The 109,557-nt window shown below is 70.2% G+C and carries 120 protein-coding genes and 2 pseudogenes (1 of these 122 only partly in view); 35 read left to right on the top strand and 87 right to left on the bottom strand.

What is annotated here, in order from left to right; translation table 11 throughout:
- Positions 1–410, bottom strand: partial view of a response regulator transcription factor gene (locus ACTT8P_RS00610; RefSeq protein WP_003948568.1) — the 5' portion only. Its footprint begins 202 nt before the window's first position; the window shows 410 of its 612 coding nt (coding positions 1–410); it begins with the start codon at positions 408–410; the stop codon falls past the left edge of the window.
- Positions 411–807: 397 nt separating this feature from the next.
- On the opposite strand from ACTT8P_RS00610, the gene ACTT8P_RS00605 reads away from it, so the two are divergent.
- On the top strand, positions 808–1,143 hold the full coding sequence (locus ACTT8P_RS00605; RefSeq protein WP_442829461.1) for a WhiB family transcriptional regulator: 336 nt from the start codon (positions 808–810) through the stop codon (positions 1,141–1,143).
- A 39-nt stretch (positions 1,144–1,182) separates the two neighbouring features.
- On the opposite strand, the gene ACTT8P_RS00600 is transcribed toward ACTT8P_RS00605, so the two are convergent.
- Entirely contained in the window at positions 1,183–2,082 is a 900-nt protein-coding gene (locus tag ACTT8P_RS00600; protein WP_442829460.1) for a LysR family transcriptional regulator, read from the bottom strand.
- 81 nt (positions 2,083–2,163) lie between these two features.
- Here ACTT8P_RS00600 and ACTT8P_RS00595 point away from each other — a divergent pair, with 81 nt between their 5' ends.
- The 3 genes from ACTT8P_RS00595 (at position 2,164) to ACTT8P_RS00585 (ending at position 5,874) form a co-directional block, all read left to right on the top strand.
- Positions 2,164–2,892, top strand: a complete 729-nt coding sequence (locus tag ACTT8P_RS00595; protein WP_442829459.1) for an MOSC domain-containing protein — start codon at positions 2,164–2,166, stop codon at positions 2,890–2,892.
- A gap of 41 nt (positions 2,893–2,933) precedes the next feature.
- On the top strand, positions 2,934–3,704 hold the full coding sequence (locus ACTT8P_RS00590) for an SDR family NAD(P)-dependent oxidoreductase (protein ID WP_442829458.1): 771 nt from the start codon (positions 2,934–2,936) through the stop codon (positions 3,702–3,704).
- Between the two features lie 67 nt (positions 3,705–3,771).
- Positions 3,772–5,874, top strand: coding sequence for an acyltransferase family protein (locus tag ACTT8P_RS00585; RefSeq protein ID WP_442829457.1), 2,103 nt, complete (start codon positions 3,772–3,774; stop codon positions 5,872–5,874).
- A 50-nt stretch (positions 5,875–5,924) separates the two neighbouring features.
- Here ACTT8P_RS00585 and ACTT8P_RS00580 read toward each other — a convergent pair whose 3' ends face one another.
- Positions 5,925–6,899 carry a quinone oxidoreductase family protein gene (locus ACTT8P_RS00580; protein ID WP_442829456.1) on the bottom strand — a complete coding sequence of 325 codons (975 nt, stop codon included), beginning with the start codon at positions 6,897–6,899 and terminating at the stop codon, positions 5,925–5,927.
- A 113-nt stretch (positions 6,900–7,012) separates the two neighbouring features.
- Here ACTT8P_RS00580 and ACTT8P_RS00575 point away from each other — a divergent pair, with 113 nt between their 5' ends.
- The gene (locus ACTT8P_RS00575) at positions 7,013–7,411 is read left to right on the top strand and encodes a winged helix-turn-helix transcriptional regulator (RefSeq protein ID WP_442829455.1); all 399 of its coding nucleotides are present in this window, start codon (positions 7,013–7,015) and stop codon (positions 7,409–7,411) included.
- Between the two features lie 243 nt (positions 7,412–7,654).
- On the opposite strand, the gene ACTT8P_RS00570 is transcribed toward ACTT8P_RS00575, so the two are convergent.
- Entirely contained in the window at positions 7,655–8,623 is a 969-nt protein-coding gene (locus ACTT8P_RS00570; RefSeq protein ID WP_442829454.1) for an alpha/beta hydrolase, read from the bottom strand.
- A 176-nt stretch (positions 8,624–8,799) separates the two neighbouring features.
- Between ACTT8P_RS00570 and ACTT8P_RS00565 the strand changes: the two genes are divergently transcribed.
- Complete coding sequence (locus tag ACTT8P_RS00565; RefSeq protein ID WP_442829453.1) at positions 8,800–9,276, top strand: MarR family winged helix-turn-helix transcriptional regulator; 477 nt, start codon at positions 8,800–8,802, stop codon at positions 9,274–9,276.
- Between the two features lie 39 nt (positions 9,277–9,315).
- On the opposite strand, the gene ACTT8P_RS00560 is transcribed toward ACTT8P_RS00565, so the two are convergent.
- From ACTT8P_RS00560 to ACTT8P_RS00550, 3 genes are read right to left on the bottom strand one after another with little or no spacing between them, the layout of a single operon-like run.
- Complete coding sequence (locus ACTT8P_RS00560; RefSeq protein WP_442829452.1) at positions 9,316–9,567, bottom strand: DUF397 domain-containing protein; 252 nt, start codon at positions 9,565–9,567, stop codon at positions 9,316–9,318.
- A complete protein-coding gene (locus tag ACTT8P_RS00555) occupies positions 9,564–10,025 on the bottom strand; it encodes a DUF5753 domain-containing protein (protein ID WP_442829451.1) in 462 nt (153 codons plus the stop codon). The genes ACTT8P_RS00560 and ACTT8P_RS00555 overlap by 4 nt, the downstream gene beginning before the upstream one ends.
- A 12-nt stretch (positions 10,026–10,037) precedes the next feature.
- A complete protein-coding gene (locus ACTT8P_RS00550; protein WP_442829450.1) occupies positions 10,038–10,325 on the bottom strand; it encodes a helix-turn-helix transcriptional regulator in 288 nt (95 codons plus the stop codon).
- 274 nt (positions 10,326–10,599) lie between these two features.
- Between ACTT8P_RS00550 and ACTT8P_RS00545 the strand changes: the two genes are divergently transcribed.
- The gene (locus ACTT8P_RS00545) at positions 10,600–11,556 is read left to right on the top strand and encodes a hypothetical protein (protein ID WP_442829449.1); all 957 of its coding nucleotides are present in this window, start codon (positions 10,600–10,602) and stop codon (positions 11,554–11,556) included.
- A complete protein-coding gene (locus ACTT8P_RS00540) occupies positions 11,553–12,041 on the top strand; it encodes an ATP-binding protein (protein ID WP_442829448.1) in 489 nt (162 codons plus the stop codon). Before ACTT8P_RS00545 ends, ACTT8P_RS00540 begins: the two co-directional genes overlap by 4 nt.
- Here the strand turns inward: ACTT8P_RS00540 and ACTT8P_RS00535 are convergent.
- From ACTT8P_RS00535 to ACTT8P_RS00515, 5 genes are all read right to left on the bottom strand, one after another.
- Complete coding sequence (locus ACTT8P_RS00535; RefSeq protein WP_442829447.1) at positions 11,978–13,303, bottom strand: hypothetical protein; 1,326 nt, start codon at positions 13,301–13,303, stop codon at positions 11,978–11,980. The two genes, ACTT8P_RS00540 and ACTT8P_RS00535, sit on opposite strands and share 64 nt — an antisense overlap.
- A gap of 133 nt (positions 13,304–13,436) precedes the next feature.
- On the bottom strand, positions 13,437–15,062 hold the full coding sequence (groL, locus tag ACTT8P_RS00530) for a chaperonin GroEL (RefSeq protein WP_442829446.1): 1,626 nt from the start codon (positions 15,060–15,062) through the stop codon (positions 13,437–13,439).
- A gap of 132 nt (positions 15,063–15,194) precedes the next feature.
- A complete protein-coding gene (groES, locus tag ACTT8P_RS00525) occupies positions 15,195–15,503 on the bottom strand; it encodes a co-chaperone GroES (RefSeq protein ID WP_442829445.1) in 309 nt (102 codons plus the stop codon).
- Positions 15,504–15,767: 264 nt separating this feature from the next.
- Positions 15,768–16,544: a polysaccharide deacetylase family protein gene (locus tag ACTT8P_RS00520; RefSeq protein ID WP_442829444.1), complete on the bottom strand. Its 777-nt coding sequence runs from the start codon at positions 16,542–16,544 to the stop codon at positions 15,768–15,770.
- Positions 16,541–17,467 carry a polysaccharide deacetylase family protein gene (locus ACTT8P_RS00515; protein WP_442829443.1) on the bottom strand — a complete coding sequence of 309 codons (927 nt, stop codon included), beginning with the start codon at positions 17,465–17,467 and terminating at the stop codon, positions 16,541–16,543. Before ACTT8P_RS00515 ends, ACTT8P_RS00520 begins: the two co-directional genes overlap by 4 nt.
- An 89-nt stretch (positions 17,468–17,556) precedes the next feature.
- Here ACTT8P_RS00515 and ACTT8P_RS00510 point away from each other — a divergent pair, with 89 nt between their 5' ends.
- Complete coding sequence (locus ACTT8P_RS00510; RefSeq protein ID WP_442829442.1) at positions 17,557–18,786, top strand: class I SAM-dependent methyltransferase; 1,230 nt, start codon at positions 17,557–17,559, stop codon at positions 18,784–18,786.
- Here the strand turns inward: ACTT8P_RS00510 and ACTT8P_RS00505 are convergent.
- The 4 genes from ACTT8P_RS00505 to ACTT8P_RS00490 form a co-directional block, all read right to left on the bottom strand.
- Positions 18,783–19,997, bottom strand: coding sequence for an RNA polymerase sigma factor (locus ACTT8P_RS00505; protein WP_442829596.1), 1,215 nt, complete (start codon positions 19,995–19,997; stop codon positions 18,783–18,785). The genes ACTT8P_RS00510 and ACTT8P_RS00505 overlap by 4 nt on opposite strands.
- Positions 19,998–20,153: 156 nt before the next feature.
- A complete protein-coding gene (locus ACTT8P_RS00500; protein ID WP_442829441.1) occupies positions 20,154–20,510 on the bottom strand; it encodes a YciI family protein in 357 nt (118 codons plus the stop codon).
- A gap of 107 nt (positions 20,511–20,617) precedes the next feature.
- On the bottom strand, positions 20,618–21,628 hold the full coding sequence (locus tag ACTT8P_RS00495; RefSeq protein WP_442829440.1) for an LCP family protein: 1,011 nt from the start codon (positions 21,626–21,628) through the stop codon (positions 20,618–20,620).
- Positions 21,629–21,818: 190 nt separating this feature from the next.
- Positions 21,819–22,874, bottom strand: coding sequence for a LacI family DNA-binding transcriptional regulator (locus tag ACTT8P_RS00490; RefSeq protein ID WP_442829439.1), 1,056 nt, complete (start codon positions 22,872–22,874; stop codon positions 21,819–21,821).
- Positions 22,875–23,036: 162 nt separating this feature from the next.
- Between ACTT8P_RS00490 and ACTT8P_RS00485 the strand changes: the two genes are divergently transcribed.
- Positions 23,037–25,547: a glycoside hydrolase family 3 N-terminal domain-containing protein gene (locus tag ACTT8P_RS00485; RefSeq protein WP_442829438.1), complete on the top strand. Its 2,511-nt coding sequence runs from the start codon at positions 23,037–23,039 to the stop codon at positions 25,545–25,547.
- Here ACTT8P_RS00485 and ACTT8P_RS00480 read toward each other — a convergent pair.
- The 6 genes from ACTT8P_RS00480 to tsaB all read right to left on the bottom strand — a co-directional run bounded on the left by ACTT8P_RS00480 (position 25,539) and on the right by tsaB (position 33,951).
- Positions 25,539–27,422, bottom strand: coding sequence for a hypothetical protein (locus ACTT8P_RS00480; RefSeq protein WP_442829437.1), 1,884 nt, complete (start codon positions 27,420–27,422; stop codon positions 25,539–25,541). The two genes, ACTT8P_RS00485 and ACTT8P_RS00480, sit on opposite strands and share 9 nt — an antisense overlap.
- A gap of 70 nt (positions 27,423–27,492) precedes the next feature.
- Complete coding sequence (locus ACTT8P_RS00475; RefSeq protein WP_442829436.1) at positions 27,493–31,143, bottom strand: AAA domain-containing protein; 3,651 nt, start codon at positions 31,141–31,143, stop codon at positions 27,493–27,495.
- A 157-nt stretch (positions 31,144–31,300) separates the two neighbouring features.
- A complete protein-coding gene (locus tag ACTT8P_RS00470; protein ID WP_442829435.1) occupies positions 31,301–31,558 on the bottom strand; it encodes a hypothetical protein in 258 nt (85 codons plus the stop codon).
- The gene (gene tsaD / locus ACTT8P_RS00465) at positions 31,555–32,706 is read right to left on the bottom strand and encodes a tRNA (adenosine(37)-N6)-threonylcarbamoyltransferase complex transferase subunit TsaD (RefSeq protein ID WP_442829434.1); all 1,152 of its coding nucleotides are present in this window, start codon (positions 32,704–32,706) and stop codon (positions 31,555–31,557) included. The genes ACTT8P_RS00470 and tsaD overlap by 4 nt, the downstream gene beginning before the upstream one ends.
- Entirely contained in the window at positions 32,699–33,250 is a 552-nt protein-coding gene (gene rimI / locus ACTT8P_RS00460; protein ID WP_442829595.1) for a ribosomal protein S18-alanine N-acetyltransferase, read from the bottom strand. Before rimI ends, tsaD begins: the two co-directional genes overlap by 8 nt.
- Before the next feature lie 47 nt (positions 33,251–33,297).
- Positions 33,298–33,951, bottom strand: coding sequence for a tRNA (adenosine(37)-N6)-threonylcarbamoyltransferase complex dimerization subunit type 1 TsaB (gene tsaB / locus ACTT8P_RS00455; protein WP_442829433.1), 654 nt, complete (start codon positions 33,949–33,951; stop codon positions 33,298–33,300).
- A gap of 158 nt (positions 33,952–34,109) precedes the next feature.
- Here tsaB and ACTT8P_RS00450 point away from each other — a divergent pair, with 158 nt between their 5' ends.
- On the top strand, positions 34,110–34,646 hold the full coding sequence (locus ACTT8P_RS00450; protein ID WP_442829594.1) for a hypothetical protein: 537 nt from the start codon (positions 34,110–34,112) through the stop codon (positions 34,644–34,646).
- Positions 34,647–34,779: 133 nt separating this feature from the next.
- Here ACTT8P_RS00450 and ACTT8P_RS00445 read toward each other — a convergent pair whose 3' ends face one another.
- The 6 genes from ACTT8P_RS00445 to ACTT8P_RS00420 all read right to left on the bottom strand — a co-directional run bounded on the left by ACTT8P_RS00445 (position 34,780) and on the right by ACTT8P_RS00420 (position 41,052).
- A complete protein-coding gene (locus ACTT8P_RS00445; protein ID WP_442829432.1) occupies positions 34,780–34,959 on the bottom strand; it encodes a hypothetical protein in 180 nt (59 codons plus the stop codon).
- 137 nt (positions 34,960–35,096) lie between these two features.
- A complete protein-coding gene (gene tsaE / locus ACTT8P_RS00440; protein WP_442829431.1) occupies positions 35,097–35,678 on the bottom strand; it encodes a tRNA (adenosine(37)-N6)-threonylcarbamoyltransferase complex ATPase subunit type 1 TsaE in 582 nt (193 codons plus the stop codon).
- Entirely contained in the window at positions 35,626–36,888 is a 1,263-nt protein-coding gene (locus tag ACTT8P_RS00435; protein ID WP_442829430.1) for an alpha/beta fold hydrolase, read from the bottom strand. The genes tsaE and ACTT8P_RS00435 overlap by 53 nt, the downstream gene beginning before the upstream one ends.
- Before the next feature lie 24 nt (positions 36,889–36,912).
- Positions 36,913–38,091, bottom strand: a complete 1,179-nt coding sequence (gene alr, locus ACTT8P_RS00430) for an alanine racemase (RefSeq protein WP_442829429.1) — start codon at positions 38,089–38,091, stop codon at positions 36,913–36,915.
- Positions 38,092–38,423: 332 nt separating this feature from the next.
- The gene (locus ACTT8P_RS00425) at positions 38,424–39,875 is read right to left on the bottom strand and encodes an NAD(P)H-hydrate dehydratase (RefSeq protein WP_442829428.1); all 1,452 of its coding nucleotides are present in this window, start codon (positions 39,873–39,875) and stop codon (positions 38,424–38,426) included.
- 34 nt (positions 39,876–39,909) lie between these two features.
- Positions 39,910–41,052, bottom strand: coding sequence for an FAD-dependent oxidoreductase (locus tag ACTT8P_RS00420; protein ID WP_442829427.1), 1,143 nt, complete (start codon positions 41,050–41,052; stop codon positions 39,910–39,912).
- A 111-nt stretch (positions 41,053–41,163) separates the two neighbouring features.
- Between ACTT8P_RS00420 and ACTT8P_RS00415 the strand changes: the two genes are divergently transcribed.
- Both ACTT8P_RS00415 and ACTT8P_RS00410 read left to right on the top strand, forming a co-directional pair.
- Entirely contained in the window at positions 41,164–41,850 is a 687-nt protein-coding gene (locus ACTT8P_RS00415) for a TetR/AcrR family transcriptional regulator (protein ID WP_442829426.1), read from the top strand.
- A gap of 3 nt (positions 41,851–41,853) precedes the next feature.
- Complete coding sequence (locus tag ACTT8P_RS00410; protein WP_442829425.1) at positions 41,854–42,456, top strand: helix-turn-helix domain-containing protein; 603 nt, start codon at positions 41,854–41,856, stop codon at positions 42,454–42,456.
- A 15-nt stretch (positions 42,457–42,471) separates the two neighbouring features.
- Here the strand turns inward: ACTT8P_RS00410 and ACTT8P_RS00405 are convergent, their stop codons facing one another.
- The 3 genes from ACTT8P_RS00405 to ACTT8P_RS00395 all read right to left on the bottom strand — a co-directional run bounded on the left by ACTT8P_RS00405 (position 42,472) and on the right by ACTT8P_RS00395 (position 44,263).
- Positions 42,472–42,843: a holo-ACP synthase gene (locus ACTT8P_RS00405; protein WP_361157528.1), complete on the bottom strand. Its 372-nt coding sequence runs from the start codon at positions 42,841–42,843 to the stop codon at positions 42,472–42,474.
- Positions 42,844–42,852: 9 nt separating this feature from the next.
- Entirely contained in the window at positions 42,853–43,773 is a 921-nt protein-coding gene (locus ACTT8P_RS00400) for a hypothetical protein (RefSeq protein WP_442829424.1), read from the bottom strand.
- Between the two features lie 79 nt (positions 43,774–43,852).
- The gene (locus ACTT8P_RS00395; protein WP_442829423.1) at positions 43,853–44,263 is read right to left on the bottom strand and encodes an ATP-binding protein; all 411 of its coding nucleotides are present in this window, start codon (positions 44,261–44,263) and stop codon (positions 43,853–43,855) included.
- A gap of 220 nt (positions 44,264–44,483) precedes the next feature.
- Here ACTT8P_RS00395 and ACTT8P_RS00390 point away from each other — a divergent pair, with 220 nt between their 5' ends.
- Positions 44,484–45,335 (top strand): helix-turn-helix domain-containing protein, encoded by an 852-nt coding sequence (locus ACTT8P_RS00390; RefSeq protein ID WP_442829422.1) that lies wholly within the window; start codon positions 44,484–44,486, stop codon positions 45,333–45,335.
- A 7-nt stretch (positions 45,336–45,342) separates the two neighbouring features.
- Complete coding sequence (locus ACTT8P_RS00385; RefSeq protein WP_442829421.1) at positions 45,343–45,561, top strand: DUF397 domain-containing protein; 219 nt, start codon at positions 45,343–45,345, stop codon at positions 45,559–45,561.
- Here the strand turns inward: ACTT8P_RS00385 and glmS are convergent.
- Positions 45,522–47,369: a glutamine--fructose-6-phosphate transaminase (isomerizing) gene (glmS, locus tag ACTT8P_RS00380; protein WP_442829420.1), complete on the bottom strand. Its 1,848-nt coding sequence runs from the start codon at positions 47,367–47,369 to the stop codon at positions 45,522–45,524. The two genes, ACTT8P_RS00385 and glmS, sit on opposite strands and share 40 nt — an antisense overlap.
- A gap of 141 nt (positions 47,370–47,510) precedes the next feature.
- Between glmS and coaA the strand changes: the two genes are divergently transcribed.
- Positions 47,511–48,548: a type I pantothenate kinase gene (gene coaA, locus ACTT8P_RS00375; RefSeq protein WP_442829419.1), complete on the top strand. Its 1,038-nt coding sequence runs from the start codon at positions 47,511–47,513 to the stop codon at positions 48,546–48,548.
- 35 nt (positions 48,549–48,583) lie between these two features.
- The gene (locus ACTT8P_RS00370; RefSeq protein WP_442829418.1) at positions 48,584–49,528 is read left to right on the top strand and encodes a DUF389 domain-containing protein; all 945 of its coding nucleotides are present in this window, start codon (positions 48,584–48,586) and stop codon (positions 49,526–49,528) included.
- Between the two features lie 110 nt (positions 49,529–49,638).
- Here ACTT8P_RS00370 and glmM read toward each other — a convergent pair whose 3' ends face one another.
- The 4 genes from glmM to ACTT8P_RS00350 form a co-directional block, all read right to left on the bottom strand.
- Entirely contained in the window at positions 49,639–50,997 is a 1,359-nt protein-coding gene (glmM, locus tag ACTT8P_RS00365) for a phosphoglucosamine mutase (protein WP_442829417.1), read from the bottom strand.
- A 179-nt stretch (positions 50,998–51,176) separates the two neighbouring features.
- Complete coding sequence (rpsI, locus tag ACTT8P_RS00360; protein ID WP_442829416.1) at positions 51,177–51,698, bottom strand: 30S ribosomal protein S9; 522 nt, start codon at positions 51,696–51,698, stop codon at positions 51,177–51,179.
- A gap of 43 nt (positions 51,699–51,741) precedes the next feature.
- Positions 51,742–52,185, bottom strand: a complete 444-nt coding sequence (gene rplM / locus ACTT8P_RS00355) for a 50S ribosomal protein L13 (RefSeq protein ID WP_345623790.1) — start codon at positions 52,183–52,185, stop codon at positions 51,742–51,744.
- Between the two features lie 216 nt (positions 52,186–52,401).
- Positions 52,402–53,613 (bottom strand): glycosyltransferase 87 family protein, encoded by a 1,212-nt coding sequence (locus tag ACTT8P_RS00350; protein ID WP_442829415.1) that lies wholly within the window; start codon positions 53,611–53,613, stop codon positions 52,402–52,404.
- A gap of 74 nt (positions 53,614–53,687) precedes the next feature.
- Between ACTT8P_RS00350 and ACTT8P_RS00345 the strand changes: the two genes are divergently transcribed.
- Entirely contained in the window at positions 53,688–54,572 is an 885-nt protein-coding gene (locus tag ACTT8P_RS00345) for a hypothetical protein (RefSeq protein ID WP_442829414.1), read from the top strand.
- Between the two features lie 4 nt (positions 54,573–54,576).
- Here the strand turns inward: ACTT8P_RS00345 and ACTT8P_RS00340 are convergent, their stop codons facing one another.
- Complete coding sequence (locus tag ACTT8P_RS00340; RefSeq protein ID WP_442829413.1) at positions 54,577–56,007, bottom strand: cellulose binding domain-containing protein; 1,431 nt, start codon at positions 56,005–56,007, stop codon at positions 54,577–54,579.
- A 235-nt stretch (positions 56,008–56,242) separates the two neighbouring features.
- Here ACTT8P_RS00340 and ACTT8P_RS00335 point away from each other — a divergent pair, with 235 nt between their 5' ends.
- Positions 56,243–57,514 carry a nucleotide sugar dehydrogenase gene (locus ACTT8P_RS00335; RefSeq protein WP_442829412.1) on the top strand — a complete coding sequence of 424 codons (1,272 nt, stop codon included), beginning with the start codon at positions 56,243–56,245 and terminating at the stop codon, positions 57,512–57,514.
- Positions 57,511–59,409: a glycosyltransferase gene (locus tag ACTT8P_RS00330; RefSeq protein WP_442829411.1), complete on the top strand. Its 1,899-nt coding sequence runs from the start codon at positions 57,511–57,513 to the stop codon at positions 59,407–59,409. The genes ACTT8P_RS00335 and ACTT8P_RS00330 overlap by 4 nt, the downstream gene beginning before the upstream one ends.
- Before the next feature lie 6 nt (positions 59,410–59,415).
- Here the strand turns inward: ACTT8P_RS00330 and ACTT8P_RS00325 are convergent, their stop codons facing one another.
- Complete coding sequence (locus ACTT8P_RS00325) at positions 59,416–60,843, bottom strand: polysaccharide deacetylase family protein (RefSeq protein WP_442829410.1); 1,428 nt, start codon at positions 60,841–60,843, stop codon at positions 59,416–59,418.
- Between the two features lie 159 nt (positions 60,844–61,002).
- Between ACTT8P_RS00325 and ACTT8P_RS00320 the strand changes: the two genes are divergently transcribed.
- Entirely contained in the window at positions 61,003–62,820 is a 1,818-nt protein-coding gene (locus ACTT8P_RS00320; protein ID WP_442829409.1) for a glycine-rich protein, read from the top strand.
- A gap of 33 nt (positions 62,821–62,853) precedes the next feature.
- Here ACTT8P_RS00320 and truA read toward each other — a convergent pair whose 3' ends face one another.
- From truA to rpsJ, 31 genes are all read right to left on the bottom strand, one after another.
- Positions 62,854–63,699, bottom strand: a complete 846-nt coding sequence (gene truA / locus ACTT8P_RS00315) for a tRNA pseudouridine(38-40) synthase TruA (RefSeq protein ID WP_442829408.1) — start codon at positions 63,697–63,699, stop codon at positions 62,854–62,856.
- A gap of 168 nt (positions 63,700–63,867) precedes the next feature.
- Complete coding sequence (gene rplQ / locus ACTT8P_RS00310) at positions 63,868–64,350, bottom strand: 50S ribosomal protein L17 (RefSeq protein ID WP_442829407.1); 483 nt, start codon at positions 64,348–64,350, stop codon at positions 63,868–63,870.
- A 116-nt stretch (positions 64,351–64,466) separates the two neighbouring features.
- Positions 64,467–65,489 (bottom strand): DNA-directed RNA polymerase subunit alpha, encoded by a 1,023-nt coding sequence (locus ACTT8P_RS00305; RefSeq protein WP_003966937.1) that lies wholly within the window; start codon positions 65,487–65,489, stop codon positions 64,467–64,469.
- Positions 65,490–65,612: 123 nt separating this feature from the next.
- A complete protein-coding gene (gene rpsK / locus ACTT8P_RS00300; RefSeq protein ID WP_003948617.1) occupies positions 65,613–66,017 on the bottom strand; it encodes a 30S ribosomal protein S11 in 405 nt (134 codons plus the stop codon).
- A gap of 69 nt (positions 66,018–66,086) precedes the next feature.
- Positions 66,087–66,467 (bottom strand): 30S ribosomal protein S13, encoded by a 381-nt coding sequence (gene rpsM / locus ACTT8P_RS00295; RefSeq protein ID WP_361157573.1) that lies wholly within the window; start codon positions 66,465–66,467, stop codon positions 66,087–66,089.
- 187 nt (positions 66,468–66,654) lie between these two features.
- On the bottom strand, positions 66,655–66,768 hold the full coding sequence (gene rpmJ, locus ACTT8P_RS00290; protein ID WP_003974245.1) for a 50S ribosomal protein L36: 114 nt from the start codon (positions 66,766–66,768) through the stop codon (positions 66,655–66,657).
- 68 nt (positions 66,769–66,836) lie between these two features.
- Positions 66,837–67,058: a translation initiation factor IF-1 gene (gene infA, locus ACTT8P_RS00285; RefSeq protein ID WP_003948620.1), complete on the bottom strand. Its 222-nt coding sequence runs from the start codon at positions 67,056–67,058 to the stop codon at positions 66,837–66,839.
- Between the two features lie 153 nt (positions 67,059–67,211).
- Positions 67,212–68,048 (bottom strand): type I methionyl aminopeptidase, encoded by an 837-nt coding sequence (map, locus tag ACTT8P_RS00280; protein WP_442829406.1) that lies wholly within the window; start codon positions 68,046–68,048, stop codon positions 67,212–67,214.
- 162 nt (positions 68,049–68,210) lie between these two features.
- Entirely contained in the window at positions 68,211–68,864 is a 654-nt protein-coding gene (locus ACTT8P_RS00275; RefSeq protein ID WP_442829405.1) for an adenylate kinase, read from the bottom strand.
- On the bottom strand, positions 68,864–70,177 hold the full coding sequence (gene secY / locus ACTT8P_RS00270; protein WP_442829404.1) for a preprotein translocase subunit SecY: 1,314 nt from the start codon (positions 70,175–70,177) through the stop codon (positions 68,864–68,866). Before secY ends, ACTT8P_RS00275 begins: the two co-directional genes overlap by 1 nt.
- 252 nt (positions 70,178–70,429) lie before the next feature.
- On the bottom strand, positions 70,430–70,885 hold the full coding sequence (rplO, locus tag ACTT8P_RS00265; RefSeq protein ID WP_442829403.1) for a 50S ribosomal protein L15: 456 nt from the start codon (positions 70,883–70,885) through the stop codon (positions 70,430–70,432).
- A gap of 2 nt (positions 70,886–70,887) precedes the next feature.
- A complete protein-coding gene (gene rpmD / locus ACTT8P_RS00260; RefSeq protein ID WP_005481207.1) occupies positions 70,888–71,070 on the bottom strand; it encodes a 50S ribosomal protein L30 in 183 nt (60 codons plus the stop codon).
- Positions 71,070–71,675 carry a 30S ribosomal protein S5 gene (gene rpsE, locus ACTT8P_RS00255; RefSeq protein WP_175434226.1) on the bottom strand — a complete coding sequence of 202 codons (606 nt, stop codon included), beginning with the start codon at positions 71,673–71,675 and terminating at the stop codon, positions 71,070–71,072. Before rpsE ends, rpmD begins: the two co-directional genes overlap by 1 nt.
- Positions 71,676–71,718: 43 nt before the next feature.
- Positions 71,719–72,102 (bottom strand): 50S ribosomal protein L18, encoded by a 384-nt coding sequence (gene rplR, locus ACTT8P_RS00250; RefSeq protein ID WP_361157587.1) that lies wholly within the window; start codon positions 72,100–72,102, stop codon positions 71,719–71,721.
- A 3-nt stretch (positions 72,103–72,105) separates the two neighbouring features.
- Positions 72,106–72,645 (bottom strand): 50S ribosomal protein L6, encoded by a 540-nt coding sequence (gene rplF, locus ACTT8P_RS00245; protein WP_361157590.1) that lies wholly within the window; start codon positions 72,643–72,645, stop codon positions 72,106–72,108.
- A 24-nt stretch (positions 72,646–72,669) separates the two neighbouring features.
- On the bottom strand, positions 72,670–73,068 hold the full coding sequence (gene rpsH / locus ACTT8P_RS00240) for a 30S ribosomal protein S8 (protein WP_003974254.1): 399 nt from the start codon (positions 73,066–73,068) through the stop codon (positions 72,670–72,672).
- 212 nt (positions 73,069–73,280) lie between these two features.
- Positions 73,281–73,466 (bottom strand): type Z 30S ribosomal protein S14, encoded by a 186-nt coding sequence (locus tag ACTT8P_RS00235; protein ID WP_003948630.1) that lies wholly within the window; start codon positions 73,464–73,466, stop codon positions 73,281–73,283.
- A 5-nt stretch (positions 73,467–73,471) separates the two neighbouring features.
- Positions 73,472–74,029 carry a 50S ribosomal protein L5 gene (gene rplE, locus ACTT8P_RS00230; RefSeq protein ID WP_053753925.1) on the bottom strand — a complete coding sequence of 186 codons (558 nt, stop codon included), beginning with the start codon at positions 74,027–74,029 and terminating at the stop codon, positions 73,472–73,474.
- Positions 74,029–74,352, bottom strand: a complete 324-nt coding sequence (rplX, locus tag ACTT8P_RS00225; RefSeq protein WP_003992365.1) for a 50S ribosomal protein L24 — start codon at positions 74,350–74,352, stop codon at positions 74,029–74,031. Before rplX ends, rplE begins: the two co-directional genes overlap by 1 nt.
- A 2-nt stretch (positions 74,353–74,354) precedes the next feature.
- The gene (rplN, locus tag ACTT8P_RS00220) at positions 74,355–74,723 is read right to left on the bottom strand and encodes a 50S ribosomal protein L14 (RefSeq protein WP_003974257.1); all 369 of its coding nucleotides are present in this window, start codon (positions 74,721–74,723) and stop codon (positions 74,355–74,357) included.
- A gap of 99 nt (positions 74,724–74,822) precedes the next feature.
- Entirely contained in the window at positions 74,823–75,113 is a 291-nt protein-coding gene (gene rpsQ / locus ACTT8P_RS00215; protein WP_361157594.1) for a 30S ribosomal protein S17, read from the bottom strand.
- Positions 75,113–75,337 (bottom strand): 50S ribosomal protein L29, encoded by a 225-nt coding sequence (gene rpmC, locus ACTT8P_RS00210; RefSeq protein WP_010036720.1) that lies wholly within the window; start codon positions 75,335–75,337, stop codon positions 75,113–75,115. Before rpmC ends, rpsQ begins: the two co-directional genes overlap by 1 nt.
- On the bottom strand, positions 75,337–75,756 hold the full coding sequence (rplP, locus tag ACTT8P_RS00205) for a 50S ribosomal protein L16 (protein ID WP_189417910.1): 420 nt from the start codon (positions 75,754–75,756) through the stop codon (positions 75,337–75,339). Before rplP ends, rpmC begins: the two co-directional genes overlap by 1 nt.
- 5 nt (positions 75,757–75,761) lie before the next feature.
- Positions 75,762–76,613 carry a 30S ribosomal protein S3 gene (rpsC, locus tag ACTT8P_RS00200; RefSeq protein WP_442829402.1) on the bottom strand — a complete coding sequence of 284 codons (852 nt, stop codon included), beginning with the start codon at positions 76,611–76,613 and terminating at the stop codon, positions 75,762–75,764.
- Positions 76,613–76,960, bottom strand: a complete 348-nt coding sequence (rplV, locus tag ACTT8P_RS00195; protein WP_003974262.1) for a 50S ribosomal protein L22 — start codon at positions 76,958–76,960, stop codon at positions 76,613–76,615. Before rplV ends, rpsC begins: the two co-directional genes overlap by 1 nt.
- Before the next feature lie 42 nt (positions 76,961–77,002).
- Positions 77,003–77,284, bottom strand: a complete 282-nt coding sequence (gene rpsS / locus ACTT8P_RS00190) for a 30S ribosomal protein S19 (protein WP_003974263.1) — start codon at positions 77,282–77,284, stop codon at positions 77,003–77,005.
- 12 nt (positions 77,285–77,296) lie between these two features.
- Positions 77,297–78,133, bottom strand: a complete 837-nt coding sequence (gene rplB, locus ACTT8P_RS00185) for a 50S ribosomal protein L2 (protein WP_018543909.1) — start codon at positions 78,131–78,133, stop codon at positions 77,297–77,299.
- A gap of 40 nt (positions 78,134–78,173) precedes the next feature.
- Positions 78,174–78,593, bottom strand: a complete 420-nt coding sequence (gene rplW / locus ACTT8P_RS00180) for a 50S ribosomal protein L23 (RefSeq protein WP_189417913.1) — start codon at positions 78,591–78,593, stop codon at positions 78,174–78,176.
- Positions 78,593–79,252, bottom strand: coding sequence for a 50S ribosomal protein L4 (rplD, locus tag ACTT8P_RS00175; protein ID WP_361157607.1), 660 nt, complete (start codon positions 79,250–79,252; stop codon positions 78,593–78,595). The genes rplW and rplD overlap by 1 nt, the downstream gene beginning before the upstream one ends.
- Positions 79,253–79,260: 8 nt before the next feature.
- Positions 79,261–79,905, bottom strand: coding sequence for a 50S ribosomal protein L3 (gene rplC, locus ACTT8P_RS00170; RefSeq protein ID WP_121748660.1), 645 nt, complete (start codon positions 79,903–79,905; stop codon positions 79,261–79,263).
- A 16-nt stretch (positions 79,906–79,921) separates the two neighbouring features.
- Positions 79,922–80,230, bottom strand: coding sequence for a 30S ribosomal protein S10 (gene rpsJ, locus ACTT8P_RS00165; RefSeq protein WP_003948644.1), 309 nt, complete (start codon positions 80,228–80,230; stop codon positions 79,922–79,924).
- 567 nt (positions 80,231–80,797) lie between these two features.
- Here rpsJ and ACTT8P_RS00160 point away from each other — a divergent pair.
- On the top strand, positions 80,798–82,066 hold the full coding sequence (locus ACTT8P_RS00160; protein WP_442829401.1) for a ricin-type beta-trefoil lectin domain protein: 1,269 nt from the start codon (positions 80,798–80,800) through the stop codon (positions 82,064–82,066).
- A gap of 8 nt (positions 82,067–82,074) precedes the next feature.
- Here ACTT8P_RS00160 and ACTT8P_RS00155 read toward each other — a convergent pair whose 3' ends face one another.
- Positions 82,075–83,217, bottom strand: a complete 1,143-nt coding sequence (locus ACTT8P_RS00155; protein WP_442829400.1) for an acyltransferase family protein — start codon at positions 83,215–83,217, stop codon at positions 82,075–82,077.
- Between the two features lie 163 nt (positions 83,218–83,380).
- Here ACTT8P_RS00155 and ACTT8P_RS00150 point away from each other — a divergent pair, with 163 nt between their 5' ends.
- Positions 83,381–85,231 carry a leucine-rich repeat domain-containing protein gene (locus ACTT8P_RS00150; RefSeq protein WP_442829399.1) on the top strand — a complete coding sequence of 617 codons (1,851 nt, stop codon included), beginning with the start codon at positions 83,381–83,383 and terminating at the stop codon, positions 85,229–85,231.
- Here the strand turns inward: ACTT8P_RS00150 and ACTT8P_RS00145 are convergent.
- Positions 85,197–86,390: an MFS transporter gene (locus ACTT8P_RS00145; RefSeq protein ID WP_442829398.1), complete on the bottom strand. Its 1,194-nt coding sequence runs from the start codon at positions 86,388–86,390 to the stop codon at positions 85,197–85,199. The genes ACTT8P_RS00150 and ACTT8P_RS00145 overlap by 35 nt on opposite strands.
- Before the next feature lie 92 nt (positions 86,391–86,482).
- Here ACTT8P_RS00145 and ACTT8P_RS00140 point away from each other — a divergent pair, with 92 nt between their 5' ends.
- Positions 86,483–87,415 carry a LysR family transcriptional regulator gene (locus tag ACTT8P_RS00140; protein ID WP_442829397.1) on the top strand — a complete coding sequence of 311 codons (933 nt, stop codon included), beginning with the start codon at positions 86,483–86,485 and terminating at the stop codon, positions 87,413–87,415.
- On the opposite strand, the gene ACTT8P_RS00135 is transcribed toward ACTT8P_RS00140, so the two are convergent.
- The 3 genes from ACTT8P_RS00135 to ACTT8P_RS00125 are packed head-to-tail and all read right to left on the bottom strand — an operon-like array spanning position 87,412 to position 88,679.
- A complete protein-coding gene (locus ACTT8P_RS00135; RefSeq protein ID WP_442829396.1) occupies positions 87,412–87,600 on the bottom strand; it encodes a DUF397 domain-containing protein in 189 nt (62 codons plus the stop codon). The two genes, ACTT8P_RS00140 and ACTT8P_RS00135, sit on opposite strands and share 4 nt — an antisense overlap.
- Positions 87,601–87,606: 6 nt before the next feature.
- Entirely contained in the window at positions 87,607–87,813 is a 207-nt protein-coding gene (locus ACTT8P_RS00130; RefSeq protein WP_442829593.1) for a DUF397 domain-containing protein, read from the bottom strand.
- Positions 87,813–88,679, bottom strand: coding sequence for a helix-turn-helix domain-containing protein (locus ACTT8P_RS00125; protein WP_442829395.1), 867 nt, complete (start codon positions 88,677–88,679; stop codon positions 87,813–87,815). The genes ACTT8P_RS00130 and ACTT8P_RS00125 overlap by 1 nt, the downstream gene beginning before the upstream one ends.
- A gap of 156 nt (positions 88,680–88,835) precedes the next feature.
- Between ACTT8P_RS00125 and ACTT8P_RS00120 the strand changes: the two genes are divergently transcribed.
- The 7 genes from ACTT8P_RS00120 to ACTT8P_RS00090 all read left to right on the top strand — a co-directional run bounded on the left by ACTT8P_RS00120 (position 88,836) and on the right by ACTT8P_RS00090 (position 93,540).
- Entirely contained in the window at positions 88,836–89,306 is a 471-nt protein-coding gene (locus ACTT8P_RS00120) for an ATP-binding protein (protein ID WP_442829394.1), read from the top strand.
- Positions 89,307–89,503: 197 nt separating this feature from the next.
- Positions 89,504–90,340 carry a helix-turn-helix domain-containing protein gene (locus ACTT8P_RS00115; protein ID WP_442829393.1) on the top strand — a complete coding sequence of 279 codons (837 nt, stop codon included), beginning with the start codon at positions 89,504–89,506 and terminating at the stop codon, positions 90,338–90,340.
- A 16-nt stretch (positions 90,341–90,356) separates the two neighbouring features.
- Positions 90,357–91,295 carry a hypothetical protein gene (locus ACTT8P_RS00110; RefSeq protein WP_442829392.1) on the top strand — a complete coding sequence of 313 codons (939 nt, stop codon included), beginning with the start codon at positions 90,357–90,359 and terminating at the stop codon, positions 91,293–91,295.
- A 230-nt stretch (positions 91,296–91,525) separates the two neighbouring features.
- Positions 91,526–91,873, top strand: coding sequence for a hypothetical protein (locus ACTT8P_RS00105; protein ID WP_442829391.1), 348 nt, complete (start codon positions 91,526–91,528; stop codon positions 91,871–91,873).
- Positions 91,870–92,127, top strand: a complete 258-nt coding sequence (locus ACTT8P_RS00100; RefSeq protein WP_442829390.1) for a hypothetical protein — start codon at positions 91,870–91,872, stop codon at positions 92,125–92,127. Before ACTT8P_RS00105 ends, ACTT8P_RS00100 begins: the two co-directional genes overlap by 4 nt.
- Before the next feature lie 137 nt (positions 92,128–92,264).
- Complete coding sequence (locus ACTT8P_RS00095) at positions 92,265–93,089, top strand: hypothetical protein (RefSeq protein ID WP_442829389.1); 825 nt, start codon at positions 92,265–92,267, stop codon at positions 93,087–93,089.
- Positions 93,076–93,540 carry a type II toxin-antitoxin system VapC family toxin gene (locus ACTT8P_RS00090; RefSeq protein WP_442829388.1) on the top strand — a complete coding sequence of 155 codons (465 nt, stop codon included), beginning with the start codon at positions 93,076–93,078 and terminating at the stop codon, positions 93,538–93,540. The genes ACTT8P_RS00095 and ACTT8P_RS00090 overlap by 14 nt, the downstream gene beginning before the upstream one ends.
- A gap of 13 nt (positions 93,541–93,553) precedes the next feature.
- Here ACTT8P_RS00090 and ACTT8P_RS00085 read toward each other — a convergent pair whose 3' ends face one another.
- The gene (locus ACTT8P_RS00085; RefSeq protein ID WP_442829387.1) at positions 93,554–94,735 is read right to left on the bottom strand and encodes a hypothetical protein; all 1,182 of its coding nucleotides are present in this window, start codon (positions 94,733–94,735) and stop codon (positions 93,554–93,556) included.
- On the bottom strand, positions 94,732–95,277 hold the full coding sequence (locus tag ACTT8P_RS00080; RefSeq protein WP_442829386.1) for a DUF4365 domain-containing protein: 546 nt from the start codon (positions 95,275–95,277) through the stop codon (positions 94,732–94,734). The genes ACTT8P_RS00085 and ACTT8P_RS00080 overlap by 4 nt, the downstream gene beginning before the upstream one ends.
- On the opposite strand from ACTT8P_RS00080, the pseudogene ACTT8P_RS00075 reads away from it, so the two are divergent.
- A pseudogene (locus tag ACTT8P_RS00075) lies at positions 95,243–96,063 on the top strand (hypothetical protein). The gene ACTT8P_RS00080 and the pseudogene ACTT8P_RS00075 overlap by 35 nt on opposite strands.
- A gap of 97 nt (positions 96,064–96,160) precedes the next feature.
- Here ACTT8P_RS00075 and ACTT8P_RS00070 read toward each other — a convergent pair.
- The 7 genes from ACTT8P_RS00070 to ACTT8P_RS00040 all read right to left on the bottom strand — a co-directional run bounded on the left by ACTT8P_RS00070 (position 96,161) and on the right by ACTT8P_RS00040 (position 103,757).
- The gene (locus ACTT8P_RS00070) at positions 96,161–97,279 is read right to left on the bottom strand and encodes a hypothetical protein (RefSeq protein ID WP_442829385.1); all 1,119 of its coding nucleotides are present in this window, start codon (positions 97,277–97,279) and stop codon (positions 96,161–96,163) included.
- A 192-nt stretch (positions 97,280–97,471) separates the two neighbouring features.
- A complete protein-coding gene (gene tuf, locus ACTT8P_RS00065) occupies positions 97,472–98,665 on the bottom strand; it encodes an elongation factor Tu (protein ID WP_442829384.1) in 1,194 nt (397 codons plus the stop codon).
- A gap of 173 nt (positions 98,666–98,838) precedes the next feature.
- A complete protein-coding gene (fusA, locus tag ACTT8P_RS00060; protein ID WP_361157641.1) occupies positions 98,839–100,965 on the bottom strand; it encodes an elongation factor G in 2,127 nt (708 codons plus the stop codon).
- 39 nt (positions 100,966–101,004) lie between these two features.
- Positions 101,005–101,475 carry a 30S ribosomal protein S7 gene (gene rpsG / locus ACTT8P_RS00055; RefSeq protein WP_361157643.1) on the bottom strand — a complete coding sequence of 157 codons (471 nt, stop codon included), beginning with the start codon at positions 101,473–101,475 and terminating at the stop codon, positions 101,005–101,007.
- Between the two features lie 2 nt (positions 101,476–101,477).
- Positions 101,478–101,849: a 30S ribosomal protein S12 gene (gene rpsL, locus ACTT8P_RS00050; RefSeq protein ID WP_003948652.1), complete on the bottom strand. Its 372-nt coding sequence runs from the start codon at positions 101,847–101,849 to the stop codon at positions 101,478–101,480.
- Positions 101,850–102,157: 308 nt separating this feature from the next.
- On the bottom strand, positions 102,158–102,754 hold the full coding sequence (locus ACTT8P_RS00045) for a DUF1707 and DUF4190 domain-containing protein (protein WP_442829383.1): 597 nt from the start codon (positions 102,752–102,754) through the stop codon (positions 102,158–102,160).
- Positions 102,755–103,010: 256 nt separating this feature from the next.
- Positions 103,011–103,757, bottom strand: a complete 747-nt coding sequence (locus tag ACTT8P_RS00040; RefSeq protein ID WP_442829382.1) for a hypothetical protein — start codon at positions 103,755–103,757, stop codon at positions 103,011–103,013.
- 514 nt (positions 103,758–104,271) lie between these two features.
- Between ACTT8P_RS00040 and ACTT8P_RS00035 the strand changes: the two genes are divergently transcribed.
- Both ACTT8P_RS00035 and ACTT8P_RS00030 read left to right on the top strand, forming a co-directional pair.
- Positions 104,272–105,177: a sporulation protein gene (locus ACTT8P_RS00035; protein WP_442829381.1), complete on the top strand. Its 906-nt coding sequence runs from the start codon at positions 104,272–104,274 to the stop codon at positions 105,175–105,177.
- Between the two features lie 525 nt (positions 105,178–105,702).
- A complete protein-coding gene (locus tag ACTT8P_RS00030; RefSeq protein WP_442829380.1) occupies positions 105,703–105,984 on the top strand; it encodes a hypothetical protein in 282 nt (93 codons plus the stop codon).
- A 183-nt stretch (positions 105,985–106,167) separates the two neighbouring features.
- On the opposite strand, the gene ACTT8P_RS00025 is transcribed toward ACTT8P_RS00030, so the two are convergent.
- Positions 106,168–106,551: a hypothetical protein gene (locus ACTT8P_RS00025; RefSeq protein ID WP_442829379.1), complete on the bottom strand. Its 384-nt coding sequence runs from the start codon at positions 106,549–106,551 to the stop codon at positions 106,168–106,170.
- A 384-nt stretch (positions 106,552–106,935) separates the two neighbouring features.
- On the opposite strand from ACTT8P_RS00025, the gene ACTT8P_RS00020 reads away from it, so the two are divergent.
- Entirely contained in the window at positions 106,936–107,253 is a 318-nt protein-coding gene (locus tag ACTT8P_RS00020) for a hypothetical protein (RefSeq protein ID WP_442829378.1), read from the top strand.
- 147 nt (positions 107,254–107,400) lie between these two features.
- Here the strand turns inward: ACTT8P_RS00020 and ACTT8P_RS00015 are convergent, their stop codons facing one another.
- From ACTT8P_RS00015 to ACTT8P_RS00005, 3 genes and pseudogenes are all read right to left on the bottom strand, one after another.
- On the bottom strand, positions 107,401–107,631 hold the full coding sequence (locus tag ACTT8P_RS00015; RefSeq protein ID WP_442829608.1) for a hypothetical protein: 231 nt from the start codon (positions 107,629–107,631) through the stop codon (positions 107,401–107,403).
- A 239-nt stretch (positions 107,632–107,870) separates the two neighbouring features.
- Positions 107,871–108,539: pseudogene (locus ACTT8P_RS00010) on the bottom strand (ISAs1 family transposase); the annotation flags it as partial.
- Positions 108,540–108,989: 450 nt separating this feature from the next.
- Positions 108,990–109,298: a hypothetical protein gene (locus ACTT8P_RS00005; RefSeq protein WP_442829377.1), complete on the bottom strand. Its 309-nt coding sequence runs from the start codon at positions 109,296–109,298 to the stop codon at positions 108,990–108,992.
- Positions 109,299–109,557: the final 259 nt, after the last annotated feature.

The following is a 109,557-nucleotide window of genomic DNA, read 5'->3' as shown; positions in this document are numbered from 1 at the left end:
CCCATCTCGGCCGAGCGCAGCCGCCGGGGGGCGAGCCGCCAGGTCGGGTCGGCGAGCGCCTGGGTGACCGTGGCCCGCAGTTCGGCGCGCGAGGCGTCCTTGTGCAGATAGCCACGGGCGCCGGCGGCGACCGCGAGGGCCACGCCGTCCAGGTCCTCGGCGACCGTGAGCATGATGATGCGCGCGCCCGGGTCGGCGGACAGCAGCCGCCGGACCGTCTCGACACCGCCCAGACCGGGCATGCGCACGTCCATCAGAATCAGGTCCGAGCGGTCGGCACCCCAGCGGCGGAGGACTTCCTCGCCGTTGGCCGCCGTCGTCACGCGCTCGACGCCGGGCACGGTCGCGACCGCGCGGCGGAGCGCCTCTCGGGCAAGCGGGGAGTCGTCGCAGACGAGGACGGATGTCATGGCTGTCCTCCGCGGCTCTCACAGCTGCTGCGCGTCACCTTGAGCCTCCAGGCTGGTACGAAATCGTCACCTGTGCGGTCACCGTCTCGGACGCCGGCCCGAGCGCTTGTTCCTGCAACCGCCTCCGCCCTCTCAACGACGGTCACTCGAAAGAGTTACGGGGCTGTGTGTCGTCTTCGGCACTCTACGTGAGGGGCCGGACACAACGCAGTCACGCGCGGAGACCCTCAACCTTTCACCACAACCCGTGCCCCATTTAGACGCTTTTCTTCCGCTTTGGAGGTGTCTGGCACTAGATTCGCAATGAGTCATATTTTCATCTCCTTAGATCGTAGTTGTACGGTCGTGGATGCTGGGCCCCTGGCATCCACCCATATCGGTTACAAGAGGTCACGCAATGGCAGATTTCTCCCGCCTTCCCGGACCTAACGCGGACCTGTGGGACTGGCAGTTGCTGGCCGCCTGCCGCGGGGTGGACAGCTCGCTCTTCTTCCATCCCGAGGGGGAGCGCGGCGCGGCCCGCAGCGCTCGTGAGAACTCGGCCAAGGAGGTCTGCATGCGGTGTCCGGTGCGCGCCGAGTGCGCCGCGCACGCGCTGGCGGTGCGCGAGCCGTACGGCGTGTGGGGCGGCCTGACCGAGGACGAACGCGAGGAACTCATGGGGCGGGCGCGCAACCGGCTGGTGCCGGCGGCGTCGGTGGCCGGCGGCGCGGACACCGCCCCGAACAGCTGAAGGAACGTTTCTCCGGGCGCCGTGCGTGGCACGCGCGCGTCAGCGCCCCGCGGCCCGCTCCAGCTCGTCCAGCGTCGCCGTCACGGCCGGCACCTGTGCCAGGTCGGGCAGCGTGAGGGCGACGATCTCGCGCCGCACGGCCGGCTCCAGGCGCACCGTGCGGGCACCGCGCGGCCGTACCGACTCGACCGCGAGCTGGGGCAGTACGGCGACTCCGAGGCCGGCCCCGACCAGGCCGACGACCGCCGGGTAGTCGTCGGTCGCGAAGTCGATCCGGGGGGCGAAACCGGCCGTCTCGCACACCTCGACCAGTTGCCCCCGGCAGCGCGGGCAGCCCGCGATCCACGGCTCCTCGGCCAGCTCCCCGATGGCGACGGACTCCGCGCGGGCGAGCGCGTGCCCTTCGGGGACGAGGGCCACCAGCCGGTCGGTCAGCAGCGGCCGGACCACGAGGTCGTCCCACTCCTCGGCGCCGCCGGCCGCCCCCTCGTAACGGAAAGTGAGCGCCACATCGCAGTCGCCCTCGCGCAGCAGTTCGACCGAGGCGGGCGGTTCGGCCTCCTCCAGGGAGACCCGGGTGCCGGGGTGGGCGGCGCGCAGCGCGGCCAGCGCGGTGGGGACCAGGGTGGAGCTGCCGCTGGGGAAGGAGACCAGCCGGACCCGGCCGGCCCGCAGCCCGGCGATGGCGGCGACCTCCTCCTCGGCGGCGGTCAGCCCGGCGAGGATGCCCGCGGCGTGCCGGACCAGTGCCTCGCCGGCCTGGGTCAGCCGCATGTCGCGCGGACCGCGGACCAGCAGGGGCGTGCCGACGGACGCCTCCAGGGCCTTCATCTGCTGGCTGACGGCGGGCTGGGTGCAGCCCAGTTCGCGCCCCGCCGCCGAAAAGGAGCCGGTGGCGGCCACGGCACGCAGTACGCGGAGATGACGGGCCTCGATCACACCGTCGAGGATAAGCGAACCTTTGATACGGGCGCGATAAATACGTCGACGCTTTGATGAAGGCTCGTCTACCGTGCCGCCATGAGGCTTCTGTCGGTGAATCTGGGCCGTCCCGAAACCGTGCCGTACACGGATCATCCGCAGGGGGTGACCGGCATCGACAAGCGGCCGGCCGCCGGGCCGGTGCGGATCGCGGCGCCGGGCCCGGACGGGGCGAGCGGGGTCGCCGGGGACACGGTCTGCGACACCCGGCACCACGGCGGCGAGCACCAGGCGGTGTACGCGGTGGCCCGCGAGGACCTCGACGACTGGGAGCGCGAACTGGGGCGTCCCCTGCCCTCCGGCGCGTTCGGCGAGAACCTCACCACCGTCGGCGTCGACGTCTGCGGGGCGCTGATCGGCGAACGCTGGCGGATCGGCCCGGACCTGGTCCTCGAAGTCACCAGCGGGCGCATCCCGTGCCGCACCTTCCAGGGCCATCTGGGTGAGAAACGCTGGGTGAAGCGGTTCACGCAGAAGGGCGCGCCCGGGGCGTACCTGCGGGTGATCGTGCCCGGCGAGGTGCGGGCGGGCGACCCGGTCGAGATCGTGCACCGGCCCGGTCACGAGGTGACGGTGGCGACGCAGTTCCGCGCGGTGACCACCGAGCGGGAGCTGCTGCCGGGGCTGTTGGCGGCGGGCGAGGCCCTGCATCCGGTGGCGCTGGCCAAGGCGCGGGCGTACGCCGACGGGCTTCGGACGAGCGCGCGTACCGGGGGAGAAAGTGCTGTCGCTCCTTCACCGGCGCTTCACTGGTCGAAGGCTCGGTGAGCGATCCGGACGCGGACAGTCCGGGTCACTAATGTTGCGCCATGACAACGGCATTGATTACGGGATCGACGTCAGGCATCGGCGCCGCGTTCGCGCGGCGGCTGGCGGCCGACGGGCACGACCTGGTGCTGGTCGCCCGGAACATCGAACGGCTGCGTGAGCAGGCGACCGAGCTGCACGACCGGCACGGTATCGAGGCCGAGGTGCTGACCGCCGACCTGGCCGAGGACGCGGGCATCGAGGCGGTGGCCGCCCGGCTGGGCGACCGCAAGAACCCGGTCGACCTGCTGATCAACAATGCCGGCTTCGGCAACAAGGGCCGCTATCTCGACGTCGCCATGGCCGACGAGCTGCGGATGCTCAAGGTGCACTGCGAGGCGGTGCTGCGGCTGACGTCGGCGGCGGCCGAGGCGATGCGCGAGCGCGGCCGGGGCGGCGTGGTCAACGTGGCCTCGGTCGCCGCCTTCGTCCCGCGCGGCACGTACGGCGCCTCCAAGGCGTGGGTCGTGCAGTTCACGCAGGGCGCGGCGCGGGACCTGGCCGGCAGCGGCGTACGGCTGATGGCGCTGGCCCCCGGCTTCGTCCGTACCGAGTTCCACGAGCGGGCCGGGATGGGCACCGACACCATCCCGAACTGGATGTGGCTGGACGCCGACAAGCTGGTCGCGGCGGCCCTCGACGATCTGGCCCGGGGCAAGTCGCTGTCGATCCCCGACCCCCGCTACAAGGCGCTGATGGGCGCGGCGAAGCTGGTGCCGCGGGGCGTGCTGGGGGCGGTCAGCTCGCGGACCCGGAAGTACGGACCGCAGTAGTCCCCGGCATTTGGTGGGGGCGCACAGCCGCGGGTGATAGCGAAGGGGGATGTACGACGGCCGGATCATGAGCGGAAACGGGAGCGGGAGCGGTGCGGCGCCGGAGGTGGTGCCGCCCCGGCACAGACCCGGCTCCGTACCCGCGGCCCGCCCCGGCTTCCGGCCCGACGTCGAGGGGCTGCGGGCGCTCGCGATCGGGCTGGTGCTGCTGTACCACGCCGGTGCGGACCGGCTGGCCGGCGGCTATGCCGGCGTCGACGTCTTCTTCGTGATCTCGGGTTTCCTCATCACCGGCCTGCTGGTCCGGGAACTGGGCCGCACCGGCCGGGTCTCGCTGACCGGGTTCTACGCCCGCCGGATGCGCCGGCTGCTGCCCTCCGCCCTGACCGTGCTGGCCGCGGTGGTGCTGGCCGCCTGGCTGCTGGTCCCGCCCGCCGATCTGCGCGGCGTGTTCCTGGACGTGGTCACCGCCGCGCTGTACGCCGTCAACTGGCGGCAGGCGGCCGAGGCGGTCGACTACTCGGCGCTGGGCACCGCGGCCAGCCCGGTGCAGCACTTCTGGTCGCTGGCGGTCGAGGAGCAGTTCTACGTGGTGTGGCCGCTGCTGCTGATCGCGGTGGCGTGGTGGTGCCGACGCCGCGGCCGGGGCGTACGGCCCTGGCTGGCCGGGGTGCTCGCGGTGACGGCGGCCGGCTCCTTCTGGTACGCCGTCACTCTCACCCGGCAGGCGGCCGGAGCGGCGTACTTCTCCACCGGCACCCGGTACTGGGAGCTGGCGGCCGGTGGGCTGCTCGCACTGGTGCCGGGCGGCTGGTGGCGGCGGGTGCCCAGGTGGGCGGCCGGGGCGACGGGGCTCGCCGGGGTCGCGGTGATCGGCGGCGCGGCGCTGCGGTTCGGGGCGGACACCGCGTTCCCCGGGCCGTGGGCGCTGCTGCCGGTGCTCGGTGCGGCGGCGGTGCTCGCGGCCGGCGCGGTGGCCGTGGACACCCCGGCGGGCCGCCTGCTCTCCCTCGCCCCCGTCCGGTACGTCGGCCGGATCTCGTACTCCTGGTACCTGTGGCACTGGCCGTTCCTCGCCTTCACCGCGGTGTGGCTGGGCGAGCCGCCGCTGTCGGTGGCGCTGCTCGCGGTCGCGCTGTCCTGGATACCGGCCGCGCTGACCCACCGTTACGTGGAGAACCGCTTCCGGCACGCCCCCGAGCGGGCGGTCCGGGCGCACCGTTCCGGTCTGGTGCTGGGCGCGGCCTGCACGGCGGGCGCGGTGCTGTGCGGGGCGGTGTCCTGGACGGCGGTGCCGCGCACCCGGCTGGCCGAGGCGGTGGACGCGCCCGGCGCGGCGGTGCTGGCGGCGGGCGACACCGGACTCCAGCGCAGCGCCGACGCGCTGCGGCCGTTGCCGGAGTCGGCCGAGGACGACGTGGACGCGGCGCACGACGACTGTCTGGTGGACCAGTTGGACACGGCCCTCGCGTCGGGCTGCGTCTACGGCGACACGTCCTCCGACACCACCGTGGTGCTGTTCGGCGACTCGCACGCGGTGCAGTGGGCACCGGCGCTGCGCGGCATCGCCGAGCGGCGCGGCTGGCGCCTGGAGGTGCTGACCAAGTCGGCCTGCTCACCGGCCGAGGTGACGATGTGGGCGACGCAGCTGAAGCGGGCGTACACCGAGTGCGACACCTGGCGGGAGACGGCACTGACGCACCTCGAGGACGAGCAGCCGGCCCTGGTGGTGACCGGGGCGCGGGCGACCACGCCGGTGGTGAGCGACGGCAGGCGGCTCGGCGAGACAGCGGGCGCGGAACTCACCGAGGAGGGCTACGCGAAGACCCTGCGGCGCCTGACCGGGACGGGGGCGGACGTACTGACGTTCGCCGACAATCCGCACCCTGAGCAGGACGTGCCGTCCTGTGTCTCGGGCGCGATGGACTCGCTGGCCGACTGCGCCACCGCGAAGAGCGCCGCGCTCGGCTTCGAACAGGTCGGCGAGGTGGCGACGCGGGAGGTCGGCGGCGCGTCCCTGATCGACCCGACGTCGATGCTCTGCCGGGACGGGGAGTGCCCGGCGGTCATCGGCAGCGTGGTGGTGTACCGCAACGACGATCATCTGACGGCCACGTATGTGCGGACGATGACGGGGTGGCTGGAGGGGGAGCTGCCGGTGGCGGTGTGACGGGACAACGGGCGGACGGGCGGACGGGCGGTGGAGGTGGTGGTCCGGGTTCAGGGTGCGAGGAGGGTTTTGCCGATGGTGGTGCGGTCCTCGAAGGCCTGATGCGCTGCGGCGGCCTTCGACAGCGGCAGGACAGCACCGATGACCGGCTTGAGTGCCCCGTTGGAGGCCAGGGCGAACGCCTCGTCGCGCAGTCGGGCCTGTTGGTCCGCTGTCAGGGCCATGGAGGCGAATCCGGTCACGGCGACGCCTCGGTGATACACCGCGAGCGGGTCGAAGCGCGGTGCCTGCCCGCTGGTCGTGCCGTAGACGACCATGCGCCCGGTGCCGGGGGTCAGCAGGTCGAACGCGGCCTCCGACACCGAACCGCCCGTGGTCTCCAGGACCACCTGGACGCTGCCGCGTGCCGCGTCGCGGACCTGTTCGTGCCAGTCCGGCTCGGTGTAGTCGATCACTGTGTGCGCGCCGAGCCGCTTGGCCACGGCCAGTTTCCGCTCACCTCGGGCAACGCCGATCACAGTGGCGCCGGCCCGCCCGGCCAACTGCACCAGAAGGCTGCCGACACCGCCCGCGGCGGCTTCGACCAGTACGGTGTCGCCCGCTCGCAGCGCTGCGGCCCGGATCACCCCGACCGCGGTCGAACCCTGACCCAGCAGCGCCAGAGCCCGGTGGTCGTCAAGGGCGTCGGGGCAGGGCAGGGCCGCGGCGGCGGACACCACCGCCAGCTCGGCGTAACCGCCACCAGAAGTGGCGCTCACCACCCGCCTGCCGACCATCGCGGGATCGACGCCGGGCCCGACATCCGCCACGGTGCCCGCCACCTCGAAGCCCGGTGAGAACGGCATCGGCAGATCGGGGAAGGCCGTCTGCCGCATCAGCCCGGCCCGGATCTGGACGTCGGCGAACCCGATGCCCGCGGCGGTGACCCGGACCAGCAACTGCCCAGGACCCGGCTGGGGAACGGGCACTTCGTCGACGCGCAGTACGTCGGGTGATCCGTAGTCATGGAATCGGACAGCACGCATGCTTCCCTCGCATCAATGATCCGGAGAGGCGGCGATCGGTTGCGCCGCCGACGCGAAGGTAGTGCGCGACATAATGGTTACTTCAAGGGTATCTGGCTACCACGGGGGTACTGGTGCGACCGCTTGATCCCGACATGTTCCATCCGGCCTGCCCGAGCAGTGCGATGCCGATCCGGGTCGGTGACAAATGGTCCGCCATGGTCATCCTGTGTCTGGAGCAGGGGCCACGGCGGTTCTCCGAACTCCGGGTTCCCCTGCGTGCCTCCACCCTGAAGGTGCTCACCCAGACCCTGCGAGCGCTGGAACGCGATGGGCTGGTCACCCGTACCGTCTACGCCGAGGTTCCCGCCCGAGTGGAGTACGAACTGACCGCGCTGGGTCGCACCTTGCTCGAACTCATCGCAGCCGGCCGGCGCTGGGCGGCGGACCACATGCCCGCCCTGCTGGCCGCCCGGGACGCGTACGGGAACCACAACACCAGCAAGGGCACGACGGCTGCCGAGCACGCTTGATGACGAGGCTCCCGCACAGCTCAGGCGGGCGCCGCCGGGGACCGGCGTGCGGATCGGCACCCACGTGAAGCTCCGGAACCACGCGCTGGTCCACGCACCAGACATCGGACGGACCTCAACCAGCGGCCGCGAGCAGTGCTCGCCGTGGTGCCGGGCGCGTGCCGGCCCGCCCGGCCGGGAGGCCCGGTCGCTCGGCCCGGCCCCTGGAGCAGGGCTCAGGGGACCGGACCTCGACGGGCGGGCTCAGCCGCCCGCGAGGGCGGTGCGCAGGGCCGTGACGGCCTGGGTGATGGCGGCTTCGGCGGCGTGGGTCTCGCGCAGGGCGTTGAGCATCACGAAGTCGTGGATGATGCCCTGGTAGCGCACGGCGGTGACGGGTACGCCGGCCTGGCGCAGCTTGTTGGCGTACGCCTCGCCCTCGTCGCGCAGCACGTCGGCCTCGCCGGTGATCACCAGGGCCGGGGGCAGGCCGGTGAGCTGCTCGGTGGTGGCGCGCAGCGGGGACGCGGTGATCTCGGCGCGCTGGGCGGGATCGGTCGTGTACTGGTCCCAGAACCACTGCATGCCGTCGCGGCGCAGGAAGTAGCCGGTGGCGAACTGGTGGTAGGACGGCGTGTCGAAGCTCGCGTCGGTGACCGGGTAGAAGAGAACCTGCTGGACGAGGGGGACGTCGCCGCGTTCCTTGGCCATCAGGGTGAGGGCGGCGGTCATGTTGCCGCCGACGGAGTCGCCGACCACCGCGAGGCGGGTGCCGTCCAGGTTCTTGGCGGCGCCCTCGGTGACGATCCAGCGGGCGACCGCGTAGTTCTGCTCGATGGCGACCGGGTAGCGGGCCTCGGGCGAGAGGTCGTACTCGGGGAAGACCACGGCGGCGTTCGCGCCGGTGGCGAGTTCGCGGACCAGGCGGTCGTGGGTGTGGGCGTTGCCGAAGACCCAGCCGGCGCCGTGGATGTAGAGGATCACCGGCAGGGTGCCCTCGGCACCGGCGGGGCGGACGATCCGGGCCCGGACCTGGCCGGTGGGACCGCCGGCGACGGTGATCCACTCCTCGTCGACGGCGGGCAGCGCCGTCTCGCCGGACTGGACCTCGTCCACCGCCTTGCGGCCCTCGGCGGGGCCGAGGTCGAACAGGTAGGGCGGGTTCGCGGTGGCCTCGACGAAGGCCTGGGCGGCGGGCTCCAGGACGGGACCGGCGGGGGTTGCCTCGCTCATGGCGGACTCCTCGGTTCGGGCGTGCGGCCGGAAGACTCCACCGGCGGGATCACCGGGAAGCGGCGGCACAGGAAGAAAAGTAGCGCCCTACTAAGTCGCGCGCAACTTATTTGTGGTCGACAGGAATCCGATAGGATGGACGTGCCGTGAACCGTGCCCGACCCGGGAGCCGCACCGTGCGCACGCCCCCCACCGAACCGCCCTCGTCCCCGCAGGGGTCCCTGCTCCTGGACGACCAGCTCTGCTTCGCCCTGTACGCCGCCTCCCGCGCGGTCACCGCGCGCTACCGCCCGCTGCTCGACGCGCTCGGTCTGACCTATCCGCAGTACCTCGTCCTGCTCGTGCTGTGGGAGCGGGACTCGATCTCCGTCCGGGATCTGGGGGCGGCGCTCCAGCTGGAGTCCAGCACCCTTTCCCCGCTGCTGAAGCGCCTGGAGGCGGCCGGTCTGCTGCGCCGCGAGCGCCGGGCCGACGACGAGCGATCCGTCGCCATCCGCCTCACCGAGGCCGGGGCCGCCCTCCAGGAACGGGCCGCCGAGGTCCCGCTCGCCATCGGGGACGCGATGGGGCTGACGCCGGAACAGGACGCCATGGCCAAGCAGTTGCTGCGGCTGATCACGGCCAATGTGTCGGGGCGAGGGCCGGCTCAGTGAGGGGCGGCCGGGCAACCGGCCGCCCCTCACTTCCTCGCCTCAGCCGCGCGCGGCCATCCGCACGAACGCCGCCCACTCATCGACGCCGATGGAGAGGCGGGCCTCTCGCGGGCGCTTGGAGTCACGTATCAGCACGGATGAGTCCGCGCTCGCCACCTCGACACAGTCACCGCCATTGCCTGCGCTGTGGCTGCTCTTTATCCAGGCGACCTCCACACACTGGCCGCCGTCACCCGCGCTGTAACTGCTTTTCACCCAGGTCGGTCCGGCTATCTGATCCGTGTCCTTCACATCTCTCCCAAGCGCTTCTCGACCCAGGTCAACGACTCACGAGGGGTCATGGCCTGCGCCCGAAGGACCCCGTACGTGGATTCGAAACCCTGGACCTTTGTGGGCTCCGAGTAGAGGGTGCTGTCGCTCTGCACCTCCGTGTATGCCATCCTGCGCCCTCCCTTGGCAAGGATCAACGTGAACGGGCCCGCCACACCGGCGTGCTCCTCGCGCCCATTCGGCATCACCTGGATTTCGATGTGCCGCTCCTGGCCGACGAGCAGCAGATGTTCCAACTGCGCCCGGTGCGCTTCTTGTCCGCCAAGGGGCCGGAGAAGGACGTGCTCGTCGATGACGAAGCTGAGGAGCGGTTTCGGGACACGGCACAACAACTGCTGTCGATCCTTACGAGCAGCGATTCGCTGTTCCACAGTCTCCGCGTCCAGCAGTGGACGCCACATGCCGAAAACCGCTCGCATGTACTCGTCGCACTACAACAGCCCGTTCACCAACTGGGCGTCACACGCGTGCAGTTCGAGCGCTCCAGCTTCCAGCTCCGCATACCGCCGAAAGAAAGACGGATACCGGGCCTTGGCCACCTCCTTCTTCATGGCCTTCAGCACGCCCCGCGCCCCCACCGCCCGGTCGATCGCGTCGATCATCTCCGGCTTCGGAATGCGCCGTCCCTGCTCCACCGCCGCGACCTGCGCCTCGCTGTACCCGACCAGTGCGCCCAACTGCGCCTGCGTGAGCCCCGCCGCCTCACGGAGCAGCTTCACCTGGCACCCGAAACACTGAAGGAAACCCCCACGGGAGTCATCCGGCTCCGCGCCCACGTTCATCCGCCGCGCCCCTTCGCATCCACTCAACCTCGCTCCGTGATCGGAGAGTAGAGCGGTGAGCGAGTCGCACGCAGCCCAATCGCATTCACTCAACGCGTACGTGTGCACACACTCCGTGCGATACCGTCCACGTAAACAAGTCGGCCCCCGCGACGGTTGCAGCCGTTCGCGAGGACCTGGACCACCAGTGGAAAAGGCTAGGACCTCCACCGTGATTTACCGGCACAATATCGCGCCCCCGCGCGCCTTCACCCAATTCTCGCACGACATCATCCGGCACCCCCGGCTGTCCTCCGACGCCGTCCGCCTCCTCACCTGGCAGCTGTCCCTCCCCGAGGGCGCCCGCGAGTCTCTCTCCCGTACTGCCGAACGAGCCCGCATCGGCGCCTGTGCCTTCGGCCGGGCCAAGCGGCAGCTCAAGGAGGAAGGGTTCGTGCACGAGCGTCGTGTGCAGGGGCCCGGCGGTCACTGGACGACTCAACAGCTCGTGTCCAGCACGCCGTTGAACGCCGCCGCGGCCGCCAAGCTGCTGGCCCAGGAGCCCGCCGTATCGCCGCAGGTCGTACCGAGTCCTCGTGAACCGGCCGCCGGTGAGCCGACTGCCCCGCCCACCGACGGTCATCCCAATCAAGACCCCGGTGAGAACACCTCCCACCAACCCCCCGAACCCCCCGAGCGGACGGCGTCGGCGGGCGACGAGGCCCACGCCCTCGTGGCCACCTTCCCCACCCTCTCCCCCGCCCTGCGCCACATCCCCCGCGCCATGCACGCCGAATTGGCCGCGATGACCGACCGCTGGCTCGCGGCTGGGCATCCACCCACAGCCGTGCGTACGCACATCCTGCGCGGCCTGCCCGACGACGGCACCCCGGTCCACCGCCCCGGCGGCCTGCTGCGGTACCTCCTTCGCGAGGTACCGCCCGTGCTGGAACCCCGCCCCGGTGCTTCCGGACCGCGACCCGCGCCCATGACCTCTCCCCGCCTGTCCGCTCTCCGCGAGTGCGAGGGCGACCATGTGCAGGCCACCCTCTTTCAGCCGGTCGGTGACGAGACACGCTGTATCCGCTGTACTCGCTGTACGGAAACCCCGCGCACCCCTACAGAACCCGGCCGTCTGGCCGTTCCCCCTGGTCAGGAGGGCCGACCGGCCGCGATCTTCGGTGCATGACCACTCCCGTCAACACCTTCGCCCTGCGCTTCTCCCCCACCCCTCGCGGCGCCCGGCTGGCCCGGCGGCTCGCCTCCCAGCAGATGGACGCCTGGGGCTGGACGTACGGCAGCCCGGTGCACGACACCGTCGAACTGATCGTCGCCGAGCTGGCCGCGAACGCCGTCACGCACGGCCGGGTGCCCGGACGGGATGCCGAGCTGCGGCTGCTGCCCCGACCCGACCTCGGACTCGTACGGATCGAGGTCGACGACGCCCGCGGGGAGCACCTGCCCCGGCCGACGAACGGCGATCCCGGTGAGGACGGCGGTCGCGGCCTGCTGCTGGTGGCCGCGCTCGCCGAAGACTGGGGAGTGTCCGAACGGGCCGGCGGGCCCGGGAAGACGGTGTGGGCGGTGGTCTCCGTCCGGACCGGTGCCGTTCACTTGCCCTCCTGCTCCACCTCGCCGCACATTTCTCGGACCTCCGTCAGCAACGCCGGATAGCCCTCGCCGTAAGTGCCGAGCGCGTGCCACACCGCGTCCAGGGCCGCGCGCAGTGGGTCGGGGTCGGCGGCGGCGGGGACGGCGGGGAGGGCGAAGTGCGGTTGGGAGATGCGGTCCGGTGCCCGTGGGACAACAGCGGGGTGCAGCACCGCGCCGAGGACGGGGCGCTCCAGCCCTGTCGGTATCTCATCGGGTTCCGCCGGTTCGAAGTGGCCCAGCAGGCGGCCCAGGCCCGGCCCGGACGGTGCCGACTTCGGTGCCGGTACCCAGCGGACTCCGGGGCTCGGCGCGGGCTGTGGCGGTTGGTACGGCTCCCGCTCCGGAGGTGTCGCCGCCCAGACCGACTTGTCGCGCGGCACCCGCGAGTCCGTGTGCAGCGCCTCCCACGACGCGGTCGGGTCGTCGAACGGCGGAGGCAGCGGGCGTTCCTCCGCCACCGCCGTGAGCGCCCGCGCGATCCACGGTACGTCCGTCAGACCCGCCGTCTCGCAGGCGCGGTGGGCGGCCCGTACCGCCACCCGGCGCTGGACGTCGGGTCCGGCCGCGTCCAGGGTGTGCACCAGGTCGGGGTCGAAGCGCAGCAGGCCGCGGACGTTGCCGCCCACGGCGCGCAGGGTGTCGCTCGGGAGCCGGCCGCCCCATTCCCAGCGCTCGCGGTGCAGGCGGCGCTTCTCGGCGGCGCGCGCTTCCGCTTCCTGGGCCCGGCGTTCGGCCTCGGCGCGCTGCTCGGGGGTGGGCGGCGGGGGGAGTTCGCGTGCGACGTCGTGCCAGTAGGCGGCGTGCGGTGAGGTCTGGCGGAGTACGCGGTCCGGGGCGGGCGGGGCGGGCCAGAACTGGAGGAGGTAGGTGTCGGCCGGTGGCTGTCCGGGCGAGCGGGTGTCCCGGTTACGGCCCTCGTCGAAGCCCCGGGCGCGGTAGCGCACCCGGTGGTCGGTCATCGGCAGGCCGAGGTCCCAGGCCGTGCCGCTGTCCTCCGGTGCCAGCAGGGTCTGTGCCGACATGGGACGGAAGGACGCCTCCACCGCCTCCTCCCACGCCGGGTCCAGGGCGGGTTCCTGCTCGTGCAGCTCGACCGTGAAACCGACGCTGCCCGTGTGCAGGCCGGTGATCAGCCAGAGGAAGCCGGGCGCGGCGGCCCCGCACAGTCCTTGGCTCTGGCCCGCGAACGCCTCGTCGCGCAGCGGGATCCGGCCGTCCGGATCGCTCTCCACGTAGGTCGTGCTGTACTCGACCCATACCTCGCCCCTGACCGCAGTACGCACCGCGCCCCCTCCCCTCGACCACTGCTCACAGCATGCCCGAGGCCACTGACAACGCGCGCAACGCGCCGGTGCCCGGCACCCCCGCCGAGGGGTGCCGGGCACCGGCGTTCAGCTCAAGAAGCTGCGGACAGCCTCAGTGGCTGTGGCCGTGGCTGTGGCCCGCGGCGGCCGGCTCTTCCTCTTCCTTCTTCTCGACGACCAGGGTCTCGGTCGTCAGGAGGAGGGAGGCGATGGACGCGGCGTTCTCCAGGGCGGAGCGGGTGACCTTCACCGGGTCGATGACGCCGGCCTTGACCAGGTCGCCGTACTCGCCGGTGGCGGCGTTGAAGCCCTGGCCCTTGTCGAGCTCGGCGACCTTGGAGGTGATGACGTAGCCCTCCAGGCCGGCGTTCTCGGCGATCCAGCGCAGCGGCTCGACGGCGGCGCGGCGGACCACCGCGACACCGGTGGCCTCGTCGCCGGTCTTGCCGAGGTTGCCCTCCAGCACCTTGACCGCGTGCACCAGGGCGGAGCCGCCACCGGAGACGATGCCCTCCTCGACCGCGGCGCGGGTCGCGGAGATGGCGTCCTCCAGACGGTGCTTGCGCTCCTTCAGCTCCACCTCGGTGGCGGCGCCGACCTTGATCACGCACACGCCGCCGGCCAGCTTGGCGAGGCGCTCCTGGAGCTTCTCGCGGTCCCAGTCGGAGTCCGTGGCCTCGATCTCGGCCTTGATCTGGTTGACGCGGCCCTCGACGTCGGCCTTCTCGCCGGCACCGTCGACGATGGTGGTGTCGTCCTTGGTGACGGTGATCCGGCGGGCGGTGCCGAGCACGTCCAGGCCGACCTGGTCGAGCTTGAGGCCGACCTCCTCGGAGATGACCGTGGCGCCGGTGAGGACCGCCATGTCCTGGAGCATCGCCTTGCGGCGGTCGCCGAAGCCGGGGGCCTTGACGGCCACCGCGTTGAACGTGCCGCGGATCTTGTTCACGACCAGGGTCGACAGGGCCTCGCCCTCGACGTCCTCGGCGATGATCAGCAGCGGCTTGGAGGAGTTGGCCTGGATGACCTTCTCCAGCAGCGGCAGCAGGTCCTGGATGGAGGAGATCTTGCCCTGGTTGATCAGGATGTAGGCGTCCTCCAGGACGGCCTCCATGCGCTCCTGGTCCGTCACGAAGTACGGCGACAGGTAGCCCTTGTCGAAGGCCATGCCCTCGGTGAAGTCCAGCTCCAGACCGAAGGTGTTGGACTCCTCGACGGTGATGACACCGTCCTTGCCGACCTTGTCCATCGCCTCGGCGATCAGCTCGCCGACCTGGCTGTCCTGGGCGGACAGCGCGGCGACCGCGGCGATGTCGGACTTCTCCTCGATCGGGCGGGCGGTGGCGAGGAGGTCGTCGGAGACCGCCTTGACGGCCGCGTCGATGCCCTTCTTGAGCAGCGCCGGGGAGGCACCCGCGGCGACGTTCTTCAGGCCCTCGCGGACCAGCGCCTGGGCCAGCACGGTGGCGGTGGTCGTACCGTCACCCGCGATGTCGTTGGTCTTGGTCGCCACCTCCTTCACCAGCTGGGCGCCGAGGTTCTCGTACGGGTCCTCGATCTCGACCTCGCGGGCGATCGTGACACCGTCGTTGGTGATGGTGGGGGCGCCGAACTTCTTGTCGATGACGACGTTGCGGCCCTTGGGGCCGATCGTCACCTTCACCGTGTCGGCGAGCTTGTTGACGCCGCGCTCGAGGGCGCGACGGGCGTCCTCGTCGAACTTCAGGATCTTCGCCATGGGAGCGTGAGCCCTCTTCCGGAAATTTTGGGGTTATACGGCACTGCGCCCCGGGCGCCCGGCTTCATAGTGGTGGCGGGGGCCAGGGGCGCAGCTGTCATGCGTGGTTCGAAGCCAGGTGCTTCGGGTGAACTACTTCTCGATGATCGCGAGCACGTCGCGGGCCGAGAGGACGAGGTACTCCTCGCCGTTGTACTTCACCTCGGTGCCGCCGTACTTGCTGTAGAGCACGACGTCGCCGACGGCGACATCGAGCGGAAGACGGTTGCCGTCCTCGAAGCGGCCCGGGCCAACAGCCAGGACGACGCCCTCCTGGGGCTTCTCCTTGGCGGTGTCCGGAATGACCAGGCCAGAGGCGGTGGTCTGCTCGGCGTCGAGCGGCTGGACCACAATGCGGTCCTCGAGCGGCTTGATGGCAACCTTGGAGCTGGTGGTCGTCACGATCCGACCTCCCCCTTCGGAGATCTCACGGGGTTAACTGTCTGAGGTGGCGACCAGGTGGATCCGTCGTCGCGGGTGCCGGACCTGCCCGTCGCGCAGCTGGCACTCTCCAGTGGGGAGTGCCAGACCTGAGACTATGACCGCGATTAGCACTCGGTCAAGCGGAGTGCCAATGCCGGCGGCGCGTCGGCGGGGATTCGCTGGTGACGCCGGTTCCTGAAGCGCGGTCGTCATCGGCCTGAACGGCCTCAGTCACCGCCGAAGTCACAGATAGTCCTCAAGCCGCCCCACCCGCAGCCCCCGCTCCTCGATCTCCCGCAGCACCCGCTCCGTACGGGCCGTCAATGACGGGCCCTTCGGGCGGTCGGGGTCGATGGCGATGATGTCGCCGGGGCGGAGGCGGGACTCGCCGTGGGTGAAGGTCAGGGTGCCGGCCGGGTCCGGTGCGGCGCGCCACAGGACGACCGCCGTGACACCGCAGTCGGCGGCCGCGCGCAGGGTGGCCGTGTCGTAGCGGCCGTAGGGCGGGCGGAACAGGCGGGGGCGGACGCCGAAGCGGGACTTCAGTTTGCGCTGCTGGCCGCAGATCTCGGCGCGCTGGCCGGCGTAGGGCAGGCCGGGCAGGGCGGGGTGGTCCAGGGTGTGGTTCTGGAGGCTCGCGCCGACCGCGCGGAGCTGGGCGAAGTGGCCGTACGCCGGTCCGGCCACCGTGTCGGTGAGGAACAGGGTGACCGGCAGCCGCCGGACGCGGACGAGGGCGGGGAAGCCGGGGTCGCGTTCGGCGCCGTCGTCGTAGGTGAGGAAGACGACGCGGTCGCGGGTGGGGACGTGGTCCAGGACGGGCGGCAGGTCGCCCGCCCCGCCCCCGGCCGTCCCTCCTCGGCCCGCCCCGCCCCCGCCCGCCCCTGGGCCGGCCGCGGGGGCGCCGGCCGGGGCGCAGGCGGTGAGCAAGGCGGCGACGGCCAGGGCGGCGGCCCAGGGAGCGGCCCAAGGAGCGGCCAAGGGGGCGCCGGCCGCCCCGGCCCGCCGGCGCCGCCTCACAGGTAGTCCTCCAGGCGGGCCACCGCGTACCCCTCGGCGGTGATCTTGTCCAGGAAGCGGCGGACCATGTCGGGCATGGTGCCGTCCCAGTCCTTGGTGCCCCGGAAGTGGGTGAGGACGATGTCGCCGCGGTGGATCTTCCGGTCCCACTCGCGGTAGTCCCAGTGGTCGACGAAGACCTCCTCGTTCCAGAGCGGGACGTGGGTGACGCCGCAGCTCTTGGCGGCGACCAGGGTGTCCTGGTTGTAGTTGCCGAAGGGCGGGCGGAAGACGGCGGGGCGTTTTCCGTACCGCTCGCGGATGACCTTCTGCATGCCACAGATCTCGTGCTTCTGCTCGGCGTAGGAGAGGCCGGGGAGGTACGGGTGGGTGAGGGTGTGGTTGTTCAGGGTGACGCCCCGGGCCTGCATCTTCTTGAAGTAGGCGTAGTCGTCCTTCACCAGGTAGTCGCTGAGGAAGGCGGTGTACGGGATCTTCAGGTCGCTCATCATCTTCAGGAAGCGGCGGTCCTTCTCGCCGCCGTCGTCGATGGTGAGGAAGACGATCTTCTCCTTGGTGGGGACCGTGGTGAAGACCGGCGGCAGGCCGCGTTCGGTGTGGTCGTCGACCTCGAAGCCGTCGCGGGTGGGGATCTCGGGTTTCTCGGCGGGGGGTGGGGGCGCCGACAGCGGGGCCCTCCGCAACCCCCAGCGCTTCGCCACGGCGTGCGCGGCGCGCAGCTTGGCGGCGTAGGCGTCCAGTGCGCGGGCCGGCGCCGCCTGGAGCGGCTGGCCGGCGGCGGGCCGTACCTCGGTGGAGTTCTGCGCACAGCCCTGGAGGCCGACGGCGACGACGGCGAGCACGGCGAGGCCGCCACGGACGCGCGTCTTCCGGAGGCGGGTACGAGAAGCCCGACTTTTGTCATTTTGTACTACTGCTCGCATGGTGCCGGATCTTCGCAGTCACCGGACCGCGCGCCCGCCCGACACGCGACCGGAGCCGGCCGGTCCACCGACTGGCCCACAATGGCCCGGTGAACGACCTCGACGCCCTCCTCGCCCTCGACACCCCCGCCGGCCGCGACCTCCTCGCCGAGGTGCGCGACACCGATCCGGCCGCGGAGCTGGCCGTCGCCACCCGGCTGCGCCGCGGCCACCCGGCCGACCTGGTGTCGGCGGCGCTCGGGCAGGCCCGGCTGCGGCAGCGGGCGGTGGCGAAGTTCGGGGCCGAGGACGCCGGGCGGATGTTCTTCACCCCGAACGGGGTCGAGCAGTCGACCCGGGCGAGTGTCGCCGCGTACCGCGCCCGGCGCTTCACCGAACTGGGCGTGACCTCCGTCGCCGACCTGTGCTGCGGGATCGGCGGGGACGCGATCGCGCTGGCCCGGGCGGGGATCCGGGTGCTGGCGGTGGACCGCGACCCGGCGACGGCCGCCGCGGCCCGCGCCAACGCCCGGGCGCTCGGGCTCGGCGACCTGATCGAGGTGCGGGAGGCGGATGTCCAGGAGGTGGCGACGGACGGGTACGACGCGGTCTTCGTCGACCCCGCCAGGCGGGGTGGGCGTTCAGGAGGGGCCGCGCGCAGCGCGTCGGTGAGGGGCGGCGGTCGGGCGACGGGTGGGCGGATCTTCGATCCCGAGGCGTACTCGCCGCCCCTGTCGTGGGCCGTCGCGGCGGCCCGTACGGCGGTCAGGGCGGCCGCGCTGAAGGTCGCGCCCGGCATTCCGCACGAGGCCGTGCCGGCGGGCGCGGAGGCCGAGTTCATCTCGGACGGCGGGGACGTGAAGGAGGCGGTGCTGTGGTTCGGCACCGAGCCGGGGGCGGTGCGGGCGACCCTGCTGCCGGGGCCGCGCACCCTGCTCTCCCGGCGGCTGCCCGACCCGGACGTCCGCACCCCCGGCCGGTACCTCTACGAACCGGACGGCGCCGTGGTCCGCGCCCATCTGGTCGCGGAGGTGGCCGACCAGGTCGGCGGCGGGCTGCTGGACGCGACGATCGCGTACGTCACGGCGGACGCACTGCGGCCGACGCCGTACGCCACCGCGTACGAGATCACCGACGTGCTGCCCTTCAACGTCAAGAAGCTGAAGGCGCTGCTGCGGGAGCGGGGGGTCGGGGTGCTGACCGTGAAGAAGCGGGGGTCGGCCGTCGAGCCGGAGGAGCTGCGGCGGAAGGTCAAACCGCAGGGGCCGAACTCCGCGACCGTGATCCTGACCCGGGTGGCGGGGGCGCCGACGATGCTGATCGGGCATCCGGTCCGTTAACGGCACTCCCCCGCGCGTCGCAGGAGCAGCTCGCGTTCCCGTTCGTTGCCGGTCAGGGACGCCGCCCGGGCGAACTCCGCGCGGGCCTCGGCCGTACGGCCCAGGCGGTGCAGCAGGTCGCCGCGGACGCTGGGCAGCAGGTGGTAGGCGCGCAGGGCGGGTTCGGCGGCCAGGGCGTCCACCAGTTCCAGGGCGGGGGCCGGACCCTCGGCCATCGAGACGGCGACCGCCCGGTTGAGTTCCACCACCGGGGACGGGACGCGGGCGGCGAGCAGGCCGTAGAGGGCGGCGATGCGCGGCCAGTCGGTCTCCTCGTAGCTGAACGCCTGGGCGTGGCAGGCGGCGATCGCGGCCTGGAGGACGTAGCGGCCCGGGGCGGTGGCGTCGGCGCGGGCCAGGGCGGTGAGGCCGCGGGTGATGAGCAGGCGGTTCCAGCGGCGCCGGTCCTGGTCCTTGAGCAGGACGGGTGCGCCGTCCGGGCCGGTGCGGGCGGCGGTGCGGGAGGACTGGAACTCCAGCAGGGCGGCGAGGCCGTGCACTTCGGGTTCTTTCGGCATCAGGGCGGACAGCACGCGGGCCAGCCGCAGGGCGTCCTCGCACAGGGCGGGGCGCAGCAGGTCGTCGCCGGCGGTGGCCGCGTATCCCTCGTTGAAGATCAGGTAGATGACGTCCAGGACCGAGCCGAGGCGGGCCTCGCGGTCGGGGCCGTACGGCACCTCGAAGGGGACGCCGCGGGTGGCGAGGGTGCGTTTGGCGCGGACGATGCGCTGCGCGACCGTGGCCTCGGGGACCAGGAAGGCGCGGGCGATCTCGGCGGTGGTCAGGCCGCCGAGCAGGCGCAGCGTGAGGGCGGTGCGGGCCTCGGCGGAGAGCACCGGGTGGCAGGCGGTGAAGACCAGGCGGAGCAGGTCGTCGTCGATGTCGTCGGGGTCGGACGGCTCCTCGGGCGGGGCCGCGTCGGTCAGGGTCCGGCCGATCTCGGCGAGCTTGCGGGCGTAGGTCTCCCGGCGGCGGACCAGGTCGACGGCGCGGCGGCGGGCGGTGGTCATGAGCCAGCCGCCCGGGTGGTCGGGGACGCCGTCCCGGGGCCACTGCTCCAGGGCGGCGACCAGGGCGTCCTGGGCGAGTTCCTCGGCGATCCCGAGGTCGCGGACGATACGGGCGGCGCCGGCGATGACGCGCGGGGACTCCAGCCGGAAGACCGTCTCGATGGCGGTCCGGGCGGTCCGGGCGGTCCGAGCGGGGGTGGCGGCGGGGGCGGCGGGGACGGACCGCGGTGACTGTGGTGGTTCCACAGCCCCCATGCAACACCGTGGGCCGCCCCCGGCCAACCGTCGCGTCAGTCGCCGACAGTCACTCGCCGGCGATCAGTCGCCGAGGATCTCCCGGACCTCACAGGTGATCGTCCAGTGCTCCTCGTGGGTCTTCAGGAACCGCTTGACCCACTCGACCGCCTCGGCCTGGTCCTTGGCCTGGAGCATCGCGTATCCGCCGATGACCTCCTTGGTCTCGGTGAACGGCCCGTCCGTGACGGAGAGCTGTCCGCCGGAGTAGTGGACCCGGGCGCCCTGGGCGGTGGGGGCCAGTCCGCCGTCGTCGAGGTGGACGCCGGCCTTCGTCATCTCCTCCATCAACTTGCCCATCCGCTCGATCAGTTCGGGGCTGGGACCCTCGGCGGGGGCGTTGACCTCGTCGATGCGGATCAGCGACAGGAAGCGGGGCATGGTGACTCCTCGGGTTCGGCGGCCGGGTTCCTTGTCCGGCCTCTCACCCTGTACGTCGATCGGCGGGCCGAGGGATCGACACGGTCACCGAAGTTTTCTTCACGGGGTCACCGCAGCGACTCCCACAGCTCGCTCGCCTCCGGCTCGTCGGCGACCACCCGGTTGATGTCGGACGGGGCCTGCACCACCGGCATCGTCACCGTCTTCACCTCGTCCGCCGCGAGCCCCCCGATGCTCTGGCCCAGGCTCATCAGCTCGCTCAGCGAGTCCAGCCCGGTGTCGGTGGTGAGGCTGCCGGTGACGGCGTCGGCGACGTCGTAGAGCTGGGCGGGGTCGGTGAGCAGGTCGGTGTCGGAGATCTGCTTCAGCAGCGCCTTGACCAGTTTCTGCTGGAGTTCGATCCGGGCCAGGTCGCTGCCGTCGGCCAGGCCGTGCCTGGTGCGGGCCAGCCCGAGGGCCTGGGCGCCGTCGAGGTGGTGGGTGCCCGCCTTCAGCGTCAGGTGGCTCTGCTCGTCGTCTATGTCCTCGTCGGTGGTGACGGTGACCCCGCCGAGGGCGTCCACCAGCTTGGCGAAGCCGGCGAAGTCGATCTCGATGTAGTGGTCCATGCGGACGTCCGTCATGGCCTCGACCGTCTTCACCGCGCACACCGGACCGCCCACCGCGTAGGCGGTGTTGAACATCACCTGGTACGCCTCCCGCGTCGATCCGCCGTCCGCCAGCGGGCAGGACGGGCGGGTGACGAGGGTGTCGCGCGGGATGCTGACGACGGTGGCGCTGGTGCGGCCGGCGTCGAGGTGGACCACCATCGCGGTGTCGGAGCGGGCGCCCTCGCTGTCGCCGCCGCCGAGTTCCTCGTTCTCCGCGCCGCTGCGCGAGTCCGAGCCGAGCACCAGGATGTTGAGCGGGCCGGTGTCCTGCGGGGCGGCGGACGCCGACGCGGACGGCGTGGGCGTGGCGCGGGCCGGGCGGTCGTCACCGAGCGCGCTGTTGATGTCGACGCCGGTGATGTTGTCGTTGAGGTGCCAGTAGACCCAGCCGGCCGCCGCGACGCCGAGGAGCAGGGCGCCCGCCAACGTGAGGCCGGCGGCCCTCAGCACTCTTGCCCGCCCGCCCATGTGTCCGCCCCTGTCCCCAGCCCCTGGGTTGTTCCCGTTTCAAGTGCCCGCAGGGAAGAACGTAAGTCCGAATTATTGCGGGCGGCGACAGAGGGCGGCCTTTTCTGCGGAGAATCTCAGACTTCAGGGGACGGGGCAGGACACCGACCAGGCGGATCGAAACTTTCGGTTCCGAACTCGACTGCTTCCGCTAAGCCGCCGTCGCCGGCGGAGCCGTACTGCTGCGCACCTCCAGGCTGGTCGCCAGCTCCACCCGGGTCGCCGCCGCGCTGCCGCCCTCCCGGCCGAGGTCGAGCACCAGCCGGACCGCGGCCTCGGCCATCTCCGTCAGGGGCTGCCGTACGGTCGTCAGCGGCGGCCCCACCCAGCGGGCCACCGGCAGGTCGTCGAAGCCGACCACGCTCAGGTCCTCCGGGACGCGCAGCCCCAGCTCCCGGGCGGCCTCGTACAGGCCGAGCGCCTGGAGGTCGTTGCCGGCGAAGACCGCGGTCGGCCGGTCGGGGCGGCGCAGCAGGTCCAGGCCCTGGCGGTAGCCGGTCTCGTGATGGAAGTCGCCGGTGCGGATCAGGGCCGGGTCGACGGGCAGCCCGGCGGTCTCCAGGGCGGCCCGGTAGCCGTCGATCCGGGCCCGGCTGCACATCATCCGGGTCGGTCCGCTGAGCGCGCCGATCCGGGTGTGGCCCAGTTCGACCAGGTGCCGGGTGGCGGCCAGTCCGCCCTGCCAGTTGGTGGCACCGATGGACGGCACGTCGGCCCCCGGGTCGCCCGCCGGGTCCATCACCACGAACGGGATGGAACGGCTGGTCAGCAGTGCCCGCTGGGACTCGTCGAGGCCGGACAGCACCAGCACCACCCCGTGCGGGCGGCGGGCGGCGACCTGGTCGGCCCAGGTCCGCCCGGGGGTCAGCCGGCCCGCGCTCTCGGAGAGCACGACGCTCAGGCCCGCGTCCCGCGCCACGTTCTCCACGCCCCGGATGACCTCCATCGCCCAGGCGCTCTCCAGTTCGTGGAAGACCAGGTCGATCAGCGGCGAGCGGGTGGCCTCGGCCCGCCGGCGCCGGTAGCCGTGGGCGCGCAGCAGCTCCTCCACCCGGGCCCGGGTGGCCGGGGCGACGTCGGCACGGCCGTTGAGCACCTTCGAAACAGTCGGCGCCGACACACCGGCCTCGCGGGCGATCTCGGCGAGGGTGGCGGTCCCCGAGGACCGTCCTCGCGTCCGGGTTTCAGCGGGCTGCGGGGATGTCATGGCGGCGATCGTATCCCTGCGGGCCCTCTTGACGAAGAGCGTGTGGGGCCATAGATTTCCGGAACATTCGCTTATCACTCCGAAACATTCGTAGCTGCCGGTTCATCATGACCATGCATAGCCGTAGTTGCAGGAGCCTCGGACTTCCGGGACAGGAGTTCCATGACCACCGCGCCCTGGCGTGACCCCGCGCTGCCCGTCGCCGCCCGTGTCGACGACCTCCTGGCCCGGATGACCCTGGAGGAAAAGGTCGCCCAGCTGTACGGCGTGTGGGTGGGCGCCACGACCGACGGCGACGGCGTCGCCCCGCTCCAGCAGCAGATGAGCGACGACGACCACGACTGGGACGAGCTGATCACCCGGGGTCTGGGACAGCTCACCCGCCCCTTCGGCACCGCCCCCGTCGACCCGGCGGCCGGCGCCCGCGCGCTGGCCACCACCCAGCGGCGGATCGTCGCGGCCGGCCGCTTCGGCATCCCGGCGCTGGCCCACGAGGAGTGCCTGGCCGGCTTCACCGCCTGGCGGGCCACCGCCTACCCGGTGCCGCTGGCCTGGGGCGCGTCCTTCGACCCGGACCTGGTCGAGGAGATGGCCCGGCGCATCGGCCGCGACCTGCGCTCGGTCGGCGTGCACCAGGGCCTCGCGCCGGTCCTGGACGTCGTACGCGATCCGCGCTGGGGCCGGGTGGAGGAGACCATCGGCGAGGACCCGTACCTGGTCGGCACGGTCGGCGCCGCCTATGTGCGGGGGCTGGAGTCGGCCGGGATCGTCGCGACGCTCAAGCACTTCGCCGGGTACGCCTCCTCCGCCGGGGCGCGCAACCTGGCGCCGGTCCGGGCGGGCGTCCGCGAGTTCGCCGACGTCACCCTCCCCCCGTTCGAGATGGCCCTGCGCGAGGGCGGCGCCCGGTCGGTGATGGCGGCGTACACCGAGACCGACGGAGTGCCCGCCTCGGCCGACCCGGCACTGCTGACCGGCCTGCTGCGCGAGGAGTGGGGCTTCACCGGCACGGTGGTCGCCGACTACTTCGGCGTCGGCTTCCTCCAGACCCTGCACCGCGTCGCCGGGAACACCGCCGAGGCGGCCCACCTCGCCCTCGCGGCCGGCATCGACGTGGAACTGCCGACCGTCAAGTGCTACGGCACCCCGCTGCTGGAGGCGGTCCGGGCGGGCGAGGTACCCGAGGCGCTCATCGAGCGGTCGGCGCGGCGGGTGCTGCGCCAGAAGTGCGAACTGGGCCTGCTGGACGCGGACTGGACCCCCGACCCGCAGTCGGACCCCGACCGCACCGGCGACCTCGACTCCGCCGTCGCCCCCGACTCCATCCTCGCCCCCGACTCCGACTCCGACTCCGACGTCGCCCCCGACTCCGCCCTCGCCCCCAACCCCCCCGCCGCCCCCGACTCCACCCTCGACCCCGGCTCCCCCGCCGCCCCCAACTCCACCCTCGACCTCGACTCCCCCGCCAACCGGGCCGTCGCCCGTCGGCTGGCCGAGGAGTCGGTGGTGCTGCTGGACAACCCGGACGGCCTGCTGCCGCTGGTCCCCGACACCCGGCTCGCGGTGGTCGGCCCCCGGGCCGCCGACGCGCTGGCGATGCTCGGCTGCTACTCCTTCCCGTCGCACGTCCTGCCCAGCCACCCGGACGTGCCGTCCGGCATCGACATCCCGACCGTGCTGGACGCCCTGCGCGCCGAACTCCCGGACGCCAAGGTGACCTTCGCCGAGGGCTGCGACACCGCGGGACCGGACACCTCGGGGTTCGCCGAGGCCGTGGCCCGGACCGCCGAGGCGGACGTCTGCGTGGCCGTACTGGGCGACCGGGCGGGCCTGTTCGGCCGGGGCACCTCCGGCGAGGGCTGCGACGCGAGCGACCTGCGGCTGCCGGGCGTCCAGGGCGCGCTGCTGGACGCGCTGGTCGCCACCGGCGTCCCGGTCGTCCTCGTGCTGCTCACCGGCCGCCCGTACGCGCTGGGCCGCTGGCACGGCCGGCTGGGCGCGGTGGTCCAGGCGTTCTTCCCCGGCGAGGAGGGCGGCCCGGCGGTGGCGGGCGTGCTGTCCGGGCGGGTCACCCCGTCGGGCCGCCTCCCGGTGAGCGTGCCGCGGCTGCCCGGCGGCCAGCCGTGGACCTACCTCCAGCCCCCGCTGGGCCTGGCCGGCGAGGTCAGCAACCTGGACCCGACCCCGTTGTACCCGTTCGGACACGGCCGCTCGTACACGACGTTCCGGTGGGAGGACCCGGCGGCGCGCGATGCGGAGATCGACACGGCCGGGACGTACGACATCTCCGTCACCGTCCGCAACACCGGCGACCGCGCGGGCGCCGAGGTGGTGCAGCTCTACCTGCACGACCCGGTGGCGTCCGTGACCCGCCCCGACGTGCGCCTGATCGGCTACCGGCGCCTGGAACTGGCCCCGGGCGAGGCCCGCCGGGTGACGTTCCGCTTCCACGCCGACCTGTCCGCGTTCACCGACCGCACGGGCCGCCGCGTGGTCGAACCCGGCGCCCTGGAACTACGGCTGGCGGCCTCCAGCACCGACGTACGGCACACCGCGCGGCTGACGCTGAACGGGCCGGAGCGAGTGGTGGGGGCGGGGCGGCGGCTGCGCTGCGGGACGGAGGTGTCCTCGGTCCGGGAGACACCGGAGGCCACCGACGGGGCATCAGGCTGACGGGCGCCCGCTGCCGGGTGCGCCTGTGCACCGCGCCGCGTCCGGTACCGAGTGGACCCGGTTCCACGCCTCCGCCGCCGCCCGGCCACTGACGCTGAAGGACAGCACACGGGCGTTCTCCACCGGGTACTCGACCAGCCACAGGTCGTCCCCGGCCGTCACCCGGACGCCCGCCGCGAGATCGGGGATCTCCGCGGGCCTCTCCTGCCAGCTGCCCGCCGTCCGCTCCAGCCATCGCCAGCCACCGGCCGCGCCGGCCACCCTGGTCGGCACCGTCGTCGCCGCGGGCGGTACCGCGGTGATCCGGGCCGTCAGGGTGTCGACGGACCGGCCGCTGTCGGCCAGCAGGAACCGCCGGTTCGGTCCGGAGCGCAGGGTTTCCGCCAGATCGGCCGGCTGCGGGCCGATGAGCAGCCGCACGCTGCCGGTGTCAGCGGCTCCGGCCTCGAACGCCGCGTCCGGATCGTCGCCGAGTGCCCGGGCGGCCTCGCCCGCCCAGCGTTCGGCGTAGTGCTTCCAGCGATGCGCGGGCAGGCTGCCCTCGTCCCCCGGGAGGTCCTCCCACCAGCCCGCGCACAGCCGGGCCACCGAGGCCAGGCCGGCCGCGTCCGAGTACCGGACGGCGGGGAGGAAGCAGTCCTCGTCCGTCACGGGCTCGAACGGATCAACGCCTATGACGGCCACCGGTCCCCGTCCGGTCGTCACGAGCACCAGGCTGGTGGCGGTGGCCGCCGGTGCGCGGTTGAAGACCAGTTTGCCGCGGCCGGCCGTGCCCCGTGCCGCACCGATCAGCCGGTTGATCTCCCTGACCAGCTCCTCCGGCCCGGCGTCCGCGGCGGGTGTCGCCGGATCCCCGGTCGCCGCCGCGGCCGTCTCCGATCTCGTCGGCGGGAGGTCCTGCGCGCAGGACCACAACAGGTCGACGTGCACGCCTCGCTGCCGGAGGGCGGCCACCAGCGTGCCGGCCGCGGCGGCTTGCCGTGCGTCGAGGTGCGCCGCGACGATGAGGGCGTTGCCCGTGCACTCGTCGAGTGTCCGCTCGACCAGACGGCGCCCCTCGGTCCCGGTGAGCGCGAAGTCCTCGGGGCGGACGGACGTCTCGGCGAAGCAGATGTCACGGGGCTGGGCCGCGGCGGAAGCCGTCCCGCGCTGCTCGTTGGTGACTGCGGCGCCCTGCACGACCTCGTTCGGCTTCTCCTGGAAGCCCGTGTCGTCCACGAACTCGTCGTAGCGTTCGGCCACTTCCTCCAGGATCAGCGGTTTGAGGGTCCGCCACTGGTGTGGCAGCCCGGTGACCTCGACGGTCTCCGGGTCGACGAGAACAGGCAGGTAGTACAGGTCCGTGTTCAGCCGGGCGACCGAGTCGATCCAGCGGATCCACTCCTGCCGGGTGCGGGACCGGGGCAGCAGGTGCTCGGTCTCACCCCCGTTGATCTTCGTACGCTGCATCCGGGGGGTGAGCTGGTACTTCTTCCAGGAACGGGCGCCGCTGCCCCGCACGGCCTGCGGCCCGGTGACGAGCTGGAGGTCCGAGGAGCGGGCGAGTTGTCCGGTGAGCCGCTCGCGGACGATCTTCGCGTGTCTGGTGTGCACCCGCAGGTTGCTCGGTCTGCGTCCGTGCTCGATGGTCAGCCGGCCTTCCTCGGTGATGAGGTAGTGCACTTCACTGCCCTGCTGGACCATGGCCACCCACCCTTCCTGGATGAGGGTGACGAGCCCTTCGGTCAGCAGCCGGTCGTGGACCAGGAACACCTCCCGCAGCCCGCTGAAGGTGCACCCCGTGGACCCGTCGAATTCGTTGACCGCCCGGAGCAACAGCTCTTCCAGCTTGCTGTAGGGACGGCCGTGGGCCAGTTCGTACGTGACGCTGTACATGTTCAGCGGCAAGAGGACACGCAACAAAGGTGGTCTCCCGTTCCTGGTCACCGATCGGCTTCGGGCGGTGCTAGATGCGGCGGAAGCCGGTACGGAAATCCTCCAGATCCGCCTTGACACGTACGGCACGGCCGGACTCGAACCACTTCTCCAGCTGGTTGACGGCCAGCGCCCAGTGCCGGAGCGGGTCGTCCTGCGCCTTCTCCAGCGGCACATGGGCGACCTGGGCCCGGAAGAAGTCCCAGGACCCCACCAGCACCAGGAGCAGCTCGGCACGGGAGAGGAGCACGTTCATCCGTGACGGCTCCTTGAGGAAACCGAGTCCGTCGCCGGGCAGTTTCGTGTTGTTGCGCACCAGGCTGACCGCGATGATCTTCGATTGGTTGCCCTGGAAGGAGTCGACGGTGAAGAATCCGTCGGAGCGCCGCTGGGCCGGGTCGTAGGCGGAACGGCGCGGATCGGCCGCCAGCGCCAGCCCGGAGTCGGCCAGCTTCTTGCGCAGTTCGGGCGTGTCCAGCCGGTTCCGCAGATGACCGACTTGCTGCGCGTAGGGCGAGAGGACGGCGAGTTCCAGTTCCCGGCCGGGGGCCGTCTGAAGGGACCGCAGGAACCGTTCCAGGGCGTATGCCTCCGCCTCGTTGCGGTATTTGGGCATCGCGTCTTCCTGGAACGCCAGTTTGTCCGCGGCCGCCGGGAGATCGAGCCACACCACCGCTTTGCCACGGATCTCGGCCGGCGCGGTCAGGCCGTGCAGGATGTCCGGGAACGGCTCACCGGTCTTCTTGTCCCTGGTGTAGTGCTCCAGCCTGCCGTCGTAGTAGGTCTCCGAGACCAGCTCGCCGATGTCGGGGTGCATACGGTGCTGTCCGGTGAGCAGTCCGTCGTCGTGTTCGTGGTACGAGCACAGCCTGTGCAGTTGCTGAAAGAGCTTCAGCCATTCCTTGCAGTATTCCGCGAACTGAGTGCTCTGTTCGTCGGTCCGGGCCCGCCAGGAATTGAGCAGTTCCCGGTCCAGGAGCTTGCCGAGCCCTTCCATCCGCTCCAGCGCGCCGACGGTCTCGTCCATGGCCGCCACCGCGCTCTGATAGTCCTCGATGCGGTAAGGAGGCAGTTGCTTGGGGTCGCCGATGAGCAGCCAGCGGTGGCCGAGGGAGAGCGGCAGGGCCAGTTCGAAGCCATGCGCCTTGCCCGCCTCCTCGACGATGGCCCAGTCGTAGCTCACCTCTCCGGCGAGCGCCGCCAGGTCTCCGTCGGCGGCGGTGCTGTAGGTGACGCTCGCGCTGCGTTTGACGAGTTCCCGGAACTCCTTCGTGGACGAGGCGTCCCTGGTCCGCAGTTCCTTCAGCATCGTGCGGCAGGCGTCCAGCCAGTCCGTCTGGATGGTGGTCAGCCCCTGCCGCCGTTCGGCCACCTCCTCCAGGCGTCTGATCGTCCGGTCCAGGATCTCGCCCGTGACCTGGCGTTCGGACCCGGGTTCGTCCCTCGGCAGGTCCCCCGCCTGGTCGGTGTTGGTGCGCCGCAGCCTGATGGCGAGCGGTCTGCGGTCCTCGGGGACGTCCTTGAACGCCTCCTTCTCCACCTTCGAGCGCAGGACGTCGACCGCCGGGTGGGCCTGCGCGGTGATGAGGATCTGGGCGACCGGGTCCTCTTCGAGGATCTCCCGGAGCAGCCAGGCCACCATGTGGGTCTTGCCGGTGCCGGGCGGGCCCTGGAGTGCGTAGATGGGCCGGACGCCGAGGATCTTCTCGATCTGTCCGAGTTTGCTGGGGTCGACGATGTCCTCGGACAAGGGAAGTGGCAGCGTGACGGGCCCGCTGTCCATGATGACCTGGCCGGGTTCCGAGAGGCTTTCCAGCAGGTAGGTGTGTCTCGCGAGCCTGCCGATGGCCTCCTTGCGGCGTCTGATCAGATCGACCTGGCCCTTCAGTCCTTTCGTGCGCAGCACCCTCGTCTCGCCGAGCTGGGGCGGCACCGGAATCTCCGTCTCGGGGCGCAGTCTGGCGGTGCGTGCGCGCACGTCGACGTCGTCGACCCGCCATTCGGACTCCGTGACCGGCACCTGCCATCCGATGCTCTCCGACTCCGCCGAGCAGAGATGGATGAGATTGCTCCCCGGTTTGCCGCTGTGCCGCTCCCGGAGCAGGAACTCGGCCATGCCGCCGTCGAGTTGCAGCATGGACAGGGGTTCGTTGAGGCGCGGCAGTTCCTCCACCGTGACGGACTGGACCGTGTCGTTGGCGGCGAGCTGGACGTCGGTCACCCGGCAGCGGAACAACTCGGCGTCGCGGATCAGGATGTCGATCTGGTTGGTGAAGCGTACGAATTCGGCGAACCGCTCCTGGTCCTCACGGCGCTCGCGCGCCGTGTCGATCTTGGGGAGCAGTGACTCCCAGCTGGGGGCGGAGCTGAGCACGTTCGCCTGTTGCCGGTAGTTCCTGGTGTTGAAGAAACCGATACGGCCCGCGGGAATGTCCACCTGCCGCGAGGAGTCGGCGGTGAAGAAGTCCTTCGTACCCACGCAGAAGGCGTTCTGCCAGCTGTTGGACGCGCCCGTCAACGCTCTCGCCGGGCCGATGAGCAGGTGGATGGAGCGTCCGGACAGGATGTACTCGTCCCGGTTGCTGACCGGCGCCAGCGTCGCGCCTTCGGAGAAGTCGGTGTGCAGGAAGCTGAGGAGTGCGCTCGCGTGCTCGGTACGGCGCGGGTCGAAGGGGTCGGCCGCCCCCAGGTCGAGTTTCTCGCGCAGTCCCAGTTCCAAACAGGTGCGTTGCAGCCGGCGGTTGCCGGGGTCGATCACCACGAGGTGCCGCAGCGCGCCGTCGGCGCCCGCCGGCGGTTGCTGGAGCGCGTGCGTGATGTCCCGGATGGCGGACGCCACCTCCACACCGTGCTTGGGGCGTATCGCGGGCTCGTCCGCGATGAGCAACTGGATGAAGTCGAGCTCCTGTTCGGACAATTTGCGCTTGGCCTTGGCCAGGTGGTCGAGAACGAGCCCGTAGCGCTTGACGGGGTCCGTGGTGTCCCTGAGGTGCTCGATCGACAGCATGCAGCGGGCCACCAGCATGCCGAAGGCGAACCAGTCGGCGTCGGGCCCGAAGGCGGATCCGTCTCCCAGCGCCTCCGGCGCGGTCTCCCAGCCGCCCCGGGACGGCGAGGCGGAGGTGGGACGGCCTAGGCGCACGCTCCACTCGAAGCCGCCGAGCAGGCAGGACTCCGGCCCCTTGCCGGGGTCGAGGAAGACCGACTCCGGGGAGACGCTGCGGTGCACCACCTGCTGCTCGTGCAGCAACGTGAGTCCCTCGGCGATCCGGCTCAGCATCTGCCAGAGTTCCCTGCGCCCGGACGGCCTGCCGGACAGCCAGTCGTGCTCGCTCCGTTGCGCGAGCAGGGACGCCAGCGTGTGCAGGCCCCCGGTCTTGAACACCATGACGAAGCAGCGTTGCTCGCTGTCGATCCCCACGTCGTGAAGCTGGAGGAGAGAGCCCTCAGAGCCCGGGGTGCTGCGCACCTGGTAGAGCGTCCGCAGCTCCGCGTCCCACAGGGCGCGCTGCACGTCGTCGGGTTTGCTGTCGTAGAAGCGCCACGCCTTCAGCAGGTACGGCGGGACGTACTCCATCGTGTCCTGGGCCGCGTAGAGCTGCCCTTCGCCCGGCCCCGAGGGGACGCTTCCGGTGATTTCGTATCGGCCGTTGAGCAGAGAAATACCCAGTGCGAGAGCCACATGCCCCTCCACGGTCCGCACACAGTGGGTTATGACGGTAGAGGCTACCGATGCGTATTGTCGGACTCTTCGCCACTTTGGTTCCCCACGGCTACCCGTGGTAGTGCGAGCCCTCCCCCGACCGCCCGTCACCACAGGCGGCTCGCGGCTCCGTCCGTCAGTCCGTGCCCACCGACTCGAACCGCCACCGATGCACCGCCCGGGTGACCAGCTCGCCGTCCGGCTCCGGGAGTTCGGGCAGGTCGGCGGCGTACTCCGCGTCCCACCACGTGATGACGAGGACCCGGTCCTGGGGGGCCCGGAAGGTCTCCCGGCGCAGTGGCTCGCGGGGCAGTTCCCGGGTCCGGGCCCAGCTGAGGAGTTCCGCGCCCCGGCCGGGGACGGCGCGGGCCTCCCACATCACGGCGACGGTCATGAGTAGAGGTTCTCCTTGCCGGCACCGGCCTCGTGCACATGGCCGTGGTCGTGACGGTGGTCGTGGTCGTGGTCGTGGTCGTGGTCGTGGTCGTGGTCGTGCGAGTGGCCCGGGACGTGCGGGTCGGTGACCGGCAGGGACGAGTCCGCCGAGAGGTCCCAGTCGGAGGCGGACCGGCCCCGGGCCACCATCTCCGCGCCGAGCGCCGCCACCATCGCGCCGTTGTCCGTGCACAGCTTGGGGCGCGGGACGCGCAGCCGGATGCCGGCCGCCGCGCAGCGCTCCTGGGCCAGCGCCCGCAGCCGGGAGTTGGCGGCGACCCCGCCGCCGATCATCAGGTGGTCGACGCCCTCGTCCTTGCAGGCCCGTACCGCCTTGCGGGTCAGCACGTCGACGACCGCCTCCTGGAAGGAGGCCGACACATCGCGCACCGGCACCTCCTCCCCGGCCGCCCGCTTGGCCTCGATCCAGCGGGCCACGGACGTCTTCAGCCCCGAGAAGGAGAAGTCGTACGCCGGGTCGCGCGGCCCGGTCAGGCCGCGCGGGAACGCGATCGCGGCCGGGTCGCCCTCGCGGGCGTAGCGGTCGATGACCGGGCCGCCGGGGAAGCCGAGGTCCAGCACCCGGGCGATCTTGTCGAACGCCTCGCCGGCCGCGTCGTCGATGGTCGCGCCCAGCGGTCGTACGTCGGAGGTGATGTCGGAGGAGAGCAGCAGGGAGGAGTGGCCGCCGGAGACCAGCAGCGCCATGGTCGGCTCGGGCAGCGGGCCGTGTTCGAGCTGGTCGACGCAGATGTGGGAGGCGAGGTGGTTGACGCCGTAGAGCGGCTTGCCCAGCGCGTAGGCGTACGCCTTGGCCGCCGAGACGCCGACCAGCAGGGCGCCGGCCAGGCCCGGACCGGCGGTGACGGCGATGCCGTCCAGGTCCCGCGCGCTCACCCCGGCGTCCTTCAGCGCGCGCTGGATGGTGGGGACCATCGCCTCCAGATGGGCGCGGCTCGCGACCTCCGGGACGACGCCGCCGAAGCGGGCGTGCTCGTCGACGCTGGAGGCGACCGCGTCGGCCAGCAGGGTGGTGCCGCGCACGACACCGACGCCGGTCTCGTCGCAGGAGGTCTCGATCCCCAGCACCAGGGGTTCGTCAGCCATGGGTTTCAGTTCCTTGTACGGGGGTCGACGACGGATCGGGGGTGGCGGTCGCCGGATCGGAAGCCGACGGATCGGAGGTCGACGGCAGGGAGGTCGACGGATCGGTGAGGCGCATGACCAGGGCGTCCACGTTGCCCGGCTGGTAGTAGCCGCGCCGGACGCCGATGGCGGCGAAGCCGAAGCGCTCGTAGAGCTTCTGCGCCCGGATGTTGTCGACCCGGCACTCCAGCATGACCTCGGCGCACTCGAAGGCGGTGGCCGCGCGCAGCAGTTCGGTCAGCAGCCGGGAGCCGAGGCCGGTGCCCCACTGGTCGCGGGCGACGGCGATGGTCTGCACGTCGGCCTGGTCGCTGGAGGAGGCGACCAGACCGGCGTAGCCGACGATCCGGCCGTCGGCGGGCTCCTCGGCGACCAGGTAGCGGCGGGTCGCCGACGCGCCCCGGGCGTGCGCCAGTTCGGACCAGAACATGCCCCGGGACCAGGCGTCCTCCGGGAACAGCTCGCGTTCGAGCCGCAGCACCGGGTCGATGTCCCACCAGCGCATCTCGCGCAGCACGGCGGTCGAGGCCGCGGTCGCGCTCACGGGGCCGGTCACTTGGGGGTGACCACCTTGTAGTTCTTGGGCACCTGGGCGTCGGGGCGGCGCAGGTAGAGCGGCCGGGGCGCGGGCAGTTCCGCGCCCGCCGCCAGCTTCTCGGCGGCCAGTGCGGCGAGCGCGGCGGCGGAGACGTGCTCGGGTTCGTGGGCCTGCGGGAAGGTGTCCGGGTACAGCAGCGCGCCCGCGCCGACCGCCGGCAGCCCGGCGACCTGGTCCGCGATGTCGGCGGGGCGGTCGACGGCCGGGTCGGTGAGCCGGGTGCGGGAGTCGGCGTAGCGGGCCCAGTAGACCTCCTTGCGGCGGGCGTCGGTCGCCACCACGAAGGGACCTGCCAGGTCGGCGGCGTAGGCCAGGCCGTCCAGCGTGCACACACCGTGCACGGGCACGCCGAGCGCGAGGCCGAAGGTGTCCGCGGTCATCAGGCCGACGCGCAGTCCCGTGTACGGGCCCGGCCCGATCCCGGCGACGATGCCGGTGACCGCGTCGAGCCGCAGCCCGGCCCCGGCCAGCAACCGGTCGACGGCGGGCAGCAGCAGCTCACCGTGGCGGCGGGCGTCCACCTGGCTGGAGGAGGCGATGACGTCCGTGCCGTCGTGCAGCGCGACGGTGACGGCGGGAGTGGCGGTATCCAGAGCGAGCAAGAGCACACGAACAGCCTACGGCGGCCCGGACGGCCGTGTCGGCCGGTCCGGTCGGACGGTCACCGACTGCTACCGTCGCCTACGGTTCCAGTAACCCTTCGTCCCAGTAACCCTTGCCCCGTACGACGCCGAGGTGGTCACCCGTGCCCAGCAGCAGCTCCGCCATGGTCACCGGGCTCACCGCGGCGGCCCTGGTCACGATCGGGGTCCTCGGCTACCAGGCGGCGGCGACCGTCCCGGCCGAACTGGGCAAGCCGCGTGCGAGCGCCTCCCCGTCCCCCGGCCTCTCCAAGGCCCCGCGCGACAAGCGGCACCCCGACGCCCTGCCCGCCGGGTCCGGAACGGGTGAACGGGTGGTGTACTCGGTGGACGACGACCGGGTCTGGCTGGTCGGCGCGGGCGACCGGGTCCGGCGGACGTTCGGGGTCACGCCCAGCACGGTCGATCCGGCGCCGGGCACCTACGCGGTCACCTCCCGCTCCAACCGGATCACCGGCTCCGACGGCATCCCGGTCGAGCACGTGGTGCGCTTCACCAGCGTGGACGGGGTGGTGATCGGGTTCAGCGCGGCGGTGGACGACTCGGCGCCGGCGAAGGCCGCGCAGGGCGTGAAGACCGGCGGCATCCGGGAGTCGCGCGCGGACGGCGACGCGATGTGGGACTTCGCGACGATCGGGCAGAAGGTCGTGGTCATCCGCTGACGCCTGCGCGGCAGCCGAGGTCATGGCCGCCCGCTGACGACCTCGCGGCGGCCGAGGTCATGGCCGTCCACTGACGACCCCGCGACGACAGAAGGCCGTGGTCGTCTGCTGACCCGCCCGCGGCGGTCGTGGCTCAGGCCGCCTCGCGGTGCTCCGGGGCGGACCGCCGCGGCTCGGGTTCCGGCGCGGGCGGCGGGGTGGAGATCAGGTGCGCCGCGGCGCAGGACGCCAGCAGGTCACGCATGGGCACCCGCATGGGCACGGTGGGGGCCGGGGACGGCAGCGGCCTGCCCGGGGTCTGTGAAGCCGACATGGTCGCCTCCTGAAGCTCGGGGGCGGGCGTGGTTAGGCATGCCTAACCACGTACTGGATACCATGTGACCACGGGCAGGACGCGGAACGCAATATGTTGCCGACGGATTGTCGGGAAGCGAGCCGGCGAGTTGCCGCTCAGGCGGTCAGGACCGTCAGGTCGGCCGCCGTCCAGCGGGCGCCGATCCCGGTCAGTGTCACGTGCCGCACCTCGTCGGTGGTGTCGCCGACGGCGCGGTGGATGACGAGCTGGAGCCGGTCGTCGGTCAGCTCCTCGACCTTGCCCTCGCCCCACTCCACGACGATCACGGAGTCCGGCAGCGAGACGTCCAGGTCCAGGTCCTCCATCTCGTCCAGGCCGCCGGACAGCCGGTAGGCGTCGACGTGGACGAGCGGCGGACCGTCGCCGAGGGAGGGGTGCACGCGGGCGATGACGAACGTCGGGGAGGTGACGGCGCCGCGCACGCCGAGGCCCTCGCCGAGCCCCCGGGTCAGCGTCGTCTTGCCGGCGCCCAGCTCGCCGCTGAGCATCACCAGGTCGCCGGGGCGCAGCAGCTTGGCCAGCCGGCGGCCCAGCTCGCGCATCTGCTCGGGGGAGGTGACGGTGATCTCGACGCCGGGGGCGGTGGAGAGGGTGGCGGGCCGGTCGGGGCCACCGGGGGACGGCTCAGCCGGGCCGCCCGGACTGTCCGGGCCCTGCGGTGCTGCTGGTGCTTCCATAGCGACCCACGGTAGCCCCTGCGGGTACCGCGCCGACGCGGACGAGCAGGTCGGCGAGGCGGTCGGTGACCTGCTCAGGGTGCTCCAGCATCACCAGGTGCCCGGCGTCCGGTACGAGGACCAGTTCCGCGTCCGGCAGCTCGCCGGCGATGGCCTCGCTGTGCTCGCTGGGCGTCACCAGGTCCCGCACCCCGGCCAGCACCAGGACGGGTATCTCCCGGAAGTGGGCCAGGGCGGCGGTCTTGTCGTGGTCGTCGAAGGCCGGGTAGTACTCGGCGACGACGTCGATCGGCGTGGACTCGATCATGCGCTCGGCGAACCGGGCCACGGCCGGGTCGACGTCCCGCGCCGCGAAGGAGTACCGCTTGATGATCCCGGCGAACAGGTCCGCCGTCGCCCGGCGCCCCTTCTCCACCAGCTCGGCCCGCTGTCCCAGCAGCTTCAGCACGCCCGGCAGTATCCGCCGCACCGCGTTCACCCCGGCCACCGGGAGCCCGAAGTTGACCTCGCCCAGCCGTCCCGACGAGGTGCCGACCAGCGCGACGCCGACCACCCGCTCGCGGATCAGCTCGGGGAACGCGTCGGCCAGCGCCATCACCGTCATCCCGCCCATCGAGTGCCCGACCAGCACGATCGGCCCCTCGGGCACGGTGGCGTCGATGACCGCCTTCAGGTCGTGGCCCAGCTCCTCGATGGTGACCGCCGCGCCGTCCCGCACCTGGGAGACGCCCCGCCCGGAACGGCCGTGGCTGCGCTGGTCCCAGTAGACGGACCGGACGACGCCGCGCAGGGCGGCCCGCTGGAAGTGCCAGGAGTCCTGGCTGAGGCAGTAGCCGTGGCAGAAGACGACGGTCACGGGGGCGGGGGCCTTGCGGCCGAAGAGCCGCCGGCGACGCGGTGCGGTGCCGCCGCCGTCCGGCTCCACGTCGTCGATCTCGTAGTACAGCTCGGTGCCGTCGTCGGCGTACGCCTGGCCGGGCATGCCGCGCAGCGCGCCGTACGGGCCCGTCGAGTCCAGGGCGAGCCGGGCCTTGGCCCGCATGCCGCGGCCGACGGTGAGCCGCTCTATCGCGACACCGGCCGCCGCGCCCGCCGCGACGACGCCTATCGCGACGCCGGCTATCCCGGTCGTCCGGCGCCAGCCGCCGGCCGCGACCTCGGCGGCGGCCTCGGCGGCGGAGGCGACGGCCGCCGCGCTGCTCTCGCTCACGTACCGCTCCTTTTCGCCACCGGGTCAGTCGTCCCGCTCATGGAGATGGACACGGGGGACGCGGGAGCCGACGCGGGTGACGATCTCGTACCCGATGGTGCCGGCCGCCTGCGCCCAGTCCTCGGCGGTGGGCTCGCCCCGGTCGCCCGGCCCGAACAGCACCGCCTCCGCGCCGGCCGGTGGCCGGTCGCCGCCGAGGTCGACCACGAACTGGTCCATCGCGATCCGGCCCGCCACCGTACGCCACTTGCCGTCCACCAGGACCGGGCCGGTGGACGAGGCATGCCGCGGGATGCCGTCCGCGTAGCCGAGCGGGACGAGGCCGAGGGTGGTCTCGCCGGGGGTCGTGTAGTGGTGCCCGTAGCTGACGCCGTGGCCGCCGGGGACGTCCTTGACCAGCGCGAGGGAGGCGGACAGCGTCATCACCGGGCGCAGTCCGTGGTCGGCGGGGGTGCCGAGTTCGGGGCTGGGCGAGATGCCGTACAACGCGATTCCGGTGCGTACGAGGTCGAAGTGGGCCTCTGGGAGGGTGAGGGCGGCCGGGGAGTTGGCGATGTGCCGCACCTCGGGGCGCACGCCGCGCGCCTCGGCGTACGCCGTCATCTCCCGGAAGAGGGTGAGCTGAGCGGCGATGGAGGGATGGCCGGGCTCGTCGGCGCAGGCGAAGTGGGACCAGAGCCCGGTGATCCGGACCAGCCCCGCGCCCTCGGCGCGCAGCGCGGCACCGACCAGCTCGTGCCAGTCCGGGCCGGGCTGACAGCCGCCCCGCCCGAGCCCCGTGTCGGCCTTGAGCTGCACGCGGGCGGGCCGTCCGGCTCGGCGGGCGGCGTCCTCGACCTCCCGCAGCGCCCACATCCCGCTGACCCCGACGTCGATCCCGGCCTCGATCGCCTCCTGCCAGGGCCCGCCGGGCGTCCACAGCCAGCACATGATCCGGACCTCGTCCGGCAGCCCCGCGTCGGCGCGCAGCGCGAGGGCCTCCTCGGGGGTGGCGGTACCGAGCCAGGTGGCGCCGGCCGCGACCGCCGCCCGGGCGCACGGGATCGCCCCGTGGCCGTAGGCGTCGGCCTTCACCACGGCCATCAGCTCCGCGCCCGGCGCGAGCAGGCCGCGCAGGGTCCGCGCGTTGTGCCGCAAGGCGGCCAGATCGATCTCGGCCCGGGCCCGCAGGGCGGCGCCCCGGCGGGCAGTCGTCTCACTCATCGTGGGGCCAGTGTCTCAGAGGGGTCGGACAGGGCGGTGGCGCGAGTCGCGGGCCACGTATTGGCGCCACGCGGGCCGCACGGCTGCGGACACGCGACCGCACAGCTGCGGGCGCGCAAGCCGCGTAACTGCGGACGCGCGAGCCGCGTAACTGCGGGCAGTCGTGCCTCCCCCAGTGCCTGAACGGCCTGGGAGGTACCCCCAGGGCGGCACGGGTGGGCGATGGGGGGTCCCCCGCTCGAGCGCAGCCGAGAGTGGGGGAGGCACCCCGCCGCGCCGGGCTGCGCCACGCCCCCCGCCCCACACCATCGCCCGGTCACCTGCCAACTCCGTCACCCAGCACCCCGTACATCCCGCCACGCCGCCGGAATCGCCGCCGCCACATCAGACGCCCCCACCGGCGCCCCCCGCGCCGCGAACCTCCCCGCCAACCCATGCAGATACGCCCCCGCACTCCCCGCGTCCACCGCCGACAACCCCGCCGCCAGCAACGACCCCGCCAGCCCGGACAGCACATCCCCGCTCCCAGCCGTGGCCAGCCAGGACGTCCCCGTCCCATTGACCCGCACCGGCCCCTCACCCGGCCCCGCCACCAAGGTCGTCGACCCCTTCAACAGCACCGCCGCCCCGAACCGCCCCGCCAGCTCCCGCACCGCCTCCAGCCGAGCCCCCTCGACCTCCTCCCGGCTCACCCCCAGCAGCGCAGCCGCCTCCCCGGCATGCGGCGTCATCAGCGTCGGCGCCGTCCGCGCCCGTACCGCCCCGGCCTCCGCCAGCCGCAGCCCGTCCGCGTCGATCAGCACCGGCACGTCCGCCGCCACCACCTCCGCCACGGTCCCGGCGTCGTCCCCGGCCCCCGGTCCGACCACCCACGCCTGCACCCGCCCCGCCCGCTTCGGCCCCTGGTCGGACACGAGCGTCTCAGGGAACCGGGCGACCACCGCGTCCCCGGCCGGCCCCACGTACCGCACCGCCCCCGCCCCGCCCCGCAGCGCCCCCGACACCGCGAGCACCGCCGCCCCCGGGTACCGGGCCGACCCGGCGGCGATCCCCACCACTCCCCGCCGGTACTTGTCGCTCTCCGCCCCCGGCACCGGCAGCAGCCGCGCCACCTCCGCGTGCTGCAACGCCTCCAGCACCGGCACCTCGTCGTCCAGCTCCAGCCCGATGTCGACGAGCCGCACCGACCCCGCGTACTCCCGCGCCGGATCGATCAGCAGCCCCGGCTTGTGCGCCCCGAACGTCACCGTCAGATCCGCCCGGACGGCCGCGCCCCGCACCTCCCCGGTGTCCGCGTCCACCCCGCTCGGCAAGTCCACGGCGACCACGGCGGCCCGCGCCCGCTCCGCCGCCTCGGCCAGCGGCACCGCCGCCGCCCGCAGCCCGCCCTTGCCGCCGATCCCGACGATGCCGTCGACCACGAGATCGGCCCGCTCGATCAGCCGCACCCCGTCCGCCGCCGCCCCCACGCCGCCCCCCGCCCGGCGCAACGCCGCGAGCCCCCCGGCGTGCGCCCGCTCGGGCGCGAGCAGTACGGCCGTCACCCCCGCCCCCCGCCGGGCCAGCCGCGCCCCGGCGTACAGGGCGTCGCCGCCGTTGTCGCCACTGCCGACCAGCAGCACCACCCGGCTGCCGTACACCCGGCCGGGCGCCCGGCCGAGCAGTTCGGCGCAGGCCGCGGCGAGTCCGGCCGCCGCCCGTTGCATCAAGGCGCCTTCGGGCAGCCGCGCCATCGCCGCCCGCTCCGCCGTCCTTACCGTCTCCACGCTGTACGCAGTACGCATGCCGTGGAGTCTGCCCACTGCGCGCCCCCTCGTGTCAGGCGGCCGGGCCGTCTCCGGTGAACAGGTCAAGCAGCCCGTACGGCGAGTCGGCACCGAACATCAGCTCGTGCAGCCGCCCCGCCTCGACCGCCTCGGCGGCGCTGCGCGCGAACATCTCCTCCTCGGACGCGGCGAGCGCGCCCTCGGTGTCGCCGGGGTGCGCCGCGAGCAGCTCACCGAGCCGCGCACCGTCGTACATGGCCAGGTTGGCGCCCTCCCCGGACGGGATCATGAGGTGCGCGGCGTCCCCGAGCAGCGTCACCCCGGGCTTCCGCTCCCAGCGGTGCGCGCCCGGCAGCGTGTAGAGCGGCCGGTGCACCGGCGCGGTCTCACCGTCGGTGATCAGCGCGGTCAGCTCCGGCGCCCACCCCTCGAACTCCCCCGCGATCCGCGCGGCAGCCGCACCACCCGCACCGCCCCCACCGAAGCCGATGCCCTCGAACCACTCCAGCGGCTTGGCCAGCGCCACATACGTATGCAGCGTGTCCCCGCTCTCCCGGTGCGCCGTGATGCCCTTCCCCGGCGCCAGCGCGTACATCGCCCCGCCGCCCACCGCCTTCGCGGCGCCGGGGTGCCGCACCTCCGCTTCGTACAGATAGGTCTCGACGTACGACGTACCGGTGTACTCAGGCGTGGCACCGGACAGCAGCGGCCGCACCCGCGACCAGGCCCCGTCCGCGCCGACCAGCAGACCCGTGCCGACAGTGGAGCCGTCGGCGAACACCACCTCGGACCGGCCTCCGCCGAGCGCCGTCGCGCCGGTGACCTTGCGTCCCCACCGCACGGTGCCCTCCGGCAGCGAGTCGAGCAGCAGCCGCCGCAGCGCACCGCGCTGCACCTCGGGGCGTCCGCCGGTGCCGTCGTCGGGTTCGTCGAGCAGGACGGTCCCGTCCGGGGCGAGCGCCCGGGACGCCTGCCGGCCCTCCAGGACGAGCCCGCGGAACTCCTCGTGGAGTCCGGCGGCCCTGAGGGCGGGCTGCCCGTTGTTGTCGTGGATGTCGAGCATTCCGCCCTGCGCGCGGGCGGTCGGCGAGGCTTCCGCCTCGTAGACGGTGGCCGGGATGCCGTGGACGTGCAGGACGCGGGCGAGGGTCAGGCCCCCGAGTCCGGCGCCGATGATCGTGATGTCGGTGGTCATGGTCGTACCTCACAGTCTGGAATGCCGTTCCAACGCACACCCCACACTGGAACCCCGTTCCAGACTTGTCAAGCTGGAACGGGGTTCCAGCACCTGTGCCAAAATGGCCGCATGGCAGCGACCAGGACCACCCGCCGCACCGAGCGCCGCGAGAACCCGCTCTCCCGCGAGCGCATCGTCGAGGCCGCGATCGAGCTGCTCGACACGGCGGGCGAGGGCGGGCTCACCTTCCGGGCCCTGGCCGAACGCCTGGCCACCGGGCCCGGCGCGATCTACTGGCACGTCACCGGCAAGGACGAACTCCTGCTCGCCGCGACCGACGCCGTGGTCACCGCCGCCGTGCCCCCCGCGACCGCCGGTGCCACCCCGCAGGACACCATCCGCGCCCTCGCGCTCGGGGTGTTCGACGCGATCGACGCCCATCCGTGGGTCGGCACGCAGCTCAGCCACTCCGCCATGGACGCGCCGATTCTGCGGCTCTTCGAAGGGCTCGGCCGCCAGGTCCAGGCGCTCGGTGTGCCCCGTGCCGTGCAGTTCACGGCCGCGTCGGCGCTGCTGAACTACGTGGTCGGCGTGGCCGGCCAGAACGCGGCCACCGCCCGCACGGTCCAGCCGGGCACCGACCGCACCGAGTTCCTGACCGCGATGGCCGCCGCCTGGGCACGGCTCGATCCCGAGAAGTACCGCTTCGTCCGGGACATCGCGGGCGACCTGCCGCACCACGACGACCGGGTGGAGTTCCTGGCCGGCATCGACCTCATCCTCACCGGCATCGCGCCCCGTGCCCGACCCGCGTGACCCATGAACGACCCGCGTGAGGAGACCGGCCCGGCAGCCGTACTGTCCGCCCTCGGCCCCCGCCTGCGCACCCTCCGCCAGTCGCGCGGCACCACGCTCGCGCAGCTCAGCGCGACCACCGGCATCTCGGTGAGCACCCTGTCCCGGCTGGAGTCGGGCCACCGCGAGCCGACACTCCGCCATCTGCTGCCGCTGGCCGAGGCGTACCGCGTCTCACTGGACGAACTGGTCGGCTCCCGCACCGGCGACCCGCGCGTGCACCCCCAGCCCTTCCTCCGCCACGGCCAGACCTGGCTCCCGCTCACCCCGCACCTGGGCGGCCTGAACGCCTACAAGCAGATCCTCCCGGCCCCGGCCACCCCGCGCACCACCCGCCCCGAACAGGGCTCCCACGAGGGCTACGAATGGCTGTACGTACTCTCCGGCCGCCTGCTCCTCGCCCTCGGCGACCACGACGTGGTCCTCTCGGCGGGCCAGACCGCGGAGTTCGACACGCGCGTCCCGCACGGCATGGCCAACGCGGGCGACCGCCCGGTGGAATGGATCGCGCTGTACGGCGCCCAGGGCGAGCGCATGCAGGCACGGGTCCGCCCGGCCGATCCCTGAGCCCTACGGGAGGGCTCACCCCTCGGCGATCACCACGGCCGACGCGACTCCCGCGTCATGGCTGAGCGACACGTGCCACGAGGTCACCCCCAGCTCGGCGGCGCGGGCCGCCACCGTCCCCCGCACCCGCAGCCGGGGCCGTCCACTGTCCTCGACGTACACCTCGGCGTCGGTCCACAGCAGCCCGCCGGGCGCGCCCAACGCCTTGGCCAGCGCCTCCTTCGCCGCGAACCGGGCGGCCAACGAGGCGGCCCCCCGCCGCGCCCCGCCCGGCAACAGCAACTCCCGCTCCAGGAAAAGCCGCCCGGCCAACCCGGGCGTCCGCTCCAGCGACGCCGCGAACCGCTCGATCTCGGCCACGTCGATCCCGACCCCGATGATGCTCATCCGGGCACCTTACGGGGCGTCCTGCTCCGCCTCTTCACCGAAGAGGTCCTCGGCCCGTGCGACCGTTCCAGCCCGGTCGAGCCAGTCGTCGAGCCGGGCGAGATCCTTGCAGTCGGTAACGCGGGCACGCACGTCACCCGAGACGTTGAGGCCACGCACTTCCAGGACACGCAGAACGCCTTCCGCCTTGCCCTTGGCCTCGCCTTTGGCCTCGCCTTTGGCCTCACCGTCGTAGTACGCCTCCTCGAAGACCGTTCCCCGGCCCGGAAAGTAAGAAATAACCATCTTCTCCAGCTCCCTCCACATGTCTCGGGCCGGAGTGTTCTCCAGGCCCACTTCCAGCAGTTCCGCCCAGTACTTGGCGGTGGGTTTGTCGAACGACCGCATTCCGCGGGCCAGCAGCTCCAGTATGGCGCCGACGCCGGGGCTTTCGCTGTGCACGATCGCGGAGAACGTCGCCAGCGCCGGCTGCTGTGCCACCGCCGACTCGTCGGTGATCTCCGGCACGCTGTCCGGACCGAGCACGAACGGGTAGGTGACTTGCGAGTTCCAGGGTCCGACCCGGCATTCGAACGGCCCCGCCGCCCAGTTCGCCGTGGCCCTGCTGCGGCAGACGGCGACGAGCAGCACCGGCAGACCGAACTTGGCCCGCAAGTACGCGACGTAGTACGCCCAGTTGGTGCCCTTGTCCGGAGCTTTACGGGTCTGAGCCTCGACGGCGAGGAGAAAGGCGTCCCCCTCCGACGGCTCGACCCTGAGCACCGTGTCCACCCGGCGCTCCAGCGGCTTCAACTCCGTGGCGTCTGGCGTCAGAAGCTCGATGCTCGCTTTCGCGGGCGGACGCATACCCAACGCCTCGAAAATCGGTGCGAGTACCTCCGGATGGTCCTGGAAAATCCGGTGCGAGGTCTCGTGAGTCGATGTGACCATGTGCGCAACCTATTCCGCGAAGGGGATCAAAATTACGCCACATGGATGACGTTCACTCTTTCGAGTAACGAAAAAACGTTCACGCCGCCCGCAATTCGCACCACACACACTTGCCGTTATCGCCCTCCCGGACCAGCGGATGCCAGCCCCAGAGATCGGCACAGGCCCGCACGAGTTCCAGTCCCCGCCCATCCTCGGCGTCCAGCCCCCGGTCGGCGGGAAGCGGCGGCTCCGGCGGTGACGGGTCCGCGTCCCAGGCGCCGATCCGCAGGACGCCGTTCCCGGACCAGCGCACCCGCAGGGCGGCCGGCCCCTCGGTGTGCCGTACGGCGTTCGATACCAGCTCCGTGGCGAGCAATTCCGCCACGTCGACCAGGCGGATCAGTCCGTGCATCGTGAGGATCAGCCGGAGGGTGCGCCGGCATACGGTGACGGCGCGGACGTCGTTGGGGATGTGGAGGGAGTACTCCCACGGGTCGGTTTCGGGCATGCGGCGACTTCCGTTCGGTGAAGGGTGACTGTGGGCGGCGACCGGTGTCATTGCCACGTCCGCCACGGCAGGGCGGAGCGGTGCGCTTCCGGCGCCCCGGCATTCCGCAGCGTGTGCGGCGCATCACCGAAGCTAGGTCTAACCGATTAGGTATCGCAAGCTGCTCGCGTAATCTGACTCCGAACGAGTCGCGCCCACTGGCGCGTTGAAAGGAGCAACGATGGCGTTGCGGCGCGAACCAACAGCACGTCAGCTGCGCCTGGCGGTCGAACTGCGCAGACTCCGCGATGCCGCTGGTCTCGCAACCCGCGAGGCGGCGGCGCTACTGGGAGTGAGTTCCGCACAGATCAGCCAGATCGAGATGGGCCTGGCCGGGGTCAGCGAAAAGCGCCTGCGCCGCCTCGCCGGCCACTACTCCTGCACAGACCAGGCGCTCATCGACGCCTTGGTCGCCATGGCGACCGACCGGACGCGCGGTTGGTGGGAGGAGTACCGCGGGCTGCTCCCCACCCCGTTCCTCGACCTCGCGGAGCTGGAACACCACGCCAGGTTCGTACGAGACGTCCAGTTCCTGTACATCCCCGGCCCCCTCCAGACGGAGCACTACGCCCGCTCCATCTACAGCGACAACATCCCAGAACTCCCCGACGACGAGTTGGAGCTGCGCGTCCGGCACAGGATGCAGCGCAAGGTGATCCTTGACGGCGATGAACCCACGCCGTACGAAGCGATCATCCACGAAGCGGCGCTCCGCATCCGGGTCGGCGACCGTGCCACGCTGCGAGCCCAACTCGCCGACCTCCTTGAACGCTCCGAGGCCGAACACACCACCGTGCGGGTCATTCCCTTCGATCTGGAGGGCTTCGGCGGGTCCTGGACGCCCGTGATGCTGGCGGGCGGTGCCGTGCCTCGGCTGGACACAGCCGTCCGCGATGCGCCTCACACCGCCGCCTTCCTCGATTCCGAGGCACAGCTCAGCGTTCTTCGAACACTCCTCCGTAAACTGAAGACCGCGTCGCTCGACCCCACGCGCTCGCGTGATTTCATCCACCGCCTGTGCAAGGAAGTGTGAGCACCTCGTGATCGCCCTCGACAACTGGCGCAAGTCCTCTTACTCCAGTGCCGGTGACGGCAGCTCCTGCGTGGAGATAGCCCACTCCCCCACCCACATCGCCATCCGCGACTCCAAGACCCCGGCGTCCGCCACCCTCACCTTCCCCGCCCCCGCCTTCACCCCCTTCCTCGCAGCCCTGCGCGCTCACTCCACCGTCACCGACTTCGCCAGGTTCCGCGGCTGATCCACCTCGTTCCCCCGTGCCGTCGCCAGCTCGCAGGCGAAGACCTGCAACGGCACCGTCGCCACCATCGGCTGCAGCAGCGTCGGGGTCACCGGCACCCGGACCAGATGGTCGGCGTACGGCGTCACCGCCTCGTCGCCCTCCTCCGCGATGACGATGGTGCGGGCGCCCCGGGCGCGGATCTCCTGGATGTTGGAGACGATCTTGTCGTGCAGGACGGACCGCCCGCGCGGGGACGGGACCACCACGACCACCGGCACGTCCGCCTCGATCAGCGCGATCGGCCCGTGCTTCAGCTCCCCCGCCGCGAAGCCCTCGGCGTGCATGTAGGCGAGTTCCTTGAGCTTGAGGGCGCCTTCCAGGGCGACCGGATAGCCCACGTGCCGGCCCAGGAACAGCACCGTGTCCTTCGCGGCGAGGGACCGCGCCAGCTCCCGTACCGGCTCCATGGTTCCAAGGACCCTCTCCACCGCTTCCCCGATGCCCGCCAGGTCCCGGATCACCGCGCGGATCTCGTCGCCCCACTTGGTGCCGCGCACCTGCCCCAGGTACAGCGCGACCAGGTAGCAGGCCACCAGCTGCGTCAGGAACGCCTTGGTCGAGGCCACCGCCACCTCCGGCCCGGCGTGCGTGTACAGCACCGCGTCGGACTCGCGCGGGATGGTGGAGCCGTTGGTGTTGCAGATGGCGAGCACCTTCGAGCCCTGCTCACGGGCGTGCCGCAGCGCCATCAGCGTGTCCATGGTCTCGCCGGACTGGGAAATGGCGATCACCAGCGACCGCTGGTCGAGGATCGGATCGCGGTAGCGGAACTCGCTCGCCAGCTCCACCTCGCACGGAATCCGCGTCCAGTGCTCGATGGCGTACTTGGCGATCAGCCCGGCGTGGAACGCCGTACCGCACGCCACGATCACCACCTTGTCGGTCTCGCGCAGCTCGTGCGCCGGGATCCGCACCTCGTCCAGGGTCAGTGACCCCTCCGCGTCGATCCGGCCCAGCAGCGTGTCCGCGACCGCCTTCGGCTGCTCGGCGATCTCCTTGAGCATGAAGGAGGCGTGCCCGCCCTTCTCGGCGGCGGAGGCGTCCCAGTCGACGTGGTAGGCCCGTACGTCGGCGGGGGAGCCGTCGAAGCCGGTCACCGTGACCCCGTCCCGGCGCAGCTCGACCACCTGGTCCTGGCCGAGTTCCAGGGCCTGGCGGGTGTGCGCGATGAACGCCGCCACGTCGGAGGCGAGGAAGGACTCGCCCTCCCCGACCCCCACCACCAGCGGCGAGTTGCGGCGGGCGCCGACCACCACGTCCGGCTCGTCCGCGTGCACCGCGACCAGCGTGAACGCCCCCTCCAGGCGCCGGCACACCAGCCGCATGGCCGCCGCCAGGTCGGCGCAGGCCGAGTACTCCTCGGCGAGCAGGTGGGCGACCACCTCGGTGTCGGTCTCGGAGCCGAGGTCGTGCCCGCGCCCGGCCAGCTCCGCGCGCAGCGCGGCGAAGTTCTCGATGATGCCGTTGTGCACCACGGCGACCCGGCCCGCGTTGTCGAGGTGCGGATGGGCGTTGGCGTCGGTGGGGCCGCCGTGCGTGGCCCACCGGGTGTGGCCGATGCCGGTGGTCCCGGCCGGCAGCGGCCGCTCGGCCAGCTCCTTCTCCAGGTTGACGAGCTTGCCGGCCCGCTTGGCGGGGGCCAGCCCGCCGTCCGCGAGCACGGCGACGCCCGCCGAGTCGTATCCCCGGTACTCCAGTCGCTTCAGCCCGGCCATGACCACGTCGAGCGCCGACTGCGAGCCCACATATCCCACGATTCCGCACATGAACGGCAGACTACGGTCAGTCCCGATCAAGAACCTGCCGGATCGTGCCCGATATCGGAAATTCCCACCCCCGCGGAACCCGGCCGGGCGACGTGACCCACTCCACCCCGCACTCTGTTCAAACTCCGTTAACAATGGACTGTGATCTCTCCGGTCCCCCCGACGGCCTCCACCGCGGCCTCCACCGCGGCCTCATCGACGGCTCCATCGACCTCCCGGAGCGCCCACCGGCACCGGCCGGAGGCGACTCCCTACGTCGACCTCACCCGCGCCGAGTGGAGCGCGCTGCGCGAGAAGACGCCGCTGCCGCTCACCGCCGAGGAGGTGGAGAAGCTGCGCGGCCTCGGCGACGTCATCGACCTCGACGAGGTCCGGGACATCTACCTCCCGCTCTCCCGCCTGCTCAACCTCTACGTCGGCGCCACCGACGGCCTGCGCTCCGCGCTCAACACCTTCCTCGGCGAGCAGGGCTCCCAGTCCGGCACCCCGTTCGTGATAGGCGTCGCCGGGTCGGTCGCGGTCGGCAAGTCCACCGTCGCCCGGCTCCTCCAGGCCCTGCTGTCCCGCTGGCCCGAGCACCCGCACGTCGAGCTGGTGACGACGGACGGCTTCCTGCTGCCCACCCGGGAGTTGGAGGCGCGCGGCATGATGGCCCGTAAGGGCTTCCCGGAGTCCTACGACCGCCGCGCCCTCACCCGCTTCGTCGCCGACATCAAGGCGGGCAAGGCGGAGGTCACGGCGCCCGTCTACTCGCACCTGATCTACGACATCGTCCCCGGCGAGAAGCTGACCGTGCGCCGCCCGGACATCCTGATCGTCGAGGGCCTCAACGTCCTGCAGCCCGCCCTGCCCGGCAAGGACGGCCGCACCCGGGTCGGCCTCGCCGACTACTTCGACTTCAGCGTGTACGTGGACGCCCGCCCCGAGGACATCGAGAGCTGGTACCTGAACCGGTTCAAGAAGCTGCGCGCGACCGCCTTCCAGAACCCGTCCTCCTACTTCCGCAAGTACACCCAGGTCTCCGAGGAGGAGGCGCTCGACTACGCCCGCACCACCTGGCGCACCATCAACAAGCCGAACCTGATCGAGAACGTCGCCCCCACCCGGGGCCGTGCCACCCTGATCCTGCGCAAGGGCCCGGACCACAAGGTGCAGCGCCTGCACCTGCGCAAACTGTGACCCCGCGGCGGGCCGCCTGACGGTTGAATAGGCGCATGCTGCATCTGCGCCTGATCACCCCGCCGGAACAGACCGACGAGGTGGTCCGTCTCCTGGACACCACCGTCGGCACCGCCCACCTGGTCGTGCTGCCCGGCGCGGCCCGCTCCCCGGCCGGTGACGTGGTGATGTGCGACGTGGCGCGCGAGGCGGGCGACGACCTCATCAACGGGCTGCGCGGACTCGGCCTGCAACGGCACGGCGCCATCACCGCCGAGGACATCGACCTGTCACTGTCCGAGTACGCCGACCGGGCCGAGGAGGAGGCACCGGGCGAGGGCGCGGACGCGGTGCTGTGGGAGCAGCTCCAGGAGGCCACCCACGAGGAGTCGACCCTCTCCGTCACCTACGTCGCCTTCATCACGCTGGCCACGATGATCGCGGCCTGCGGTGTGGTGCTGGACAACGCGATCCTGATCGTCGGCGCGATGGCGGTCGGCCCGGAGTTCGGCCCGCTGGCCGGCATCTGCACCGCCGCCGTCCAGCGTGCCCCGCGCCTCGCGCTGCGCTCGGCGATCGCCCTGCTGGCGGGCTTCGCCGTCGCCATGGCGGTGACCGCCGCGTTCAGCGTCTTCATGGACTCCGTCGGCCTGTTCACCGAGGCCAAGCTGGAGGGCGAGCGCCCGAACACCGGCTTCGTCTACGCCCCCGACTGGTTCTCGTTCGTGGTGGCGGTGCTGGCCGGCGCCGCCGGGATGCTCTCCCTGACCTCGGCGAAGTCCGGCGCCCTGGTCGGCGTCGCCATCTCGGTCACCACGGTCCCGGCCGCCGCCAACGCGGCCGTGGCCCTGATCTACGGCGACACCCACCAGGGCTGGCGCTCGACCGAACAGCTCCTGCTGAACCTGCTGGGCATCATCGTGGCCGGCACCCTGACCCTGCTGCTCCAGAAAACCCTGTGGGCGGCAATGAAAAAACGCCGGTCGGAAAAGCGCCTTTAGGGGCGCGGGGCTGTATCGATCTGCGGCTCCGCCGCGTGGGCGCGACAAGCCACGACGAACCAGCAGCCCGCAACGCACCGCATCACCCCTCCGCGACCCGGCGACGGAAACTACCCCAGCGCCGACTTCACCGAATCAGCCAACCGCCCCGCCACCGCCCGAGCCTGCTCGATGTCCGCCGCCTCGACCATGACCCGCACCAGCGGCTCCGTACCGGAGGGACGCAACAGCACCCGCCCGGTGGCCCCCAGCTCCCGCTCCGCCTCGCCGACCGCCGTCGCCAGCTCCGCCGACGTCCGCACCCGCGACTTGTCCACGTCCGGCACATTGACCAGTACCTGCGGCAGCCGCTCCATGACCGACGCCAGGTCCCGCAGCGTACGGCCGGACTGCGCGACCCGCGCCGCCAGCAGCAGCCCGGTCAGCGTGCCGTCGCCGGTGGTGGCGTGGTCCAGCACGATGACGTGGCCGGACTGCTCGCCGCCCAGCGCGTACCCGTGCTGCTTCATCTCCTCCAGCACGTACCGGTCGCCGACCCCGGTCTGCACGAACTGGATGCCCTCGCGCTCCATGGCCAGCTTGAAGCCGAGGTTGGACATGACGGTGGCGACCACCGTGTCCGAGCGCAGCGCGCCCCGCTCCCGCATCGCCAAGGCCAGCACGGCGAGGATCTGGTCGCCGTCCACCTCCGCGCCGGTGTGGTCCACGGCCAGGCACCGGTCGGCGTCGCCGTCGTGCGCGATGCCGAGGTCGGCGCCGTGCTCGACGACGGCGGCGGTCAGCTTCTCCAGGTGGGTGGAGCCGCAGCCGTCGTTGATGTTGAGGCCGTCCGGTTCGGCGCCGATGGTGACGATCTCGGCGCCGGCCCGTGCGAACGCCTCCGGCGAGACCCGCCAGGCCGCGCCGTGCGCCTCGTCCAGGACGATCTTCAGCCCGTCCAGCCGGTTCGGCAGCACGCCGACGAGGTGGGCGACGTACTGGTCGAGCCCTTCCTTGTACTCCCGCACCCGCCCGACGCCGCCCCCGGTCGGCCGGTCCCAGGGCGCCCCGGTGCGATGCTCGGCGTAGACGGCCTCGATGCGGTCCTCCAGCTCGTCGGCGAGTTTGTGACCGCCGCGGGCGAAGAACTTGACCCCGTTGTCCGGCATGGCGTTGTGGCTCGCGGAGAGCATCACGCCCAGGTCGGCGCCGAGCGCGCCGGTGAGATGGGCGACCGCGGGCGTCGGCAGCACACCGACCCGCAGCACGTCCACGCCGGCGCTGGCCAGCCCGGCGACGACGGCGGCCTCCAGGAACTCCCCGGACGCCCGCGGATCACGTCCGACCACGGCGGTCGGCCGGTGCCCCTCGAAGGTGCCCACCTCGGCCAGTACGTGCGCCGCGGCGACGGAGAGGCCGAGCGCCAGCTCAGCCGTCAGATCCGCGTTGGCGACACCGCGCACGCCGTCCGTGCCGAAGAGTCGTCCCACTTGTCCTCCTGAGGAATCGTCAGATGCACACCGCACTGACATCCGAACCGACATCCGATCACATAAGCCTTTGAGCGTCTTGTGCCGTTATACGCCCCCGCCTGTGGATAAACGAACGCCCCGGCGGCACAAAGGGCGTGCCGCCGGGGCGTTCGGAGTACGCGCGGGGCGCGTGGGGCTTAGCGCTTGCTGTACTGCGGAGCCTTGCGGGCCTTCTTCAGACCGGCCTTCTTCCGCTCGACCGCGCGGTCGTCGCGGCGCAGGAAGCCGGCCTTCTTGAGGGCGCCGCGGTTGTTGTCGACGTCGGCCTCGTTCAGGGCACGCGCGACACCGAGGCGCAGGGCACCGGCCTGGCCGGAGACGCCGCCGCCGGAGATCCGGGCGATGACGTCGTAGCGGTCGTCCAGCTCGAGCACCTTGAAGGGCTCGTTGACTTCCTGCTGGTGCACCTTGTTCGGGAAGTAGTCCTCGAGGGTGCGGCCGTTGATCTTCCACTTGCCGCTGCCCGGGACGATCCGGACGCGGGCGATGGCGTTCTTGCGGCGGCCCAGGCCGGCGGCCGGCTGCGGCTCGCCGAAGCGGGAGGCCATCGACTCCGTGGTGTACTCGCCCTCGACGGGCACCTCGGACTCGGTGGTGTAGCTCTCGATGTCGACGAGCTCGGTCTCTTCGAGCGGCTGCTCGGCAGTGGTCTCAGCCACGATTCTCCTCAGATTCTCTTCAGCTTTAAGGGGGTGGCCGGACTTACTGCGCGACCTGGGTGATCTCGAACGGCTGCGGCTGCTGCGCGCCGTGCGGGTGCTGGTCACCCTTGTAGACCTTCAGCTTCGAGAGCATCTGACGGCCCAGCGTGTTCTTGGGGAGCATGCCCTTGACGGCCTTCTCGATGGCCTTCTCCGGGTTCTTGTCCAGCAGCTCGTCGTAGCGGACGGAGCGCAGACCGCCCGGGTAGCCCGAGTGGCGGTAGGCCATCTTCTGGGTCCGCTTGTTGCCGGAGAGGTGCACCTTGTCGGCGTTGATGATGATGACGAAGTCACCGGTGTCGACGTGGGGCGCGTAGATCGGCTTGTGCTTGCCACGCAGGATGGAGGCCGTGGTGGAGGCCAGACGGCCCAGGACGACGTCCTGAGCGTCGATGACGTGCCACTGGCGCGTCACATCGCCGGGCTTGGGGCTGTACGTACGCACGGTTCGTAGCCTTCGCTTCGAGTGAATGGTCCATAACTGGTCACCGAAACGATCACGACAGCCTGGACCGCACTGCGGCGACGCATACCGCGTACGTGGGTCGCTGGTCATCGGCCCGGTGGACCGGTGTAAGGGCCCGTCCCGTGAGAATGAGCAAGCCAATACACAACGAACAAGCAGGATACCGGGGTGCCCCAGAAGGGTCAAAACGAGGGCTCACCCGGACCCGCTGTCCACCTCCAGCGTACGTGACCGGTCACCGCTGCCGCCCGGAGCCCGCCGTCCCCGGCGCCCCACGGCCCCCGCCGCCACCGTCACCGCCAGCACACCCAGCGTGAAGGCGTCCTTGAAGGCCCGCCGCTCCGCCGCCTCCAGCCAGGGCCAGGTCACCCCGGGCAGCTGCGGCACCAGCGCCACCCAGCACCCCGGCCGCCGGGCCACCGAGTCCGGGTCCGGCAGGCCGGCCAGCAGCAGCGGCACGACGACCAGCAGATAGTGGTCGTAGGAGGGCCGGGAGACCAGGAACGCGGAGAGCATCAGGCCGGCCGCGGTCTCGGCGTACCGCAGCGGCCCGGGATCGGCCCGCCGCCAGCGCAGCCGGGCGCACAGCACCCCGGCGCCCGCCGCGAGCAGGGCGAGCCCTTCGGCGAGCGGCACCGGCACGCCGAGCCGGGGCAGCACGGCCGCCGGGGACGCCTCGTACAGCCGCACGAAACCGTCGTCGCCGCGCAGCAGGAAGGGGAGGGTGCGGGTGAAGAACCCGGCCGGGTCCGGCAGCAGCAGCGCCGCCGCCCCGGAGGCGAGGGCCGGTACCAGGACGGCCGCCGCCAGCGCCCGCCACCGCCCGGCCAGTACGAAGAGCAGGACGACTGGCGCGAGCAGCGGCTTCAGCGCCACCGCGACCCCGACCACCACCCCGGCCGCGATCCACCGCCCCCGGTAGGCGAGCAGCAGGCACAGCGGCAGCGCGACGGCCGCCGTGACCGTCCAGTTCCCCAGCCGCACCAGGTGCCCGAACGGCGCGAAGCAGGCCGCCAGCCCGGTCAGCCCCAGCACGCCGAGGCGGCTGCCCCGCGCCACTCCGTGCAACCGCAGCGCACACCCCCACCCCGCCGCCAGCAGCCCGGCCACCACCACCGGCACCACCACCCGCAGCACCGCCTGCGGCAGCAGCGCCTGCGGTACGGCGGCCAGCACCGCGCTCGGAAAATAGAGGAAGTGGGGATCGTCATAGGGGTCGCCGCCGGCCAGCCAGGACCGCGCCGCCCGCACCACGATCGCGTTGTCCATCCCGCCGTCCGAGGTCACGCGGGCGGTATGCGCCGCGAGTGCCCCCAGCACCGCCGCGAGCACCACCCACGCCACCCGCCCCGCGGGCCGCCCCAACCACCCGGAGATGTCACCTTTACCCGTATTGCCCGTCCACATGGACGGAACGCTAGGCGCTGCGCTCCCTGTGGACACGGACCAGCACGCCACCCGTCCCGTCTAAGATGCGCCTCATGAGCTTTGGGCAGGGGGGACCCGACTCCCAGTGGGATCCCTGGACACCGAATTCCCAACAGCAGCAGCAGCCTTGGAGCGGCGGCGGTGGCGACACCCCGGACTGGGCGGCGCTCGCCGAGGCGTCCGAGGCGCGCGCCAAGCGCCGCCGGCTGCTGTTCGTCGGCGGCGGGGCGCTGGCCACCGTGGCGGTGGCGGCCGCCGTGGCGGTGGCCGTGGTCTCGGCGGACGGCTCGGGCCAGGCGTCCGACTCGCCGTCGTCCCAGCTGCCGAGCGCGGCCGAGCTGCCGAGCGCGTCGGCCGCGGCGCCGTCGTTCGCCCCGACCAGCGCGCCGCCCCCGCTGGACCCGAAGGACTTCATCTCCAGCGCGAAGAAGGACACCGCCGCGCTCGGCCCGGAGACCCTGTTCCCCGGCACCCAGCTGACCATGGGCGAGACGGTCTACAAGAAGGGCCCCACGGCCGACACCCGCACCTGCTCCTCGGCCGCCCAGCAGACCCTGCCGAAGGTCCTCGAGGCCAACGACTGCACCCGGCTGATGCGGGTCACCTACACCAAGGACGACATCGCGGTCACGGTCGGCGTGGCCGTCTTCGACACCGCGGCGAAGGCGACCGGGGCCAAGTCCGGCGCCGACACGAAGAGCATCGTCAAGCCGCTCTCCGGCGGCGGCGTCGACTCCTTCTGCACCGGCGAGGTCTGCCGCACCACCACCAACTCCTACGGCCGCTACGTCTACTTCACCATCGCCGGGCACACCGACGGCAAGGACGTCACGGAAAAGGACACGGCGGCCTTCCAAATCGGCGACGACCTGGGCAAGTTCACCTTCCGCCAGATCCACCGACGGGGGGAGGCACAGGCTTCGGCGGCGGCCCAGTAGCCCCTCAGGAGGCCGACGGCATCGTGTCGAACCAGCCCACGCCGCCGTCTCGGAACTCCTCGGCCGCCTGCTCGGCCTGCTTCGCCGTGAGGGCCTGGCCGGTTCGGTGGTACATCCAGTCGACCTTCATGTCCCAGGCGCGGTCACCGGTGAACGGCAGGTCGACGAACCAGGTGTTGAAGTTGACGGCCATGTCGGCCCGCGGGGCGTACGCCGCGCCGCTGCGGTAGAGGGTCTCGCCGTCGATGCTGTAGGTGACGGCGTCCTTCTCGACCACGATCATCAGGGTGTGCCAGCCGGCCAGGCTTTTCTCGGTCTTGCGAGTGACCCGGTCACCCTTGTCGGCGTTCCGCCAGGTGGTGGTGTCCAGCTTGGGCCCGGACGCACCCCAGCCGCCGTTCGGCATGTACTCGTAATCGAGTTCGGCGTATTTGTTGCCGGAGCCTCCGATGGTGAAGAAGGTCTGATTGACATGGTCGCCGTTCTCGCCGGCGGTCGGCTCATCGGTGAAGTGGACGCGCGCCGCGTAGGTGCCGATACGGAACTTCGCCTCCTTCGTACCGACGGCGGCCTGCTGGGTGCCGGCCGTCGTGCCGTCGGTGACGGTGCGCAGGTTGAGCACCTGCCCGCCTGACGGCTCGTCATCACTGGGGAAGGAGACGCCCTTGCTGGTCCACGTGTCGTCGATGCCGGGCCCGCCCTCACTGGTCCGCACCAGCCAGCCGTGCTTGAACAGCGCCGTGTCCTTCGGGCCCAGGTAGTTGAAGTCGTCGAAGAAGGCGCCCTCGGGCAGTACGGGAGCAGTCTTGACGCCCGGCTTCGGTGAGGTCGTGGTCCCGGCGCCGTCACCACCGGGCTCCTCGCCCCACACCAGGGCACCACGCTTGTAGGCCGGGACCCGATCGGAGTTCTGGTAGGTCCGCTTCGAGGCGTCGTAGGACCAGTCGCCGTCCTGCTGCACCGGCTTGCGGTCGGTCCGGTAGAGCTGGATCTCCAGTCCGCGGCTGTTCGCGCCGGGCTTCAGCGCGCCCGCCTTGGCACTGAACCCGAGCTCCAGGTAGTGATCGGCGCCCTCGTGGGGGGTGTCCATGGTGACCACGGTGCCCGTCAGGTTCGAGCAGCCCACCACCGCTTCCACACAATTGAAGCCGTACGCCGCGTCGTCCTCGGCGGTGAAGTAGTACCGCAAGGCGACATCGCTCAGGGGCACGGTCTTCTCGGAGGTGTTGAACACCTCCAGCCATGGCCGGACGGCGTCGGCCTCCGCCTTGGTCGCCGTCCGGTAGCGGACGGTCAGCTCTGGGTCCTCCGGGTTGAAGTGGTTCCACACCGGCTTCGCGGCCAGCACACCGCCGGCGAGAACGGCCACCACGAGCAGGACCTTGAACATGCGGGCCACGCCGCTACGACGGCGAGGCTGACGGCGGGACGCCACGGAGGGACTCCTTCAGAGGCGCGAGTGGTGCGCCCGTCGGATGGATCGGCAAGACAAAGGGGCCGACTCTCGATCACGTAGAAGGGTTGTACGAGTTTTAACGTGACAATCACAACTGTGCGAGCCATGTGAACACTTGTGTGGATCTTGTTACTCTTCTCGCTCCTTTATTCGATGGCTGACTGTGCGCCGAGGCCGGGGGGCTTGGGTGGCGCCGGGGTGGGGACGTATCACCGTGAACCGAAACTCGTCGGTCGATCTCGTGATCATCGGGCTCGGCTACGTAGGGCTGCCGCTTGCCCGGGCAGCAAGCGCTTCCGGTCTGAAGGTCGTGGGCCTCGACCGCAGCCCGACGGTGGTGCGGGGACTGTCGTCGGGGACTTCACACATCGACGACATCAGTGACACCGATCTGCGCACCATGCTCGATCAGGGTTTCCGGGCGGTGTCCGCACCCGAGATCATCGCGGACGCGGCGGCCGTCGTGATCTGTGTCCCCACACCGCTGACCGAGCACGGCGCGCCCAACCTGGGCGCGGTGGACTCCGCGGTCGCGGACATCGCAGCCCACCTCAGACCGGGCACCCTCGTGGTCCTGGAGTCCACCACGTACCCGGGCACCACCGACGAGATCGTCCGCCCTCGCCTGGAGGCGGGCGGCCTGAAGGCGGGCATCGACTTCTACCTCGCCTTCTCCCCCGAGCGCATCGACCCGGGGAACCCGACCTACGGCCTGGAGAACACGCCCAAGGTCGTCGGCGGCACCACCCCGGACTGCACCAAGGCGGCCCGCGCGCTGTACGAGCGGTTCGTGGGCAGTGTGGTGGAGGCCAAGGGGACCCGTGAGGCCGAGATGGCCAAGCTGCTGGAGAACACCTACCGGCACGTCAACATCGCCCTCGTCAACGAGATGGCGATGTTCTGCCGTGAGATCGGCGTCGACCTCTGGGACGCCATCGGCTGCGCCTCCAGCAAGCCCTTCGGCTTCGCCCCCTTCTATCCGGGGCCCGGCGTCGGCGGTCACTGCATCCCGATCGACCCGAACTACCTTTCCTACAAAGTACGTTCGCTCGGCATACCGTTCCGCTTCGTGGAGCTGGCCCAGGAGATCAACCAGCGCATGCCCGCCCACGTCGTCTCGCGCGCCGCCGACCTGCTCAACCAGCAGGGCAGACCGATCCGCGGCTCACGCGTCCTCCTGCTCGGCGTCACCTACAAGCCGGACATCTCCGACCAGCGGGAGAGCCCAGCGGTGGACGTGGCCGAGCTGCTGCTCGCCCGCGGCGCCGAGCTGGCCTACTACGACTCCCGCGTCGCGGACTGGACCGTCGAGGGCACCCCCGTGCCCCGGGTCGAGGACTACCTCGCCGGCGCCGCCGAGGCCGACCTGACCATCCTTCTCCAGCAGCACAGCGAGCTGAACCTGGCCGAGCTGGCCGACCAGGCCCGCCTGCTCTTCGACACACGCGGCAAATCGGCCGACCATCCTCAGGTGGTCAAGCTGTGACCGACACCTCCGACACTTCGGAAACCTACATACCGGGCGCCGTCGACTCCGACGGCCGCCGCCGGCACCGGCGACGACGGCATCTGAAGGTCTCGTACTTCGTCTTCCTCGCCATCGCCGCCGTCATCGTCACCAAGCTCGACCCCGAATCCCTCCATCTGTACTCGTTCGGGGCGCTGGCCCTGCTCGCCCTGAAGATGTTCGGGGCGCTCTTCTACCGGCCCGCGAAAGCGGACCGCGAGGAGTTGCTGCTCCTGGACAACTCCTGGGTCACCGCGGTCATCCCGATCTACAACGAGGACCCGGTGATGTTCGAGCAGGGCATGCGCAGCCTGCTCGCGCAGAGCCGGCTCCCCAACGAGATCCACATCATCGACGACGCGAGCGCCGATTCCTCGGGCATCAAGGCCGCCAAGAAGCTGCGTCGTGAGTTCGAGGCGCGCGGCGTGAAGTACACGGTCAGCGTCCAGCCCGAGAACAAGGGCAAGCGAGAGGCACTCGCCCTCGGCTTCCAGGCAGCGCCCTACTCCGACCTGTTCCTGTGCGTGGACTCGGACACGATCCTGTCCCGGGACACGGTCCGTGAGCTGCTGCTGCCCATGGCCAACCCGAAGATCATGGCCTCCACCGGCATGGTCCTCGCGCTCAACCACGACAGCAACATCTTCACCCGCCTCCAGGACCTGCGGTACGGTAACTCGTTCCTGTTCGAGCGGGCCGCGTACTCCCGGCTGAAGTCCGTCCTGTGCTGCTGCGGCGCGCTCTCCGTGTACCGCGGCACCCTGGTGCGCAAGTACCTGCCGGACTTCCTCAACCAGCAGTTCCTCGGCAAGCCGGCCGTCTTCGGCGACGACCGGCGTATGACGAACTACTGCCTGATGGAGGGGCAGGTCGTCTTCCAGGAGACGGCCGTCGGTTACACCGCCGTCCCCGAGAAGCTGCCGCACTTCCTGCGCCAGCAGGTGCGCTGGAACAAGTCCTTCTTCCGCGAGTCCCTGTGGGCCTTCACCCACCAGAAGAAGTACCGGCCCGCCTTCTGGCTGACCTGCATGGAACTCGCGCTGTGGCTGGTCTTCGGCTCGGCGATGTTCTACTCCATGGTCATCCTGCCGGTCATGCAGCCGGAACGATTCGTCAACCACCTCGGCGACTATCTGGTCTTCATGGTGCTCATGGGGTACCTGCGCAACGTCCGTTACCTCGACTTCCCACGCCGCGGCATGGGCCTCATCAAGCGGTTCGGGATGTTCCTGCTGGCTCCGCTGTACGGCGTCATCCAGTTGGTCCTGCTGACCCCGCTGCGTTTCTACGCACTGCTCACCCTGCACAAGGGGAGCTGGGGCACCCGTCAGGGCGGCGTGGAGGTGTCTGTCGCCGGCGACCACGAGCAGGACGTCTCCGCGGTCTACGAGGAGGAGGACGAGTACTCCTCCCAGCAGGTCTCCTCGACCATCGAGATGATGCGCCTGGAGGGCATCGCCCTGGCCCGTACGACGCCGCACGCCGCACGCCCCGACCCGACCACCGTGACACAGGTGCACCCCGCCCACACCCAGGGCGAGTTGCACGACATGGGCCGCAACGTGCCCCAGCAGCAGGTGGCGTGGAACGGCGCGCCGCAGCAACAGCCTCTCCCCCAGCAGGTCTACGGCACACCGCGGTACGAGCAGCCGTACCCCGTCCAAGAGCAGGTCTCCTACCCGCAGCACACCCAGGCGTACGACCACTGGCAGGGCCAGTACGTCCAGGGTCACGACCAGCAGCCGTACGTCCCGCACATTCCGCAGCATCCGCAGGTGCCCTACCCCCAGCAGGTGCAACAGCACTGGACCCCGGACGGCCGGCCGTACCACCCGGAGTATCAGGACAACGGCTGGCCGGAGGAGAACCGCTAGCCTCGGTCAGGCGTGGTAAGCCATGGCCTCCTGCACGGTGAGCACCTCGATACCGCGCTCGCGGATCTCGGTGACCAGGGTGCGCAGACCGGTCTGGCTGATCTCGGTGCTCGCGGTGGGCGCATCGGCGACGATCCGGTGCAGGCACAGGATCAGCCAGCAGCCGCTGCGGGCACAGCGGTCGAGCGCACCACCTGGACCGATCACCCGGCTCAGCGCCGCACCACCGATACCCGTTCCGTCGGTGACCCCGGTCAGCGCCTTGAGCCGGTGCGGCATGGCCGGCGCGAAACTCTCGATGGTCTCCGAGACGATCGAGCGGGCCGTGGTGAAGTGGCGGGCGGCGAGCTGATCGACGGGTACCCCGTCGGTGGTCTTCTGGAATGCTCCGTGCGGATAGGCGAAATGCTCACTGGTGAAACCGTTGCCGACGAGCCATTCTCGGAGTTTTACGAAATCCGCGTCGACTTCTTGAGCCGTTAGTTTCGGGTAACTCGCCGTGTGCGTCGCAGCGGCGAACGAGTGCCCGGCCATTTCCCAGCCCGAAGCATCCTGGAGCGAGCGCATCTGCCCGAGGTTCACGTAAGTACCAGTACCGATCACGTCGGCGATGTTGTAGAGCGTGCCCGGAATTCCCCACGGGTCCATGACCGGACGAGCCAGATCGTGGACGGACTTGTGCGAGTCGTCGAAGGTCAACGACACCACGCCTGCGGGGAAGACGGATACCGTATCAGACACAAGTTCGATTACTTGCAGATGGTAGGTCACCGGCGCCGACGCATCGTCGTAGACCGCGAACGACATGTCGGTGAACCCCGACCGCGCGGACGGGACACCCTGTGCGGAGAGGGAGTACGCGCCGGACGCGGCGCTGACGTCGGCCCACTGGAGATGGACCGTCACCCACTCCCCCGACTGCGCGTAGTTGGCCGCCGCTCCGGTCCCATGCGTGTGCACCCGCCAGCTGAAGGCGTTCTTCAGCCCGGAACTGCCGAGGTAGAACTGGATCCTGCTGAGGTGGGTGACGTCCGTGACCCGGAAGACGAGCCGGATCATCTTGCCGGTGAGATTCATGACGCTCATACCGCTCTTGCGGACGTACGACTGAACACCGGTACCCGCGGTGGTCACCCGCACAGATGCGGCACCACGGGTGAAGACGGCGGTGTCGGCTGGGTTCGTCGATGCGGTGCCCGCGCCGCCCGCCGTCCAGCCGTGCCCCGGCTGGAACTGCTGGCTCCAGGTCGCCCGACGGTGGCGCGGCCGTCGTCCGGCCGGAGCGTACGGCGGCGCTCCCAGGCCCTCGGTCGGCCCGGCGTCCGCGGCGACCACCGCACCCGTCCCGCCGGCCACGGCCAGACCGCCCGCCCCCATCGCCCGCAACGCGGAGCGTCTGTCCATCGTGAATTCCTTACGGACCTTCCACGCCATGGCTTCCCTCCAGCGACGGAATTTTTAAGTGCCCAATGTAACTGGCCTGACAGTAGGATGACCATTGGCGGGTGGGGATGAATGAAATTGGGGAATCGCTCCTCCACTTAGCCGTTACAAGCCCCCGGGGGGGGCTGTTTTTACACACAGGAGGGGTTCATGAAAAGACGTTCTTCCGTACTGCGCCGCGGGACACGTGCCGTGGGCGTGGCCGCGCTGCTGGCGGCGGGCCTGGCCGCGGGGGGTGGCTGGCCGGCCACCGCGGCCGACAGCACGTGGTGCGGCCCGACCGGAGGATTCACCCACTGCCGGGTCTTCGCGTTCACCGGCGCCGCCGAGAACTTCGCCGTACCGCTCGGCGTGGAACAACTCGACGTCCGTGCCTGGGGTGAAGGCGGTGACGGCAATCCCTTCGCCAACGGCGGCGCGGGCGCGTACGTGGCGGGCACGCTCGATGTCACCCCCGGTGAGCAGCTCACCGTCAGGGTCGGCGGCTACTACTACGGCGAGTCCTACGGCGACGCGCTCGGTGGACAACCGTCCGGCACCTGGGGCGAAAAGGGCGGCGCCAGCTCCGCGGTCCGCACCGCCGACGGTTCCGCGCTGGTCGTCGCCGCCGGTGGCGGTGGCGGCGGTCTCGGCGTCACCGGGCACGGCCGGGCCGGGGGCGGCGGCGCCCCGGACGGCCAAGACGCGATCGAGGAAGCCCTCGGTGGCAGGGGTGCGCACGGCGCCCAGGGGGGTGCGGCCGGCGGGGCCGGCGGCGAAGCCGGCGCGGACGCCACGCAGGGCGGTGCGGGCGGGGATTCCACCGACGGTGGTGGCGGTGGTGGGGCGGGCTACGCGGGTGGTGGCAGCGGCGCCGGCAAGACCGCGGCGGGCCACGGCGGCAGCGGCGGTGGCGGCTCCAGTTACGCTGCGGCGGAGCGCGTCACCGACGTACGGATGCTGAGCAGCGACAGCACCGTGCCTCCGGCGAAGGACGACCCGTTCTGGGTGTCCAGCCCGTTCAACGACCCGGTGCTCTCCGGTGTCGCCGAGGGCGGACCGAACGGCCCTGGCGGCGACGGTCGCGTCGTCTTCCAGTGGCAGGATCCCAAGGGGATACCCCTGGTCACCGAGCTGACCCGGGAGTCCGGCGACGACCAGACCGTCCTCCCGCTCTTCTTCTCCGATCCGATGGTGGTGCTGGCCCGCGACAAGGACGGCGAGCCGGTCGCCGGCCAGAAGGTGACCTTCGCCCTGGAGGATCCCGAGGCACTCAAAGTGAAGTGGGACGACGAGGGTCTCACCGAGGTGTACACGGACGACCAGGGCCGCGCGGCGTCCCCCGCCGTCCTCACCGGCGAGGCCGCGGGCGCGTTCTCGGTGCGGGCCACGTCCGGGGCGGCCTCCACGGCCTTCACCGCGCACGTCGGACGGACCAGCCACGCCCTTACGATCACCGGCGGCGACGAGCAGCGGGCCGAACCCGGTACCGCCTTCGCGGAGTCGCTGGCCGTCAGGGTGACGAAGGACGGCGCCCCAGCGGTGGACACCGAGGTGACCTTCGCCGTCGAGGGCGACGCGGAAGACGCCCCGGTCTTCGCCGACGGCGCGGGCACCGTGCTGGCGACCACCGACGCCGACGGCAGGGCCACGGCCGCCGAACTGATCGCCGGTCAGACGCCGGGCGTCTACACCGTGCTCGCGTCGGCCGGCGGTACCACGATCCGGTTCACCGTTGAGGTGACCGAGAAGCAGGCCGCCGACTCCCCGTCGCCGAGCACCTCGGAAACGTCATCCACGGCACCGACCGACTCGGACGGCTCGGGCGGCACATCCGCACCGGGCGGCTCCGGATCCCTGGCCTCGACCGGCGCCGCGGACCTCGGCACGCTCGCCGCAGCGGCCCTGGCGCTCGCCGCGCTCGGCTGGGCAGCGACGCGGTTCGGACGCCGCGCACGTACGCGCTCCCACGCGCAAGGGCTGACCTGACTGAAGGGGGATCCGCCGCCACGGCTCCCCCCTTCAGTGCACCTGCCCCCGCACCCGCCGCGCCGCCCGCTGCCGCTTCGCCAACAACCCGTCCGCCGGATAAGCAACCTCCTCCAACGTCAGCCCATGCGCCCGCACCACATGCACCGCACTGTCCCGCACCCCCGCGTCCAGCACCTTCCGCGGCCACTCCACCCCGCGGTGCCCGTCCCCCACGAACAGCAACGCGCCGACCATGGACCGCACTTGGTTGTGGCAGAAGGCGTCGGCCCGCACCTCGATCTCGATGACCCCGTCGGCGGTGCGGCGGGCCCCGAAGTCGAGGATCTCCCGGACCGTCGTCGCGCCCTCGCGCTTCTTGGCGTACGCGGCGAAGTCGTGCTCGCCGACCAGGGTCTTGGCCGCCGCGTCCATCGCGGCGACGTCCAACTCCCAGTCGTGCCACAGCACATGACCGCGCAGCAGCGGGTCGACGCCGCCCGGCCGGTCACCGACCCGGTAGACGTAGCGCCGCCACAGCGCGGCGAACCGCGCGTTGAACCCGTCCGGCGCCTCGGTCAGCGCCCACACCCGGACGTCCTTCGGCAGCCGCCCGGCCAGCCGCTTCAGCAGCTTCTCCCGGTGCGTCTCCCACACCTCCGCCGGCAGATCCACATGCGCGACCTGCCCGCGCGCGTGCACCCCGGCGTCGGTCCGTCCGGCCACGGTCAGCTCGTACGTCGTCTCCCCCGACCGGGTGACCGTCCGCAGCGCGTCCTCGATCTCCCCCTGCACGGTCCGCCGCCCGCCGGCCTGCTTGGCCCACCCGGAGAAGGCGGTCCCGTCGTAGGACAGATCGAGCCGGATCCGCACGTACCCGTCGGCTGCGCCCTCACTCACACCCAATTCCTTTCACCCACGCGAAAGCGGGCCCGCCCCTGGAAGGGAACGGACCCGCAACGCGCCCCGACAGGGGCGTGGGGCTGTATCGATATGCGGCTCCGCCGCGTGGTCGCGACCAGCTACGACGAACCCGCAGCCGCCAACCGCTCAGCACCCCGCAGACGCTTACGCGTCCTTCGACTCCTCGGCCGACTCCTCGGCGGGCGCCTCGGTGGCCTCGGCCGCCTCGGCGTCCTTCGCGGCACGCGCGGTCGCGGCCTCGGCCTCACCGGTCGCCTGCTGGGCGACGGTCAGCGCCTCGACCAGCTCGATGACGGCCATGGGCGCGTTGTCACCACGGCGGTTGCCGATCTTGGTGATCCGCGTGTAGCCGCCCGGCCGGTTCTCGTAGCGCGGGCCGATCTCGGTGAAGAGCGTGTGGACGATGCTCTTGTCCGTGATCACCTGGAGCACCTGACGGCGGTTGTGAAGGTCGCCCTTCTTCGCCTTGGTGACCAGACGCTCGGCGTACGGCCGCAGCTTGCGGGCCTTCGCCTCGGTGGTGGTGATCTTGCCGTGCTCGAAGAGCGCCTTCGCGAGGTTCGCGAGCAGCAGCTTCTCGTGCGCGGCACTGCCGCCCAGACGGGCACCCTTGGTGGGCTTCGGCATGATGTTTCTCCTAGGTGTCTGCCCCGGCCGTATCAGGTACCGGAGTCAGTATCCGAGCAGGCGGTCGCCTGTCGGAGATCCGGGGGACGCGGACGCCCCCCGGAAAACGGAACCGATCAGTACTGCTCGGTCTCCACGAACCCGGCGTCCGCGTCGTCGTCGGCGCCGAAGGCGTCCGCGGCGGCGGTCGGGTCGAACCCGGGAGGCGAGTCCTTCAGCGCCAGGCCCATACCGGCCAGCTTCGCCTTGACCTCGTCGATCGACTTCGCACCGAAGTTGCGGATGTCGAGCAGGTCCGCCTCGGACCGCGCGACCAGCTCACCCACGGAGTGGATGCCCTCGCGCTTGAGGCAGTTGTACGACCGAACGGTGAGCTCCAGCTCCTCGATCGGCAGCGCCAGATCGGCGGCGAGCGCGGCGTCCGTCGGGGACGGACCCATGTCGATGCCCTCGGCGTCGATGTTCAGCTCGCGGGCCAGACCGAACAGCTCGACCAGGGTCTTGCCGGCCGACGCCATGGCGTCGCGCGGCCGCATCGCCTGCTTGGTCTCGACGTCGACGATCAGCTTGTCGAAGTCGGTGCGCTGCTCGACACGGGTGGCCTCGACCTTGTACGTGACCTTCAGCACCGGCGAGTAGATCGAGTCGACCGGGATCCGGCCGATCTCCTGGCCGACCTGCTTGTTCTGCACGGCGGAGACGTAGCCGCGACCGCGCTCGACGGTCAGCTCCATCTCCAGCTTGCCCTTGCCGTTGAGCGTGGCGAGGACCAGGTCGGGGTTGTGCACCTCGACACCGGCCGGCGGCGCGATGTCGGCGGCGGTGACCAGACCCGGGCCCTGCTTGCGCAGGTACATCACGACCGGCTCGTCGTGCTCCGAGGAGACGACCAGCTGCTTGATGTTGAGGATCAGGTCGGTGACGTCCTCCTTGACGCCCGGCACGGTGGTGAACTCGTGCAGGACACCGTCGATCCGGATGCTGGTCACAGCCGCACCGGGGATCGACGACAGGAGCGTACGGCGCAGGGAGTTGCCGAGGGTGTAGCCGAAGCCCGGCTCCAGCGGCTCGATCACGAACCGGGAGCGGAATTCGTCGACGACCTCTTCGGTCAACGAGGGACGCTGAGCGATCAGCATGAAGAGAATCCTTCAGTCAGGGGCACCCGCTATTTGATGCCCGACTTGATACTGCAAGGGTACGGGCGGCACGGCCCGAAGGAGCCGTACCGCCCGGAACCGCGAACCGTGAAGCGACGAACGTCAGACGCGACGGCGCTTCGGCGGCCGGCAGCCGTTGTGCGGGGTGGGCGTGACGTCCTGGATGGAGCCGACCTCAAGACCGGTCGCCTGAAGCGAACGGATGGCGGTCTCGCGACCCGAGCCCGGGCCCTTCACGAACACGTCGACCTTGCGCATGCCGTGCTCCTGCGCGCGACGGGCAGCCGACTCGGCGGCCATCTGCGCGGCGAACGGCGTGGACTTCCGGGAGCCCTTGAAGCCGACGTGGCCGGCGGAGGCCCAGGAGATCACGTTGCCGGTCGGGTCCGTGATGGACACGATCGTGTTGTTGAACGTGCTCTTGATGTGCGCGTGGCCGTGAGCGACGTTCTTCTTTTCCTTGCGGCGCACCTTCTTGGCAGCGCCCTGACGACCCTTGGGGGGCATCTATAACTCCTACGGGGAGGTGGTCGGTCCTACAGCGAAGACCGCTGATGAAGCGTTGTCCGCTGAGGACTACTTCTTGCCCGGCTTCTTCTTGCCGGCGATGGCGCGACGCGGGCCCTTGCGGGTACGAGCGTTCGTGCTGGTGCGCTGACCACGGACCGGCAGACCACGGCGGTGACGCAGACCCTGGTAGGTACCGATCTCGACCTTGCGGCGGATGTCGGCCTGGATCTCGCGACGGAGGTCACCCTCGGTCTTGATGTTGTTGTCGACGTACTCGCGGATCGCGACGAGCTGCTCCTCGGAGAGGTCGCGAACACGGGTGTTCGGGTCCACGCCGACGGCCGCGAGCGTCTGCTGCGAGAGCGTCCGGCCGATGCCGAACACGTAGGTCAGGGCGATCTCCACGCGCTTTTCGCGCGGGATGTCGACACCGGAAACGCGTGCCATTCAATGGCTCCTGGTGATCTTCGGAGGTCTTCCACAGAACCGGTTCCCCGTCCGCCGTACCAGGTACGAACCGGGTCCCCGGCCTCCGAACCGGGGGTGTCGGGCGCAGTCGCGCCCGGGTCCTGCGTATGAACATTTCAGCTCGCGTCGCGCGAAGTACTGCGAATCGCGGAGGGACGGGTCTGCGTCAGCCCTGGCGCTGCTTGTGGCGCGGGTTGTCGCAGATGACCATGACCCGACCGTGACGGCGGATCACCCTGCACTTGTCGCAGATCTTCTTGACGCTCGGCTTGACCTTCATGGGTGTGAGGTTCTCCGGGTCAGTTGCCGGCGGCCCCGCGCCAACCGCGCACGGGACGTGGGCAAGATCTACTTGTACCGGTAGACGATCCGGCCACGCGTCAGGTCGTACGGAGACAGCTCCACCACGACCCGGTCGTCAGGGAGGATGCGGATGTAGTGCATACGCATCTTGCCGCTGATGTGTGCCAGGACCTGGTGGCCGTTCTGGAGCTCAACCTTGAACATGGCGTTCGGCAGAGACTCGACGACAGTGCCCTCGATCTCGATGGCACCCTGCTTCTTGGCCACGCTTCGCCCTTCGAATCGACTACCTTGATCGACTCTCGTCACACTTACACATATGCGCATGCAGACATGCGGGTGCACCAGAGCCGACGAGTCAGTCTACGTCAGCACACCCGGAAAGGCGAAACGAGGAAGTCTGCCCCAACCTGGAGATCACTATGCGAGCGGGTCCGGCGCGGCGGTGATCCCCAGCTCGGCGAGCTTGGCCTTGCCGCCGTCGGGGGCGGTCAGCACCAGCGGGCCCTGCTCGGTCAGCGCGACGGAGTGCTCCCAGTGCGAGGACCAGGTGCCGTCCGTCGTGATCACGGTCCACTCGTCCGCCAGCACCCGCGTCTTCGGGGTGCCGAGCGACACCATCGGCTCGATGGCCAGGCAGGTCCCGGGCACCAGCTTCGGGCCCTTGCCCCGGCGCCGGTCGACGTAGTTCAGCAGGTGCGGGTCCATGTGCATCTCGGTGCCGATGCCGTGGCCGCCGTAGTCCTCGATGATCCCGTACCGGCCGCCGCCCGGCTTGGGCTGCCGGCGGATGTACGTCTCGACCGCCCGGGAGATGTCGACCAGCCGGTTGCCCTGCTTCATGGCGGCGATCCCGGCCCACATGGACTCCTCGGTCACCCGGGACAGCTCGATCAGCTCGGGCGCGTGCCCGGACCCCACGAAGGCGGTGTAGGCGGCGTCACCGTGCCAGCCGTCGATGATCGCGCCGCAGTCGATGGAGATGATGTCCCCGTCCTTGAGCACCACCTCGTCGGAGGGGATGCCGTGCACCACGACCTCGTTGGCCGAGGTGCAGATCGTCGCGGGGAAGCCGCCGTAGCCGAGGAAGTTCGGCTTGGCATTGTGCTCCGCGAGCACCTTGCGGGCGACCTGGTCCAGGTCCTTGGTGGTGGCGCCGGGCACGGCGGCCTCCCGCGTGGCCGCGTGGATGGCGGCGACGACCAGCCCCGCCTCGCGCATCTTGGCGATCTGCTCGGGACTCTTGATCTGCACCATGGAAAACCTGCGGCCTTTCTGGACCAGGGGAAGAAACCAGCACCCCCAACGATACGGGGCCCCCGCCCGCCCGCGCCGGGCCGCGCGAGGTCCCCCACAGCACAGCCGCGGCTCCCGGAACGGGAACCGCGGCTGCGACCGACGTAACAAGATCTACAAGATCTACTGCTCGCGCTTGAGCGCCTCCAGCGCCCGCCCGGTGACCTCGTCGACCGCCCCCATCGCGGAGATGGTGACGACCAGCCCCTGCGCCTTGTAGTAGTCGATGATCGGCTCGGTCTGCGTGTGGTAGACCTCCAGCCGCTTGCGGACCGTCTCCTCGGAGTCGTCGTCCCGCTGGTACAGCTCGCCGCCGCAGACGTCGCAGACGCCTTCCTTGGCCGGCTGCTTGTACGTCACGTGGAAGACGTGCGCCGAGTCGTTCCGGCAGACCCGCCGTCCGGCGATCCGCTTGACGACCTCTTCCTCCGGTGCCTCGAGATCGAGCACCGCGTCGAGCTTCATGTCCTCGGTCTCGAGCAGCTCGTCCAGCGCCTCCGCCTGGGAGACATTGCGCGGGAAGCCGTCCAGCAGGAAGCCGCCCTCGGCGTCGGGCTGCTCCATCCGGTCCTTCGCCATGGCGATGGTGACCTCGTCGGGAACGAGGTTGCCGTCGTCCATGTAGGACTTGGCGAGCTTGCCCAGCTCGGTCTGCTGGCTGATGTTGGCGCGGAACAGGTCACCCGTGGAGATGTGCGGGATGTGCAGCGTCTCGGCAAGGCGGGTGGCCTGCGTTCCCTTACCGGCACCCGGCGGCCCGACGAGGACGATTCGCATCAGCGGAGGAACCCTTCGTAATTGCGCTGCTGGAGCTGGCTCTCGATCTGCTTCACCGTCTCCAGTCCCACACCCACGATGATCAGGATGCTGGTACCGCCGAACGGGAAGTTCTGGTTTGCCCCGAAACCAACCAACGCCATCGTCGGCACGAGAGCGATAAGACCCAGATACAGCGAACCCGGCCAGGTGATCCGGTTGAGTACGTAGCTCAGGTACTCAGCGGTCGGTCGGCCAGCCCGGATGCCCGGGATGAAGCCACCATACTTCTTCATGTTGTCCGCGACTTCCTCGGGGTTGAAGGAGATCGCCACGTAGAAGAACGCGAAGAAAACAATGAGCAAGAAGTAAAGGGTGATGTAGATCGGATGGTCGCCCTTGACGAGGTTGGCCTCGATCCAGGTCTTCCAGCCGGACGTGCCGCTGGAGAACTGGGCGATCAGCGCCGGGATGTACAGCAGCGACGACGCGAAGATGACGGGGATCACGCCCGCCTGGTTCACCTTGAGCGGGATGTACGTCGACGTACCGCCGTAGGACCGGCGGCCGATCATCCGCTTGGCGTACTGCACGGGAATGCGGCGCTGTGCCTGCTCGACGAAGACCACCAGGCCGACCATGACCAGGCCGACGGCGATCACCGTGCCGAACTCGATCCAGCCGTCGGCCAGCGAGCCCTGCGTCTTGATGGCCCACAGGGCGGACGGGAAGGTGGCGGCGATCGAGATGAACATGAGGATCGACATGCCGTTGCCGATGCCGCGGTCGGTGATCAGCTCACCGAGCCACATGACACAGGCCGTACCGGCGGTCATGCAGACCACCATCACGATGGTGGTGAAGATGGCCTGGTCGGGGACGATGTTGCTGGCCACGGTGCAGCCGGAGAACAGGGCGCCGCTGCGGGCCGTGGCGACCAGACCGGTGCCCTGGAGGATGGCGAGTGCCATGGTCAGGTAGCGGGTGTACTGCGTGATCTTCGCCGTACCCGCCTGGCCCTCCTTCTTCAGGGCCTCCAGGCGCGGGATCACGACGGTCAGCAGTTGGAGAATGATGCTGGCCGTGATGTACGGCATGATGCCGAGCGCGAAGACCGTGATCTGAAGCAGGGCTCCGCCGCTGAACATGTTGACCAGACCGAAGAGGCCCTGGTTGCCGGATGCCTGGTCCACACACTCTTGGACGCTCTTGTAGTCGACGCCCGGGATCGGGATGTGCGTACCCACGCGGTACACGACGATGATCCCGAGCGTGAAGAGGAGCTTCTTGCGCAGGTCGGGCGTCTTGAACGCCCGGGCGAACGCGGTGAGCACGGTGCCTCCTGCGACCCCCGCGCTGGCGCGTCAAGGGTGACGGTCTTGAGGTTCGACTGACGACTGAATAGGTAACGGTCAACTGCCGCTCAGGGTGCCCCATGTGTGACACCCGTGAAAGTGGTCAGTTCCAGTCACCTTACCGGCGAGACCGCTGCCCTTGGAATGAACTACCAACGACCGACCGGGGATACCCCATATGTGGGGTATCCCCGGTCGGGATCGCTCAAGTCATCGAGACGCCTGAGAGGTTCAGACGAGCTCGGTGACGCTGCCGCCGGCGGCGGCGATCTTCTCCTTGGCGGAGGCGGAGGCCTTGTCGACCCTCACCTCGACCGCCACGGAGATCTCGCCCTCGCCGAGGACCTTGACCAGGCTGTTCTTGCGAACGGCGCCCTTGGCCACCAGGTCCTCGACCGTGACCTCGCCACCCTGCGGGTAGAGCGCGGCCAGCTTGTCGAGGTTCACGACCTGGTACTCGGTCTTGAACGGGTTCTTGAAGCCCTTCAGCTTCGGAAGACGCATGTGGAGGGGCATCTGGCCACCCTCGAAGCGCTCCGGAACCTGGTAGCGGGCCTTCGTACCCTTGGTGCCACGACCGGCCGTCTTACCCTTCGACGCCTCACCACGACCGACACGGGTCTTGGCGGTCTTGGCGCCCGGGGCGGGACGGAGGTTGTGGATCTTGAGCGGGTTGTTCTCCGCCATGATCAGTCGACCTCCTCGACCGTCACGAGGTGGCGGACGGTGTGCACCATGCCGCGGAACTCGGGACGATCCTCCTTGACGACCTGCGTGTTGATCCCCTTGAGACCAAGGGAACGCAGGGTGTCACGGTGGTTCTGCTTGCTGCCGATGTACGACTTCGTCTGCGTGATCTTGAGCTGCGCCATTACGCACCAGCCCCGGCACGCGCACGGAGCAGAGCCGCGGGGGCGACGTCCTCGAGCGGCAGACCGCGGCGGGCCGCGACCTCCTCGGGACGCTGCAGGCCCTTGAGGGCCGCCACGGTCGCGTGCACGATGTTGATCGCGTTGTCGGAGCCGAGCGACTTCGACAGGATGTCGTGGATGCCGGCGCACTCGAGCACGGCGCGCACCGGACCACCGGCGATAACACCGGTACCGGGCGACGCGGGCTTGAGCAGCACGACGCCGGCCGCCTTCTCACCCTGGATCGGGTGCGGGATGGTGCCCTGGATACGGGGGACCTTGAAGAAGTGCTTCTTGGCCTCCTCGACACCCTTGGCGATGGCGGCCGGCACCTCCTTGGCCTTGCCGTAACCGACACCCACGGTGCCGTCACCGTCGCCCACCACGACCAGCGCGGTGAAGCTGAAGCGACGACCACCCTTCACAACCTTGGCGACGCGGTTGATCGCGACGACGCGCTCAACGTACGCGGTCTTCTCGGCGGCGGCGTTGCCACCGTCGCGACCCTTCCGGTCCCGCCGCTCGCCGCCACCGGCACCGCCACCGCGGCGCTGGGGTCCAGCCATTGGAATTACCTCTCTCTGTTTCCGCTAGCGATACGGAACCGGCTCAGAACTTCAGTCCGGCTTCGCGGGCGGCGTCCGCCAGGGCGGCGATGCGCCCCGCGTACTGGTTTCCACCGCGGTCGAACACCACGGCCTCGACACCGGCGGCCTTGGCGCGCTCGGCGACCAGGGCGCCGACCTGCTTGGCCTGCGCGGACTTGTCGCCCTCGGCGCCGCGGATCGAGGTGTCCAGGGTGGACGCCGAAGCCACGGTGTGGCCCTTGAGGTCGTCGATCACCTGCGCCACGATGTGGCGGTTGGAGCGGGTCACGACCAGACGGGGACGCTCCGCCGTACCCGCGACACGCTTGCGGATGCGGATGTGGCGGCGCTTGATCGCGGCGCGCTTGTAGGCGTCGCCCTTGAGGATCTTCTGCCCGTATGCCATGGCTTACTTACCCGCCTTTCCGACCTTGCGGCGGATGACTTCGCCCTCGTACTTGACGCCCTTGGCCTTGTACGGGTCGGGCTTGCGGAGCTTGCGGATGTTGGCCGCGACCTCGCCGACCTTCTGCTTGTCGATGCCCTCGACAGAGAAGTGGGTCGGGTTCTCCACCTTGAAGGAGATGCCCTCGGGCGCCTCCACGGTGATGGAGTGGCTGTAGCCGAGGGCGAACTCGAGGTTCGAACCCTTGGCCGCGACGCGGTAACCGACACCGCTGATTTCGAGCTTCTTCACGTAACCCTGGGTCACGCCGGTGATCATGTTCGCCACCAGCGTGCGGGACAGGCCGTGCAGGGCCTTGTTCTGACGCTCGTCGTTGGGGCGGGTGACGTTGAGCACGCCGTCCTCACCCTTGGCGATCTCGATCGGCGCCACGATGGTGTGGGTCAGCGAACCCTTGGGGCCCTTGACCGACACCGTCTGGCCGTCGATGGTGACGTCCACGCCGGCGGGAACCGCGATGGGGAGCTTGCCGATGCGCGACATAGCTGTTTCCTCCGTTCCCTTCCGCTACCAGACGTAGGCGAGGACTTCCCCACCCACGCCCTTCTTGCCGGCCTGCTTGTCGGTGAGGAGCCCGTGCGACGTGGAGATGATCGCCACGCCGAGGCCGCCCAGCACCTTCGGCAGGTTGGTGGACTTCGCGTAAACCCGGAGACCGGGCTTGGAGATCCGCTTGATGCCCGCGATGGAGCGCTCACGGTTCGGGCCGAACTTGAGCTCGAGGGTGAGGTTCTTGCCGACCTCGGCGTCCTCGGTCTTCCAGCCCGTGATGAAGCCCTCCTGCTGGAGGATCTCCGCGATGTGAGACTTGATCTTGGACGCCGGCATCGTCACGGAGTCGTGGTACGCCGAGTTCGCGTTCCGCAGACGCGTAAGCATGTCTGCGATCGGATCAGTCATGGTCATGAAGTGGCCTTCGGCCTCTCTCGCCGGGGTTTCCTGGTGCGCCATCCCTCTCCCCGATCCGAGACGGGACGGGTGCGGCGCGGTGGACCTACGGCGTAGTAAGTCGTATGGGCGCGACAGGCGCCCAACCCTGCAAGCCTACGGCATGCGGGGGTGGGCTCCTGCCGACCCAGTTGCTTACCGAGAGCCCTGGGAAGTCCCTAGAAGGGGGACTACCAGGAGCTCTTGGTCACGCCCGGCAGCTCGCCACGGTGAGCCATCTCACGAAGGCACACGCGGCACAGGCCGAACTTGCGGTACACGGAGTGCGGACGCCCACAGCGCTGGCAGCGGGTGTAGCCACGCACACCGAACTTCGGCTTGCGAGCAGCCTTGGCAATCAGAGCCTTCTTCGCCATCTCGCTCACGCCTCCTTGAACGGGAAGCCGAGGTGACGAAGGAGCGCGCGGCCCTCAGCGTCGTTGGTCGCCGTGGTGACCACGGTGATGTCCATACCCCGGACGCGGTCGATCTTGTCCTGGTCGATCTCGTGGAACATGACCTGCTCCGTGAGACCGAAGGTGTAGTTGCCACGGCCGTCGAACTGCTTGGGGGACAGGCCGCGGAAGTCGCGGATGCGCGGAAGCGCCAGCGACAGGGTGCGGTCCAGGAACTCCCACATGCGGTCGCCACGGAGCGTGACGTGGGCACCGATCGGCTGGCCCTCGCGCAGCTTGAACTGCGCGATGGACTTGCGGGCCTTGGTGATGGCCGGCTTCTGACCGGTGATGGTGGTCAGGTCACGGACGGCACCGTCCATGAGCTTGGAGTCACGGGCGGCGTCGCCGACACCCATGTTGACCACGATCTTGACGAGGCCGGGGATCTGCATGACGTTCTCGTACTTGAACTCGTCACGCAGCTTGCCCGCGATCTCCTCGCGGTACTTCGTCTTCAGACGCGGAGTGGTGGTGGTAGCCATCAGATGTCCTCACCCGTCCGCTTGGCAACGCGGATCTTGTTGCCTTCGTCGTCGAAGCGGTAACCGACGCGGGTCACGACCTTGTTGCCGTCCTTCTCCACGACCAGCTGGACGTTGGAGACGTGGATCGGCGCCTCGGTGGTGACGATGCCGCCGGCCTGCGAACCGCGAGCGGTCGGTCCGGCCTTGGTGTGCTTCTTGACCCGGTTGACACCCTCGACCAGGACCCGGTCCTCACGGGGGAAGGCCGCGATGACCTTGCCCTGCTTGCCCTTGTCCTTGCCGGTGATGACCTGAACCAGGTCGCCCTTCTTGATCTTCATGCTCACAGCACCTCCGGCGCGAGGGAGATGATCTTCATGAACTTCTTCTCGCGCAGCTCACGGCCGACGGGGCCGAAGATACGGGTGCCGCGAGGGTCGCCGTCGTTCTTCAGAATGACGGCGGCGTTCTCGTCGAAGCGGATGTACGAGCCGTCCGGACGGCGGCGCTCCTTGACGGTGCGAACGATGACCGCCTTGACGACGTCACCCTTCTTCACGTTGCCGCCGGGGATCGCGTCCTTGACGGTGGCGACGATGACGTCACCGATACCCGCGTAGCGGCGGCCCGAGCCACCGAGCACACGGATGGTGAGAATTTCCTTCGCACCCGTGTTGTCGGCGACACGCAGCCGCGACTCCTGCTGGATCACGTCTATCTCCTGAATGTCTGCCGGTTCCCCGGGGGCCGGTCAGCGACCGGCTCCCGGAGCCTGGCGGAACTGTCCTGCGAGGAATGCCCCGCAGGAGATTTACTTGGCCTTCTCGAGGATCTCGACGACGCGCCAGCGCTTGGTGGCGGACAGCGGCCGGGTCTCCATGAGGAGGACGCGGTCGCCGACACCCGCGGCGTTCTGCTCGTCGTGCGCCTTGAGCTTGTTGGTACGGCGGATGACCTTGCCGTACAGCGCGTGCTTGACGCGGTCCTCGACGGCGACGACGACGGTCTTGTCCATCTTGTCGCTGACGACGTAACCCTCACGGGTCTTGCGGAAACCGCGCGCCTCGGTCGTCGTGTTCTCAGTCACGTTGCTCTCGCTCATCAGGCGCTCTCCACCGTCTCGATGCCCAGCTCGCGCTCACGCATCAGGGTGTAGATCCGCGCGATGTCCTTACGGACGGCCTTGAGCCGGCCGTGGTTCTCGAGCTGTCCGGTCGCCGCCTGGAAGCGGAGGTTGAACAGCTCTTCCTTGGCCTCGCGGAGCTTGTTGAGCAGCTCCTCGTTGCCCAGCTCGCGCAGCTCGGACGCCTTGGTACCGGCCGACATCACGCTTCACCTGCCTCGCGCTTGACGATCTTGCACTTCATCGGCAGCTTGTGAGCCGCACGAGTAAGGGCCTCGCGCGCGATCTTCTCGTTCGGGTAGGACAGCTCGAACATCACCCGGCCCGGGTGCACGTTCGCGACCCACCACTCGGGGGAACCCTTACCGGAACCCATGCGGGTCTCGGCGGGCTTCTTGGTCAGCGGGCGGTCCGGGTAGATGTTGATCCAGACCTTGCCGCCACGCTTGATGTGACGGGTCATGGCGATACGAGCCGCTTCGATCTGGCGGTTCGTGACGTACGCAGGCGTCAGGGCCTGGATGCCGTACTCGCCGAACGAGACCGTCGTACCGCCCTTGGCCTGACCACGGCGCTTCGGGTGGTGCTGCTTACGGTGCTTGACCCTACGGGGGATCAGCATGACGGTCAGGCCTCCGTTCCGCCAGTAGAAGAGGACGACGCCTCGACCGGAGCGGCAGCGGCGGGCGCGTCGGCCTTGGGGGCCTCGGCGGCCGGAGCCGACTGCTGCTGCGGCTTGCGCCCACGACGCTCGCCACCGCGGCCACCGCCACGGGCCGGGCGGTCGTTGCCGCCACCACGGGCCGGGCGGTTGCCCGCACGGGCGGCCGCGTTCTCGGCGCGGACCTCGGCGATGTTCTTGACGTCGCCCTTGTAGATCCAGACCTTCACGCCGATGCGGCCGAAGGTCGTCTTGGCCTCGAAGAAGCCGTAGTCCACGTTCGCGCGGAGCGTGTGCAGGGGCACCCGGCCCTCGCGGTAGAACTCCGAGCGGGACATCTCGGCGCCGCCGAGGCGGCCACCGCACTGGATCTTGATGCCCTTGGCGCCGGCCTTCATCGTGCCCTGCATGCTCTTGCGCATGGCACGACGGAAGGAGACGCGGGAGGAGAGCTGCTCGGCGACGGCCTGGGCCACCAGCTGAGCGTCCGTCTCCGGGCTCTTGACCTCGAGGATGTTCAGCTGGACCTGCTTGCCGGTCAGCTTCTCCAGGTCACCGCGGATGCGGTCGGCCTCGGCGCCGCGGCGGCCGATGACGATGCCCGGACGCGCCGTGTGGATGTCCACGCGGACGCGGTCACGGGTGCGCTCGATCTCGACCTTCGAGATGCCGGCGCGCTCCATGCCGGACGTCATCATCCGACGGATGGCGACGTCTTCCTTGACGTAGTCCTTGTACAGCTTGTCGGCGTACCAACGCGACTTGAAGTCGGTGGTGATGCCGAGCCGGAACCCGTGCGGGTTTACCTTCTGGCCCATTACCGGGTTCCTTCCTTGCTGCTGACGACCACGGTGATGTGGCTGGTCCGCTTGCGGATCCGGTAGGCGCGGCCCTGGGCACGCGGCCGGAACCGCTTCAGGGTCGGGCCCTCGTCGACGTACGCCTCGGAGATGAAGAGGCTGTCGGCGTCGGTGTGGTCGTAGTTGTGCGCGGCGTTGGCGATGGCGCTGTCCAGCACCTTGCCGACCGGCACGCTCGCGGCCTGCGGGGCGAAACGCAGGACCGCCTGAGCCTCCGTGGCGTCCATGCCACGGATGAGGTCCACCACGCGGCGGGCCTTCATGGGCGTGACGCGGATGTACCGCGCCTGGGCCCTGGCTTCCATGGTTGTCCCTTCGGTGTTAGTCATAGTCGATTCCACCCCGCCTTAGCGGCGCTTCGACTTCCGGTCGTCCTTGACGTGACCCCGGAAGGTGCGGGTCGGCGAGAACTCGCCGAGCTTGTGGCCGACCATGGACTCGGTGACGAACACCGGGATGTGGGTCTTGCCGTTGTGCACCGCGATCGTGTGGCCGAGCATGGCCGGGACGATCATCGAGCGTCGGGACCAGGTCTTGATGACGTTCTTGGTGCCTGCTTCGTTCTGCGTGTCCACCTTCTTGATCAGGTGGTCGTCGACGAAGGGCCCCTTCTTCAAGCTACGCGGCATCTCAACCCGTCCTTAGCGCTTCTTGTTCGTCTTGCGGCGGCGGACGATGTACTTGTTCGACGCCTTCTTGGGCGAACGAGTACGGCCTTCCTTCTTGCCCCACGGGGACACGGGGTGACGGCCACCGGAGGTCCGGCCCTCACCACCACCGTGCGGGTGGTCCACCGGGTTCATGACCACACCACGGACGGTCGGGCGAACGCCCAGCCACCGCTTGCGGCCCGCCTTGCCCCAGTTGATGTTCGACTGCTCGGCGTTGCCGACCTCGCCGACAGTGGCGCGGCAGCGGACGTCGACCAGGCGGATCTCACCGGACGGCATGCGCAGGTGGGCGTAGGCGCCCTCCTTCGCGAGCAGCTGCACGGAGGCGCCGGCCGAGCGGGCGAACTTGGCGCCGCCACCGGGACGGAGCTCGATCGCGTGGATCGTGGTACCGACCGGGATGTTGCGCAGCGCCAGGTTGTTGCCCGGCTTGATGTCGGCCCCGGGGCCGTTCTCGACGCGGTCGCCCTGCTGGAGGTTGCGCGGGGCGAGGATGTAGCGCTTCTCGCCGTCCGCGTAGTGCAGCAGCGCGATGCGCGCGGTGCGGTTGGGGTCGTACTCGATGTGCGCGACCTTCGCCGGCACGCCGTCCTTGTCGTGCCGACGGAAGTCGATCACGCGGTAGGCGCGCTTGTGTCCGCCACCCTGGTGGCGAACGGTCACACGACCGGCGTTGTTACGGCCGCCCTTGCTGTGCAGCGGGCGAACCAGCGACTTCTCCGGCGTGGACCGCGTGACCTCGACGAAGTCGGCGACGCTGGCGCCACGACGGCCAGGAGTCGTCGGCTTGTACTTGCGGATTCCCATTTCTCAGTCCTCGTCCGATATCGGACGATCCGGACCTCCGTCAGGAGGTCGGACCGCCGAAGATGTCGATACGGTCGCCCTCGGCGAGGGTCACGATCGCGCGCTTGGTCGCGGCACGCTGGCCGAAACCGGTGCGGGTGCGCTTGCGCTTGCCCTGGCGGTTGATCGTGTTGACCCCGGTGACCTTGACCGAGAAGACCGCCTGCACGGCCTCCTTGATCTGGGTCTTGTTGGCCCGGGGGTCGACGATGAACGTGTACTTGCCGTCGTCGAGGAGCGCGTAGCTCTTCTCGGAGACGACCGGCTTCAGCAGGACGTCACGGGGGTCCGTGTACGACTTGCTCAGCGGCGTCTCGACGGTGTTCTTGCCCTCGGTGGCGTGGCGGCGTGCCTTGGCGACGCGCGCGGCCTTGGCGGCCTTGGCCGCCTTCGAGGCGATGCTCGGGTGACGCGTAGCCATCAGGCTTCGCTCCCTTCGGTGTCAGCGGCCTTGTCGGGGCCAGACACGAAGGACTCGAACGCGGCCTGGGTGAAGACCACGTCGTCCGAGACGAGAACGTCGTACGTGTTCAGCTGGCCCGGCTCCAGGATGTGGATCTGGGGCAGGTTGCGGGCGGACAGCCACGCGGCCTCGTCGGCGCGGTCGACGACCAGGAGCAGGTTCTTGCGCTCCGAGATCTTGCCGAACAGCGTCCGGGCGGCCTTCGTGGAGGGAGTCTCGCCCTCGATCACGCCGGTGACGACGTGGATGCGGTCGTGCCGGGCCCGGTCGGTGAGGGCGTGCCGCAGGGCGGCGGCCTTCATCTTCTTCGGGGTCCGCTGCGAGTAGTCACGCGGCTGCGGGCCGTGGACGACGCCACCGCCGGCGAACTGCGGTGCGCGGGTTGAACCCTGGCGGGCGCGGCCGGTGCCCTTCTGGCGGTACGGCTTCTTGCCGCCACCGCGGACCTCGCCACGACGCTTGGTCTTGTGCGTGCCCTGGCGGGCAGCGGCGTTCTGCGCGACGACGACCTGGTGAAGCAGCGGGATGCTGATCTTCTCCACGCCGAAGATCTCCGCGGGGAGCTCGACGCTACCGGTCTTCTCGCCCGCAGGCGAAAGGATGTCAACAGTGCTCATCGGTTACCTCAGGCCCCCTTGGCCGCGGTGCGGACCAGGACGAGGCCGCCGTTCGGACCGGGAACCGCGCCCTTGATGAGCAGCAGACCCTTCTCCGCGTCAACGGCGTGGACGGTCAGGTTCTGGGTGGTGACGCGCTCGTTGCCCATGCGACCCGCCATACGGAGGCCCTTGAACACGCGGCCCGGGGTGGCGCAGCCACCGATGGAACCGGGCGAGCGGTGCTTGCGCTGGGTGCCGTGTCCGGCGCCGAGGCCCTTGAAGTTGTGACGCTTCATGACACCGGCGAAGCCCTTGCCCTTGCTCTTGCCGGTGACGTCGACCTTCACGCCCGACTCGAACACCTCGGCGGTGACTTCCTGGCCCAGCGTGTACTCGGCGGCGTCCGCGGTGCGGATCTCGACGAGGTGACGGCGGGGGGTGACGTCGGCCTTGGCGAAGTGGCCCTTGAGGGGCTTGTTCACCTTGCGCGGGTCGATCTCGCCGAAGGCGATCTGGACCGACTCGTAGCCGTCGACGTCGTTCGTACGCACCTGGGTCACGACGTTGGGGCCGGCCTTGACGACGGTGACCGGAACAACACGGTTGTTCTCGTCCCACACCTGCGTCATGCCGAGCTTCTCGCCCAGGATGCCCTTGATCTGCTTGGTCATCTTCAGATCACCGGCCTCAGAGCTTGATCTCGATGTCGACACCGGCCGGGAGGTCGAGTCGCATCAGGGAGTCAACGGTCTTGGGGGTCGGGTCGAGGATGTCGATCAGGCGCTTGTGCGTGCGCATCTCGAAGTGCTCGCGCGAGTCCTTGTACTTGTGCGGCGACTTGATGACGCAGTACACGTTCTTCTCAGTGGGCAGCGGCACCGGGCCCGCGACCGACGCACCAGTGCGCGTCACCGTCTCGACGATCTTCTTCGCCGAAGAGTCGATGACCTCGTGGTCGTAGGCCTTGAGCCGGATGCGGATCTTCTGTCCCGCCATGGCTACTCCGTAGTCCTGTCTCTCTTCACGCTCTGGCACATCCGGCGTCCTCCGACCCACGCGGTCGGGCGTGTCGCACTCTCGCTGACACAGATGCCCTACCTCGAACATCCCTGCGATGGGGAGTGCGGGCCCTTCCGGAACCGCGGACCGGGGGCGAAAACCCACCGGGCACCTGGCCGGAGCCCCGCATACGCTTCCCGAAAGATTCCCGTACGTCCGCCCCTGCACCTCTCGGTGCATACATGGAGCGACGAGTACTGTGGGACTCGCTTCCGGTCCCCCCGGCGGGAGGCGCGCAGCATCGGCACTCGACCGAGCAACCCCGCTAGTCTGCCATACGGGGCATCGAGGACGCCAATCGAGCGCAGAACCTTACCCCGGGGGTGACGTAGATCAAACCTGACTCCCGGGCCGCGGCTCGTCCGGGGCCGTGCGCCTTAACCGATCCATAAAGCTCGCTTAAGCGCTCCCGGAGCGACCGCATTACCTCGGGTAACGGCAGTTCGGTGCCCCTAGCATCCGGGCACGGCATCGCTGACCCCCACAGAACGAGGTGTGCTCGCCATGGCTGCTCATCGCGCCCGGAGATGGTCCCTGGGCGGACTGGTCCTACTGGTGACCGGTGCGCTGGTCACCGCGCTGCTGTTGACCACGTCGGGGCCCGGAACACACCGGGCGGACGCGGCGGAGGCCGCGGTCACCTGGTCCGACGAGTTCGACGGCGCCGCCGGGACCCGTCCCGACGCCGGCAAGTGGACGACCGAGACCGGCGGCACGGGCAACGGCAACAACGAACTCCAGTACTACACGAACAGTGCCGCCAACTCGTCGCTGGACGGCGCCGGGCACCTGGTCATCACCGCCCGCAAGAACACCGACAGCGGCCTGCAGTGCTGGTACGGCACCTGCCAGTACACCTCGGCCCGCCTCAACACCGCGCAGACCTTCACGCAGAAGTACGGCCACTTCGAGTCCCGCATCAAGGTGCCGCGCGGCCAGGGCGTGTGGCCCGCGTTCTGGATGCTCGGCGACGACCTGGGCAGCGCGGGCTGGCCGAACAGCGGCGAGATCGACGTCATGGAGAACGTCGGCTACGAGCCGGGCACCGTGCACGGCACCGTGCACGGCCCCGGCTACTCCGGCAGCGGCGGCATCTCGGCCGCGTACACGCTGCCGAACGGCGCGGCGTTCGCCGACGACTTCCACACCTTCGCGGTCGACTGGAGCCCCGAGGCGATCACCTGGTCGGTGGACGGACAGACGTACAAGACCCTGACGCCGTCCGGGGTGAACGGCAACAAGTGGGTCTTCGACCACCCGTTCTTCCTCATCCTCAACTTCGCGGTCGGCGGCGACTGGCCCGGCAGCCCGGACTCCGCCACCGCCTTCCCGCAGACGATGACGGTCGACTACGTCCGGGTCTCCACCAGCTCCGACGGCGGCTCCGGCGCCACCGCCGGGCCGATCAAGGGCATCGGCGGCATGTGCGTCGACGTGGCCGGCGCCGCCAGTGCCGACGGCACGCCGATCCAGCTGCACGGCTGCAACGGCGTCGCCGCGCAGCAGTGGACGCTGCCCGGCGACGGCACCGTCCGGGCGCTGGGCAAGTGCCTCGACGTGAGCGGCGGTTCGACCGCCGACGGCGCGGTGGTGCAGCTGTGGACCTGCAACGGCACCGGCGCTCAGAAGTGGACGTACACCTCGGCGGGGGACCTGACCAACACGGGCTCGAACAAGTGCTTGGACGCCAAGGACAACTCCTCGGCGGACGGGACCCGGCTGCAGATCTGGACCTGCGCGGGCACCGCCAACCAGAAGTGGACCATCGGCTGACCGGTGCGTCAGCGGCGGTCGGCGGCCCACAGGCGGGTGAAGGAGCGGTCCAGGCCGCGCTTGACCAGGCGGGCCACCGGCCGCTCCACCAGCCGGTGCACCAGGTAGCTCAGGACGCAGAAGCCGGCGATCAGGACCACCAGCAGCAGCCGGGGGTCCATCGTGTCCCGCAGCCGGTTGATCAGCGTGGTGCCCGCCACGTAGTGCACCAGGTACAGCGGATACGTCAGCGCGCCCGCTGTGACCAGCCACTTCCACCGGACGCGGTCGGTGTACCCGAGCGCGACGGCGGCCATGAAGAGCAGGAAGACCGTGTAGATCAGGAAGGCGCCGCGCCAGCCGGAGACGTGTTCGACCTCGTCGATACGTTTCCCCAGTTCCAGCTGGCCCATCAGCCAGGCCATGCCGAGGATGCCGCACAGCAGCAGGTCCGGGCCGAAGCGGTGCATCAGGTACAGGGCCAGCCCGGCGATGAAGAACCACGCGCCGTCCGGGTTGGCGACCAGTTCGAGCAGCGGCAGGTCGGAGACCGGCGCCAGCATCGCCACCGCGCCCCACACGCAGCAGAACGCCACCACCCTGCGGTACGTCAGCCCCATCGCGACGACGACCAGGAAGAGCAGGTAGAAGCGCAGCTCGGACCAGAGGGTCCAGTAGACCCCGTCGACGTTCGGCACCGCCGAGCCGGACTGGAGCATGGTGAGGTTGAACAGGACCTCGCGCACCTTCAGTCGCTCCCACACGCCGGGTACGAGCACCAGCACGCCGGTGGTGAACAGGACCGCGAACCAGTAGGCCGGGTAGAGCCGGATCACCCGGGAGACGAAGAACTGCCGGGGCGAGCGCCCCCAGCTGGACATGCAGATCACGAAGCCGCTGATCACGAAGAAGATCTCGACGCCGATCCAGCCGTAGGTGGCGACGTGGTGCACGGTCGGCATGATGTCGCCGACCGGCCGGCCCCAGATGACGTTGCCCGGCCGGTCGGTCCGGTAGGTGCCGGCGTAGTGGTGCAGGGCCACCATCAGCGCGGCGACCAGCCGGATGCCGTCGATCACGTACAACCGGCGCCCGGGGCTCCGTGCGCCGCCGGACGGGCGCCCGCCCGTCGCGGAGCGCTGGGCCGGGACGGTGACGGTGAGCGGGGGCATTGGTTGCTTCACCCCACCAGACAAGAACAGTGCTCATGTCATCCGGTAGGGGTGTGGGCGATCTGGCGCAAAGCCCTTTGACAGCGTTGCCACAGAGTTCACCAACTGTTCCCCCGGGAAGCCGCAGCACCTCCCTGTCAGCGCCCGCCCCTAGAGTCCCGGCATGACTTCGAGCACGGAACTCACGCCGTACGTCAAGCAGTTGGCCGACGCGAAGCCCGTCAAGCCCGCCCAGGCCCGTAAGGCACTGCGGGAGCTGGTGGGGATCGCCGACGACGGCGCGGCGCTGGAGCTGGCCGCGCGGTTCGCACCGGTCGCCGATTTCTCCTCGGAGACGCTGCTGCGGCTGTGGCCCGCCGCCGCCGACCCGGACGGTTTCGCCGCGGCCCTGCTGGCACCGGCGTTCCGCGCCGAGGGCCGTACCGCGCTGCGGCTGACCCGCGCGACCTCGCTCACCGGCCTGCGCCACCTCACCACGCTGCGCGCGCTGACCGTGTTCCGCTGCAAGGAGATCACCGACCTCACGGAGATCGGCGCGCTGACCGCTCTGACCGACCTCGATCTCAACGGCTGCGCCGGCGTCACGGACCTCACCCCGCTCGGCGGGCTCACCGAACTGACCCGGCTCGGCCTGCACCGCTGCCGCGCCGTCGCCGACCCGGCCCCCCTGCTGCCCCTGGGCCGCCTGCGCGAGCTGGACCTGAGCATGACCCGGGTGACCTCGGCCGCCGGCTTCGGCGCCGCGTTCCCACTGCTCGAACGCCTCGACCTGCGCGGTTGCCGCTCCTTCGGGTCGCCCGCGCAGCTGGCCGGCCTGACCCGCCTCACCCGCCTGGACCTCGGCTGGACCGCGATCCGCGACCTGACCGGCCTGGCGGACGTCCCCGCGCTCGCCGTCCTCGACCTGACCGGCTGCAAGCGGCTGCGCGACCTGACCGGCGTCGCCGCCGCGCCGGCCCTCGCCCAGCTGATCGTCGCGGACTGCCCCCGCTTCCGGTCGTTCAGCGGCCTCGGTCACCATCCCCGGCTGACCGCGCTGGAGCTACGGAACTGCCCCGACCTGCCCGACCTGCGCGGCCTCGCCGCGCTCACCCACCTGACCCGGCTGCGGATCACGGACTGCGAACAGCTCGCCTCGCTGACCGGCGCCGCACCACTGCCCGCCCTGCGGGAGCTCACCGTCGAGAACTGCCCGGCGCTGGACGACTTCACGGCCCTGCCCGGCCTCACCGGCCTGCGCCGGCTCCAGCTGACCGGGCCGGGCCGACTCCAGTCCCTCTCCCGCCTCTCCCACCCCGGCCTGGAACAGCTGTCCGTCAGTGACACCGACCGGCTGGCCGGTCCCGGAAACCTGAGCGGCCTGCCCGCCCTGCGCGAGCTGGAGCTCAGTGGCCTGCCCCGCCTCACCGACCTGGACCGGCTCGACGGCCTGCCCGCGCTCACCAAGGTGACCGTGCACGACTGCCCTGCCCTGACCGGCCTGGACGGTCTCGCCGGCACGCCGGTCACCGAGGTACGGGTGACGCGGTGCCCGGCGTTCGCGGACGTCAGCGCGCTGGCCCGCATCCCGGTCACCGACCTGACGATCGGCACGTCCGACGCCCTGGTCTCGCTGCGCGCCCTGGACGGCCACCCCGCCCTGCGCACCCTGCGCGTCGGGAACTGCCCGCGCCTGGCCGACCTGCCCGCCGCCGCCTCCCTCACCCGCCTCGACCTCGACCGGCTGCCCTGGCCGGACCTGTCCCCGGTGGCCGGCCTCACCGCGCTCCAGTGGCTGGGCCTGGGCACCCTGGACCGGCTGACGGACCTCACCGTCCTGCCCGCCCTGCCCGAACTCGCCGTGATCACCTTCGGCAGCCAGCACACCCTGACCGACCTCACCCCGCTCCTCGACGTGAAGTCACTGCGCGGACTGACCAAGTCACGGCAGATGAACGGTCAGATCCTCGACGGCCGCACCGATCCCGTCCTGGCCGAACTCAAGCGCCGCGGGGTCGACACCAACTTGCGGTGAGCAGCGCGGGCGTGGCCAGCAGAAACACGCCGGCCAGGCCGATCGCGGTACGCGGCCCGAGCAGCCCGCCCAGTACCCCCCACAGGGCGGTCAGCAGCGCGGTCGCCCCCTTCGTGGTCACCGTCCAGGCGGTCAGCACCCGGGTGACCCGGTCGGCCGGGAGCCGCCGCAGCCGGTAGGTCGCGGACACGGGGTTGAACACCCCACAGCACAGAATCAGCCCGAACTCCACGCCGATCACCAGCACCAGCCCGCCGGTGCCCGGACCGACGAAGGCGAGCCCCACCGGCCAGATCGCCCGCAGCGCCCCGGACCCGGCCAGCACCCGGTCCGCCCCGAACCGCCGGACCAACGGCCGGGCCAGCCGCGCCCCGAGCAGCCCGCCGACCGAGGGCGCGGCGAACGCGAGCCCGTACTCCCACGGCGCGAACCCCAGCGGCCCGAGCATCAGCACGGCCAGCAACGGTGAGGTGGCCATCACCAGCCCGTTGAACAGCGCGGTGTTGAGGAACAGCGGCCGCAGCGCCGCGTCGGCGACGATGAACCGCCACCCGTCGAGCAGCTCCCCGGCCCGCAGCCGCGCCGCGCCCTGGGGCCGCTCCGGCTTCTCGTCCGGTCCGCCCATCGCCCGGATACCGACCGCCGACAGCAGATAACTGACGGCATCCGCCACCACCGTCACCACCGGCCCGAGCGCCCCGATGAGCGCCCCGCCGAGCGGCGGCCCGACGATCGTCGCCGCCCAGGCCGTCGCCTCGAACCGGGCATTGGCGACGAGCAATTCCTCCCCCGTCAGCACCGCCTTCAGATACGCCCCGGAAGCCGCCCGAAACCCAATATCACCCGCCGCGACGACCACCGACACGACCAGCAGTTGTACGAAGCTCAGCACACCGAGCGCGTACGCGCCGGGCACGCTGAGCAGCGCCGCGCCGCGCACCACATCCATCCCGATCAGCACCGGCCGCTTGCGCCGGAACTCCACCCACGGCCCGAGCGGCACCGCGACCACCGCGCCGACGGCGACCCCTACCGCAGACAGCACCGCCACCTGTGTCGGACCGGCCCCCAGCACCTCCACGGCGATCAACGGAAACGCCCCGAAGGCCAGCCACGTACCGAGCGCACTGGTCCCGTACGCCGCCCAGAGCCATCCCATGCCGCCCATCAAACCGAGCGGAGCGTGCCGGTATCAAACAACCAGAGCAGGGTCTGCCTACAACTGATGGTTGTGTCTATACGCTCTCCTGTATGGACCTCGACACCGTCCGCACCTTCGTCGCCGTCGCCGACGCGGGCCAGTTCCAGGAGGCCGCCGCCGAGCTGGGCATCACCCAGCAGGCCGCGTCCAAGCGCGTCGCCACGCTGGAACGGAGCCTTGGCGTCCGCCTGTTCACCCGCACTCCGCGCGGCGCCCGCCTCACCATCGACGGCCAGGCGTTCCTCCCCCACGCCCGCGAGCTGCTCCGCGTGGCCGAGCGCGCGGCGGCGTCCGTGCGATCCGGGCGCCGCCCGCTGCGCGTCGACGTCCTGACCTCCCGCAGTGCGCAGTCCCGCCTGATGCGGGGCTTCCACGAGACCCACCCGGAGATCGACCTCGACATCCTGACGGTCTTCGACATCGACACGGCCGTCGCCGCGATCCGCGCCGGCACGATCGACGCGACGTTCCGCGCGGTGGCCGCGCCGGGCCGGCCACTGCCGGACGACATCGCGTCGGTACGTGTCCTCGACGAACCGCTGCATCTGCTCACCGGTCCCGGTCACGCCCTGGCCGGCGCCCGCGCGGTGCGGCTCGCCGAACTCGCGGGCCACCGGATCTGGATGCCGGGTCTGGCCGCCCCCGGCACGGAGTGGGCCGCGTACTACGACGCCCTGGTCGCGGAGTTCGGACTGACCATCGAGGCGACGGGGCCCAACTTCGGCTCGGACGCCCTCCTGGACACGATCGCGGACACGCCGTCGCTGGCCACGTTCATGGGCGCGAGTACCCGGCTCGTCTGGCCGGTGGGCCATGACCTGCACCTGATCCCGGTGACCGACCCGACCCCGGTGTACCCGCACTCACTCCTGTGGCACCGGGACAATCCCCACCCGGGGCTGGGTGCGTTGCGGGCCCACGTCGCGAGCGGCGGTGAGCGGGCCGCCGGGACGTGGGTGCCGGGCTGGGTACTTCCGCGCTAACGGACGTACGTTACGAAGTCGGCCCAGGCGGTAGGGGTGAGGGCGAGGCGAGGGCCATCCGTAGTCTTGGAGTCACGGACGTGCACGGTGCCGGGAGTGATGGCCAGCTCTACGCAGGACTCGCCGTCGTTTCCGCCGCTGTAGCTGGCCTTGAACCACGCCAGCTCTGCGGAGACCTCGCGCATCAGGAGTCAGCCCTCGGAGGCGTACGACACGAAGTCCGCCCACGCGCCATGCGCCAACGCCAGCCGAGGCCCCCCGATGCTCTTGGAATCCCGGACGTGAATGGTGGTAGGCGCTATCGCGACCTCGACACAGGACTCACCATTCGTGCCGCTGCTGTAACTGCTCTTGAACCACGCCAGTTCGGAGACGTCCCCGGCGATTCCCTTGCGCATCATGTGTCTCCCAGCAGTTTCTCGATGAAGGCCAGCGACTCCCGTGGTGAGAGAGCCTGCGCCCGGATGGTCCCATACTGGAGCTCCAGAATGCGGAGCTGTTTCGGGTCCGAAACGGGCCGGCTGTTGAAGAGGCCGTCGGAGCGCCCCACCGCCGTACCGTCCGGAAACTTCAGCAACTCGATCCTGCCGTCCAGCCCGGGGTGGGCGTCGGTGTCCGTCGGCATGACCTGGAGCGTGACGTTGTTCAACCGGCCCACCTCCAGCAGCCGTTCGAGTTGCCGCCGCCACACCATTGTGTCCCCAAGCCGCCTTCGCAGCGGCGCCTCTTCTTGTACGAAGTGCATCGAAGGGGCCGGGTCGCGGTCGAAGACCTCCTGCCGGGCCAACCGCGCGGCCACCATCCGTTCCACATCGTCCGGCGAGTACGGCGGCTGTGCCGCCTCCATCAGGGTCCGCGCATGCTCCGGCGTCTGCAACAGTCCGTGGACGCTGTTGCACTCGTACAAGCCGATTTCAACCGCTTTCCCCTCCGCCTTCCCCATCTCCCGAACCCGCTTCGGATACCGAACCCTCTTCACATCCTCCCAAGTCGCCGAAATCAACCCACCCGCATCCAGCACCGCATCCGACCGGTCCAGGTACGTCTTCTTGGGAATCCGTTTCCCGCCCTCGACCTTGTAGACAAGGTCCTCCCCGTACCCGATCGCCGCCCCGAACTCGGCGGCCCGCAGCCCCGCCGCCTCGCGCCGCAGCTTCAACTGCCGCCCCACCGTCGCGATCACCGCGACACCCCACTCGTCGTCGGGATCGACCTCCCACCCCGGCTCGTCCTCCTCGACCTGGAGCCGCCCCGTCTCCGCCATCCCGCACCCCTTCGCCGTACCCGCAACGCCACCCGGCGCCCTACCCGTCCGCCCCGCACCGACAGCCGCGTACACCCCGGACAAGCTCCGGACAGTAACGTCACGTAACCACTGAGTCACTGTTCACGGTAAGCAGACGACGCCACGCTGAGTGGCGTGAACCAGAAATCCGCCGAGCTGAACACCCCCACCCGCGACTTCAGCGTGCTGCTCTCCCCCACGCCCCGCGGCGCCCGTCTCGCCCGCCTGCTCGCCACCGAGCAACTCCGCTCCTGGGAACTGCCCCTGGACCCGGCCCGCCACCTCGTGGCGGAACTCGCCGCCAACGCCGCCGTCCACGGCCGCGTCTCCGGCCGCGACTTCCAGCTCGCCCTGCACGTCATCGGCGACACCCTCCGCATCGAGGTCACCGACACCCGAGGCGAACAACTCCCCGCCCTCCAGACCCCCGACGACGACGCCGAAAGCGGCCGTGGCCTACTACTGGTGGAGGCGTTGGCGGACCGTTGGGGCGTAACGGACGGCCGCTTTCCGCGCAAGACCGTGTGGGCCGAACTGCACGTCGGCTCACCGGAACCCGGTTCTCCGCGCTTCGGTGCTTCGGGCGCCTTTCCCAAGGAACTCTGAGAGGGAAAGAACCCCACCAAGCCCCACCTTTCCGCCCACGGCGGCGGCTCACTCTCCCGGGTGAACATCACTGGCTCGGCTGGCGGTTGCGTCCCTCGACTGCCTTACGCTCAGCCGCAACGCAAACAAATCGGCCCCCGCCGGGACTGGCATCCCGAGGCGAGGGCCTCCCCAACCAGGAAGTCGAGACCTTCCCGATGGATACCCAAAACCTTAGCGCTCCCCCCTGCGCCCCGTCCGACGTTGCCGCCGACCACCCCCCGACCGGGGTGATCCACGACAACGTCCGCCACACCACCCGCTTCACGGTGATCGGCAACCACCTGGCCCAGCACAGCGAACTGTCCGGTCTGGCCATCGGCGTAGCCGTCCACATCCAGTCGCTGCCGACCGGCGCCCCCGCCGACATCAAGAGCATCGCCCGCCGCCTCCGCGAGGGCACCACCCGCGTCGCCGCCGCCATGCGCGAGCTGGAAGCCCACGGCTACCTCCGCCGCGAGCGCTCCCGATGCCCCGACGGCCGGATCATCACCCGCACGGTCTCCTGCAACCACCCCGGCGCCGCCCAGACCCAGCCGAGGCAACCACGCCGCCAGCCGACGGCGCCGCAGAGAAAACGCGCCCTGCCTCCCGTACCGAAGCCGTCATACCCGTACGCCACCCTCCTCGCACAGGCCATCGACGTCCTCGCCGGCCTCCGCCGCATCGACCGCCGCCTGCTGCTGTCCGAGTCGGACACCGCCCACCTCGCCCTGGGAGTCGCCGCCTGGCTCGAACGCGACGTCTCCCCCACCGCCGTACGCCACGCCCTGACCAACGACCTCCCGGACGACCCCTTGCGCCGCCCGGCCGCCCTCCTCGCCCACCGCCTCGCGGCCCAGCTCCCACCGCCGCCACCCCTCCGCGCCCCGGCCACCCCCGCGCCACCGCCCCCGCTCCCCCTCCGCAACTGCGACGGCTGCGACCGCGGCTTCCGCCCCACCGAACCGGACCGCACCCACTGCCGCGACTGCCGCCCAACCACCCACCCGTGACCCCGCAAGGAACCCCATGGTCAGCTCGTCCCACGAGGCGATGCACCGCATCTTCCAGGACCACCCGACGCTCTTCTCCCGCGTCGCCGAAGCCCTCGGAATCCGTCTGCCACCACCGGTCGCGGTCGAGGTACTGCCGAACGACGTGACCGAGACGGACCCCATCGAACGCCGCATCGATACTCTGCTCCGCATCGAGACCAGGCACGACGGGCCCTTCCTGCTCGCCATCGAGGCACAGCGGAAGAAGGACCCGGAGAAACCGGTCAGCTGGGCTCACTACCTCGCCTACCTGGGCAGCAAGTACCGCCTGCCGCCGCTGCTGCTCGTGATCTGCCAGGACCGTTCGACGGCCGAGTGGGCGGCCCGACCGGAACCCATCGGGTTCGGTTCATGGCCCTCGCTGACCGCGCGACCCATCGTCGCCGGCCCTCACAACATGCCGGTGATCACCGAGCCGGACCAGGTCCGCGAAGACCTCGCTCTGGCCGCACTGTCCGCAATCGTCCACGGCACGAGCCCGGACATCGAGGGCATGCTGAAAGCGATGTCGACAGCGCTCATGGCTGAACCCGAGACCGTCGGCATTCCCTTCGTCGAACTCATCTTCCGAGGACTGGGCCGGCTGCCCGCCGCAGAGATCTGGAGCGCAATGGTGGCCGTGGACCTCGATTCCTACCAGTCCGACTTCATGAAGAAGGCACTAGCGAAAGTCCGCGCCGAAGGACTCGCCCTGGGACACACCGAGGGGCTCGCCCAAGCGCGCGCCGAAGTACAGGCCGAAAGTCAGATCCGGCAGGCAGCCAAGGACGTCCTCGCCGTCCTCGCCAAGCGCGGCATCGACGTCCCGCAGGAGGCGCGCGAGCACATCACCAACTGCGCTGACCCCGAGACACTGCACACCTGGCTCCTGCGCGCCGCGACCGCGACCTCCCTCGACGAGGTCATCGACTGACAGCTTGGCGTCGGAACCGGTCGGCGCCCTGGCGGGCGAGGTCGGGAGGCAGACAGGCATGCCGGCAGCCCCCGCTCCCCCTCCGCGACTGTCGCCCGGCATGCCCCTCCGAGCGCTCTCACTGCCGTAAGACCACGCGTGACCAGGAGGAACAGACCTTCATGTTCGCGTCCCCACACCTCGATGTTCCCGAACGGCTACCCTGGCCAGGGCACTCCCGGGAGGACTCGATGAGCACGCAGGCCGACCACGGACACGAGCTGGTTCCCCGCCCCGAGCAGACCCCTGACGCCCTGCGCGCGGCCCTCGCCGTCGTGGCGCCCGGCCGGCTGCCGGAGATGCAGCGTACGAAGGACGAGGCGTTCGCCAAGGCCGTGGAGTGGCAGTCCCTCAGCCCCGTGCGGAGCTGGGTCCTGTGCTGGGCCCGGGACATCGAGATCGCCCGTCGCCCCGACCTCGCCGCCCGCCACAACCGTGCCACCAACAACCTGGAGCACGAGGACGCGACCGTCGCCAGGGACGCGCTGCGCGAGCTGAGCACGGTCCTCGACGAGGCCATGGAAGCAGTACGCGTTTGAGCTGGTCCTGGGAGTACGCCTTCGGCGCGGAGGAGGCCGCTCGCGACGCGCCTGCCGCCTTCCTCGCCGAAGTGGAGATCAAGGCGGACGAACTGGTCAGAGCGGCGGAAGCCCTGCATCTGCACGGCCGAAGCCACCAAGGATCGGACCCGAAGGGCGGCAACGTGGTCGTCCCGGGTGGCATGTTCACGTATCAGGTGATCGTCCGGGACGAGCGTGTTTACGTCGTCCAGATTCTTTACCTGGGTTTCTGACCAGAACGCCACAGCACACGAGCCGCTAGCTGCTGATTACTCTCCCGAGGGTGACAGTGCCGGGGAATGCGCCCAGCATGGTGATGGGCCGCGCATACTGTGGCGCCGGGAACCGCGCCCCTGGAAGGAGGGACAGTATGAGGATCGAGCTCGCTTTGAAACTGCTCGGCCCACACGCCGGCATGGACGCGCAGGAATCGCTCCAGGCCCTGACCACCATGCTGACCCTCCTGCGGGAGCTGGAGGCCACCGAAACGGCCCGGCCAGGCCGCAACGGCACGCGCTGGACGTTCAACGAACTGCGCCTCGGAAGCGTCGCCTGCGTCCTGGAACCGCTGCGGATCGCCGACCACTCGACCTACGAAGTGGTCGAGCGAGTGGCCCGCAGCGCGGTGGGCGGACTGCACGAGGCGGAGTCCACCGCCCGCATCCCCACCGGCTGGACACTGCGGGCCGCGAACCTCGGGCGCCGAATCGCCCGGTCTCTCGGAGCGTCGCCCGACGTCGGCATGGTGCTGGAGGTCCGGGGGGACGGGGAGCCCCTGCGTACCGCGGAGATCACCCAGCGGACCGCACTGCATCTGGACTCGGCCACGAAGACGCGGCATCGCACGTTCGGCTCCCGCAGAGGCCGGCTGAGCGGGCTCCAGGAAGGCGGCAGACAGCTTCGGCCCCGGGCCGTGCTGCGTACCGAGGTCGGGGGCGAGGTGATCCCGGTGTACTTCGGTGACGACCTCGATCCCGAGCTGCGACGAGCTTGGCGGCGCGACCGGGTGGAGATCAGCGGTGAGATCACCGAGAACGCGCAGGGACAGAGCGTCTGGATGCGCGCACGGGACATCGAACTCCTGCCGACCCAGCCCCAGCTGTCCGACGACGAGCTGCGGGGAGGGTTCTGGCCCGACATGACCGGCGGCCAGGACGCTGTGGAGTATGTGGAGGCCCTTCGTGGGGACAACTGACCGCCCCGAGTCGGTGTATCTGGACGCCAACTGCTTCGTCGACTGGGCGCAGGGAACCCACTGCGCCCGAGAGGCGGAAAGCATGCTGCGGGCGGGGCGCGGCGGACACGTCCGGCTCTTCACCTCCACACTCACCCTGGCCGAAGCCCGGGGCACCAGCGCGAGCGAGCACCGGCTACGCATCCGGACGTTGCTCCAGGAGCCGTACATCACCCTGGTCGAGGTGACCCGGAGGGTCGGACTGCTGGCCAACGACATCACCGCCGACCGCCCGAAGATCAAGGGTGCCGACGCGGTCCATCTGGCATGCGCCTGCTTCGCCGGGGCCGAGGTGTTCCTGACCCGCAACTTCCGGGACTTCTCCCCCGGGGACGTCTACAAGGGCGTGTTGCTGAGTAAGCCCTTCGACTTCGGTGGTGAAGGCATCTTCTCCGCGTCCGACATCCGCTGATCACGCGCACCCCTCACCCCTGCCGCACCGCGAACGCGGTCACCGTCCGCATCCGCAGCCCGTTCCCGCGCGGTTCCAGGTCGCCCTCCACCACGACCTCCATACCGTCGCGCCAGGCATCGGTCGCACGGTCCACGTGCTCCGGGTCGAGCAGCACCCGTACCCGACGCGTGCGGGCGTAGTTCTCGTGCTCGAACGAGCCGTAGACCGTCGCTTCCCGGTCACCGTCCTCCGCGCGCAGGCGGGTCACCACTCCGACGAGTACGGCCCCGCGCTCCCGGCCCAGCCGCTCCCGTAGGTCCTTCGCTCCTTCCTCAAGAACCTCGACATGACGCCGGGTGATGGCCACCGGCGGCGAGTCCTGGGCCACCGGCAGATCGGGGAACCAGCTGAAGGACAGGGAGTAGTCACGGCACTCCTCACCGGCGATCTTGACCAGGGCCTCGCAGAGATTGGCCGAAAGTCCCGCCTCGGCGTACGGCGCGAAATCGGTCAGACCGTCCTGGGCCAAGGACGCGTCCGCGGCCGCACGGGCACAGGTGACACCGGCGAACAGGACGCGGGACACCTCACGGGCGTACGGCTCGGGAACACGCGCACCGGCTCCCCCAGGGAAGGAGTCCGCGTCGAACAGCGCCGCCTGCCGACGCCACATGGGCGGGAGTTTCACCACCGGGGTGTGCGCCGCGATCACATAGCTGCCGACCCGTGTCTGGTCCACCCGTACCGAGGTCACATGGTCCTTGACCGCCTGGGGCTTCTGCGCCGGCTGCACGGCCTGCGGGGTCAGTGCCGACGACGCGGCGGCGGTGTGCAGTTCCCGCAACCCGTTGAGCGCCGACACCAGGTCCAGCAGCGGAGCCGTACCGGTGGGACCGGGAGGGGCAAGGCGGAGGAACTGCCAGTCCGACGGCGGCAACCGCATCTCCCGCAGGATGTCGCCGGGACGACGCGCCTCGACGACCGCGAGCGTCTCCAGGACGTCGGCGATCCTGCCCGGATAGTCCCGGCGCCGCTCGGACGGCACCAGCACCTCGTACGGCGGTTCCGGCGCGTCCCCGGCGTACCGCTCCCACAACTCGGCGCCGGACAGCTCGCGCTCCGCCCGCCAGCCCTTGCCGCTCAGATACCGCCGGACGGTCTCCGGGGTGAGCGTCCGGGCATCCTCGAACTCCGCGTCCGTGATCACGTTCACGACACCCCCACCATGCTGCGGTAGTCCTCCGAGAACAGGTCGTGCAAGGGGTCGACGGTCAGCAGGTTGCCCCGCGGTACATGGACGCGCCGCGTGCTCTGTTCCGCATCCACGAGCTCCTGGTCGTGCAGGCACAGCCAGTAGGCCGCGTTGCGCAGCAGGAGCCGGTCGGCGGTGGCGTGCGACCAGGTGAACGGGTCGGACGGAGCGAGGACGAGGAAGAGGAAACGGGGGACGACGTAATCCTGGCCCGCCAGTTGGTCGTAGTTCTTGACCTCCAGGTCGTACGCGATGTGATGCTCGCGCACGAGAGGCGACGAGGTGCACTTCACCTGTGCCGCGATCATCGGATAGCGACGGGTTCCCGGCCGGCCCGGATGGCCCAGCTCCCAGTCCACGCCCACGCGGTCCCGTTCCCGCTTCGCCGCGTCGAGGTTGGCCGCCGCGGCCAGCACGCGGACGAACTGCTCACCGAAGTCGCCCCGGTGCTTGTTCTCCCCGAACCCCATGGTCAGCTCGTCCCACGAGGCGATGCACCGCATCTTCCAGGACCACCCGACGCTCTTCTCGCGCGTCTCCGAAACGCTCGGCATCCAGCTGCCACCACCGGTCTCGGTCGACGTACTGCCGAACGACGTGACAGAGACGGACCCGATCGAACGCCGTATCGATACCCTGCCGCGCATCGAAACCAAGCACGACGGGCCCTTCCTGCTCGCCGTCGAGGCACAGCGGAAGAAGGACCCGGAGAAATCGGTCAGCTGGGCTTACTACCTCGCCTACCTGCGCAGCAAGTACGCGCACAACATGCCGGTGATCACCGATCCGGACCAAGTCCGCGAGGACCTCGCCCTAGCCGCGCTGTCCGCGATCGTCCACGGCACGAGCCCGGACATCGAGGGCATACTGAAGGCGATGTCGACGGCGCTCATGGACGAACCGGGACCGTCGGCATTCCCTTCGCCGAACTCATCTTCCGAGGACTGGGCAAGCTGCCCGCCGCAGAGATCTGGAGCAAACTGGTGGTCGTGGACCTCGATTTCTACCAGTCGGACTTCATGAAGAAGGCACTAGCGAAAGTCCGCGCCGAAGGACTCGCCCAGGGACACGCCGAGGGGCTCACCAAAGCGCGCGCCGAAGCACGCGCCGAAAGTGAAACGCGACAAGCAGCCGAGGACGTCCTCGCCGTCCTCGCCAAGCGCGGCATCGACGTCCCGCAGGAGGCGCGCGAGCACATCACCAACTGCGCTGATCGCGGGACCCTGCACACCTGGCTCCTGCGAGCGGCGACCGCGACCTCCCTCGACGAGGTCATCGAAGCCGATTAGCCCGTCTCTCCCGTCGCCAAGGACGTCGTCCAGACGAGAGCGTCACCCGGCAACCACGCCGAACTGTGGCAGGCCCCGTCCCCCTGCCCCCGCACTCTCAGGTCCGCGTCACCTTCCCGCACGCCATGTCCTGCTCCCCCGTCAACGGCTCACTCCGGTCGTACGGATCCACCTCCGCCCCCGTCGCCGGCGACCCGGTGGCGGAGTTGCCCGTGAAGGACGGGTGCAGGTACCCGTCGTAGACCTCGCACGCCGTGTTGCCGAAGTTGGCGTAGTACGACTTCGGCAGCAGCCGCCCCTCGGTGGCGTGCCAGCGCTCCGGGTCGGCCAGCATCATCGTCACGTCCCGGCGGACGATCGTACGGTCGACCGTGCCGTCCGCTCCGTCGCCCCCGACCCGCTCGACGGCGTACACGAAGGTGTAGTCGGCGTGGACTTCGACCGAGCCCGGGTCGCCGGCCGCGAAGGTCATCTCCCCGCGCACCTTCACCGCGTCGTCGATGACCCGGGCCTCGGCCGGGTCGAACCGGGTGAAGAGCGTCAGCGGGTCGTCCTCCTGGCTCGGTTCGCTCAGCGACCGCTTCAGCCGGGACGTCAGGCCGGGGCTCTCCGGGTCGAGCAGGGCGATCGCCCGCTCCGGACGCTCCCCGCGCAGCACGCCCCGGTCCAGGTGGGAGGCGACCAGCAGTTCCTTGGTCAGCCGCAGCGCGGACGCCACGTCCTTCTCGCTCATGTCGCCGACCGCCTTCGCCCGCGGCAGCTCGATCCCGTCCGCGCCGTCGGCCCAGCTCAGCGCGGGCGACCCGCGGAACGGCTCGGCCCGGGTCGGCAGCCCCGGCGCGGCGGACCCGGGCGCCGACGCGGAACCCCCGTCCCCGAACCGGTCCAGCAGCAGCGAGGGCCGTACCGCCACGACGGCGACCGCGGCCGCCACCAGCACGCCGAGCACCGCGAGGATCCGGCGCCGGCGGGTGCGGCGGCCGTTCGTCTCCTGCCACGCCGGGCCGGTCCGCCACCCCGGCGGATCGGCCTGCTTCCGCTTCCCCTCCCGCCGCGCGGCCTCCTCCTCTTCCCGCAGCCGCCGCGCCACCATCCGGGCCCGCGCCGACGGCTCCTTGGGCGGCGGGGCGCCCCCGCCCTCCGCGGCGTTCTTCAGGAACGCCTCCAGCTCCGCGTCGGACAGGGAGGGTTCGTCACCGGACGAGGCACTACTCACGGCTGTTCACTCTCAGGCAAGGGACCGGACATGTCGGAGGATCAGTTTTCCCGCCGCCACTGACAATGCCCAGACCTTTGTAGAACCTGTGATCGAATCGGGCCCTACTGGGGCAGCGCCCCACGGGGACGCCAAAGGGGCCCGCACGCCGAAGTCGTACGGGCCCCTCCGAGCCACTCAGTGCAGGTCAGATCACTTGTTGATCTTGGTGACCTGGCCGGCGCCCACGGTCCGGCCACCCTCGCGGATGGCGAACTTCAGGCCCTCTTCCATGGCGACGGGCTGGATGAGCTCCACCTTCATCTCGGTGTTGTCACCCGGCATGACCATCTCGGTGCCCTCGGGGAGGGTCACGACGCCGGTCACGTCCGTCGTACGGAAGTAGAACTGCGGACGGTAGTTGTTGAAGAACGGCGTGTGGCGGCCGCCCTCGTCCTTGGACAGGATGTACGCCTGCGCCTCGAACTCGGTGTGCGGGGTGACCGAACCCGGCTTGATGATGACCTGGCCGCGCTCGACGTCCTCGCGCTTGATGCCGCGGAGCAGCAGACCGACGTTCTCACCGGCCTGACCCTCGTCCAGCAGCTTCCGGAACATCTCGATGCCGGTGACCGTGGTCGTGGTCTTGTCCTGCTTGATGCCGATGATGTCGACGGTCTCGTTGACCTTGAGGACACCACGCTCGATGCGGCCGGTGACGACCGTACCGCGACCGGTGATGGTGAAGACGTCCTCGATCGGCATCAGGAACGGCTTGTCGACGTCCCGCTCGGGCTCCGGGATCGCCTCGTCCACGGCCTTCATCAGGTCGAGGACGGACTGGCCCCACTCCTTGTCGCCCTCAAGGGCCTTCAGGGCGGACACCTTGACGACCGGCAGGTCGTCGCCCGGGAACTCGTACTCGGAGAGGAGCTCACGGACCTCGAGCTCGACGAGCTCCAGGATCTCCTCGTCGTCCACCATGTCGGCCTTGTTCAGGGCGACGACGATGTACGGAACGCCGACCTGGCGGGCCAGGAGCACGTGCTCCTTGGTCTGCGGCATCGGGCCGTCGGTGGCGGCGACCACGAGGATGGCGCCGTCCATCTGCGCCGCACCCGTGATCATGTTCTTGATGTAGTCCGCGTGACCGGGGCAGTCGACGTGGGCGTAGTGACGGGTCTCCGTCTGGTACTCGACGTGCGCGATGGAGATGGTGATACCGCGCTGGCGCTCCTCGGGAGCCTTGTCGATCTGGTCGAAGGCCGAGGCCTCGTTCAGGTCCGGGTACGCGTCGTGCAGCACCTTGGTAATGGCGGCCGTGAGGGTCGTCTTACCGTGGTCGATGTGACCGATGGTGCCGATGTTGACGTGCGGCTTAGTCCGCTCGAACTTCGCCTTCGCCACTGGGGTCCTCCTGTGGAGTGGTTCTGAACGCCTTGCTTCATCGGCGCCAGGTGATCTTTGCTGGATAGCCCGGGCCTGGGGCATTCCGCCGGGTTGGTGGCGGAACGCCCTTCGACAGGCTCCGGAGTCAAGCCTAAAGCGTGTGAAGGTACTCCGTTAAACGGAGTACGGCGTCACTCGCCCTTGGCCTTCGCGATGATCTCCTCGGCGACGTTCCGCGGAACCTCGGCGTAGGAGTCGAACTGCATCGAGTAGCTTGCGCGACCCGACGTCTTGCTGCGGAGGTCGCCGACGTAGCCGAACATCTCCGACAGGGGCACCAGGCCCTTGACGACGCGGGCACCGGCCCGCTCCTCCATGGCCTGGATCTGGCCACGGCGGGAGTTGATGTCGCCGATGACGTCGCCCATGTAGTCCTCGGGCGTGGTGACCTCGACGGCCATCATCGGCTCGAGCAGCACGGGGCTGGCCTTGCGCGCGGCCTCCTTGAAGGCCTGCGAACCGGCGATCTTGAACGCCAGCTCGGAGGAGTCGACCTCGTGGTAGGCGCCGTCGAGCAGCGTCACACGCACACCGGTCATCTCGTAGCCGGCGATGATGCCGAACTGCATGGCCTCCTGGGCGCCCGCGTCGACCGAAGGGATGTACTCCTTCGGGATACGGCCACCGGTGACCTTGTTGACGAACTCGTACGAGGCGTCGCCGCCCTCGATCGGCTCGATCGCGATCTGCACCTTGGCGAACTGACCGGTACCACCGGTCTGCTTCTTGTGCGTGTAGTCGACGCGCTCGACGGCCTTGCGGATCGTCTCACGGTACGCGACCTGCGGCTTGCCGACGTTGGCCTCGACGCGGAACTCGCGCTTCATCCGGTCGACCAGCACCTCGAGGTGAAGCTCGCCCATACCGCCGATGACGGTCTGGCCGGTCTCCTCGTTGGTGTGCACCTGGAAGGAGGGGTCCTCCTCCGCGAGCCGCTGGATGGCGACACCCAGCTTCTCCTGGTCGCCCTTGGACTTGGGCTCGATCGCGACCTCGATGACCGGCGCCGGGAAGTCCATGGACTCCAGGATGACCGGGTTCTTCTCGTCGGCCAGCGTCTCACCGGTGGTGGTCTGCTTCAGGCCCATGACGGCGACGATGTCACCGGCGCCCACCGACTCGATCTCCTCACGCTTGTTGGCGTGCATACGGTAGATCTTGCCGATGCGCTCCTTGCGGCCCTTGACGGAGTTCAGCACGGCGGTGCCGGACGTCAGGCGGCCGGAGTACACCCGGACGAAGGTGAGCTTGCCGAGGTGCGGGTCGCTCATGATCTTGAACGCCAGCGCCGCGAGCGGCTCGTCGTCGGACGGCTTGCGCGCGACGACCTTCTCCGGGTCCTTGACGTCGTGGCCCTCGATGGCCTCGACGTCCAGGGGGGAGGGCAGGTAGCGCACGACCGCGTCGAGCAGGGGCTGCACGCCCTTGTTCTTGAACGCGGTGCCGCAGAACACCGGGGTGACCGTGGTGCCGTCGCTCTTGCCGGACGCGATGGTGATACGGCGGATCGCCGCGTACAGCTGCTCCACGGAGGGCTCGGTGCCCTCCAGGTACAGCTCCATCAGCTCTTCGTCGTTCTCGGCGACGGCTTCGAGCAGCTTGCCGCGGTACTCCTCGGCAGCCTCGGCGTGGGTGTCCGGGATGTCGACGATGTCGTACATCTCGCCCTTGGTCGCCTCGGCGGACCAGACGAAGGCCTTCATCGTCACGAGGTCGACGACGCCCTTGAAGTCGGCCTCGGCGCCGATCGGCAGCTGCATGACCAGCGGCTGCGCACCCAGGCGGTCGCTGATCATGTCGACGCAGCGGTGGAACTCCGCGCCGGTCCGGTCGAGCTTGTTGACGAAGCAGATGCGCGGGACGCCGTAGCGGTCGGCCTGACGCCACACCGTCTCGGACTGCGGCTCGACGCCGGCGACGCCGTCGAACACCGTCACGGCACCGTCGAGCACGCGCAGCGAACGCTCCACCTCGACGGTGAAGTCGACGTGGCCCGGCGTGTCGATGATGTTGATGGTGTGGTCGACGTCTTCCATCGGCCAGTGACAGGTGGTGGCAGCGGAGGTGATCGTGATGCCACGCTCCTGCTCCTGCTCCATCCAGTCCATGGTCGCGGCGCCGTCGTGGACCTCACCGATCTTGTACGACACACCGGTGTAGAACAGGATCCGCTCGGTGGTGGTCGTCTTGCCCGCGTCGATGTGGGCCATGATCCCGATGTTGCGGACCTTGGCCAGGTCAAGTGAAGTGGTAGCCATAAGGCTTCAGTCTTCTCTCGGTCTCGATGTGGGTAGCGACTACCAGCGGTAGTGCGCGAAGGCCTTGTTGGACTCGGCCATCTTGTGCGTGTCCTCGCGCTTCTTGACGGCCGCACCGAGGCCGTTCGACGCGTCGAGAAGTTCGTTGAGCAGACGCTCGGTCATGGTCTTCTCGCGCCGGGCGCGGGAGTAACCGACCAGCCAGCGCAGCGCGAGCGTGTTGGCGCGACCGGGCTTGACCTCGATCGGCACCTGGTACGTGGCGCCACCGACACGGCGGGACTTGACCTCGAGGGTCGGCTTGATGTTCTCCAGCGCGCGCTTCAGCGTGATGACCGGGTCGTTGTTGGTCTTCTCGCGCAGGCCCTCCATGGCGCCGTACACGATGCGCTCGGCGGTGGAGCGCTTGCCGTTCAGCAGCACCTTGTTGATGAGCGACGTGACAAGAGGAGAACCGTAGACCGGGTCGATGATGACCGGGCGCTTCGGGGCGGGGCCCTTACGAGGCATTCTTACTTCTCCTTCTTGGCGCCGTAGCGGCTGCGGGCCTGCTTGCGGTTCTTGACACCCTGGGTGTCGAGCGAGCCGCGGATGATCTTGTAGCGAACACCGGGCAGGTCCTTCACACGGCCGCCGCGCACGAGCACGATGGAGTGCTCCTGCAGGTTGTGCCCCTCACCCGGAATGTAAGCAGTGACCTCGATCCCGCTGGTCAGACGCACACGCGCGACCTTACGCAGGGCCGAGTTCGGCTTCTTCGGGGTGGTCGTGAACACACGCGTGCAGACGCCACGACGCTGGGGGGACCCCTCCAGTGCCGGCGTCTTGTTCTTCTCGACCTTGTCCTGCCGGCCCTTCCGGACCAGCTGCTGGATCGTAGGCACTACTTCTCCGGTTTCTGTGTGCCGAATGGTGAAGCTAACCTGGAACGTCACCGACCCACGCGGTCGGGTGTGTCGAATCCGGCGGACCTCCGCCGCGAGGCGAAAACTGCACAGATCGCGGTGGCCGCTCAGCAGCCCCCGTGCGGTTGAAGGCACACACAGGAGCCAGGGCACACCCCAGGCACAAGGTCTGAGCGTACCTATCGCATTCGCTGTGGTCAAAACAAATGCGGAGGGCCCGCATCCGTCAGGGGTCGTCTGTCAAGCCCCCGCACCGAAGACGATCTCCGGGGGAGGTCCTACGGCCCTCAGCCGGAGGAGGCAAGCCCCGCCGCGATGAGCACCGTGACGATGAACGCCCAGCCGGCGATCGACACCCAGCCCAGCACCAGCCCGGTCATGGCGAGGCCCTCACCGCGCTCCCCGGACCGCCGCATCTCCGCGCGGGCCGCGTGCCCGAGCAGCACCGCGGGGACGCCGCTGAGCCCGGCGGTCACCAGCGTCAGCACCCCGCACACCATGGCGCCGACCGCCTTGCCGTTGGTGGCCGGGGGCGGCGCCGGCAGGAAGGTCGCCGGCACGGCGGTGTCCATCCGGGCGACCGGCGCGGGCCCCTGCGGCAGATCGGCGACCAGCAGCGCCAGCTCGCCGACGGTCCGGGCCGCGTAGGCCCGCCCGACCCGCTTCTCGAACTCGCCGTGTTCCAGTCTGCCCTCCCCATAACCGGCCCGGAGCACGTCCACGGCCCGCTCACGCTCGGCGTGGGAGGCGAGCATGGCCGACTGGCCGTGGACCTGGCCCTGGATCTGCCCCGGGCCCGGGCCGTTCCACGGCTGCGGCTGATGCGGCTGATACGGCTGTGACTGCCAGGACGGGTACGGCGATGGCGACGGCGGCTGCGACACGGGGCACCTCCCGGAGGGCGGGGTCACTCCATGATGCGCTGCCGGCAGGCCGTGTGGGAGCGGTACGTCCGGGCTGGACGGAAAAAAACCGAGAAGGCGGGCGTCAACCGACAGGACCGGTCTCCGTTCCGTTCCGCCGCCTCGGCCACCGGCGGTGGCCGAGGCGGACTCCGCTCGTCGATGGCGGCGGGAGTGACACCGGCCCTCTGGACGGCCCGGGGTGAGCGGCTTCCCATGTCTCCCCGCCTCGCCCGGGTCAGTCCCCGCCCGAGCGCCCCGGGCGGCGTTGACGGGAGAGGCGCGGAATGGTGGGGGCACGGGACCGGGCATTCTTGGGCGCGAACACCGGCGGTTCGCCACCCTGGGGGTTGGTGACGTGCGTGTCGGTTGCGGCCGGTGCCGGTGCGCCGGTGTCGTCGGGTCCGGTCTCCGGGTTCTTCCTGGCGGTCTCGGCTGCGGCTGCGGTTTCGGTTTCGGTTCCGGCTCCGGCTCCGGCTGCGGCTGCGGTTTCGGCTCCGGCTGCGGCTGCGGCTTCTGGCCAACGCTCGCCGCTACCGGTCAGGTCCGCCTCCGATGCCGCGGGAGCAGCGCGCGCAGTGAGGCCGGTGCCCTCGTCGCCACGACCCGACGAGGCCCTTGGTTCCTCCGTACCGCCGCGGAAGTCGTCACCGGTCTGCCCCCGCCCCCCAACGGCCCCGGGCCGGCCGGCCCGGTCGGGTCGCTCCCTGCGCCGGAACGGGATGACGGCCGCCTGCCCGGGGGTACGTCCGCCACCGGGCACGCCGGCCACGGTGGCCAGCTCGATGAAGGAACGGTACTGCGCGACAGCGTCCCGCCAGCCCTGCCCGTACGCCTCGAACTCGGCCCGTTCGCGTGCGTCCCGGGGCACGACCTCCAGCTCACCTGGTTCGTAGTGCTCCAGCAACGCGCCGACCTCGGCGAGCAGCCGCACGAGAGTGCTTGAGCCCTTCGCCGGCCGGGAGCCCTGCTCGCCCTCGACCATGCGCGGCTCTTTCTGACGTCCCCTTCGTTGCCGCCGTACTGCCGTCACCGGCACGGGCGTCCCGTCCCCCGTCCGGAGATCGGCTCCCCACAGCGGTCGTCTCGCCGGCAAGCCGGCTGCCTTCCCCCCGGGGAACGGACTCGAACAGCTTAGCGGCCTTGTCTTTTCGCAGACCAGGACGTGTCTGGCGGCGCTCCGCGCGACGTCGCGGAGATGCGGAGGTCAGTCGCGGCGGCTGCGGCAGGGAGGGAGGCGGGGAGGTAGCCGAGAAACGGGAGCCGCACCGCCGGCTCAGCCACGGGAGTACACCCGGCGGATACTCCTGTGTCCCGGGGTACGCTCCCCAGCCCGCCCGGCCGGGCCGACCCGTTCCAACAGCTCCCGGAAGTCATCGGCCCGCCGCATCCGCAGGACTGCTGCCCCGCCTCTCGGAGCGTCCACCCGACGATCTCTGTCCGCCCGGCGGCGCCGCCCGTCCCTGGAGTAACGCGGAATCGACACGAACACCCGGCGAATGACGGGCTGTTGTGATGATTGGCCCCGTCCCCCCGCCGACGCCGCTGACAGGCGAGCGCGGCCACCCGCCCCACCCGGTGTCCCTCAGCACCGCGCGGCCGGTCAGCCGGCCCGTCGGCACTCAGGCGGGTCATATGCTCCGCAGCTGTTCACTCGAATATTCGCGCGGGCCGGCGGCGGGCCGGTGGACATCGACGCGCAACTGCTCACCGGGACCATCCGCCCCGGTGACACGGTCCCCGGTCACGTGGTCCTGCGGGGCGGCCTGCTCGGCACGGACGTCCAGGGCTTCTCCTTCGCGGTCATCGCGTCCTGGTCCGCCGCCCCCGGCACCCGCGCCGGGGACGACGAGATCAACCGTGCCTACGCGGACGGCCCCTTCCCGGTGCCGAGAGGCGAGGAGGTCGTCGTGCCGTTCACCATCCGGCTGCCGTGGGCGACGCCGTTCACCGAAGTGGCGGGCCGCGCACTGGGCGTGGTCCTGGAACTGCGGACCCGGGTGGACGACAGCGCGCTCCGAACCGGCTCGGACCACGACCTGTTGCACGTCTCGCCCCTGCCCCTGCACGAAGCCCTGCTGGACGCCTTCGCCGGGCACGGATACACCTGCGAGGCGGGCCGGTTGGTCAACGAGTGGATACCGGACGTCGACCAGCCCTTCGTCTTCTACCAGTCGCTGGAACTGCGCGACCGCACGACGGACCGGATCGGTACGGACCTCGAACTCGTCCTCCTCACCAACGCGGTCGGCTGCGAGATACTGCTGCGCCGCGCCGGCCACGGCGTCCTGCCCTGGAGGGAGAAGCCCCCAGCCCGCCGTTTCCTCGCGGCACACCACGATCTCGAACGCACCGACTGGAGCCGGCTGGTGCGCGATTGGCTCCGCCAGGTGGCGGCCGCCTGAGCCGGCCTTCGCGGTCAAGCACGACTGTGCGAGCCGGCGGTCCGCCGCGGTGCCGGCCGCCCGCCCGTCCCTCCAGGTCTTCGGCGAGGGCCCGGGCCCGCTTCGACAGCCGCCGGGAGTCGTCGGTCCCGGCAACGTCCACCGCGACCGGCCGCCCGCCTCCCGGGCCGTCCCCACGACACCCCCGGTCCCGCCCAGCGGCCGCCGTGTCGCCGGGCAGGTCCAGCGGGGCCACGCCGGGACGGCCGTTCCGCCGGATCACCGGCCGCTGCTCAGCAGGCGACGACCGCCTCTCCCGCGCCTCGCGGGCGGAGAGGAACACGTCACGCGAGGTACGGGGGCCGGACTCCGGTGTCCTTCTGGTCCGTCGTATTCTTCCCGGCCCGGCTCTTTCCGCAGCAGCTCCTGATCCCGGCGAAGGCACGAGTTTCGGCCTCGGCACGCCACTCGAATCCCGCCGACCTGAGTCCCACATAGCGAAAGCAAAAAAAGAAAACACACGCGATCAGGAAAATTCCCGTCGCTATGAAAAAGCACCAGACTTCCACACCAAACCCCATTCGTCAGCAGAAGGCACTGCGAAGGTCACCGGCAGCGCACAGTGAGACGCTGGAACACCAAGAACGGGAGCGTCTCGTAGGGCAACACCCCACTGAACGCGTTTACGAGAAGGTAGTCGACGTCGAGAGTGACTTGCCCGATCACCACAAGTCGACCGCGACCAAGGCGCACTTCGATGTCGAGATCAAGGGGCTTGAGGATCCCATCAAGAAACTACCGGTGAAGGAAGACCCTGGTCACCTTTGACAGCAGAGCAGCACAACGGGCCTTCGATCGGCACTCTGCTCCCAGGCGAGGCAAGTTCCCCATCTCCCAGTCTGCGAACTGGCTGTTGCGCCGGCCCGGCACGACAGCGACCCACAAACTGGCGATCCCGACGAGCACGTCACAGCAGCGACCCGACCACGCAGAGCAGAACCCCCACTCCGATCAGCGCCAGACCACCGCCACCGAGAAGCAGGACGATTGGCCGCTCTGCGTCAAATGGAAGTTCATCCCACACTCCCGTCCTGGCACGCTTTGGCTTTCTCCTGTCATACACGACCGAGACTGTCGTACCCTCGGGCCCGGCAATCCCTGCATGTACTCGTGAAAACGTGCGGGCGCTTCTCCCTCCGGCAGGCAGACATCAAAGAACACCCGATGCGAATTCGTCACGTATTCATGGCGCACATAAACTGCCTGCCCGTCGACACCATGTAGCTTCAGATGCCTCATGCGTCGATAGTCGACAAAATTGCCTGTCTGGGCAAACACGGCGAATATGCCGAGAAGTATAAATATCACGCCACCAATGACCAGGACATCGCGCACCGCACACCCTCCCCCTTGCCTATCTGGAAGTTTGTTTGCTTCATCCGGTGGAGCGTATATGGGAGTAGTCGCCAGCCCCAACCTCTGTGCACGACATCACAACATGTACTCCATCGTCACTCCCACCACTAGCGGGGTCGCAGCAAGCAGAGTCCAGCCAAGCCCTAGCGAAAGCCATGCATCTTTCCCGGCCTGTCGCTTGGCCAGTCCCTCATTCCGCCCGTCGTACACGAGAGGTACTGCCGCCCCCACAGCAGGGAAGTTTGGGCCGGCCGCAAGGACCCAGCGCAGTTCACGTCCATCGGGCGTGACGTAGGCACAGACCGCTCGCTTAGGGTGTGGTGTAACCCTCGTAGATGTGGTCTACGCAGGTGGCCACAACTGATGAGACCTGCCGGAATCGAGTACAGGCAAATCGGCGGTGAAGATGGAGTCGTCGAACGCTGGGGGCGCATCCGAACCGAACAGCGACAAACTCCGCCCGTCAACGAATCCGACGCCCAACGCACCGCCCGGCTACAGCGAGAGGGGCAGGAGGCGCAGACGCGCTTCCAGCAGACCCAGCAGCAGATAGCCGATCTCCAACGCCAGTCACAGAGCGCCATGCAACAACTGCAGACCAGCGCGCAGGGCCTTCACCAGTTGAAGGAAGCAGCCCGAGCCGCTGCCGCGGCGGTAGGAGGCGGCGGACCCGACAGTTGACGATCCACACAGGAGACTCGCCCCGGAGGTACGAATGTCCCTGACAGTATCACTCAAAAACGCTTCAAGTTCTCTGCAGACTTTCAAAAACAAGGTGACCGCTGCTGCTTCTACCGCGAAGTCGCTCGGCAGCGCGGCAGGGCTTGATCAAGTTCCGTTGAGGTCGGGCTTGTAGGTGATGCCCAGGATGGGGAGGGCTCGTTCGGGTTGGTCGCGGATGGCGCGGGTGGTCTTCGCGATGTTGGTCGCGCCGAGGGCTTTGAGGGCTCCGATCGCGAGGTTGCGGAGGGTGGCCATGACGCGGGGTGCGTTGCCGGCGTGGACGGTGGAGGCGTCTTCGGCGAAGGTGCGGTCGCGGATGTGGTGCTGGGCTTCCACGGTCCAGTGTCCGCGCAGGTGGGAGGCGAGTTCGGCCGGTTTCGCCTGGTGGATGTCGAGGCTGGTGACCGCATAGACGGTCTCGCGGGTCTCCTTCCTGCCACTCTCTTTGCGGCGGCGGTGGACGCGGAGGGCGAGCTTCGCGTGGGGAAGGCGATGCCGCCGAGGTTGTCGGCGATGGCGAGAGTCTTGATCGAGCGGGACTCGCGACGGCCGTGTCCCTTGTTCGAGGTGGTGTGCTGGACGGCCACCGCATGCCAGTCCAGTCCGTCCAGTTGGGCCCAGGCGGTGGGCTGATTGGGCTTGATCACGGCTACGTAGTGCGCCTTCTTGGTCTCGGCCAGCCAGGCGACGTTGGCCTTCACGGAGTGCAGCGCGTCGAAGGTGAGCACGTCTCCGTCCAGGTCGAGCGGTGCAAGCAGGGGCTGGAAGTGCCGTGTCTCGTTGGTCTTGGACCCGACCTCAGCCTGGGCGAGGGTGACCGGGCAGCCGTGGGTGACGGCGGACAGCAGGTGCCGGCGGGTCTGGTTTAGGCGGGCGGAGCCGCGCAGTGCCTTGCCGTCCACGGCGATCACCCGTCGCCTGCCCGGGGCTGCGGCCCTATGGCGGTGAGCCAACCAGGTGCCCACGGCCGCATCGAGTGCGTTGGTGTCGAGACGCTCGAGGACCCTCCCGATCGCCGACCTGGACGGTGCATGCCGCCAGCACAGCAGGTGACGGCGCACGCCGAGCGCGGCGAGCAGTCCTGCGTCGGCGCGGGCGCCCCACTTGGCGAGTTCGTCGATGGTCCAGGCTCCCGAGACCGCGGCGGCCGCGCAGACCAGCAGGATCGAGGTCAGCGAGTACCAGCGGCCCCGCCGGGAGCGCGGATCGGGCACCGCCTCCAGGAAGAGCCGCAGGTCAGGCATGTCGTCCGGATGGAGCGGACCCAACTTGGCCAACACGGCAGGGATCGGGGAAGATGAGACAGCGGACACGGGAACTCTCTTGATCACTTGGCTTAGACACCTGAATGATCACGGATCCCGTGTCCGCTCTGTCATCCACCCCAACCCGCGGCATCCTCACGCCAGTTGGGCGATCCCGGGAACTTGCACAAACCTTGGCAGCGAGTCGGAGAGCCTCCAGTCCGCCGCTGACAAGGCTGACAAGTCGGTCACCCACGGCCGGTAAGATCGGCGTCAGTGCCGGCAAGAACCTCGGCAAGTACGAGACCGGGGCGAGCGGAACAGCCAAAGACCGGGGCCTTCGAGTAGTACCGAGGTGGACGGAGCGCTACCGAAAGCCCGTAGCGCGATCGCAGCGCCCGCTGATCCAGAGCCCCGGCACCCCGGCGGGCCGCCGTCGCGACCGACGTGTCACGTCAGCTCGCCGATGAGGCAGAGCAGCGCCCCTATACCGATGAGCACCAGGCCGCCGGCACCGAGCAGAAGAACACTTCCCAACTCGTACTCGTAGTCCAATTCCGCCCGTGCTCCCACCTTCGCCCGCTTCGGCTTCCGGCTGTCGTACACAACCGGCACGACCGTACCCTCGGGACCCGGCAATGCCTGCATGTACTCATGGAACCGGGCTCTCGGCTGCCCCTCCGGAAGGCATATGTCGAGAAATACCCGATGGGAATTGGTCACGTACTCATGGAAGACGTACACCGCCTGTCCGTCCACGCCGTGATGTTTCAATGCCTGCAGTCGACGATGCTCCAAGAAGCTGCCCGACTGTGCGAATAACGAAAGCAACCCTAGACATATGAAAACCGCCCCCACAAAAACCACAGTGCACCTATCCCTTCTATATTTCAAGGCATGCCTGACTGGAGCGGAACCAGTACCATAGTCGATCGCGGTTCCTGAGGTTGAAAGGGTGGGGTGACGGGTTACGGAGGCTCCAGCCCGAGTCCGGTCTCGGCTATGAAGCCGTCGAGGA

Source organism: Streptomyces sp. JW3, assembly GCF_052216785.1.
In the GTDB taxonomy this organism is placed as follows: domain Bacteria; phylum Actinomycetota; class Actinomycetes; order Streptomycetales; family Streptomycetaceae; genus Streptomyces.
Note: the sequence above shows the minus strand (reverse complement) of the source record. Positions and strands in the feature narration are given on the sequence as shown.

Bases quoted from the DNA above. Each gene is read 5' to 3' on its own strand.
- ACTT8P_RS00605 (WP_442829461.1), top strand. From the start codon at position 808: ATGGCAGATTTCTCCCGCCTTCCCGGACCTAACGCGGACCTGTGGGAC.
- ACTT8P_RS00595 (WP_442829459.1), top strand. From the start codon at position 2,164: ATGAGGCTTCTGTCGGTGAATCTGGGCCGTCCCGAAACCGTGCCGTAC.
- ACTT8P_RS00590 (WP_442829458.1), top strand. From the start codon at position 2,934: ATGACAACGGCATTGATTACGGGATCGACGTCAGGCATCGGCGCCGCG.
- ACTT8P_RS00585 (WP_442829457.1), top strand. From the start codon at position 3,772: ATGAGCGGAAACGGGAGCGGGAGCGGTGCGGCGCCGGAGGTGGTGCCG.
- ACTT8P_RS00580 (WP_442829456.1), bottom strand. From the start codon at position 6,899: ATGCGTGCTGTCCGATTCCATGACTACGGATCACCCGACGTACTGCGC.
- ACTT8P_RS00570 (WP_442829454.1), bottom strand. From the start codon at position 8,623: ATGAGCGAGGCAACCCCCGCCGGTCCCGTCCTGGAGCCCGCCGCCCAG.
- ACTT8P_RS00555 (WP_442829451.1), bottom strand. From the start codon at position 10,025: ATGCGAGCGGTTTTCGGCATGTGGCGTCCACTGCTGGACGCGGAGACT.
- ACTT8P_RS00540 (WP_442829448.1), top strand. From the start codon at position 11,553: ATGACCACTCCCGTCAACACCTTCGCCCTGCGCTTCTCCCCCACCCCT.
- groL (WP_442829446.1), bottom strand. From the start codon at position 15,062: ATGGCGAAGATCCTGAAGTTCGACGAGGACGCCCGTCGCGCCCTCGAG.
- ACTT8P_RS00515 (WP_442829443.1), bottom strand. From the start codon at position 17,467: ATGCGAGCAGTAGTACAAAATGACAAAAGTCGGGCTTCTCGTACCCGC.
- ACTT8P_RS00500 (WP_442829441.1), bottom strand. From the start codon at position 20,510: ATGCCCCGCTTCCTGTCGCTGATCCGCATCGACGAGGTCAACGCCCCC.
- ACTT8P_RS00495 (WP_442829440.1), bottom strand. From the start codon at position 21,628: ATGGGCGGGCGGGCAAGAGTGCTGAGGGCCGCCGGCCTCACGTTGGCG.
- ACTT8P_RS00490 (WP_442829439.1), bottom strand. From the start codon at position 22,874: ATGACATCCCCGCAGCCCGCTGAAACCCGGACGCGAGGACGGTCCTCG.
- ACTT8P_RS00485 (WP_442829438.1), top strand. From the start codon at position 23,037: ATGACCACCGCGCCCTGGCGTGACCCCGCGCTGCCCGTCGCCGCCCGT.
- ACTT8P_RS00480 (WP_442829437.1), bottom strand. From the start codon at position 27,422: ATGTACAGCGTCACGTACGAACTGGCCCACGGCCGTCCCTACAGCAAG.
- ACTT8P_RS00470 (WP_442829435.1), bottom strand. From the start codon at position 31,558: ATGACCGTCGCCGTGATGTGGGAGGCCCGCGCCGTCCCCGGCCGGGGC.
- tsaD (WP_442829434.1), bottom strand. From the start codon at position 32,706: ATGGCTGACGAACCCCTGGTGCTGGGGATCGAGACCTCCTGCGACGAG.
- rimI (WP_442829595.1), bottom strand. From the start codon at position 33,250: ATGCGCTGGTGGGACATCGACCCGGTGCTGCGGCTCGAACGCGAGCTG.
- ACTT8P_RS00450 (WP_442829594.1), top strand. From the start codon at position 34,110: ATGGTCACCGGGCTCACCGCGGCGGCCCTGGTCACGATCGGGGTCCTC.
- ACTT8P_RS00445 (WP_442829432.1), bottom strand. From the start codon at position 34,959: ATGTCGGCTTCACAGACCCCGGGCAGGCCGCTGCCGTCCCCGGCCCCC.
- tsaE (WP_442829431.1), bottom strand. From the start codon at position 35,678: ATGGAAGCACCAGCAGCACCGCAGGGCCCGGACAGTCCGGGCGGCCCG.
- alr (WP_442829429.1), bottom strand. From the start codon at position 38,091: ATGAGTGAGACGACTGCCCGCCGGGGCGCCGCCCTGCGGGCCCGGGCC.
- ACTT8P_RS00425 (WP_442829428.1), bottom strand. From the start codon at position 39,875: ATGCGTACTGCGTACAGCGTGGAGACGGTAAGGACGGCGGAGCGGGCG.
- ACTT8P_RS00420 (WP_442829427.1), bottom strand. From the start codon at position 41,052: ATGACCACCGACATCACGATCATCGGCGCCGGACTCGGGGGCCTGACC.
- ACTT8P_RS00415 (WP_442829426.1), top strand. From the start codon at position 41,164: ATGGCAGCGACCAGGACCACCCGCCGCACCGAGCGCCGCGAGAACCCG.
- ACTT8P_RS00410 (WP_442829425.1), top strand. From the start codon at position 41,854: ATGAACGACCCGCGTGAGGAGACCGGCCCGGCAGCCGTACTGTCCGCC.
- ACTT8P_RS00405 (WP_361157528.1), bottom strand. From the start codon at position 42,843: ATGAGCATCATCGGGGTCGGGATCGACGTGGCCGAGATCGAGCGGTTC.
- ACTT8P_RS00400 (WP_442829424.1), bottom strand. From the start codon at position 43,773: ATGGTCACATCGACTCACGAGACCTCGCACCGGATTTTCCAGGACCAT.
- ACTT8P_RS00395 (WP_442829423.1), bottom strand. From the start codon at position 44,263: ATGCCCGAAACCGACCCGTGGGAGTACTCCCTCCACATCCCCAACGAC.
- ACTT8P_RS00390 (WP_442829422.1), top strand. From the start codon at position 44,484: ATGGCGTTGCGGCGCGAACCAACAGCACGTCAGCTGCGCCTGGCGGTC.
- glmS (WP_442829420.1), bottom strand. From the start codon at position 47,369: ATGTGCGGAATCGTGGGATATGTGGGCTCGCAGTCGGCGCTCGACGTG.
- ACTT8P_RS00370 (WP_442829418.1), top strand. From the start codon at position 48,584: ATGCTGCATCTGCGCCTGATCACCCCGCCGGAACAGACCGACGAGGTG.
- ACTT8P_RS00350 (WP_442829415.1), bottom strand. From the start codon at position 53,613: ATGTGGACGGGCAATACGGGTAAAGGTGACATCTCCGGGTGGTTGGGG.
- ACTT8P_RS00345 (WP_442829414.1), top strand. From the start codon at position 53,688: ATGAGCTTTGGGCAGGGGGGACCCGACTCCCAGTGGGATCCCTGGACA.
- ACTT8P_RS00325 (WP_442829410.1), bottom strand. From the start codon at position 60,843: ATGGCGTGGAAGGTCCGTAAGGAATTCACGATGGACAGACGCTCCGCG.
- ACTT8P_RS00320 (WP_442829409.1), top strand. From the start codon at position 61,003: ATGAAAAGACGTTCTTCCGTACTGCGCCGCGGGACACGTGCCGTGGGC.
- rplQ (WP_442829407.1), bottom strand. From the start codon at position 64,350: ATGCCGAAGCCCACCAAGGGTGCCCGTCTGGGCGGCAGTGCCGCGCAC.
- ACTT8P_RS00305 (WP_003966937.1), bottom strand. From the start codon at position 65,489: ATGCTGATCGCTCAGCGTCCCTCGTTGACCGAAGAGGTCGTCGACGAA.
- rpsK (WP_003948617.1), bottom strand. From the start codon at position 66,017: ATGCCCCCCAAGGGTCGTCAGGGCGCTGCCAAGAAGGTGCGCCGCAAG.
- rpsM (WP_361157573.1), bottom strand. From the start codon at position 66,467: ATGGCACGCGTTTCCGGTGTCGACATCCCGCGCGAAAAGCGCGTGGAG.
- rpmJ (WP_003974245.1), bottom strand. From the start codon at position 66,768: ATGAAGGTCAAGCCGAGCGTCAAGAAGATCTGCGACAAGTGCAGGGTG.
- map (WP_442829406.1), bottom strand. From the start codon at position 68,048: ATGGTGCAGATCAAGAGTCCCGAGCAGATCGCCAAGATGCGCGAGGCG.
- ACTT8P_RS00275 (WP_442829405.1), bottom strand. From the start codon at position 68,864: ATGCGAATCGTCCTCGTCGGGCCGCCGGGTGCCGGTAAGGGAACGCAG.
- rplO (WP_442829403.1), bottom strand. From the start codon at position 70,885: ATGGCGGAGAACAACCCGCTCAAGATCCACAACCTCCGTCCCGCCCCG.
- rpmD (WP_005481207.1), bottom strand. From the start codon at position 71,070: ATGGCGCAGCTCAAGATCACGCAGACGAAGTCGTACATCGGCAGCAAG.
- rpsE (WP_175434226.1), bottom strand. From the start codon at position 71,675: ATGGCTGGACCCCAGCGCCGCGGTGGCGGTGCCGGTGGCGGCGAGCGG.
- rplR (WP_361157587.1), bottom strand. From the start codon at position 72,102: ATGGCATACGGGCAGAAGATCCTCAAGGGCGACGCCTACAAGCGCGCC.
- rplF (WP_361157590.1), bottom strand. From the start codon at position 72,645: ATGTCGCGCATCGGCAAGCTCCCCATCGCGGTTCCCGCCGGCGTGGAC.
- rpsH (WP_003974254.1), bottom strand. From the start codon at position 73,068: ATGACCATGACTGATCCGATCGCAGACATGCTTACGCGTCTGCGGAAC.
- ACTT8P_RS00235 (WP_003948630.1), bottom strand. From the start codon at position 73,466: ATGGCGAAGAAGGCTCTGATTGCCAAGGCTGCTCGCAAGCCGAAGTTC.
- rplE (WP_053753925.1), bottom strand. From the start codon at position 74,029: ATGGCTACCACCACCACTCCGCGTCTGAAGACGAAGTACCGCGAGGAG.
- rplX (WP_003992365.1), bottom strand. From the start codon at position 74,352: ATGAAGATCAAGAAGGGCGACCTGGTTCAGGTCATCACCGGCAAGGAC.
- rpsQ (WP_361157594.1), bottom strand. From the start codon at position 75,113: ATGAGCGAGAGCAACGTGACTGAGAACACGACGACCGAGGCGCGCGGT.
- rpmC (WP_010036720.1), bottom strand. From the start codon at position 75,337: ATGTCGGCCGGTACCAAGGCGTCCGAGCTGCGCGAGCTGGGCAACGAG.
- rplP (WP_189417910.1), bottom strand. From the start codon at position 75,756: ATGCTGATCCCCCGTAGGGTCAAGCACCGTAAGCAGCACCACCCGAAG.
- rpsC (WP_442829402.1), bottom strand. From the start codon at position 76,613: ATGGGCCAGAAGGTAAACCCGCACGGGTTCCGGCTCGGCATCACCACC.
- rplV (WP_003974262.1), bottom strand. From the start codon at position 76,960: ATGGAAGCCAGGGCCCAGGCGCGGTACATCCGCGTCACGCCCATGAAG.
- rpsS (WP_003974263.1), bottom strand. From the start codon at position 77,284: ATGCCGCGTAGCTTGAAGAAGGGGCCCTTCGTCGACGACCACCTGATC.
- rplB (WP_018543909.1), bottom strand. From the start codon at position 78,133: ATGGGAATCCGCAAGTACAAGCCGACGACTCCTGGCCGTCGTGGCGCC.
- rplW (WP_189417913.1), bottom strand. From the start codon at position 78,593: ATGGCTACGCGTCACCCGAGCATCGCCTCGAAGGCGGCCAAGGCCGCC.
- rplD (WP_361157607.1), bottom strand. From the start codon at position 79,252: ATGAGCACTGTTGACATCCTTTCGCCTGCGGGCGAGAAGACCGGTAGC.
- rplC (WP_121748660.1), bottom strand. From the start codon at position 79,905: ATGACCAAGCAGATCAAGGGCATCCTGGGCGAGAAGCTCGGCATGACG.
- rpsJ (WP_003948644.1), bottom strand. From the start codon at position 80,230: ATGGCGGGACAGAAGATCCGCATCCGGCTCAAGGCCTACGACCACGAG.
- ACTT8P_RS00160 (WP_442829401.1), top strand. From the start codon at position 80,798: ATGGCTGCTCATCGCGCCCGGAGATGGTCCCTGGGCGGACTGGTCCTA.
- ACTT8P_RS00155 (WP_442829400.1), bottom strand. From the start codon at position 83,217: ATGCCCCCGCTCACCGTCACCGTCCCGGCCCAGCGCTCCGCGACGGGC.
- ACTT8P_RS00150 (WP_442829399.1), top strand. From the start codon at position 83,381: ATGACTTCGAGCACGGAACTCACGCCGTACGTCAAGCAGTTGGCCGAC.
- ACTT8P_RS00145 (WP_442829398.1), bottom strand. From the start codon at position 86,390: ATGGGATGGCTCTGGGCGGCGTACGGGACCAGTGCGCTCGGTACGTGG.
- ACTT8P_RS00140 (WP_442829397.1), top strand. From the start codon at position 86,483: ATGGACCTCGACACCGTCCGCACCTTCGTCGCCGTCGCCGACGCGGGC.
- ACTT8P_RS00135 (WP_442829396.1), bottom strand. From the start codon at position 87,600: ATGCGCGAGGTCTCCGCAGAGCTGGCGTGGTTCAAGGCCAGCTACAGC.
- ACTT8P_RS00130 (WP_442829593.1), bottom strand. From the start codon at position 87,813: ATGCGCAAGGGAATCGCCGGGGACGTCTCCGAACTGGCGTGGTTCAAG.
- ACTT8P_RS00125 (WP_442829395.1), bottom strand. From the start codon at position 88,679: ATGGCGGAGACGGGGCGGCTCCAGGTCGAGGAGGACGAGCCGGGGTGG.
- ACTT8P_RS00115 (WP_442829393.1), top strand. From the start codon at position 89,504: ATGGATACCCAAAACCTTAGCGCTCCCCCCTGCGCCCCGTCCGACGTT.
- ACTT8P_RS00110 (WP_442829392.1), top strand. From the start codon at position 90,357: ATGGTCAGCTCGTCCCACGAGGCGATGCACCGCATCTTCCAGGACCAC.
- ACTT8P_RS00105 (WP_442829391.1), top strand. From the start codon at position 91,526: ATGAGCACGCAGGCCGACCACGGACACGAGCTGGTTCCCCGCCCCGAG.
- ACTT8P_RS00095 (WP_442829389.1), top strand. From the start codon at position 92,265: ATGAGGATCGAGCTCGCTTTGAAACTGCTCGGCCCACACGCCGGCATG.
- ACTT8P_RS00080 (WP_442829386.1), bottom strand. From the start codon at position 95,277: ATGCGGTGCATCGCCTCGTGGGACGAGCTGACCATGGGGTTCGGGGAG.
- fusA (WP_361157641.1), bottom strand. From the start codon at position 100,965: ATGGCTACCACTTCACTTGACCTGGCCAAGGTCCGCAACATCGGGATC.
- rpsG (WP_361157643.1), bottom strand. From the start codon at position 101,475: ATGCCTCGTAAGGGCCCCGCCCCGAAGCGCCCGGTCATCATCGACCCG.
- ACTT8P_RS00040 (WP_442829382.1), bottom strand. From the start codon at position 103,757: ATGGTCGAGGGCGAGCAGGGCTCCCGGCCGGCGAAGGGCTCAAGCACT.
- ACTT8P_RS00035 (WP_442829381.1), top strand. From the start codon at position 104,272: ATGACGGGCTGTTGTGATGATTGGCCCCGTCCCCCCGCCGACGCCGCT.
- ACTT8P_RS00030 (WP_442829380.1), top strand. From the start codon at position 105,703: ATGAAAAAGCACCAGACTTCCACACCAAACCCCATTCGTCAGCAGAAG.
- ACTT8P_RS00020 (WP_442829378.1), top strand. From the start codon at position 106,936: ATGAGACCTGCCGGAATCGAGTACAGGCAAATCGGCGGTGAAGATGGA.